Raw genomic sequence first — 115,343 nt, forward strand, 5'->3', positions numbered from 1 at the left:
ACCAAGGGAAAAACTGAAATTCTCTACGCCGGTAAGGGAGTTTTTCAAATTCTTTATGTAACTTTGCAAAAACAATTGCACTTGCGGGTTGACTCTTTAACTCTTTAGTAATGATACCATGAAAAACTTTTAAAAATATTTGCATATGAATAAAATATTTCGTATCTTTGCATCGTAAAAGGTGTGGTTTGCGCTGACTTATGTTATCAACCCGCTGAAAATGAACGCCTTAGAGCTTGAAGATGAAAGTTCTTTTGGTGGTTCTGTTTCTGCGTATATATGCACCTTTGGAAGAAGATGGCTGGAAAGTCAGGTCTGAAAATAAATAAAATTACACATATTATTATTAAATTTTAAATTGAAATGCCAGGATTAATTGGAAGAAAAATCGGAATGACATCCGTTTTCAGTGCCGACGGTAAGAATGTACCGTGCACTGTTATCGAAGCTGGTCCTTGTGTTGTTACTCAGGTGAAGACTGTCGAGAAGGACGGCTACAAGGCTGTTCAGCTCGGTTTTGCTGAGGCTAAGGAGTCTCGTACAAGCAAGCCTATGATGGGTGTCTTCAAGAAGGCTGGTACAACACCAAAGAAGCACTTGGCCGAGTTCAAGTTTGAAGAGGAGTATAACCTCGGAGACACAATCACTGTTGACCTGTTCAACGACGCTACTTTCGTTGACGTTGTCGGCACTTCAAAGGGTAAAGGTTTCCAGGGCGTTGTGAAGCGTCATGGTTTCGGAGGTGTAGGTCAGGCTACTCACGGTCAGGATGACCGTCTCCGTAAGCCGGGTTCTATCGGCGCTTGTTCTTACCCTGCAAAGGTGTTCAAGGGAATGCGCATGGGTGGCCACATGGGAAATGAGCGTGTGACAACTCAGAACCTCAAAGTGTTAAAGGTGATACCTGAGCAGAATCTTATCATTGTTAAGGGTTCTGTTGCTGGTTATAATGGTTCAACAGTCTTAATTCAGAAATAATGGAAGTTAACGTATTAGATATTAAAGGTCAGGAGACCGGAAGAAAGGTTACGTTAAACGAATCTATCTTCGGAATTGAGCCAAACGATCACGTGCTTTACCTCGATGTTAAGCAGTATCTCGGCAATCAGCGTCAGGGAACAGCCAAGGCTAAGGAGCGCTCAGAGATGTCCGGTTCAACACGCAAGCTTGGCCGTCAGAAGGGCGGCGGCGGTGCTCGTCGCGGTGACATTAACTCACCTGTGCTCGTTGGTGGCGCACGCGTGTTCGGTCCACGTCCACGTGACTATCGCACAAAGCTCAACCTTAAGACAAAGATTCTTGCACGTAAGAGCGCACTTTCATACAAGGCGCAGGAAAATGCAATCGTTGTTGTTGAGGATTTCAACATCGAGACTCCTAAGACAAAGGAGATGCTTGCTATCGCAAAGAACCTTGGCGTAGAAGGAAAGAAGATTCTCTTCGTCCTCCCTGCTGAGAACAAGAACATATATCTCTCTGCACGCAATGTACAGAAGATGAAGGTTCAGGCGGCTGCCAACATTCATGCATACGGAGTGCTTAACGCAGATGTGCTCGTGATAGCAGAGTCTTCATTCGCAACTATCGACAATATCTTGAACAAGTAAAGTAAAGGAGACACTATAGTATGGCATTCATTATTAAACCACTGGTCACTGAGAAGATGACCCAGATTTCTGAGAAAAAGCCTAACCGTTACGGTTTCATTGTGCGTCCTGAGGCTAACAAGCTTGAGATAAAGAAAGAGGTTGAAGCACAGTACAATGTTACAGTAGAGGATGTGAACACAATGCGTTATGCAGGCAAGCGTTCTTCACGCTATACTCGTGCCGGTCTTGTAAAGGGCCAGAAAAACGCATTCAAGAAGGCTATCGTCACTCTTAAAGAGGGTGAGTCTATTGATTTTTATAGCAATATCTAAAATAAAATGGCAGTACGTAAATTAAAACCAGTTACTCCTGGTCAAAGACACAAGGTTATTGGCACGTTCGAGGATATTACTGCATCCGTGCCAGAGAAGTCTCTCGTTTACGGTAAGCGTAGCACCGGTGGTCGAAACAACACCGGTAAGATGACAGTCCGCTACATGGGCGGCGGTCACAAGCGGAAGTATCGTCTCATCGACTTCAAGCGAGAGAAAGATGGTGTTCCGGCAGTAGTAAAGTCTATCGAGTACGATCCAAACCGTTCAGCTCGCATAGCACTTCTCTACTATGCTGATGGTGAAAAACGTTACATTATCGCTCCTAACGGACTTCAGGTTGGCACAACTCTGATGTCAGGTGCGGAGGCAGCTCCTGAGATTGGTAACACTCTCCCTCTGGCAAACATACCGGTGGGTACAGTGATCCACAACATCGAGCTCCGTCCTGGCCAGGGCGCTCTGCTTGTCCGTTCGGCTGGTAACTTTGCTCAGTTGACTTCCCGTGAGGGTCGTTACTGTGTTATCAAGCTTCCTTCCGGAGAGACACGCCAGATTCTTTCTGCGTGCAAGGCAACTGTAGGTTCTGTAGGCAACTCTGATCACGCTCTCGAGCGTTCAGGTAAGGCAGGCCGCTCACGCTGGCTCGGCCGTCGTCCTCACAACCGTGGTGTTGTCATGAACCCTGTCGATCACCCAATGGGTGGTGGTGAGGGCCGTCAGTCAGGTGGTCACCCACGTTCACGTAAGGGTCTCTACGCTAAGGGCTTGAAGACACGCGCACCTAAGAAGCTTTCTAACAAGTACATCATTGAGAGAGCTAACAAGAAGTAATTAATTAGCAAACTGAGTAAATTATGAGTCGTTCATTAAAAAAAGGTCCATACATCAACGTTTCTCTTGAGAAGAAGATTCTCGCCATGAATGAGAGCGGCAAGAAGAATGTTGTAAAGACTTGGGCTAGAGCCTCAATGATCTCACCTGATTTCGTGGGTCACACTGTGGCTGTTCATAACGGTAACAAATTTATCCCTGTTTACATCACCGAGAATATGGTAGGCCACAAGCTTGGTGAGTTTGCGCCAACACGCCGTTTCGGCGGTCACGCAGGCAACCGCAAGTAAGCAGGCGTAACAATCCAAAACCATAAGAAACAAAATGGGAGCAAGAAAACATAACGCTGCTAAAGCAAGAAAAGAAGCCCAGAAGAATTTGTACTTCGCAAAGCTTAACGGCTGCCCTTCTTCACCACGCAAGATGCGCTACGTCGTAGATATGGTGCGTGGCATGGAAGTTAACCGTGCGCTCGGCGTGCTGCGATTCTCAAAGAAGGCAGCATCCGCTGACGTTGAGAAACTTCTCCGTTCTGCTATTGCTAACTGGGAAATAAAGAATGATCGTAAGGCTGAGGATGGTGAACTCTACATCTCTAAGGTCTTCGTTGATGAGGGTGTCACAATGAAGCGCATGCGCCCTGCGCCACAGGGTCGCGGCTACCGTATCCGCAAGCGCTCTAACCACGTGACACTGTTCGTAGATGCAAAAACTAATGACAATTAATCAAGTATGGGACAGAAAGTTAATCCAATAGCTAACCGCCTCGGCATCGTCCGTGGTTGGGATTCAAATTGGTTCGGTGGCAAGAACTTCGGAGACAACCTCGTTGAGGACCAGAAAATCCGCAAGTATCTTAATGAGCGTCTCGCTAAGGCCAGCGTGTCTCGCATCATCATCGAGCGTACATTGAAGTTTGTCACCATCACTATTTGCACAGCCCGTCCGGGTATTGTCATTGGTAAGGGTGGCCAGGATGTCGACAAACTGAAGGAAGAGCTCAAGAAGCTTTACGACAAGGACATCCAGATCAATATCTTTGAGGTAAAGAAGCCGGATCTTGACGCGACAATCGTAGCAACTAACCTCGCTCGCCAAATCGAGGGTAAAGTAGCTTACCGTCGTGCTATCAAGATGGCTATTGCCAACACTATGCGCGCTGGTGCAGAGGGAATCAAGGTCCAGATTTGCGGCCGTCTCAACGGTGCCGAAATGGCTCGTAAGGAGATGCTCAAGGAAGGACGTACTCCACTCCACACATTCCGTGCAGATATAGATTACTGTCAGGCAGAGGCTCTCACCAAGGTGGGTATTCTCGGTATCAAGGTCTGGATTTGCCGTGGCGAAGTTTATGGCAAGAAGGATGTTACCGTTAACTTCACACAGGAGAAGCAGAGCAACGGCCGTTCTAACAGTCCACGCTCTGGTAGAGGCGGTAACCGCAAGAGAAACAATAACCGTTAAAAGTAGAGTCTATCATGTTACAGCCAAAAAGAGTAAAATACAGAAGACCGCAAGACGGTCGTGGTAACAAGGGCAACGCTCACCGCGGCACTCAGCTCGCTTTCGGTTCGTTCGGCATCAAGACCCTTGAGCCAAAGTGGATTGACAGCCGTCAGATTGAGGCAGCCCGTGTGGCGATTAACCGTTATATGAACCGTGAAGGACAGGTGTGGATCCGTATCTTCCCTGACAAACCTATCACTCGCAAGCCTGCCGATGTCCGAATGGGTAAAGGTAAGGGTGATGTTGCAGGATGGGTAGCTCCGGTTACTCCGGGCCGCATCCTCTTCGAGGTAGAGGGCGTACCTTTCGCAGTAGCCAAGGAAGCGCTCCGTCTCGGTGCTCAGAAATTGCCAGTTAAGTGTAAGTTTATTATTCGTCGTGACTACGACAAGAACGCATAATTATGAAGATTAAAGAAGTAAATGAACTCGAGACCAAGGAATTGGTCGAGAAGCTCGAGACAGCAAAGGCTGCTCTTCAGCAGATGAAGCTCAACCACGCTATCACTCCACTCGAGAATCCATCTCAGATTAAGGGCGCTCGTCGTGACATAGCACGTATGAAGACAGTACTCCGTCAAAGAGAACTTAACAAATAACAATTATCCAAGATGGAAACAAGAAATTTAAGAAAGACAAGACAGGGTGTTGTTATCAGCGACAAAATGGACAAGTCCATCGTTGTTGCTGCCAAGTTCAAGGAGAAGCATCCTATATATGGTAAGTTTGTCCAGAAGACAAAGAAATACCATGCACACGATGAGAAGAACGAAGCTCATGTGGGCGATACAGTGCTAATCATGGAGACACGTCCTCTCAGCAAGACAAAGCGCTGGAGATTAGTTTCAATAACTGAAAAAGCTAAGTAAATATGATACAGGCAGAATCAAGACTTACAGTATGTGATAACAGCGGTGCACGCGAGGCTCTCTGCATCCGTGTCCTTGGTGGCACCAAGCGCCGTTACGCAAGTGTGGGAGACGTTATCGTCGTTGCTGTCAAGAATGTCATCCCATCAAGTGATTTGAAGAAAGGTGCAGTATCAAAGGCTTTGATCGTCCGCACAAAGAAGGAGATTCGCCGTGCAGATGGCTCGTACATCCGTTTCGATGACAACGCATGCGTACTGCTCAATAATGCCGGTGAGCTTCGCGGCAGCCGTATTTTCGGACCTGTTGCTCGTGAGCTTCGTGCGGTTAATATGAAGGTCGTTTCTCTGGCACCTGAGGTTCTTTAATAATTAAAAGTTACAGAAAAATGACAAAGTTACATATTAGAAAAGGCGATACTGTCATCGTTCTTGCCGGCAAGGACAAGGGCAAGACAGGCAAAGTACTTCAGGTTCTCGTTGAAAAAGAACGTGCAATCGTTGAAGGTGTGAATATGGTTAAGAAAAGCCAGAAGCCAAGTGCCAAGAATCCACAGGGTGGTATCGTTGAGCAGGAAGCTTCTATTCATATCTCAAATCTGAGTCTCATTGATCCAAAGAGTGGCAAGGCTACTCGCGTATCAATCAAGCATGAGGGCAAGAATGTAATCCGCATCTCTAAAAAGTCAGGGGAGGAAATCAAGTAATGGAAACAGCACAGTTAAAGAAGGTGTATGCCGAGACAATCGCTCCGGCACTCCAGAAGCAGTTCAACTACTCTTCGTCAATGGAGATTCCTCAGTTGACAAAGATTGTTGTTAACCAGGGACTTGGTGATGCAACTCAGGACAAGAAGATCATCGAGGTCGCTATCAACGAGATAACAACTATTACAGGTCAGAAAGCTGTCGCTACATATTCTAAAAAGGATATCGCGAACTTCAAGCTCCGTAAGAAGATGCCTATCGGTGTTATGGTGACTCTCCGTCGTGAGCGCATGTATGAATTCCTTGAGAAGCTCGTCCGCATCGCTCTTCCTCGTATCCGTGACTTCAAGGGTATCGAGTCAAAGTTTGACGGCCGTGGCAACTATACTCTTGGTATCCAGGAGCAGATTATCTTCCCTGAGATAAATATTGATAATGTTGACCGCATCCAGGGTATGAACATTACTTTCGTCACAACAGCAAAGACTGACGAAGAGGGATTCGCCCTCCTGAAAGCATTCGGTCTTCCATTCAAGAACGCTAAAAACGATTAAGAGATATGGCAAAAGAATCAATGAAGGCACGTGAAGTGAAGCGTGCTCGCCTGGTGGCTCGTTACGCTGAGAAGCGCGCTGCTCTCAAGAAGATTATCGCAACTACCGATGATCTTGCTGAAGCATACGAGGCTGCTCGCAAGCTCCAGAGCATTCCAAAGAATGCCAACCCTATCCGACTCCACAACCGTTGCAAGATCACCGGTCGTCCAAAGGGTTACATCCGCCAGTTTGGCATTTCCCGTATCCAGTTCCGTGAGATGGCTTCTGCCGGTCTCATCCCTGGTGTCAAGAAGGCAAGCTGGTAATCGTCCGCACATAAAAGTCCTTGCTCTCCCTCTTTTGTGAGGGAGGGCAGACTTCATAAAGCTTGAAGGCCTCCACAAACGTCCGCGTTTCTTGCGTATGACGCTTTAGCTTGAAAGCAATTTAATATTGTCGGGAAAGTCCCGATCAATTAAACCTTTTAATCTTTTAATATTGTCGGGGCAGTCCCGATTAATTAAACTTTTTTATTATGACAGATCCAATAGCAGATTATCTGACAAGACTCAGAAACGCAATCATGGCTCATCATCGTGTCGTTGAAGTGCCTGCGTCAAATCTGAAGAAAGAGATCACAAAGATTCTCTTCGAGAAGGGTTACATCCTTAACTACAAGTTCGTTGAGGACGGTCCTCAGGGTTCTATCAAGGTCGCTTTGAAATGGAATCCAACAACAAAGGCAAACGCAATCAAGTGCCTTAAGCGTGTCTCCACACCAGGTCTCCGTAAGTATACCGGTTACAAGGACATGCCACGTGTTATTAACGGACTGGGTATAGCAATCCTGTCCACATCCAAGGGCGTTATGACAGACAAAGAGGCTGCAGAGCTTAAGATTGGCGGCGAGGTTCTTTGCTATGTCTATTAATTAAGGAGGAACAGCAATGTCAAGAATAGGTAAAATGCCAATAGCTATCCCTGCCGGTGTAACTGTAACTCTTAATGATGGTGTAGTAGCTGTCAAGGGCCCAAAGGGAGAAATGTCACAGAAAGTTGACTCATCCATAATCGTTAAGGTAGAGGATGGCCACATCACATTTGAAGTTGATGAGACCAGCCCGGTGAATTACAAGCAGCGTAATGCCTTCCACGGTCTTTACCGTTCACTTGTCAACAATATGGTTGTCGGTGTAAGTGAAGGTTACAAGAAGACTCTTGAGCTTGTTGGTGTCGGCTACCGTGTTTCCAACCAGGGTAACCTTATCGAGTTCTCACTTGGTTATACTCACCCTATCTTCCTCCAGCTCCCGGCTGAGGTGAAGGTTGAGACAAAGTCAGAGCGTAACCAGAACCCACTCCTCATGCTTGAGTGCTGCGACAAGGCTCTCCTCGGTCTTATCTGCGCAAAGATTCGCTCATTCCGTAAGCCAGAGCCTTACAAGGGTAAGGGTATTCTCTTCCAGGGTGAGGTTATCCGTCGCAAGTCTGGTAAGAGTGCTTCGGCTAAGTAATAATCATTAAAAAGATTAACGATTATGACAACAAAGAAAGTAGAAAGACGAATCAAAATCAAATATAGAATTCGCAAGAATGTAAGCGGTACAGCAGAGCGTCCACGTCTCAGCGTGTTCCGTAGCAACAAGCAGATTTATGCACAGGTCATCAACGACCTGACAGGTTGCACTCTCGCTTCAGCTTCTTCTCTCGGTCTTGAGGCTATGCCAAAGAAGGAGCAGGCAGCAAAGGTAGGTGCACTTGTAGCTGAGAATGCCAAGGCGGCAGGTATCACATCTGTAGTTTTCGACCGTAACGGATACCTTTACCATGGTCGTGTAAAAGAGCTTGCTGACGCAGCTCGTAATGGTGGACTTAATTTCTAATAAACAATTATGGCAATTGATAAAGTAAAAGTAAGTGGTGAGTCAGAGCTCAAAGACAAGCTCGTTGCCATTAACCGTGTTACTAAGGTAACAAAAGGTGGTAGAACCTTCACATTCGCTGCCATCGTTGTTGTAGGTGACGGTAAGGGCTCAATCGGTTGTGGACTCGGCAAGGCCGGTGAGGTTACCGCAGCCATCACAAAGGGTACAGAGGCTGCAAAGAAGAATCTTGTAAAGGTTCCTGTAATCAATGGTACTGTTCCTCATGAAATTGAGGTGCGTTACGGTGGTGCTCAGGTATTCCTGAAGCCTGCAGCAGCAGGTACAGGGCTTGTAGCCGGTGGTGCTATGCGTCCAGTTCTTGAGAGTGCCGGTGTGACAGATGTCCTTGCAAAATCAAAGGGCAGCTCAAACCCACACAACCTTGTGAAAGCAACAATCAAGGCTCTCAGCCTTATGCGTGATGCACGCACAATCGCAAGTGAGCGTGGTATCAGTATGGAAAAAGTATTTAAGGGATAAGGAGGATAATTATGGCAACAATAAAGATCAAACAGACTAAAAGTAGAATCGGCGCTCCTATCGATCAGAAGCGCACACTGCAGGCCCTTGGTCTTCACAAAATCTCTCAGGTTGTAGAGCGTGAGGATACTCCTGTTCTCCGTGGCATGATTCGTAAGGTTCACCATTTGGTGACCGTTGTTGAGTAATTAATATAATTATCTTTTAAATAGACACGATTATGAAATTAAATAATTTGACCCCAGCTGCAGGCTCTACACATTCACGTCGTCGTATCGGACGTGGTCCAGGCTCCGGCCTTGGTGGCACATCTACACGTGGTCACAAGGGTGCTAAGTCTCGTTCTGGTTACAAGCGTAAGATCGGTTTTGAGGGTGGTCAGATGCCTTTGCAGCGTCGTCTGCCTAAGTTCGGCTTCAAGAACATCAACCACAAAGAATATCTTGCTGTCAACCTCTCTACTATCCAGAAGATTGCAGAGAAGCAGAATGTTTCAAAGATTGGCATTGACGAACTCGTTGCAGCCGGTCTGACAAACGGCAAGGAACTTGTCAAGATTCTTGGCATGGGACAGCTGACTGTTAAAGTCGATGTGGAGGCGCATGCATTCTCAAAGACAGCAGAAGAGGCTATCAAGGCACAGGGTGGTAACACAACAACTATTTAAGTAATGAAAAAATTCATTGAGACACTAAAGAACTGTTGGAAGATTGAGGATCTGCGTCAGCGGCTCCTCATCGTCCTGCTGTTCACCGCAATATATCGTTTTGGTTCTTTCATAGTGCTTCCGGGCATAAATCCCGGACAGCTTGAGAAACTCCAGTCACAGACAAGCGGTGGACTTATGTCGCTCCTTGACATGTTCTCTGGTGGTGCATTCTCCAACGCATCAATCTTTGCGCTTGGTATTATGCCGTATATCTCAGCCTCAATCGTAATGCAGCTTCTCGCTGTCGCTGTACCTTATTTCCAGAAGATGCAGCGTGAAGGTGAGAGTGGCCGTAAGAAAATCAGTTGGTACACTCGTGTACTCACGGTTGCCATCCTTCTGTTCCAAGCGCCTATGTATCTGATTAACCTCAGAACACAGGCTATGGATGCACTGGCATCAGGTATTTCATGGCAGGTATTCATAATTCCTGCTTCACTTATCCTTGCTGCAGGTTCCATGTTTATTCTTTGGCTTGGTGAACGTATCACTGACAAGGGTATAGGTAATGGTGTGTCCATTATCATTATGCTTGGTATCATTGCTCGTTTGCCACAGGCATTCGTACAGGAAGTCACATCTCGCTTTACCGCTATCTCCGGTGGTGGTATTGTGATGCTTATCGTCGAGATTCTGATTCTGTATGCTGTGGTATGCGCGGCAATACTTCTTACACAGGCTACTCGTCAAGTGCCTGTACAGTATGCCAAGCGTGTGGAAGGACGTGGAGCAGCACGCCAGATAGGTGGTGCACGTCAGTATATCCCATTGAAGCTTTTTGCAGCTAATGTGATGCCTATTATCTTTGCTCAGGCATTGATGTTCGTACCGCTTACGTTGGTAGGCTTTACATCGGATGGAGCATCAGCAGGTCTTCGCCAGCTTATGGACACCGGAAGTCTTCTTTACAATGCGATATATGTATTTCTCATTGTAGCGTTCACATACTTCTATACTGCAATTACTCTTAACCCTACACAGATGGCAGAGGATATGAAGCGTAATAACGGATTCATACCGGGTGTGAAGCCAGGACATGATACAGCTGAATACATTGACACTGTTGTATCACGCATGACACTCCCTGGTGCTATCTTTATTGCATTCATAGCTGTCATGCCGGCACTTGCAGGGCTTCTTAATGTACAGCAGGCATTCGCACAGTTCTTCGGAGGAACATCTCTTTTGATTCTCGTTGGTGTTGTCATTGACACACTCCAGCAGATTGAGTCTCATTTGATGATGCGCCACTATGATGGATTGTTGAAGAGCGGACGCACGCGCAATGGTGGCGTAGCTGCATATTAATCTGAGATATGGAGATATTTCTCAAGACAGAAGAAGAAATACAACTCATGCGAGAGGCTAACCAACTCGTTGGTAAGACCCTCGCTGAGTTGTTCAAGCACGTTATCCCCGGTATTTCAACATTTCAGCTGGATAAGATTGCGGAGGAGTTCATCAGAGACCATGGCGCAATACCAACGTTTCTGAATTTCCCCAATCCTTATGGAGATCCCTTCCCGGCATCTATATGCACATCTGTAAATGACTGTGTTGTCCATGGAATCCCTTCAGAGAAGCAAATACTTAAGGAGGGTGATATTGTTTCCATTGATTGTGGAACGCTTCTTAATGGCTTTTGTGGCGATTCCGCTTACACATTTTGTGTAGGAGAGGTTAATGAAGATGTCAAAAGACTTCTTAGAACCACAAAAGACTCCTTGTATAAGGCAATAGAAGTCGCTACTGCAGGAAAGAAAATCGGAGACATAGGCTATGCAGTTCAAAACTGTTGTGAGGCAGAAGGTTACGGAGTTGTACGGGAACTGACTGGTCATGGCATAGGGAAAGAAATGCATGAGGCTCCTACGGTTCCTAATTTCGGCAGAAGGGGAAATGGCATAACTCTCAAAAACGGGATGTGTATAGCCATAGAACCTATGATAACAATGGGGGAACGCAAAATTGGACTTCTTCCGGATAAGTGGGGCATAGCAACACTTGACCATAAACCGGCTGCTCATTTTGAACACACAATAGTGGTGCGGCACGGTAAGTCTGAGATATTATCATCATTTGAAGAAATAGAACGTTTAGAAGGCGAAATATATTGATATGGCAAAACAATCGGCTATTGAGCAGGACGGTAGAATCATAGAATCGCTGTCAAATGCAATGTTCCGTGTGGAACTTGAAAACGGTGTGGAAATCATTGCACACATCTCCGGCAAGATGAGAATGCATTACATTAAGATTCTTCCTGGTGACAAAGTCAAGGTGGAGATGTCTCCATACGACCTCACCAAAGGCAGAATTTCATTCAGATACAAATAAGGAATCTTAAATAAATTAATGAAATGAAGACAAGAGCATCTTTGAAGAAGCGTACTCCTGACTGCAAAATCGTACGTCGCAAGGGACGTCTTTTTGTTATTAACAAGAAGAACCCTAAGTTCAAGACTCGTCAGGGTTAAGTTTTTAATATACGTTAAAACTCAAACGCAGAAGTTAAAAAACTTTGGATGTATCACTCTGAAAATTCGTAATTGCAAAAGTTTTTACTAACTTTGCAATTCGGATTTTTGGGTATGTACCCATTATGTTTATTATTTATTCATTTATCAACAAACAATGGCAATAAGAATTGTTGGAGTAGATTTGCCCCAGAACAAGCGTGGCGAAATCGCATTGACTTATATCTATGGTATAGGTCGAAGTAGTTCAGCAAAGATATTGGACAAAGCAGGTGTCAGCCGTGACCTTAAGGTTAATGAGTGGTCAGACGATGACGCAGCTAAGATCCGTGAAATTATCGGCGCTGAATTCAAGGTAGAAGGTGATCTCCGTTCAGAGATCCAGTTGAATATCAAGCGACTGATGGATATTGGTTGCTATCGTGGTGTCCGTCACCGTAACGGTCTTCCTGTCCGTGGCCAGAGCACAAAGAACAATGCTCGTACACGTAAGGGTAAGAAGAAGACTGTTGCTAACAAGAAGAAGGCCACTAAGTAATAACGCTTAAAAGATTGTAAAGTCATGGCAAAGAAAACAGCAACTAAGAAAAGAAACGTGCGTATTGACGCTGTAGGTCAGCTTCACGTACACAGCTCTTTCAATAACATCATTATCTCTCTTACAAATGGCGAGGGTCAGGTTATCTCTTGGTCTTCAGCTGGTAAGATGGGATTCCGCGGTTCAAAGAAGAACACTCCTTATGCAGCTCAGATGGCAGCAGAGGATTGTGCAAAGGTAGCTTATGACCTTGGTCTTCGCAAGGTTAAGGCTTATGTCAAGGGACCGGGTAACGGTCGTGAATCTGCTATCCGCGCTTGCCACTCTTGTGGTATCGCAGTGACAGAAATCGTTGATGTTACTCCACTTCCACACAACGGATGCCGCCCTCCAAAGCGTCGTCGCGTATAATCCCTGATTTAATTTTACATATTATTATAAATAGCAATTATGGCTAGATATACAGGTCCGAAATCAAGAATTGACCGTCGTTTTGGCGAAGCCATCCTCGGTTCAGAAAAAGTTTTGTCCAAGAGAAACTTCGCTCCTGGACAGCATGGCAACAACCGCCGTCGCAAGATGTCTGAGTACGGTGTCATGTTGGCAGAGAAGCAAAAGGCCAAGTACACATACGGTGTGCTTGAACGCCAGTTCCGTAACTTGTTTGAGAAGGCAGCAAAGGCTGACGGTATCACCGGTGAGGTTCTCCTCCAGCTCCTTGAGAGCCGCCTTGACAATGTTGTGTACCGTCTCGGCATCGCTCCTACACGTCGCGCTGCTCGTCAGCTTGTAGGTCACAAGCACATTACAGTTGATGGTGCTGTTGTAAACATCCCATCTTTCTCTGTAAAGGCAGGTATGGTTATTGGTGTTCGCGAGAAGTCAAAGTCTCTTGAGGTTATTGAGGATTCTCTCGCAGGTCGCAATCACAGCCAGTTCCCTTGGATAGAGTGGGATCAGCAGACAAAGTCTGGTAAGTTCCTCCACCGCCCTGACCGTGCGGACATTCCTGAGAACATCAAGGAGCAGTTAATCGTTGAGTTGTACTCTAAATAATCATTAAATTAATGGCGATATTAGCATTTCAAAAACCCGATAAAGTTGTAATGCTGGAGGCCAATGACAAAGTCGGCAAGTTCGAGTTTCGTCCTCTTGAGCCAGGCTTTGGTGTTACCATAGGTAACTCCTTGCGCCGCATTCTTCTTTCATCGCTTGATGGCTATGCTATCAATACCATCAAAATTGATGGTGTGGAGCACGAGTTCTCCTCTGTTCCGGGCGTGAAAGAGGATGTTACCAACATTATCTTGAATCTTAAGCAAGTTAGATTCAAGCAAATAGTAGATGAATTCGAGAATGAGAAAGTCTCTATTACAGTCGAAAACACAACAGAGTTCAAGGCTGGTGATATTGATAAGTATCTGACTGGATTTGAAGTGTTAAATCCCGATTTGGTGATTTGTCATTTAGATGCAAAAGCATCAATGCAGATCGATCTCACTATCAATAAGGGACGTGGATATGTTCCTGCTGATGAGAACCGTCAGTTCTGTACTGATGTCAATGTGCTCCCTATCGATTCTATCTACACCCCAATCCGTAACGTGCGCTATAGCGTTGAGCCTTACCGTGTTGAGCAGAAGACCGACTACGATAAGCTCATTATAGAAGTATCTACGGACGGCTCCATTCATCCAAAGGATGCACTTAAAGAGGCTGCAAAGATTCTGATTCATCATTTCCTCCTCTTCTCCGATGAGAAGATTACTCTGGAGAATCCGGAGATGGAGGGCAATGAAGAGTTTGATGAGGAGATTCTCCACATGCGCCAGCTCTTGAAGACACGCCTTGTAGACATGAACCTCTCTGTTCGTGCTCTCAACTGTTTGAAGGCTGCTGATGTTGAAACACTCGGTGACCTTGTACAGTTCAACAAGACTGACCTCCTTAAGTTCCGCAACTTTGGCAAGAAATCGCTTTCAGAGCTTGATGATTTGCTCGAGAGTCTGAATCTGTCGTTTGGAACCGATATTACAAAATACAAACTTAATCAGGATTAATGTTTGACATTCTTGTCCCTCGCTTTCTTCAATGAGGGTGAGTGGCAAGAATAACATTGACCAAACTGGTTAAAACGAAAACAAAAAATGAGACATAATAAGAAATTCAATCATCTCAGTCGTACTGCAGATCACCGTCGTGCTATGCTTGCAAACATGGCAATCTCGCTGATTATGCACAAAAGAATCACTACGACTGTAGCTAAGGCTAAGGCTCTTAAGAAATATGTTGAGCCACTCGTGACACGTTCAAAGGACGACACAACAAACTCACGTCGTGTTGTATTCTCTTACCTCCAGAACAAGTATGCTGTCACAGAGCTCTTCAAGGTAGTTGCTCCTAAAGTTGGTGACCGTCCGGGTGGATACACACGTATCATCAAGCTCGGTACTCGTCAGGGTGACGCTGCTTCTGTTTGCTTCATTGAGCTTGTCGATTTCGATGAGAACATGGCAAAGGCTCCAAAGGCTGCTAAGAAGACACGTCGTGCCGGCAAAAAGGCTGCTCCAAAGGCAGAGACTGTAGAAACTCCTGCAGAAGCTCCGGCAACTGAGACAACAGAGGCTTAATCCTTAGCCAAACAATAAATAAAAATAGCTTTCGGCCTAACCTATGGCAGAAGTGATGTCTTTGCTTTTATTCTCAACATGGATATGCAAACTCATCGGACTTTTGGCTATGTTAGGTTCGTCCGATAAAACAAATTTAATAAAATCAAGAAACAATGGATTTGATTAAAGTTGCTGAAGAAGCATTTGCAACCGGCAAGCACTTCCCAGAGTTCAAGGCTGGTGATACTGTAACTGTCGCTTACAAAATTATCGAGGGTTCAAAGGAGCGTATCCAGCTCTACCGTGGTGTTGTCATCAAGATTTCCGGTCACGGTGAGAAGAAGCGTTTCACAGTGCGCAAGATGTCTGGTACAGTTGGTGTAGAGCGTATCTTCCCACTGGAGTCACCAAACATCGACTCTATCGAGGTTAACAAGCATGGTAAGGTTCGCCGCGCTAAGCTTTACTACCTCCGTGCTCTTACAGGTAAGAAGGCACGCATCAAGGAGAAGCGTGTTGTCGCTAAGGATTAATATTATTAATCTACATACAAATATCCTGCAATCTTATAAAGGTTGCAGGATATTTTTTTATGTGCAAGATAGACCTTGTGTAGAATGTTTGCTAAATACCAATAAATAAGTTAGTCCACAAAATTAAGCGACATTACGTTCAATCGTGATGTATGGATTGGTCTTTCTCCTTCTCTGCTTGTCCTTTTTGGTGAAAACCATAGGTTTCATCGGGCATGTAGCCCGCTACACTCCCTCTTCAACCTACGCTTTTCCCTCAAAAATAACAGCGCAGATACTGCAAATTAATTTTGGGCTAACTTAAACATGCATTATGGAGCCTAATCCATCAAATCACCAAATCTTAAACATGCTTTGTAGAAATTCTGTGGGCAATTTGCTTGATGCCCCCAAAAACATACCACTTGTGCCTATAGTTCTCCAAAGATGTAGAGACACCATACTCTCGGAGGTCGGGCACACGAGCACAAATGTGCAGCCATGTTTCCGGCAAAACTCATTGAAACACCGCTTTGCAGTATGCTTATAATGAAATATTATTCGCTGAATAGTGCTTTTGTTCTGATGTGTGCAAAAAAATGTCATTTGGTATCAAAAAAACGCAAAAGATATTGTTAATATGGAAACAATCAGTAACTTTGCATCTATAACAATATATCATGAAATCACTACATATATTTATGTTGTCAGTGTGCACCATAATTGCATTTGTGGTAATGGAATTGGCAGGGACTGCAACAAATGAAGAAGAGGCGGCTATGCCCGATGATTCATACCTGTTGCGATATGAACCGGTGCAGAGTGGGTGTATATTTGGCATAAGCAAATCACGCACAATGAAGCACATCGCGTCCGAGTGTATACAATCATGTCGTGAATGGATGATTGCTAATTTCCATACAGTTCGTATTTTGGATAATTACAGGGATAATGTGCTGGTAAAACCATTCAGTCTTTTTTGTACCTATAAGGAATAGTAACAGATATATAGGAATTATGTAGTATAGTTCCTGACAATATATTTCTGTTTCCGTTTATTTCCTAATACCATATTAACAAAAAGTTCTGATTATGATTTTAATGTTTGTTTACCTGATAGGTGCAATATCTATTTCTTTCCTATGCTCCGTGGTTGAAGCTGTGCTTCTGTCCACACCGATGTCATTCATCACCATGAAAGAGAGCGAAGGCTCTGCCAATGCAGCACTGTTGAAAAAGTTCAAAGCCAATATTGACCGCCCTATTGCTGCCATCCTATCCCTTAATACAATAGCCCATACAGTTGGTGCAGCAGGTGTCGGTGCGGAAGCCGTGAAAATCTTTGGCGAGGAGAGCTTTGGCATTATATCTGCCATCCTCACATTGTTGATTTTAGTCCTGTCGGAAATAATTCCTAAGACTATAGGTGCATCCCATTGGCGTCGTATAGCATTGCCTGTTGCTGTTGTCATTCGTGTCATGATTGTCATAACCTATCCTTTGGTATGGCTGTCAGAATACATCACAAGAATATTCGCATCACGTGAATCCCGTGTTTCGGTGAGTCGCGAGGAGGTATCGGCAATGGTTGATGTCGCTTCAGAGGAAGGTGTCCTCAGAACCCAGGAAAGCAAGATTATTCAGAATGCTTTCAAACTGACAAGTATTTCTGCCGAGGACATTATGACACCCAACCTTGTTGTGGTATCAGTGCCGGACACTATGACCGTCAAAGAATTTTTCTCCAGTGTAGAACTGACATATTCCCGCATCCCGGTATACCATGACAATAAGGATTACATAATCGGCTATGTATTGAAAATGACTGTACTCGAATTGCTTGCAAAGGATAGTTTCGATACTCGCATGTCGGAGATAATGCGCCCTATCCTGAGTTTCGATGAGGATGAGAAAGTTTTCGGAATATGGAGAGAAATGCTAGGAAAGAAAGAGCATATCTCTGTAATCTGTGATAAATACGGATGTTTGCGAGGTGTTGTAACCATTGAGGATGTGATAGAGACAATGCTTGGAGAAGAAATCGTTGACGAAGTGGACACCAATGTCGACTTGCAGAAAGTGGCGTTGGACAAATTTAAGGCGATGAGGGCAAAAAGATGATGACTATGGTTCTGCAATTATAACGCAGATAATGGAAGTAAACCATAAATAGCTATGCCGTTGGACAGTTGTACATCGACATAGCTATTGTATAATTATCAATGAATGGTGTCAAATGTGATTTTTTGAAATTTCCTGCCATGGCAGAACACGGCTGTAGAACTTAATTTATCCAAACAATCTCATTAAAAGTGCCGGATGTTGGGATTTCTGTCCATTTCTTGCCTTCCAATGATAACTCTGATGTGACATTGCCACTGTTTGGTGTCTTGAAATGAACGGTAAGTGTGCCGGACCTGTCATTGTTTGCTGTTGCAGACAATGCTTTGTATGGATGCTCTGTGAGCGGTTCGTTTGTGAATGTGGCGTTGCCGTCAAACGTGTAGAACAGGCTGTTATAACCCTCATCAGGTTCTTTTCTGACAACGATATATCCGGAAATCCATGCTGAGGAATTGGCATTATTGACATCTTTTTTGAAGAAAGAAAATGGGATTAAGGCTTCTGCCTCAATGTCTTCAAGGACACGGAAGCCTATCTGAATATCAAACACGACAGGTGTCCATTTGCCGTTTCCTTTGTTTGCAGAAAAGAGCATATAGCGTGAATGATAAACTCCGGGGTACTCACCGAAATGCTCCGCTTCCAATCCGTTTGGTAAAGGCATGTTTGGAGGTGGAGATGCTGAGCGTGCCTTGGCGGTTTTCACATCATAGGAGGTCTCCAAATCTGATGATATTTTGCGCAAGCAATAATTCTTTCCGTCGTCGCTTTGCAGTGCAGCGATATATGAAGGGTGGCTGACGAGTGCGATGGCAGGCACATCACAGAGTTTCTCCCACTGCTGAGTGAGCAAGTCAAAGAAGAAAGGGTACTGCTTCCCGTTTTCCTTTGCCAATCCGCAGATACCGTAAGCTCTGTACATTCCCACTGCAGAGTGGAAATCCGGATGAGCATTGAGTCCCCAAGTCTTCATTTCTGTTGTATTGCAGTCGTTGTCCAGCCAGCGTGTCATGGCATATTCCTGTGAAGAGGCAAGTTCGGAGGAATTGTTTATTCCATATAGGTACAAAGTTTTTGGCGTTGTACCGTCAGTAAGATTGACAGTGCCAATCTTCATGTATCTGCCCTCTCTGCACAAGTTTATTTCAACTCGGGACGCCGGCTTCCTGTATGGCATTTGCACAGTCATGCCATTCGGCGATTGTGAAAGCACCTTTGCATGGTAGACTTTTATGTAGCCTTCAGGGAAAAGTTCCTCTCCTGTTTCCCAAAAGAAATCAAGCGTAACATCATCGGTGGCAAGATACCCATCCCCCTCCAGATGCACAATGTCGCCCGGCGAGAGCGTCTTCCCCTCTTCCACGACTCTCGCATTATTGACGAACAGTGTGCCGGAATCCGTTTCCTCATTGTTACTGCAAGAAGCGAGCAGTCCGATGAAGGACAATAGTATGAGGACATGTTTCTTTAGAGTTATGTACTTTCTCATAATCAAACAGTTTTGTATGTTTGCTGCAAATTTACGAATAAATAATCAAAATGCAAAACAAACGTGACATAATAATTTTGCTATTCCAAATAGTTTTACTATCTTTGTGCCATAAACATCTTTGCAATGCTCAAATCAGCGGGTTGTTTTTATCATACACGAAAACGAGTTTCACCGAGCAATATACCTTCCAAAACAAATCAATAATAAAGCAAACTAATTCATGAATATACTTATCATTGGTGCTACTTCCGGCATAGGGTACCGACTATGGCAGCATTATGTTTCCAAAGGGCATAATGTGGTTATAACAGGGCGCAGAAAGGAACTTCTTGATGAAATGACAAAGGAATATCCGGAACACACTTGTCCGATGTGCTGTGATATTTCTGACATAGAGGCAACAAATGAGCTGTATAATAATCTGTCGGTAAAGTTCAAGAAGGTTGATATGGCAATCGTATGCGCCGGTGTCGGCGAACTTAATCCGGAATTGGATATAAAGACAGAGTTGGCAACGGTAGCTGTAAATGTTGACGGTTGGACAAATACAGTGGCAACACTCTATAAGTTGTTCGAGAAACAGCAATCCGGCCATCTTGTTGTTCTGACATCTGTAGGCGGACTTCAACCGACTCCTGTTGCTCCGTCTTACAGTGCGTCAAAGGCGTTTCAGATAAATTACATCAAATCCCTTCAGCAAAAATCCAAGCACACGCCCATAGTAATAACGGAAATACGTCCCGGCTTAGTAGACACAAGGATGGCTAAAGGAGAAGGGCTGTTCTGGGTCATGCCATTGGATAAGGTTGTGCCTATGATAGTAAATGCCATTTCCAAGAAGAAAAAACTTCGGGTAGTGACAAACAGATGGCGTATCATTAATTGGATTCTCCGGCATTTTATGTAAGTATCAAACAGATATTCGAAAAGTAGACATTATATATTGTTTTTCAGAGATTATGGGATAATATATAGCATTTGCCAACCATTAGCATATGGAATGACATTGTTACTGCCGAAGCCGTTTGGAAAAGGAACATGTAATAATGAAAACAAACGAATTTATGTTCTTATAATCTGCAAGACATAGAGTTCCTAACAATATCGTCTACACAATTTAAATATAGAAAGAAAAGAAATGAAGAGTTTGGCTGAAATAAATTCGCAATTATTAGAAGATATTCGTGAGATAATCGAACGAGGAATGGCTGCCGCATCTACAGCTGTGGCAAATACAGCTATTCTCACCTATTGGAATATCGGAAAACGTATTGTGGAAGAAGAGCAGGCGGGGGATGTTCGTGCACAGTACGGCAAGAAAATCATTCCGGCATTGGCTGAAAAATTGAAATTAAGTTATGGCAGTGGGTATGGAAAGCGTAATTTAGCCTATTACCGTAAATTCTATTTGGCTTTCCCTGATGTAGAGATTTTGCACACATGTGTGCAAAATCTGTCATGGTCTCATCTTCGCTTGCTGATACATGTGGAAAACGAAGAAGAGAGAATGTGGTATATGCGGGAAGCTACGGAAGATATGTGGAGTGTACGCACTTTGGAACGTAATATCACTACTCAATACTATGGGCGTAGATTAGCCTCTCAAAAAGAGAATTTATCATTACCAGCTCCATCCATTGTTGATAAATATGAGCCTGAGGAATATATAAAGAATCCAATAGTCGCTGAATTTCTTGGCTTCAGGCGTTATGGCGACTATACAGAATCAGAATTGGAACAAGCATTGATTGACAATTTGCAGCAATTCATAATGGAGTTAGGCCGTGGATTTGCTTTTGTCGACCGCCAGAAGCATATACGCACTGATTTGGGCGATTTCTATGCCGACTTGGTTTTTTACAATTTCCGTATGAAGAGGTTTGTAATATTTGAATTAAAGACGCATGCTCTGAGTCATGCTGATGTCGGACAACTTGATATGTATGTGCGAATGTATGACGACTTGGTAAAGGGTGAGGATGATAATCCAACCATTGGTGTCTTGCTGTGTACAGATACCGACAAAACAATAGCGAAATATTCTGTTTTACATGATAGTAATCAGTTGTATGCGGCAAAATATATGGCTTATATGCCAACTGAAGAAGAACTTCTCCAAGAAATAGAGCGGCAAAAACGTTTTTTCTTGGAACAACATAGTAATAAAAGCGATTTGAACAATTAAATTATGAATAATGGATATTGTATATATAAAAAGAGGATACTGCTCATTTAAATCAAGTGATTCTCTAAGAACTCAGACTAAAGATATTCCTGATGGATATGGAGTGTATGTTTTCCATAAGAATGAAAGAGATGGAGAAATCCTTTATATAGGAAAAAGCGGTACCATATTGCAAAATGGATGCTATGAAGTACAATGCTTAAAAGATAGGCTCAATAATAGTCAATGTGGTATGGGTCGGGAAAAATTTTTGCGTAAGAAGATGGAAGAAAATAAAGAAATTCAGCAAATATTCATCGAATGGTATATTATAGATGAGCAAAAATATCTCCCGGCTTTTATAGAGGCACTTTTGTTACAGGATTATTATACAGAGAATTCTTGTTTACCTATATGGAATAATAAATTTTGAATAGCTAAATTATCAATAATAATTTCCAATAAAGAATAATATTGCAGATGCTTAGGCATAACGTGGACGCATCTTGCCTTTTGCAAATTCGGGCATCCTAAGACCTAAACAGCGAAAGGATATAAGAGATGTGTCCACGTTCTGTTTATATAAATGTGCTGTTTTTATCTTTGTGTTTGGCTTCTAAAAGATGTAAGAACATTGTGTGGATTTCATAAGTTTGCGATGTAAGCCCATGCGTATCTACGACAGACTCTTTATAGGACAAATCCGCGTTTTCATCGTGGAAAAAGGGCGAAATGTCTAATATTTTTTGTGATTTCATTTTCTTTTGATACTTTTGCAGTGGAAAATGAAATCAAATTGTTTTAGAATATGAAGTTGAAAAGAGTATCTGTTATTCTTGTGTTTGCCATGGCAAGCCTTGCCTCATGGGGGCAGGCGTGGGACTTGCGGCAGTGCATAGACTATGCCATGGAGCATAACATCAGTCTGCAGAAGAGCCGTATCTCGGTAAAAGAGGCGCAGACAGACCTGCTTACTGCCAAAGCGCAGATGTTTCCGAGCCTGACTTTCAACACCAACCAAAATGTCACCAACCGTCCGTGGAGCGAGAATGCCATGAATGTTGTCTCTGACGGTACAGGAAACATGATGGCTAACAGTTCGCAAAGTGCCACGAACTATAATGGCAATTACGGTCTTAATGCCTCTTGGCTTGTGTGGAACGGCGGACAGAGGAAGAAAAATATCGAACAAGCGGAAATCCAGATTGAACAGGCGGAGCTGGCTACGGCAAGCAATGCCAACACCATTCAGGAGCAGATAGTCCAGAACTATGTGCAGATTCTTTATGCCAAGGAGTCGGTGAAGGTTAACGAATCGACGCTTGCCGTCAGCAAGGCACAGCGTGACCGTGCTGCGGAAATGGTGAAGGTGGGGCATCTCAGCAAGACCGACCTTGCACAACTGGAGGCGCAGGTGGCTAATGATGAGTATAATCTGGTCAACGCCCGGACACAGGTGGCGCGCTATAAGATAGCGTTGAAGCAACTCCTTGAACTTACCGGTGACGAGACGTTTGACATCGCCACCATAGAAGTCTCCGACCGGAAGGCACTCTCTTCGCTCCCTGCCGTGGAGGAGGTCTACTCCGCAGCCCTTACGACACGTCCGGAGATACGGAGCGGTCAGCTCAGCCGTGACGCCGCCGAACTTGACATTGCGCTGGCAAAGGCAGGGCGTATGCCTAATGTGAGCCTTAATGCCGGCATAGGCACAAGCAATTACAGCGGCAGTGACAATTCTCTCACAAAGCAGTGGAAGCAGAATTGGAACAATACAGTTGGGCTCAGCGTCAGCGTGCCTATCCTTAGCAACCGCAAGAACCGCAGTGCGGTAGAGAAAGCGAAGCTGCAGCGTCAGGCATCGGACTTGGATTTGCAGGACCTGCAGAAACAGCTGTACAACGAGATTGAGGGCTATTGGCTCGATGCCGTCAATGCCCGGCAGCAGTTCCGTTCGGCATGCACCAACGAGGAAAGCATGCAGGCGAGTTTCAATCTTGTCAGTGAGCAGTTCAATCTTGGTCTGAAGAACCTTGTCGAACTCATGGACGGCAAGAACAATCTGCAGGCTGCCCGTCAGAGCAAGCTGCAAAGCAAGTACACGTTCATCCTCAATGAGCAGCTTCTGAAGTTCTATGCCGGGGAGAGCATCAATCTGTAAACATCAAAAAAACATCCATACTTATGAGCAACAAGAGAAACATCCTCATCGGAATAGCAGCCGTTCTAGCTGTCGTGGTGGCAGTCTTCTTCTTCACGAAAGGCGACAAAGCACCACAGGCGTCTTACGAGACCGCCACCGCGAGCCTTGGCAACATCAGCAGCAGTATCACTGCCACGGGCAGCATCGAACCGGTTACCTCTGTGGAAGTCGGCACACAGGTATCAGGCATCGTGAGCAAGATTTTCGTGGACTACAACAGTGTTGTGGCAAAAGGGCAGGTCATTGCCGAGCTTGACAAGACCAACTTGCTGAGTGAGCTTAGCACAGCGAAGAGCAACTGCGCAAGCGCACGAAGTGAGATGGGCTACCAAAAGAGCAATTACGACCGCTATAAGACCATGCACGACAAGGGACTTGTCAGCGACAATGACTTTGAAAATGCGCGCCTTGCCTACATCAAGGCGAAGGAGAACTACCAGACCACCCTCAACTCTGTGGCAAAGGCAGAAACAAACCTCGGCTATGCCACAATCACATCGCCTATCGACGGTGTGGTGCTGAGTAAGGCCGTGGAAGAAGGACAGACCGTTGCCGCCAGCTTCAGCACACCGACATTGTTCACAATAGCACAAGACCTTACCGATATGCGTGTCATAGCGGACATTGACGAGGCGGACATCGGCGAGGTAAAGGAGGGACTGCGTGTGACATTCACCGTGGACGCGTTCCCTAACGACACATTTGACGGTCGTGTGACACAGGTGCGCCAGGAAGCAAAAACGGAGAGTAATGTCGTCACTTATGAGGTTGTCATCTCCGCACCTAACAATGACCTCAAACTGAAGCCCGGGCTGACAGCCAACGTAACCATATACACCATGGAGAAGAAGAATGTCCTCTCCGTGCCAAGCAAGGCACTGCGCTTCACACCTAATGAGCATTTGCTCAGGAAAGATGAGAAAATCATCGATTGCCAAGGCAAGGAAAAGGTGTGGGTGCGTGAGGGGGCGAACCTTAAAGCTGTGCCAGTGAAGACAGGAACCACCAACGGCACAATGACAGAAATCCTTGGCGGACTGAAAGCCGGCACAACAGTCATCACTGACTTCAACATTGCCGGTCCTGCCGGTGGCGGCGAACAGGCTCAGGACAACAGCAACCCTTTCATGCCGGGCCCTCCGGGAAAAAACAAGAACAAGAAATAATCATCTGCCATGGAGAACAAGGAAAGAAAAACAGTCATAGAGCTTGACAATGTCAGGCGTGACTTCAAGGTCGGTTCGGAAACGGTGCATGCTCTGCGCGGTGTGTCGTTCAAAATCCATGAAGGCGAGTTTGTCACAATCATGGGAACTTCCGGCTCGGGAAAATCCACGCTGCTTAACCAACTGGGATGTCTCGACACTCCCACAAGCGGCGAATACTACCTTGACGGAATCTCCGTGCGCACCATGTCAAAATCCCGGCGTGCACGGCTGCGCAACAGGAAAATCGGTTTCGTGTTCCAGAACTATAACCTGCTTGCAAAGACCACTGCGGTGGAGAATGTGGAGCTTCCGCTGATGTACAACAGTGAGTACAACGCCAAGCAGCGCCGTGAGGCAGCCATTGCGGCACTGGAGGCGGTGGGACTGGCTGACAGGCTTGACCATAAGAGTAACCAGATGTCCGGAGGACAGATGCAGCGCGTGGCGATTGCAAGAGCCTTAGTCAACAATCCTGCCGTAATCCTTGCCGACGAGGCGACGGGAAACCTTGACACGCGCACCAGCTTCGAAGTGCTTGTGCTTTTCCAAAAACTCTATGCCGAAGGGCGCACAATAATCTTTGTCACCCATAATCCTGAGATTGCGCAGTACAGCAGCCGCAACATCGTGCTGCGTGACGGAAAGATTCGCGAAGACGTAATGAACGAGAACATCCTGTCTGCCGCAGAGGCTTTGGCACAGCTTCCATTGCCTCAGGATGACTAAAACAGCAAGAACATGAACTTTACAAATCTCATAAAAGTGGCACTAAACGCCATTGCAAACAACAAATTCCGCTCGTTCCTCTCCATGCTCGGCATTATCATCGGTGTGGCTGCGGTCATCATCATGATGGCTATCGGACAAGGCTCGAAAGAGAGTGTGCGGGCGAATATCTCACAGATGGGCACCAACATCATCATGGTGCGTCCGGGAGCAGACATGCGTGGAGGAGTAAGGCAAGACCCGAGTGCCATGCAGACCCTGAAGGTCGAGGACTACAAGTCCATTCAGGCCGAGGCGAAGTTCATCACTTATGTCAGTCCGGAGGTGTCAAGTTCAGGCCAGTGCATCTATGGCGCGAACAACACCTCCACATCAATCTATGGCGAAAGCACCGACTATCTCAGCATCAAGCAGTGGACTGTGGAGGACGGCAGCATGTTCACCGACGAGGACATCAAGAAGAGTGCCAAGGTGTGCGTGATAGGCAAGACTGTTGTCGATGAGCTTTTCCCAAACGGGGCTGACCCGATAGGCAAGACAATACGCTTCAAGTCCATCCCTTTCCGTGTCATCGGTGTGCTGAAGTCAAAAGGTTACAACAGTTTCGGAATGGACCAGGACAATCTGATTGTCGCCCCTTACACCACCGTCATGAAGCGAATACAGGCACAGACGTATCTCAGCAACATCAACTGTTCTGCCATTACAGAGGAGATGACCGAGGAGGCCATTGCCGAACTGACGAGCATTCTCCGCACAAACCATAAGCTGAAGGACGATGCCGATGACGATTTCACCATCCATTCGCAGCAGGAGATGATGGAGACGATGACCTCAACGATGGACACAATAACCATTATCCTTGTCGTTGCGGCGGCTTTCTCACTTCTTGTCGCCGGCATAGGCATCATGAACATCATGCTTGTGTCCGTCACAGAGCGCACGAAAGAGATTGGTCTGCGTATGTCCGTGGGCGCGAGAAGCATAGACATCAGCAACCAGTTCCTTATCGAATCGATCATGATAAGCATCACGGGAGGCATTCTCGGTGTCTGTGTCGGATATGTCGGGACAATGGTCTGCAGCGGATTGTTCCACCTTCCCACCTCCATTCCCATGTGGAGCATTGTCGTCAGCTTCATCGTCTGCACAATCATCGGAGTTGGTTTCGGCTATTTCCCTGCACGCAAGGCCGCGATGATGGACCCGATAGAGGCTATCCGCTATGAATAAAATGAACAGCAAACTATGATACAAAAGACAATAGAACGTTACACAGAACCGCTCATCCATCTTGTTGGATGGGCTGTGCTGTTTGGTCTGCCACTGATTTTCGCCGACCGCAACTCAGGCATAAACTGGCCGGAGTTCGTCCGCCGCCTTAATGGTCCGTTGGACATCCTTGCCGTTTTCTACCTCAATTACCTGTTCCTTGTTCCAAAACTCTACCTTAATGGGAAGAAAAGGAGCTTCGCTTTGTCAAACATCATCGTATGTCTGCTGGGCTGCATCTTCATGGTCTATTGGGAACATACCTTCCGGCAGTTGGGCGGCTTTGCCCATTCCGCTGCCAACGTCCGCCGTTTCGCCCCTCCGCCGCGTGAATTCTTCATCATGCGCGATGTCATCATGCAAATTCTCTGCATCATTTTCGCCACGACCATACGCACAAGCAAGGAATGGGGCAGGGCAGAGGCTGCGCGCAAGGAGGCGGAGCTCGGCAGGACGGAGGCTGAACTGAGGAACCTGCGCAGCCAAATCAATCCGCACTTCTTGCTCAACACGCTGAACAATATCTATGCCCTCATACAGTTCAACGGGGAGAAAGCGCAGGAAGCGGTGCTTGACCTGAGCAAGCTCCTCAGGCATGTCCTCTATGAAAACCAAAGTCCCTATGTCCCATTGGAGCAGGAGATAGGTTTCATAGAGAACTATATCCGCCTGATGCGCATCCGCCTTTCGGAGAATGTGGATGTCACTTTTGACACTCATCTGCCTGAAAACCATTCCTTGCAGGTGGCTCCTCTGCTCTACATCTCGCTGATAGAGAATGCTTTCAAGCATGGAATAAGCGCCAACGGACGTTGCTTCATACATCTTGCGATAGACACAACCTCGGACAGCATACTGCGTTTTCGGGTGGAAAACAGCAACCATCCCAAACAGCAGTCGGACAGAAGCGGGAGCGGCATAGGTCTGCATCAGGTGCAGAAGCGCCTGGACATCCTTTATCCCGGCAAATACCGGTGGACGAAAGGCACTGATGCCTCCGGCAAAGTCTATCGCTCCATACTTGAAATAGAAACCAACCCTCAAAACAGATTGCCATGAAACTACGATGCGCCATTATCGATGACGAGCCGTTGGCTCTCGACCTTCTCGAAAGTTATGTCAGGAAGACGGACTTCCTGCAACTTGTCGGACGCTACAACAGTGCGGTGAGTGCCATGGAGCATGTCAGGGAAGAGGCGGTGGACCTGCTTTTCCTCGACATACAGATGCCCGACCTCACCGGCATGGAGTTCGCGAAATATGTTGACAAGGAAACTCGCATAGTCTTCACCACGGCGTTCAGCCAATATGCGGTGGAGGGCTATCGCGCCAACGCCCTTGACTATCTGCTGAAGCCTGTCAGCTACAGTGCCTTCATGGAAGCCGCCGACAAGGCTCTCGAATGGTTTCGACTCAGCCGCAGCTCTGCATCTGAGACTTCCATGCCGCAGGTTCCGGACTGCATATTTGTCAAGAGTGAGTACCGCACGGTGCGCATCAACTTTAAGGACATCCTCTATGTGGAAGGCTTGAAGGACTATGTGAAAATCTATCTTGCAGGGCAGCCGAGGCCGGTCCTCTCCCTGATGAGCATGAAAGCGTTGGAGGAGTATCTCCCCTCGCAGCAATTCCTGAGAGTCCACCGCTCTTTCATTGTGCAGCTGGACAAGATAGAAGTCCTCGAACGCGGCAGGATTGTCTTCGGACAAACCTACATTCCTGTCTCCGAAAGCAACAAGGAGGTGATACAGGAGTATATACGCCAACGCTCCGTCCTATGATGTATTCTCGTTCGGATTACTCAATACAGTATGTTTTCTCATGCGGATTCAGAAGATTAGTGCGGATTATCCTCATTAATTCACTGAATCCGCATGATGCTTTTTTGTTCCGAAAATGTGCATGAGTTTTCTTATTCTCTATTTATCATAATTGGAAAAACATAGCTCTTCAAGGCGGAAACCCACACGTTGTGAGGTCATTCGTGACCATCCGAATAGCGAAAACTAAGTGTTTGCATAGTGAAAGGTTACCTTTGGCGCGATGAAACGTTACTAAAAGCACTGCAATCCGTTACCAAAAGCACCATGAATGGTAACGATTTGCAGTGCTTTTCTGCTTATTTGGTTTTCGAGAAAATGCTAAAGCGTTGATTGGTAGGAAGATAGTGGAAATGCTAAAATTTGCCGGATTCTTGAATTTCCCTTTCTGAAAAATCTGCAAGCGATTCTCAGAGGGCAAAAACGGCGTGAGTTTTCTTAAAATAACGTGAGTTCGACGAATTTGCAACTATCCGGTAGAATGAAGCAAAACGCCATATATACAAGTATATCTATAAAGCATTGGCAACTATTTTGTTCCTATTGTTTTTGGAGGATAGGCTTTCCTGCTTGTCCACGATCAATCAGTGGTTCTCTGTGGACAAAACGCCTTGCAGCCGTCAGATAGGATGGAAAGCCTGTCCTCCAAGCGACACTCGTACGAGATTTGATGTGAATTTTAATGATAATTTTGCTTTTACAAACAGACCCTCAAACAATTAAACTCGTCGAACTCACGTTATATTACCGAAAAATGCGCTACAAAAAAAACGGCAATCCCATAAAAAAGTCAGGATTGTCGTTTTTTTTGTATGTCTTGAATGCTTTTATCTCTTTCGGAGTGCATCCTATTCGAACTCAGAAAACTCTCCGCCGTTGAAATATAAGGTGTTGTTGAACTCGTCAAATCCCATTGGGATTGGCTTTTCAAGTTTTTCCATCTCGTTAAGAATCTCTTTCAATGGTTTTCCTTCGTCGACATATTTTGCACAACTGTATTTTGCTGTGATTTTACCATCTTTCAACTCTGCCACATAGCTTTGTGACTCAGCCGGAAGGTTCACTCGCATCCAATCCGTGTGAATCATGACATGAGTATTGTCGATTTTGTCGATGCTGATGGTGCCTTGGTGGCGTATCTTGTCCAATGGCTTTGATGATGTGAAGTATTTGCCAAACATTTCTAATGGGATATTTGCCTCGCAAGTAGTGGCAACTGCTTGAGCGACATAACCTTCTTTGCCATTGAATTCTATTTTATACCAACCATCAAGTTCCTCAATGCAAGGAACAAGAACGGTAGCTGCCAGTGTGCCGATTTTCGCGGCGGCGGTGGATGGGGCTGTCCTGACATTAACATTTCCTTTCATTGAGGAAACATACAGGGACTGCGCTTGTATGGCGTATAGCCCAACAAGCAGGAATACTATTGTCAATGACGCTTTTTTCATGACTTGTGTCTTGTTTATTGTTTGGAAATGTTACGAAGCAAAAGACCTGGAGTCCAGTGATTCCTATTCTGTGAAAGATTGAATTTTTGGCGTATCGTATTAAAACGCTCGTTTGCACCGCCGGTCACTGAGAGTTGTCCCTTTATGGCTTCCCCTACCGGTAAGGTTTGAGGAAATTTTGTCGAAACAGGATATTCTTCTCCTTCTTCGTTTCTTGCGACACCTCTGCCAAAATCAGCTACATCGATAGTATAATCCTTGCGTCCGTTGTTGGTAAGCGTGAACTCTACGACAAGATCCTTGCCGTTGGCATAGACTTTGCCGACATTGAGCATTATTTCATTGTCATAGAACACACATCCTTGCTTGTTGGAAACCGGAAATGATGGCAATTCGATGTTGTTGAACCGATAGTCGTAGTCACCGTAAGGATTCGCGTCAGTGGATTTGCTTGATTCCGGTGCTCTGCCAACAAGTTTTATTGATGTTATCTTCTCGGCGTTAAGAGGTATTTCGGAAATCCATGTGTTTATGGCTACCGGCTCTCTGGCGGGAAGGTTCACAGCACCGTAACCTATGGTTCCGTCGATAGGATATTTTCCTTCGCCGTCAATGACTACTTCGCTGTCCGAGAATGACAGGTTGACGCGATTCTCGTCTCTTGAATTGTTGTTGACGATGACAAGATTGAATTGCGCCTCATTACCGGAGCGGTGGATGCGTTCCACGTTTATGCTCATGGCAACTCCCTTGATACCATTACGGTTATTAGCGTCTATGGCATAGCTGCCGCTTGCCGCGCATAGTGCAAGCAATAACGAACAAATGACTTTTCTCATGACTTAGTTGACTCTTTCTACATACCATTTTCCATTCTCTTTTTCAAGAACAACCTCGCGGATGTAGCCTTCGCTGTCCTCAAAAAAAACTTTCGCACTTGTTGCCTCATCCGTGAAATCGCCACCTCCGATGCCGGCATGGATGCTTTTGAACGTAAATGTCTTTTGTTCTTTCTCTTCCTCTTTATAAGTTCCTTTTTCTTTCATTTCTTTCACAAGTGCAATCATCTTGTCAATCTGCTCTATGGTATAGGTGTTGGAAGGCTTGATGATTTTTTTCATGGATTCGTAGTCTCCAGTGGTTTTGCATACCAAGGCCGCTTCTGCCACTGCTTTCGGATCTGACTGGTTGACACTGTCGCTACATGACACCATTGCCATGGTCAACAGCGAAATGAGGATGGTGCGACAAAATTTGTATTTTCTCATATTCTTAAAAAACATGCTGGTCAATCCTCATCCAGCCGATAGGGTAATATTTATATATAAAAAGGTGTGAGGATTATATCGCTTCTTACCCTAAGTTCAGGTCTTGGCTTACCTACGAGATGGATAAGATTGACAGCCCCACACCGATTAAGCTTATACAATCCCTTTACGGGTGGGTATATAGCTACCGGTGCAGGTGCTATCTCAACCTAATCTTCATCTCGTTTCAGACGGCCAAGTTTGAACTTAGAAGATAAGATGTCAATAACACCTTTTTGGCGGAATTATTCCGCTATTGGTAAATCGGAAACAATGATTCTGCCTCTACAGAACTGAATCCGACTGCAAAGATAAACAAATTTTCTAAATTATGTGCGTTGAAGTTGCGAAAAATGATTTTTTATGATATAAAATTTTGTGGTTTGCAGAAAAACAAGTATTTTTACACTGAGTAACAGAAAACAATAACAGCTATGCCTGGGATAGTCTGATTTTATGGATATGATACCTCGTATAAAGAAATTGGAACCAAGGGAAAACTATCATCTTTACGTTGAGTTTGATGATGGACGCAAGGTGATGTATGATGTCAATGACGATATTCGGACATTGCCGATATTCCATGATTTGAAGGATGTGTATGGTCTTTTCAACCAAGTGCAGCTTGATGAGAGCAGGACTTGCGTTTATTGGAACGATATGATAGACCTTGCAAGTGACAGCATCTACAAATATGGAGTCCAATAAGGGCTTGTATTGAATTGTTCGATGCCGTTCAGAGGCGTATTCCTGCACCAATCATAAGGTTTTGGGGCTCATTGAAATTGCCTAAACGATAGCCCACGTTAAGGAAGAACCGGCGTGTGATGAAAGTTTTCAGCGCGAGAGACTGGTAGAAACGTTTATCCCCTTGAGGGTTTATGATGTCATAGCCGATGCCGGCATTGAGGGAGAAAACAGGCATGGTCAGTTCGGCATGTGCCGAAAGTCCGGCTTTTATCTGTTTATGGAATGGAGGGCGCATGAATTTCATTCCTTCATCATGGTTGCCTGTCACCAGATACGATGCCAGTCCGGCACTCTCGTCCCATTGTAAATCCGCAGCCGGACCTACCGCCACCCAACGGTTGAGGCGGTACATAGGGGCGAACTGAAGCCCTGCTATCCCGAAAACGCTGTTGCATAGCTGAGGCTCGGAATTTTCACCAATATAGACTATGCGCTTGCGCAAGGCTACGTAAGCCATGATATCGTAGAACCAGCGTCTGCGGTCTGCCTCCTGTTCGATGTCCGGAGCCGGCTTATGGTGCTCTTTTTGTGGATTGATTGTGTAAGCCAATCCTACTGTCGCGCCGATGGTGTTCACTCCGGCATTCGGCCATGATGTGTTGCCATTGGAATAATGGTTGGCGTTCACTCCGAGCATCATCCGCCAACGGTCGTCAAGGTCATAATGGAATTTCAGCCCGATGCCCATGTGGGCGGTCACGGAAGTGCTTACTACCGTATTCTGCTCAGCGTTTTCCCTGTTGCTATGTTTCCACCCGAACGCTGCTCCGAACTGCCATTCGTAGCCGAGCCACAACCGTTTGCTGAGATGAGCTATCGGCGCACCCTGATAAATGTATAATGAAACAGGTGTGCCGAGGACATTGTCGGCATGGAATGTGTTAATGTCAATGCCCACTCCCTGATACACCCCTTTGTATAACAAGCCCTCGCGCGTCTCCGGATTGAAGCTGAAATCCATGCGCAATGTCCCTGTCAAGTTGCTGTCTATTATCTTGCCGGCAAGGTTCTCTCCTCTAAGGCAACTGTTTGTTCCAGGCACCCATGCAGGTGAAATCTCAGTGCTGATGCGCCATTCCACCGGACGGGAGAAGCCTGTCGGTATGGTGTCAGGCTTTGCCGGCAAGCTTATTGCCATAAGGATAATGACAAGGGAGTGTATCTTGTTTCGCATCTTTACTGATATTGTTTTAATCATAGGATGTTGTGCCTAAGCCATTGGTATGAGAGGGTTGCGCCTTTTACATGAGCGACAGGAACGCTTTCGGGAGCGCATCGATGATGTCCGTGGCGATAAGGCTCTCGCATCCCTTGTCCATTGCCGCTATGTCGCCGGCAAGTCCGTGGAGGTACATGCCAAGGACGGTGGCTTCCGCCTGTGAATATCCGCGTGCCATGAGTCCCACGATGATGCCCGTCAGCACATCACCGCTGCCTGCTGTCGCCATTCCGCTGTTGCCTGTCGTGTTGAATATGACAGAACCGTCAGGCTGGCAGAGCAGGGAATAATGCCCTTTCAGGAGAATGTATGCCTGCATGCGCTGCGCCATTTCGCGCGCTTTGGCAAACCGTCCGTAGTCACTGTTGTTATCCGAACCGTCCAGACGGTCGAACTCCTTCGGGTGAGGAGTAAGCACCAGTCCCGGTGGCAGTTGCTGCAGCCATGCCCTGCGGTAGCCGAGGATGTTCAGTGCGTCGGCATCAAGCACCATCGGGCGCGAGGTGCGGCGTATCTGTGACATGAGAGTCACTGCCGTTGTGTCACGCTGCCCTATGCCCGGGCCTATTGCCACGGCGTTGTAGTGGTCAGTGTCCATCGGTTCGGAGAAGCAGTATTCATCCTTGTCGATATGCACAATCGCCTCCGGTACAGAGATTTGCATGATGTCATAGTTGCGGTCAGGGATGTGTGCCGTAACCTTTCCCACTCCGGAGCGTAAGCATGCCTTTGTCGCAAGGACGGCTGCGCCCGCCATACCATAAGAGCCGGCGATGATGAGGGCGTGCCCCATTGTGCCTTTGTGTGCGAAATCGTTGCGCTTCTTTATGAGTGACACAACGTTGTTGCGCTCAATCACTGTGAAAGGAGAAGGTGTGCTCTTTATCCAATCCTCAGAGAGGTTGATGTCAAGAACCTCTATGTCGCCGAGAAACTGTTGGCAGTCGGCGAAGTACATGCACAGTTTTTTCATCTGCAGTGTAAGGGTGAGGTCGGCGCGGATGATGCTTGAGTTTATGTTGTATGTGTTGTCCTCCGCCATAAGTCCCGAAGGCAGGTCGATGCTCACCACAGTGCTGCCTGAGGTGTTGATGTAGCTGACGAGTGATGCAAAGCCTCCGCCAAGAGGTTTGTTGAGGCCGGAACCGAAAAGTCCGTCGATTACGAGAGTCTCCTCTGTGAGCATAGGAGGGTCAAACTCATCCCTGACTTCCATGAACCTCTTCACGTGTTTGGAGTCCTGAAGCCTTGTCTTGTTGGTATGGCAGTCCTTGCTGAGATTGTTCTTTATGTTGAAGAGGTAGACAGTGACACTGTATTGCCTCTCAGCCAGCAGTCTTGCCACAGCGAGGGCATCACCTCCATTGTTTCCCGGGCCTGCAAATACTGTTATGGGAGTCACTTGACTCCAGCGTTTTGTGATAGCCTGTGTCAGTACGGTGGCGGCACGCTCCATAAGGTCAATGGAGGAAATTGGCTCATGCTCTATCGTGAAAGTGTCAAGTTCGTGTATCTGTTTGCTTGTGAATATCTTCATAGGTTTGGCATAAATAAAACGTTCATACTGTGCAAAAATACAAAATTAATGTAAATAACATGCCCCGTTTGCTGTTTTTTTATTAATTTTGTAGCAAATTTTGATTTTGCAACATTAGAAATATATTCTGTAAAGCCAAATGAAGGATATAAAACTGAAGGACAAGTCTTTCCGCCTTTCGTTGCCGGAGGCGGACATCCTTGCACGTATCAAGGAGGTTGCGGACAGGATAAACAAGGACTATGAGGGCAGAACTCCGCTGTTCCTTGCCGTGCTGAACGGTTCGTTCATGTTTGCGAGTGACCTCATGAAAGAGATTTCCGTGGACTGTGAGATAAGTTTTGTGAAGCTCGCATCGTACCAGGGCACCATGTCCACGGGCAAGGTGCATGAGGTGATAGGCATCAACGAGGACCTTCATGGCAGGGACATTGTCATTGTAGAGGACATTGTGGAGTCAGGCAAGACCATGGTGCAGATGATGGACTCGCTTGCCAACAGGCATCCTGCATCGATAAAGATATGCACACTGTTCTTCAAACCGTCAAAACTGCAGGAGGATGTGACGGTCGACTACTGCGCGTTTGAGATTCCGGACGATTTCATTGTGGGCTACGGACTGGATTATGACCAGAGAGGAAGGAATCTTAGGGACATATACACAATAATTCCGTAACGGCATGTGCGGAATAAGGTGAGGGGAAGTTAAGGAGAAAACAAACAGAAGCATGCCTCTCACAAGACATGCGACAATTAAAAATATAAGGTAAAAAGATGAAGAATATAGTGATTTTCGGTGCTCCCGGTTCAGGAAAGGGAACACAGAGTGACAAGATTATTGAGGAATTCGGAGTGGAACACATCTCAACAGGTGATGTGCTCAGAGCTGAGATAAAGGCAGGCACGGAGCTTGGCAAGACAGCTGCTGCATACATCAATGACGGCAATTTGGTGCCTGACTCACTCATCATCGACATCCTCGCATCCGTTCTTGACAGCAAGGGCAAGGACATCAAGGGCGTTATCTTTGACGGCTTCCCACGCACGATAGCCCAGGCTGAGGCTCTTGACGTCATGCTCAAGGAGCGTGGCACTGAAGTGTCAACAGTAATCGGACTGGAGGTTGACGACGCGGAGCTTATCGCGCGCATCATTGCACGTGGAAAGACCAGCGGACGTGCTGACGACAATGAGGAGACAGCCAAGAAGCGTCTTGACACATACTACGGTCAGACCCTTCCACTGAAGGATTTCTACATCGAGCAGGGCAAGTACACTAAAATCAATGGTGTCGGCTCTATTGATGACATCTATGCGGAAATCAGCAAGGCAATCAAGGCTTGCTAAGAGAACAACCGGCATCCGGTTATTAAAAGAACATACACATTAATATAAATATATTATGGAATCGAACTTCGTCGACTATGTCAAGATACAGTGCCGCTCAGGAAAGGGCGGACGCGGGTCCATGCACCTGCGCCACGTTAAGTACAATCCCAACGGCGGTCCTGACGGAGGCGACGGAGGAAACGGTGGCAGTATCATCCTTCGTGGCAACCATAACTATTGGACTCTGCTTCACCTGAAGTACCAGCGCCATTTCTTTGCCGAGCACGGCGGTAATGGCGGAAGGGACAAATGCCATGGCACAAACGGCAAGAACATCTATATCGATGTGCCTTGCGGTACTGTTGTCTATGACGCAGAGACAGGAAAATATGTTTGTGACGTGACCTATGACGGTCAGGAGGTGCTGCTTCTGAAAGGCGGTCGTGGCGGACTTGGCAATTTCCAGTTCCGCTCCGCCACCAATCAGGCACCGCGCTATGCGCAGCCGGGCGAGCCTATGCAGGAGATGACGGTAATCATGGAACTGAAACTCCTTGCCGATGTCGGACTTGTAGGTCTTCCTAATGCCGGCAAATCGACACTGCTCTCGGCTGTGTCCTCGGCGCGTCCGAAGATAGCCAACTACCCTTTCACCACCCTTGAGCCGTCCCTCGGCATCGTATCCTATCGTGACCACCAGTCATTCGTCATGGCTGACATTCCAGGAATCATCGAAGGAGCGTCAGAGGGTAAGGGACTCGGACTGCGTTTCCTGCGCCATATAGAGCGAAACTCACTCCTTCTCTTCATGGTTCCCGGCGATACGGAGAACATAAAGAAAGAGTACGAGCTCCTGCTCAACGAGCTTCGCAACTTTAACCCTGAGATGCTTGACAAGCATCGTGTGCTTGCTGTGACCAAGTGCGACCTTCTTGACGATGAGTTGTGCGAGATGCTGCGCGAGGAACTGGAGAGATCCCTCTCTTCGGACAACGAAAAACTGAAAGTTGTGTTTATCTCTTCGGTGACAGGCAAGGGCATTGACGAGCTGAAAGATATTCTTTGGGCAGAACTTAACTCAGAGAGCAACAAGCTGCTTGACATCACAAAGGACGACACCCTTGTTCACCGTGACAAGGACATGTCACGCTTCAAGCAGGAGATGCTTGCGGAAGGCGAGGACAATGTCATCTTCATTGAAGACGAAATGGATGAAGATGAGTTTGACATCGAGGAACTTGATGATTACGAAGTGGAGGATGTGGAATAGGAATCTTCATGTAAAAGAATGTGATTCTCCACAGAAAACAATAGAAATCTCCACGAAACAAGAATACAATGATGATAACGTACAATCTCTCTGACAAGGCAACGGCGTTCACAACGACACGCTCCTATGGGCGTGACAAGGACTTGTTATGTCCTGAACTCCGTGTGCCGGCAGAGCGTTTTGCACGTCCTCATCAGGTGCATGGCACTGTTGTGCGACAGTTGGCGGAGGAGTTCTTCACCCTTCCCGAGAACATCCGCACAATGCTTCTTGACGGTGTCGATGCCGTAATCTATGATGTCAAGGACGCATGTGTGGGCATCTCCACTGCCGATTGCATCCCGGTGCTTTGCTATGACCCTGAACACCATTGTGCGGCGGCTATCCATGCAGGGTGGCGCGGCACTGTCGCACGTATCGCCATTGCAGCCATAGAGCAGATGAGGCTGGCTTACGGCACTAATCCTGAGCATCTGCGCTGTGCCATAGGACCTGGAATCTCATTGGAATCCTTCGAGGTTGGCGATGAGGTATTTGACGCTTTCCGCCGGGCAGGCTTCCTGATGGAGACGATTGCGGTAAGGAAAGAGAAATGGCACCTTGACATAAAGGAGTGCAACAGGATGCAGCTCCTTTCCCTTGGTGTGCTTCCTGAAAACATAGAGGTGTCGCCCATCGACACCATGACCGACGACCGCTTCTTCAGTGCGCGTCGTGACGGTGCATCGACAGGCAGAATGCTTTCGGGCATTGTGCTGAGGTGATTATGCGATTAGGCATGCCCGGGATGACAGGCATGCAGGCATTTATGGCACACTTGCCATACCTGCCATTATTTTTCTTATGCCAAACCTCCGGCATAGGACTTTGCGACTTTATGCGGCGGACAGTCCGTTGCAGCCTGACTAAAACCAATGACTATGAAGAAGAAAACCATTATATCCATGATAGTCTGTGCCATGTGTGCCCTTACGAGTATAAATGCACAGACAACCTTTACCGTCCGAGAGCAGGAAGCCATCAGTTGTGAGACTCCGGGACTGTTTGAACGTTCCTCTGCCTTTACTGTGGATTTCGGCCAGATGGGAGAAAAAGACTACTCTTTCCCATTGCCTGTGGGCAAGGTTGACGGCATACGTTCCAACAACCATATTTCCATAAGCAGTAGCGAAGGGGATGCCGTGAAGGCAATGTTCTCCGGTGTGGTGCGCCTTTCTCGCAATACGGACAGGATAGGAAATACCATTGTGGTGCGTCATGACAACGGTTTGGAGACAGTCTATGGCAATAACGCCCAGAATCTTGTGAAGGTCGGCGACCGTGTGAAAGCCGGACAGACGATAGCTATTGTCGGAACGCGCAACAACAAGACCTACTGCGAGTTTGCCGTTATGGTAAACGGCGCGCGCCTGAATCCTGAAACACTCCTCGAACTCCGCAGTCATCGCCTGCGCCGTCAGACCCTTTTGTTTGAGAAGCAGAGTGGGGGAGTCCTTGTAAAGGTCTTGACGGAGGAGAAAGAGCAGACCTTGAAGAAGCAGGGCGGCAGGCGTCCGCCACAGCGAGGGAACATGACGAAAACGCAGAATGTCAAGGTTCAGCAGGAAACTTCCGCAAGTCAGAAATATGCAAAGAATGCGCAATATGTGGCAAAGCGGCAAGATGACGACAAAGAGGACATTGACGAGTTCCAGTCCATACAGCTTGAGGATAAGGTAAAGTCCTCGCAACGCACGGCAAAGGAGTTCGCCATAAACTTTGGTGCACTCAAACCCGAGGAATGGGCATACCCGATGAAGGGCGGCCGCGTCATCAGTCCTTTCGGCGGCAAGCGCCGTCATGCCGGCACGGACATAAAGACAAAGGCAGGCGACCCTGTCTATGCGGCTTTTGACGGTCAGGTGGTGCTCTCCGGAACACATTACGGCTATGGTCTGTGCATCATAATCCGTCATGGCAACGGTATGGAGACACTTTACAGTCATCAGTCCATGAACCAGGTGAAGGTAGGCGACTGGGTGAAAGCGGGCCAGCAGATAGGCATTGTCGGACGCACGGGACGCGCCACAACGGAACACTGTCATTTTGAGTGCCGCATCAACGGTCGTCCGTTCAACAGTGCAAGGATTTTTGACCATGGAGCGAACAAGCTGAAGAGTGTCATTCTCACATATCGTAATGGAAGTATCTATGTCTCGGACGATGCGAATTCTGTCGGAACTAAGGTCGCAGTGCATACCAAAGGTTCAAAGTCTTCGACTGCAAAACGCCGTACCGCCAAGCGCCGTACCACACGCCGTCGCTGATGTGTGGGATTGGCATATTTACATATATGTATAAGGACGATAGGCATAACACCTGCTCACAAAGAGGCTGTCTGACAATCGCTGTCAGTCAGTCTCTTTATGCTTTTTCCAAGCAATCCAGGCAAGAATTATCGGTGTACGGTAGAAAGCAAGTGCAAACAATGGAACACCTAATACGTGAGTTCGACGAATTTGCAACTATCCGGCATAATGAAGAAAAACGCTATCAAAGTACTGTGAAACGGTGCTTTGATGACATCTTCTTGTTTCAACAGGCAAATGCAAATTCATCGAACTCACGTAAAATATAAATATGGTAAACATGTCAAAGAACGCTTTTGCAAAGACGGTGCAAGGCGGATGCAATAAAGTCCACTTTGATTGCTGAGCCGAAGCCTGTCTTATGCAAAGACGGTGCAAGCTGAGAGCAGGCAGAATTTATTAAGGTATGCCGATATGCAGCTTGCCGGATGCAAAGGTACTACATTTCGCAAGCGATTCCAAATCTCATGGGGGTACAAATGGGGGTATAAATGGGGGGGGTACATCGCCTGACCATAACACTTTTATCGGGCATAAATCAATAAAGATATGAGAACATTACACATACTGATTACTCTGCTGTCGGTCTTCGCAATGACAGCGACGGCAAAGACAAAGCAATACATTGTGACATCGCCTGATAAGCGGATGACACTGACTGCCGGCATGAATAACGGACATTGGACATACAGCCTGACACGCGACGGCAGAAAACTCATAGACTCTTCGGCATTCGGGCTCTACTCAGAAAGTGGTGTGTTGATGCCTTCAGCATTGTCAAAAGCAGGTAAAGCGATTAAGAAAAGCCATAAAGGCGTGTGGAAACCGGTATGGGGCAAGCGTTCCGTGGTCAGGGATAGGTACAACGAAATTACGCTTCCTTTTGTCGATGAGCTTTCTGTTGTGTTCCGTCTCTATGATGACGGCATGGCGTTCCGTTACGTGCTTTACGGCACAGGAAGGGAATTGGCAGAGCAAACCGAGTTCCGTTTTGCCGGAGATTACAACGCTTGGTACTACAATGGTGAGCGACACAACATCGGACCGGAGAGACTTTCTGCTGCCGACGGCGAGCGGCTGCCCGTCATGACGATAGATGCCGGCGGCTGCTTCATGGCAGTCCACGAGGCTGACCTTGAGGATGTCGCGCCGATGACGCTTCATAGCAAAGCCGGAGAGCGGCTCTTTACTGTCGGCGGTGGCGGTACAAGCGTGGGCATCAATGGCGGTGGAATCCATTCCCCAAGCAAGAGCGCGTGGCGTGTGGTAATGTGTGCCGACAAGATAGGCACACTTGTCGATTCGCACATCCTTGAACTTCTTTGCCCTGAATCTATGCCGGGGCTTGATTTCTCATGGGTGAAGCCGGGTGTATGCCTGTGGGACTGGCGCATAGACGGTGCTGTGTGGGACGGTTTTGAGTACACAATGTCCTATCCGTCGTGGGTACGCATGGTTGATTTTGCTGCAAAGCAAGGCTTCCGGCATCTTGTCCTTGACGCCAACTGGTATGGCCCTGAGTTTGAGAAGAACTCCGACCCGGTGAAGGGTGATAAGGCAAAGGATGTCTGCCGCCTTATAAAATATGCGGCAGACAAGGGCGTTGGCATTTGGCTTTACCTTAATGATGTCGGTGGAAAGAACTATCCTATCGCGGAAACACTGAGACAATACCATGAGTGGGGTGCCGCCGGTGTGAAATACGGCTTTATGACGGGCGATGCAAAGGAGAAGAACCGCAAGACGAGGGAGATAACCGCGTTGTGTGCAATGAACCGCTTGCTGGTTGATTTCCATGACTATCCCATCCACCCTTACGGTCAGATGCGCACATGGCCGAATGCCGTGACGCGCGAATACTGCAAAGCGCAGCTCGACGGTCATGACATCTTCTATCCCAAGACATTCGTAACCTCGGTGTTCGTGAACATGCTTGCCGGCCCGATAGACCAGAACAACGGAATGTTTGACCTACGGCAGGGCAAGACAACACGCAAGGACAACAACCAAGAAGTGCCGTCCACCGTTGTCGCTGAGGCTGCACGCACACAGATAACATTCTCGGGTGCGACGATAATCCCCGATATTCCGGAATACTATGAGAAGCATCCGTCACTTCTGCGCTTCCTTTCGGCACAGAAGATGCCGTGGCGCGAGAGCAGGACACTGGACGGAAGGATTGGCGAATACATAGTAATGATGCGCCGGGCTGCCGACGGTGCTTATCTCGTAGGTGCCGCAACCGATGAGAACCGCCGCACAATAGACATTCCGTTGGACTTCCTTCCCAAAGGCAGCTACCACGTGGAGATAACCGAGGACGGCGACAACGCTGACTATCTGACAAACCGCGAGACGACAAAGGTGTCGCACAAAGATGTCACAAGCAAGGACACCATCACCGTCAGGCTTGCTCCCGGCGGAGGCGCCTGTCTGTTGATAACCCAGAAAACCAAATAAAAAACAACACATGCAAATACTTCTCGCTTGCGCAAAAATCATGACGGGGCAAGTGCCACGCCATTTGCCGCTGACCACCGAACCGCAATTCCAACAGGAAGCGAACGACAATGCCCTCCGGATGGCACGCTTCAGCCGTGAGGAACTGCAGGAGGTGCTGAACGTGAACAAGGAAATCGCGACAGAGAACTTCCTGCGTTTCCAGTCGTTCTTTGACGAAACGGCAAGGCTGCCCGCAGTGTTCAGCTATGACGGTATGGTGTTCCAAAAACTCGCGCCTGAGAATTTCAGCTATGACGAACTGCAATATGCCAACGAGCATCTCCTCATCGGCTCTTTCCTCTATGGGCTGTTACGCCCTCTTGACCTTGTCAACCGTTACCGTTTGGAGGGAAATGTCGTGCTGCCGGGCATCGGGATGACAATGTTCGACTATTGGAAACCTCGCCTGACGGACTGGTTTATAGAGAAAGTGAAGGCGGACGACGGCATGCTTGTCAATCTTGCGAGCGATGAGTTCCGTGGGCTCTTCGACTGGCGGCGTGTGAAAAAGGAACTTACTATTGTCACTCCGCAGTTCAAGGTGGAGAAGGCGGGCAGGCTGAAGACCATCGTCATCTACACCAAGATGTGCCGTGGCGCGATGGCAAAATGGATTCTGCAAAACAGAATCACCTCGCCTGAAGCCCTCAAGGCTTTCGAGTACGAGGGCTTTAGATACGATCCATCTGCCGGTGATTGGCTCTTCGGGAACCGATAATCTGTGGTTGTGTAATCATCACAGTATTAATGTGTTAGCGAAATGAAAATATTGGTGCAACGAAAGGTAACACTTTGCATTGTAAAAGGTAACACTTCGTATGCCAAAAGGTAACACTTTACAGTGCAAAGTGTTACCTTTTGATTTTTCAGGAATTATTTGTGCCCGGCAAATTTGTTTTCCCCAAAAAAGTTTGGTAGTTTCAAACAGTTTTGTTATCTTTGCACCGTCTTTCACAAAGATAATGCAAACCGAATGCAGTTGAGCTTGCTCATGACTGCTGAGGTGCAGCTTATCTTATGCATAAGATAGTATTGCAAAGACAATTTACTCATACATTATTAAATATATAAGACATGGCAAGTCGATTTTATTTTGAGATTATTTGTTCCACACTGCATGGCGGTGGGGCTTGCTGATTCTTATATGGATTTTAAGTAATTACATTTGGAAAAAAGCAACAAGGATTTTCATGACAGCCACAACTGTGTCCTGTCGTCAATGAAGTCCTTATTGTCCCGTCGGCTGCATGGGTCAAGAGGTGCGCTTATGCGCCTTTTGTCATGTGGTGTGTGGCAGAGGTGAAGCACGTCTCCCTCTGCTGCTACAGTGTGGCGGATGCGTTCTTTGACATGATGGTGTATTGTTTTCAAAGAGATGCCAACTTTGTGATGTTGAGAGTGTATTTTTTCCTATAAGTTTATTAGTGGTATCGTCCGGTAAAACTAAACATGATTGTAGCGCATTTATTCTGAATAATAGATGCCTGAAGATGTGGCGGAGCCACAGTCCTTTATCCCTAATACAGAGAGCATAGACTGGTAGCATAAAGGAGTGTGGTTCCACCACACAATAGAGAGAGCATTCTTGTTGTCCCCACTGCTGAAGCAGGGGGTTACCATAAGGATTGTGGCTCCGCCACACTTTACAGCGAAATCCTGTTGCAGTATGCTGGATAGGGATTGCCAAGCAGGCATCACACAACGACCGAATATCGGTCGAATAATATGTAGATGATGATGTTTTATTCGACCGATAAATCGGTCGCGCACAGAGAGTTTCGAAATACCGTGGGTTGCGCCCATGGCTACTGTATTCAACCGCTAATGCGGTTCTCCGCACAGAGGTATCCTGACATAAATTAAGGATACATTATATGTTTAGCGGACACCACTAATTTGTAATAGTCACTTATGTGTTTTTCCTATAAGTTTATTAACCCTTAAAACAATAATGATATGAGTAAATGTAACATTGTAATAAACAACATGCGCGTATGTCCTTATGACAACGACAGCAAATTGTCAAAGTCATTCGCTTTTTCCGATGATTTTGAGAAGTATAACCATTTTGTCCTTTCCCATAAAATGACAGCCTTGGCAGTCACCATGCGTGCCACAAACCTTGATTACGGTGAGATTGGAAAGAAGCCACGCAGATACCCCTTAACCGTTGCCCTGAAAGAAAACGGGCGGTTGATAACCTCCGTCGATTTCACTCTGCATGCAGCGCTATGGGTGTATGAGGAAGATCCGCATGTGGACATTCCTCTTTCGGCTGACGACATAGACACTAATGTGCCGTACACACTGGAGATTGTCCATAAGAAGACAGGCGAACTGATGGCTTCAAAGACAATAGCTTTCTTCCGCCCGGAGGTGCTGCATGTGCGCCATATACAGCTTGTGGAGGCATATTTGGAGGAGGATGGCATGCGCTACCGCAACCTCTGTCTTGGTGAGTGTGAGCGTAGAAAACTTGTGCTCTCTTTTGTGAACATGGGCTTCCGGCCGGAGTGTATGCCGGAGATTGCCGTCAGGATGCATTATCACAGCTGCACCGATGATTTGCAGATAGTCCCTCTTGACCACCGGGGCGGTGACATGTACACTGCGGAGATAGAGGTGCTGCCGTGGTACGAGAACCGTGGCGTGATTTATATAGAGGTGCTGCTGTTGGGGAAATGTATCGGAGGAGTCCTCTTCTCCTTGGACCGCAAGAAGGAGGAGGGAGTGTACAAAGACGACGAACTGCTTCCGATAGATCGTTACCTGCCGGAAAAAGGCATGGAGATTATGGATGCGCGAATCGGCTCATGCGAGCCGGAGGAGGAAGAAAAGCCTGAACCCCTGACGACGCTTGACCACATGGTGGGGCTGGAGGATGTCAAGGCAAAGTTGCACGACTATTCTGTGCTGATGAACTTCTTCCGTATGCGCAAGGAAGGTGGGCTGCCCACCGCCATTCCACCGCTCCATGCCATGTTCCTTGGCTCTCCGGGAACAGGGAAGACGACTGTCGCCGGCATTATCGGCACCATGCTTCATGATATGGGAATGCTCTCCAAAGGCCATGTGGTGGTGAGGGAGCGCGCCACACTCCTCGGACAGTTCTACAGTTCGGAGTCGGAGAAGACACTCGAAGCGTTGGAGGAGGCGCAGGGCGGCATACTCTTCATAGATGAGGCGTACCAGCTTTTCCAGCCTGACGACCCGAAAGATCCGGGACGCTTTGTCCTTGACACGCTGATGACCGCCTTGGCGGACGAGAGCCGCCGTGACTGGATGCTGATATTGGCAGGCTACACCGAGCCTACACAACAGCTGCTTACGTTGAATCCGGGACTGTCGTCGCGCATCCCGCAGAGCAACATCTACCGTTTTGAAGACTATTCCCCCTCACAGCTCAGTGAGATTGCGGAACGTTATCTCGCCAAGAACAATTATGCCATGACTGCCGATGCGCAGCAGGCGATAAGGTCTCTCATGGCAACCGACTACAGCAACCGTGGCAAGGATTTCGGCAATGCGCGCCATGTGATGAATGTCATACAGACGGGTATCATCCCCTCCATGGCACGCCGCCTGTCCTCTGTTGCTTCTCCTACCATGGAGCAGCTCACCACCATTATGGCAATGGATGTGCCACAACCAATGAAACAACCTCTTAACAAGCGTCGGCAAGTAGGATTCCCTACCTGCTGACGCTTTTTTATGATATGTTTCTCAAAATCTTTTGTTATCCCTCGAAGAAATAAAAGAATCAAAAGAATTATCTTTTATGCATAATAACCCATGCAATGACGAAGCAATGTTTCTTTTGTTTCTTTGTATTCTTTGAGCCGCATCTCTCACAGTAATCCCTCAAAGTTTTTTGTTATCCCTCGAAGAAATGAAAGAATCAAAAGAATTTTCTTTTATGTATAATAGACCATGCAATGATGAAACCGTTTCTTTTTATTCTTTGTATTCTTAGAACGATTATAATATTATCCTCATGCGGCTTCTTTGATTTCGGGATTTAAAAAATCTTACATTTGTTAAAAGTGGGAAATATTTTGACAATAGAAACTATTGATTTTTGAGACCATTTTCTTTATAAACCGCAAAATGCTGCACAAAACAATGCGTTTGAGCAATTCCTCGAATCATCTTATACTTTTCGCATGATAAAGTAGTACTTTATGTATGGTAAAGTTATACTTTTTACACTGCAAAGTTATACCTTTTATTCCCTATTTTGATACAAAAAGAGGTGGTTGAATAAATAGCCACACATCTAATCGTTTGATACATAATATGTTATGTTTTGCTTATATTCTATACCTTTTCAAAACCCACCTCACGAATATCCATAGAAATGTTAAAATTGCATAGTGCATATCATCCATGTGCCTACCGTTGCAAGTGCAAATCCGTGTTTCCACCTCTCAGAAACATTTCTGTAAAATTTCTGTTCAAAATTGTTGGATGCTCCAAAAATAATGATTACCTTTGTAACCAAGAATTATATATTGACTTAACTTTTACAGAAAGATTATACCTAATGAACAATACAGACGTAATAAAATCTCTTTTGGAGTTCGCTCATGGTGTCACCCAAGCTCCTGAATTAGCGCAGCTCCTGAATGTGTTATACAAGTCTAACACACATTCTCCACAACATATTTCTGCACGGTCTGTTGACAGTGCTATTGAATGTATGGAAAAATTGTGGCATTCTGGTATATCACGCTCCAACGTATATAGTAACAAGGAACAAAGAGAATTTGATGAAAAATATTCTTCAATGTTGGCTGAATTCTTGAAAGAGTACATAAAAGGTTATTTGAAGCTAAGAGGGTTGTTGGATGATTGATTTCATGGAAATCCTATGATACATGATAATTTATCAATGATCCTGCCATCGTCAGTAGGTGTACACGAACACCATCAACCATATGTGCAGACGCAGAAAAGTGTCTCAGAACTGCTGAAATTGAAATTATAGTATTAGTAAACCAAAAGTTTTGAGTTATGGAAAACATTCAAGAACAACTAAAAAATCAATACAACAAGTCTATAGACTTCTATAATAAAGGAGACTATGAACATTATTTTTTCCATGTCAGAAAAAGCATAGAATTAATCTGTAAATTTCTGATTTTTGACGCATTAAAAATAAAAGGTGAGGAAGACAAAGCCCCATACATCATATCTGGTGGTTATTCTTTTAGTATTGACAATGACCAAAAGATATGCAATTTAACAACAAAGGCTCAGTCAAGAGAACCTGAAGGCTCGTTTTTTATTCAGCTTGCCAGATACACGATGTATTATGTTTTTCCTCCTCTTTTTAACCCTGGTCAGTCCCCTAAGCCAAACAGAATAAAGTTCAAAATAGACACTTGTTTTGACTCTATGAAGGACTACTATAACACTGCAAGTGAAATAGTGCATACTGCCGATTCTTCACTTAACGAGAAAGCTCAAGCTGATTCTTGTGCTGCATTTTTTGTAAAAGCATTTAATGATTTAAAATCACAAGTGAGTGAAGATGCTGTAGTATTTTTCTCTTCTTTGGATTTGCCAGTAGAAAGCGAAGTAAAACCAAATACAGACATTGAGAAAGTTATTCAAGTGAGCAATGATTTTTCTGTTTTAAACAGTATAACGAACAATTTGGAGCAATCAACAGATGAATATTATGTTGCATTTCTTCCCGAAATGCTATCTGATAACTATGGTCAAATTTTAGGGAAAGAGAGGCTTCGAGACATATTCCGCTTAGATTGGCAATTCATTGTTGATCTTAATAGAAAAACGCCAGATGGCATTTATGAACAAGCTCCATTGGACAAGAAATCTTCTATCCGCATAATTACCGACGATATCAGTGAAGTAACAGGTGCCTCAAATTTGATTAATTGGATGTTCGCAAAAGGGCGCATGGACTTAGGGGAATTTGATGACAAAACCACCTTGAAAAATATCCCGAAACTCTTTTCCAAAATATTTTCAAAACTTGTAACGACTGGTTCAACTAAGGATTACATAATCTTTGATTTTTCAGATAATGCTTTTGGACTTACAGAGAAACTTTTCTTTAAGTTAGAGGATGTTTTTGACGATTGGGATACTGCTGCAAATCGATGTAAGATTGTTTCATTCACAAGCAACTTGGCGTATAAAGAAAAACTTGAAGAATGGGCAAAATATTCTGGCGTTCAAGTTTCCTTTGTTGAAGCTACATTCGCAGATTTCTTGGTGCATTTAAGTGAAATGAAACCAGCCAAAGATGCTTATGAATCAAAAATCTTATTAAGAGGTAAATCACTAGATATCTCCGAAGCAAGAGAACGTTTTCATGCAGCAGGTATTGATTTCTATTGTCCTTCAAAAAATAAATCAGAAAAGCCACAATGGGATTTCTATTCTGGGGCAGAGATTACATGGGAGGAATTAGAGCAGCAATGTGATGTTCAACGTGACTTGTACAGGATTGTACGTTCAAAAATAACGGACTTGATTCGTACAATTCGCAAGACTTCCATTTTTACTCTTCGCCATCGACCCGGTAGCGGTGCTACAACTTTAGCAAAAAGACTTGGCTATGATATAACAAAAGATGATGAGAGTGGACTCTTATCATGTACTGTCGTAGATATTAGAAATTGTAGTAATATTCGCATTACTGACCAATATCTGTGTCAACTCTCGGAAAAAACAGACAACATCCCTATCCTTGCTATTGTTGAGTCTAAACATATCGGTAGAGACAAATTTGACAATTTGGTAAAACGAATGTCTGATGCAGGAAAGAAAATTTTATTCTTTTATATTGAACCTTGTACAGGGCAATATCCTGATAAAAAGAAAAATGTTGTTCTTCTTGAATCTGCATTACAAGCCAATGAGTTACTACGATTTGAGCAGAAGTATAAACAGTTAGGGCTAGATGAGTCACTTTTGGAAAATCAGAAGAAACACAATAATCATCTAGAAGTTGTTGATTTTCCTTTAATGCTTAGAGATAAGGAAACTAGTCAAAACCTATGTTCTTATGTACAGGAATGGATGGGGGTATTACCAGAAAATCTTGTTAAATTCTGTGCTTTTGTTGGTTTTGTCTTTAAATATTCTGATCTTGGTGTAAATCAGACTTTATTGAAGTCAATATGGAAAGTAGATAAAAGATTTTCTATAATGTTATATCAACCAAAGGTAGTAAGCGCAATTAAAAAATTGTTAGTAGAAGAAACTATAGATGGTTCTAATACTGGCATATGGCGTCCTCGTTATAATAGATTCTCTACATTCATTCTTAGTGCTTATAAGTCAAATTGGGAAGCTGGTCTATCTGAAATAGCAAAAGAATTTATATCTCTGTGCAAAAATGCTGGCGAGTTAGGCTCTGATGATAAAGACATGCTTTATAGTGTTTTTGTCATAAGAAAAAATGCAGATTACAGAGCTCTTGAAGATAGAGCTGCAAATATAAGGAATAAATTTTCTCTACTGGTAAAAGACCTTAATGATAATGAGAGAGCGGAAGCTTTATTCTATTCCTTAGTGGAAGCCTTTCCTGAAGATGCTATCTTTAGAGGACATTTTGCTCGTTTTTTGTATGAAAAAGCAAATATGAGTAAATTTATAACTATTGATGACCGTTTGTTTATTGATGCTCAAAGTCAGCTTAACCAAGCTTTCAACATTAATCCGGACGATACGGATTTATACCATATGCAGGGTATGTTACTTCGGCGAAGGATAAATGCTCTCATGAGGATGTTCCAGAGAGATGTTCAAACAAAAGATTTTGAAGAAATCGAGATCAGAGAAATTCGAGATTGTCTTGAAGATTGGGTTCAAAGGGCTTATGAAGCGTTTGAAAAAAGTATTGATTTAAGTCCTGCAAGTCCTTATGGATATGCTGCAGAAAGTCAACTATTTAGGGAAGCCATAGAGTTCGGGCGGAAATTGCTTCAAGCAACGGACTATTCTTTCTGCGAAACAGATTATGTTTTCTCTGAATACACAGAAAAATTAGGTGTTGTTCTTGATTTGTTTGAACAAATATGCTATGCATTTAAGAATGAAGGATTGACACAAATCCTTAATTCATATTGCATATATGAAAGTGTAAGAGCATATCATGAGAATCTTGTTGGCAGAAATATAGAATCGATAAAGAAATATCGCAAAATGTATAGCAATGCGAGTGATGAGAAGAAGTTATTTTATGGTAATTTACTTCTCAAATCTATAGTGTATAGTAAAACTTCTACCAAAGATACCCGTAAAGCATATAGAAATCTGACAAGACAGGAACGTAATGAGATTGAAGGTATACTTGAGTTTCAAAAAAACAAGGGTGATATTAAGAGTTATGAAACAATGTTTATGATAAAACTCTATAGTCCAGAAGACTACTCTCTTGATGAAACTATTGATTTGCTTAAAGAATGGGAAAGTCAATATGACGAAAACATCAAGTTTGGATGGGGATACCTAAACGTATGCTTTTATTTGGCAGTTTGTTATTGTGCTAAATCCATTAAGGGAGCTGTTCCGAATCTTGAATTAACCTCACTTGCTTCCACTTATTTTAAAAAGTCAGAAGATTTTGCGAAGAAATTTGATAAAGGAACAGTTTTACCTCAATGCTATTTAGGTGAAAGAGATGACATTCATTGTATCATAGACAAGAATATGAAGGATACCGATGCGGATACAATTACAGGTGTTATACATCATATAAATAAGAATAAAGGTATACTCAAAATGCGTTGCGGAGTTGAAGTCACGTTTAATGCAAAAGGTTTTGATATACTTCATGATGAAGGTCAGACATTACGTGGTGTTTTAGGATTTTCTTATAGTGGTCCTGGTTTATACGATTTTAGACCGGAAAACGTAGGTGATAGGGCTGAGGTATATGATGAACAAGATGGAACCGAAACAACGTTTGAAGATTTAGAGGAATTTTATGTTCCGTCAGAAATTCTAGTAGAAGAACCGATGGGTGAAGAAGAACCAAAGAAAACAGAAAAGCCCCAGCTTAAAGTAGTAGACAAAATTGATCTTACGCAGTTTAAGAAAAGAATAAACAAAAAGACGAATTCAACAAATAATTTAGATCATTATGAAGATGGCGAGATTGTCCATGGTACAATAAATATAGGTCTTAGATCAGTGAAAGGGCCAAAAGGTCTTTGTACTGTTGATCACAAGAATGGTTTTGCCGTTTCTCCAAAAGTTTGCGATTATGAAGCAATAAAGAATGTTGTATTCAAAGTAAAGGTTGGTAAGAATCATGATAATCCGTCTTTACCTTGGTATTATGCAACTGATATCCGTCCTGATGAATAATGCAGTGCAAAAATATTTTTGATAGCGGTAACTATCAGCATAATTCGCATTGCTAATCTACCAACGACTTATGGGTCGCGCGTGGGTTGCCGATGCAATTGGATGAATATAATAGTGGAGTATAGAGTATTTATATGAAAAATATACTAACAGGAAAAAGTCGGACAGCACGTTTTGCCTCAAAGATTTATAAGCGCATGCTGGCTGGTGAATGGTTCTCGTATGCGGATGTGTTAGCGGACTTCAAAAATCTGAAGTCCGCTAAAGAACTGAAATATTCAGTGTCGGCAGATGAGAAGGAGTATCAGGACTTACGAAAAGCGTTCTATAATATGCGCAAAGCTATTAGAGAAAAGTGCGGTGATGGTGCTTTCATAGAAGATGGAAATAACAGAAACAAAAGATTCTGCTATATAGGAGAGAATCCAAACCCATTGGCAGAAATGGAGCACGTAGCTTATAAAAACGGTTTGCAAGATTATTACAGATTCTGTCAAGATGCCGCTGGTTTTATTCCTAGCAGCTGGCTGGAATATCATTTGGAGAGCACTTTGGATCTATTTGAAATTAATAAAAAGAAAAATGAGAAACATCAAATCATAGGCTCAAGCGTTGACCGAAAGCATAAAAATATAGAGTGGCTGCCGTACTTTTACGAATGGATTCGTAATAAAAATGTACTGAGAATAGCTTACCATGAGGGATTCCAAAAAGAGGCAACTACTGTAATTTTTCATCCTCATTTCATAAAGGAATTTAATGGACGTTGGCACATTTTCGGTCATGCAGATGGAAAAGAACCTCATGATGGTTTCAATATTCCATTGGATAGGATATCTGAGTTGCCGGAGGTCATCAAAGGTGTAGACTATGCTGAACCAAAGGATGTTGTCTATCCTGATTATTTTGATGATATCGTTGGTGTAACGCATATTGAGGGGGCTGAGCAATACGATATAGTGATACGTATTCATAATAGGTATATGTTTGGATTGGTTGATACCAAACCTATTCATAAGTCACAAGAAACGATTCTTCCTTATGATGATAGAATAGGCTATGGAGAGGTGAGCATAAGGGTGCGTCCGAACAATGAATTCTATGGCAGGGTGCTTCAGCTAGGCCACGATCTTGAGATTGTGAGTCCAGAAGTTGTTCGGGAAGAAATAGCAAAGCGTATAAAAGAAATGTACGCACGATACGATGAATAATAGAAAGTAATGGTTCCACATGTTTGATATGTTTGGAACCATTACTTTTTTATTTTTTCTTGCAAGGTATAGGAAAAGTTTCTACCTTTGCATCGTCAAAACAAGACAAGAGTGTTCTTTGATAGATTGATTGCAAAACATGATAAGTTGCTAAATGGGTAAGTTTTCCACCATAAAACAGAACTGACTATTTATTTTTATATTATTATTACATCGTTCCGTAAGGCGAGTCCGGAACAAAACCTATCCGATAGGTCAACAAGTGCTTGCCACCACTCTTAAATCTGAAAGACATGCAGACACAAGAGACAAACAGTGCAGTTAATGGTGCAATAAACAGCACCCAGTATAGTAACAACGTAAACAGCGGTAAGCAGCAAAAGGGTGAGAACGGTAATCCTCTCTTTATGATTGGCTTCGTAAAGAACCGGAGAACATACGTTAACGAGATTAACGAACTGCTTGAAGGTACAGGTGTGACGGTCAGCGTTGGCGACATCAACCTCATGGTGGAGACTAATGGTTTTGATAACCGTAATATCCACGGATACTCGCGTGAGAGTGACGGAACTCAGATAGCTCCTGCAAATGTGCATTACAAACTTGTTAAAACAGGTTGGAGCACAAAGGAGGGCAGAGAGATTGTCGGTTGGTTCACTAAGAGCAAAAAGGGGTTTGAAGGAATCACTTGGGGGACTGAGGCTAGTTTCATTTCATCTGTTGCGAACAGTAAGAAGTTCCGTATCGGTGAGTTCTACTTCGACGAATGGTGTGATGGATTGTCATTCCTTGAGGACTTGGCACAAAGTACAATTCCTGAAAAGTGGAGTTATCAGCACACTACTTCGAACATGATGCATCCCATCCTTAAGTCGTACATTGAGAACATCTTCACACGATTACAGAAAGAGGGGGCCAATGGCGGTGAAGGAAAGATAATCTTCAGCCAAGATGGACGCTGGATGGTGTTCAACACGAACTTGCTTGACAAGTTCTTCCACGAGATTATCATCGTAGCAGAGGTACGAACAGTAGGAGGCAAGCGAGTATACTTCAATCCGGTGCGCAGTAAGAATGAAGCAGACCGTCGCAAGAAGACATTCCGAAAAGGTGATGAGCCTGTAGCTCCGAAGTTCTTCGAGAACGTGGACGAGGTTATATTCCAAACAAAATGGACAGTGGACAAGGACTTTGATAAGTTCACTCATATCATTGAACAACGTATCAAACGTTTCCCTGCCAAACACCAAGGAAAAAACTCAGAGGAACTGGCTCGCATGCTGGACTCTGCGATAGACTACGCGGTAGCCATTACACAGCGTAACTATAAGTTTGTTGTGCCGATGTACCGTCCGCAGACAGATTCAATCCAGTTGTTGATGCCAATCTATTTGGAGGGAACTTTCCAGCAGTGTCCGGATTTTGCTTTGGTGTTGACGCCAGATTCAAAGGAATGTATCTATACTCCGGAGACGATTCTACCATTGGATGCGGCTTATCAGAACGCTCGCTTAATAGCCAAACCGGATGAAACATGGTTGAACCCGGAGAACATCTAAAGCAAGCGTAGAGGGAAGGGGAAATAGTTCCTATAAAGGGAACTATTTCTTATCCTCCAAAACTTTCTAATCAAAACATAAATCTGTAATTTTGCAATCAGAAATCAAAAGAAACGAAATATGGGAAGCACAACATCTCTACAACTTATTGCCTCAAAGGCTCTTCCTGCACTTTCCGGTGCAAATGTGATTTACAATGCAGCGAAGAATATTTTCCTTGCTGGCGCTTATACCAGTGCTGCCGGCAACACATACTACAAGGCTATCCGTTTTTCAGATCGTCTTGTGGTTTACTATGACATCGGAGAAGGATATTGCCACAACTTCCTCAATGGTATACACTTGTATGCATGGGATGGACAGAGAGCAAAACTCATTGCAAAGAAATCATGGGGAGGATGTTGCAACTATCGTTATTTCAACGAGCAGACTGCAAAAGAGGAAAGCATCCTGATGCTGAAGGCTTTCTTGGAAGGTCAGGCAAAGTTGGCCGGATATTCCGTAAGTTGTCAGCAACTGCTGGATTTCTCACGCAGTATGATTAATGATACTCAGCGTAAGCTACTTGCTTGAATCATAGGGATAAACAAATGAAAATGAAAACGAAAAAGAAAGGATAATGCAATGGCATCATTGACTAAGGCTATCAACAAGGAACTGTTTGACAGAATCCTGCCAACTTACGGCAATCCACGCATGGCAGTACCAATATGGGATAATGGGCAAAAAATGTTTCTTTGCGATGAATACGAGAGTGATAACGGAAATCGCTATTATCGTGGAATACGATTCTGCGAAAACATCGTAATCATAGAGAAAGTAGGTTTGTTCCACAACTGGACTTATATTGACGGCATCGAACTGTATGCCTTCAATGGAACTTGTTTGGAGTTGGTTCAGAAGCGTGATTATGACAAGACATACCGCAAGGAGGAATTCATTCGCAAAGAGTCTGAACAGATGTTATGTGATTTCATCTCTGCATATCTAAAGATGCAGAATGTAGTAGTTCCGATTGAGGAAATAAGAGAACGCGCCCAAGCCATCATAGATGGTTGTTACAAGAGTTTCCTTGATAATGACTACAATACACGCCTAACCCAAATACTTCCACAGATAGAACAACAATGAGATTTATGGACAACATACAGATAGACCCACAGAACCGTGAGCAGCAGCTTGCATACGAACTGATTGCGAACACTAATTCCAGTTTCTTTCTTACCGGTCGTGCCGGTACTGGTAAGACAACATTCCTGCATAATGTGCAGAAAATGGTTAACAAGCAGTTTATCATTCTTGCACCGACAGGAGTGGCGGCCATCCTTGCAGGTGGCGAGACCATCCATTCTTTCTTCGGGTTGCCAATGGAGGTGTGTTCTCCTGGCACTTGCGGAAAGATGAATGAAACACGCATATTGGCATTGCTGCATGCAGACACAATCATCATTGACGAGGTGTCAATGGTGCGTTGCGACATCATAGATGCAATAGACTATACAATGCGTAAGAAACTTCGCAACAATATGCCTTTTGGTGGCAAGCAGATGGTGTTTGTGGGTGATATGTTCCAGTTGCCACCTGTTGTGAAGCAAGGTCCGGAACGTGACATTCTCAAGGATATATATGATGCAGATGACTTCTTCTTTTACAAGTCAATGGCTGTCAGTCGTATGCGACTTGTGAAGATTGAGTTCAGGAAAGTCTATCGTCAGGATGATGAGAAGTTTCTCCATATTCTTGAGAATGTGCGTAAGAACCGCATAACTCCGGAGAATATCATGCATCTGAATAATCGTGTATGTACTCCTACAGATGAAGATGGCATGGTAATAACCTTGACTGCGGTTAGGTCTGTTGCGGACTCAATAAATGAACAGCGGTTGAATGCGATTGACACAAAAGAGTATATCTACGAGGGTACTGTTGAGGGGCGTTTTGAGGAAAAACGCTTCCCTGTCAGCCAACGGCTAAAGCTAAAAGTCGGTGCTCAGGTTATGTTCGCACGTAACGATCAGTGGCATCGTTGGGCAAACGGAACTCTGGGAATTGTCGAGAAACTCACAAAAGAAGAAATTCATGTGAAGGTTGAGAGTGGCGATACTTATGTCGTGCCATGTTGCTCATGGGAATCATTCTCATACGAATATGACCGTGAAGAACGTAAACTGAAAAAAGAGGTTGGCGGTACATTCACACAGTATCCATTAGTTCTTGCATGGGCTATAACCATTCACAAAAGCCAAGGTATGACGTTTGAAAAACTCTCTGTTGATCTGAGCCGAGGAATGTTTGCATCGGGTCAACTGTATGTAGCACTGAGTCGTGTCCGTTCTTTGGAGGGATTGTTCTTGTCGCGTCCTGTTGTGGCTCAGTATGCTCGCACTAATCGTGAGATAATTGCCTATGCAAATGGATATAATGACTTGCATCAGATAGATAACGAGATAGAAAGTGGGAAAGTGGTTTTTGCGTCTATGAAGAATAATGACTATGATACTGCTGCCAGGCAATATCTGCTGCTTATCCAAAAGAGGGCAGTGGAAGGTGACATAAAGGAGGCGATGCAATTGTCAAAGCGTTTCCTGGAAACGGTGATATGTGACGATGACTTGTTTGGATGTATCTCTGAAATACCACAAGAGCTGTTCGATAAAGAACATTGGGCAGCACGCTTTCTTGTTGCTTTGCTGAGTCTGTATGCAGGAGAATGCCAACAAGCACTGGATTATGCCGACAAGGTGTTACTACAGCATCAATGTTCAGAGATTCTGTACGTTAAGGCACGTGCTTTGACAAGATTGGAACGCTATAAAGAAGCAGATGAGGTGCATTGTAAGATGGTAAATACATTTGACATGACTACTCCTGACGCAAAGATAATATATACGATAGCTATGCTTAACGAAATGCACATAGGCGAGCCTGGGCTTGACATAATGCGCAAACTTGTTGAGATAAAGCCTAAGTATGATAGAGGCATAATGGCTCTACGGTTATTGATGCGTAAGCGTGGGATGCAGTTGCCGAATGAAAACAGCGAGTTGGTTGATGCATTTAATTCGGATATGTCAGATGATGAATTCTTATGCCAACTGAAGGAATGTAGGGAGAAAGCTCCAAAAGCGGTGGCGTATTTAGTGCGATGCATCAGGTTACATAAAACAGGGCAGTAAGTAGTTTACATACACGTACATAATGATGATAATACAAAAGACAATAGTGAAACTCAGTGAAAAGCAAAAGGCGTGGAGCATCGTAGCGGGCTTTGCGGTTATCACAGCGGGTGCCGGCTATTTCGTGGCAATAGGAGCGAACAGTCCGTTCGTGTTCGTAATCAGTCCACATAGTTTATTAGCCTTGGTCGGAAGTTGATTTTAGCTATTATGATGAAGGTGGCTAAGGTTGTTGTTCCATACGCTGGAGATTAAGTGCTCCTTTGATATTACTTTGTGTTTTTCACGGAACCTCCATATAAAAAATGTGGAGGCTCCGTGTTTTCGTATGTCCACATACGAGTTAACAAAAAGCACAGCCTTGCATTACTGACACTATTGCTACATGCTTGGCGCTGTATGAATAGCCAATAACTCTCAGAAGGTGTGGCATGAGTGTTGCGCAATTAGAATTTATGATGTTTTTTTATCTGCCACTTATAAACTATATGTGTCTGGAAAAAGTGTTATGATTAAATAATGTATCCCCGTTTGTATCCCCATGAAATTTGGAATCGTTTGTGAAATGTTGTACCTTTGCATCGCATTTAAAATGGATAGGCGGAACTACAGAAATAAATCTCAGTGTGAGAGATACACCGTTTTGGGGGCATAAATATATTGGATGAGAATGTTATCATTCAGGACAGTAGCATCCGATGCCTGATTGGGGCTCATTCCTGCCTTTTTTCTCCATAAAACAGCATGTTTTCAGGCGTTTATAACAATTTGTACCCATTCCTGAAACATCTTAAAGGAGAAATAACGGTTGTAACCTTATGTGAAAACATAAAAAATGCTATTATAAATAATTATGCGTTAACTTTGCAGCAGAAAAATTCACTAAACTAACATATACAAATGTGTCCGGTTTTCCGGGCGGAAAAATTAAACATTATTCACTATGGAAAAGTTACAAAAACTGATGCGGAAACTGCATTGGCGCACGATAGTGCTGGTGTGGATGCTGCTTGGGGCTCTGACGGTAAAGGCGGAGACCCTTACGGTGACAGGAACGGTGGTGTCGGCAAGCGACAACGAGCCGCTCATTGGCGCGAGTGTGGTGGTGAAAGGCTCATCGGCAAGCACCATTACTGACGTGAACGGAAGCTTCACGCTTGCCAATGTGGAGCGTGGAGCGGTGCTTACCGCCAGCTACATTGGTTACAAAAGCAAGGATGTCAAGGCCACAAGTGCAAAACTGACCATCGCTCTGGAGGAGGATGCCGATGTCCTTGAAGATGTGGTTGTGGTTGGCTATGGTGTGCTGAAGAAGAAACTTGTCACCGGTGCCACATCACAGGTGAAGGGTGATGACATCCAGAAGATGAACACCACCAATCCGTTGTCCGCCATGCAGGGACAGACTCCGGGTGTGAACATCGTGTCTACCTCCGGTCAGCCGGGAGCAACGATGAGTGTTACAATCCGTGGTCTTGGTACTGTGGGAAACTCCCAGCCTCTATATATAATAGATGGTGTGGGCGGTGACATCACATCCCTTAATCCTGCCGACATAGAGCGCATCGATGTACTCAAGGATGCTGCCTCTGCTGCAATCTACGGAGCGCAGGCAGCCAATGGTGTCGTGCTTGTCACAACAAAGAGCGGTAAGCAGGGAAGCTGCAAAATCACTTACGACGGGTATGTCGGCTGGCAGTCGGTGGGACGCAAGTTTGAGATGCTTAACTCAAGGGAGTACATGACAATCATGGACGAGGCGCGCCTGAACTCCGGAATGTCTCCTGTGGACTGGGCTTCGCTCAATTCCATACATGATGCCAACGGAAACATCTATGACACAAACTGGATTGACCAGGCCATTGAGGACGGTGCACTGACAACAAGCCATAGTCTTGCATTCACCGGTGGCTCAAACACCTCAACATACGTCATCTCCGGCGGTTATACAAGCCAGGACGGTGTTATTGGTGGAGCCGATGTGGCTGACTACAAGCGTTATAACTTCCGTGCCAACTCTGAGCACAAGATGTATGGTGACCTTATCACCGTGGGTGAGCATGTCAGTTTCGTGTGGCGTGACTCTCACGGCATGAACACGGGCAACATCTGGAACAACAACCTCCGCAGCGCATTCTCGGCATCACCGATAGCTCCTGTTTACGATGCTGACGGAAACTATAACTCCACAGTAAACTCTGATTGGAACGTGAACGACGGCAACCCTTACGGTAACATGATGGTCAACCGTTTCAACCGCTCACGCAATGCAGCCCTTGATGCGAACGTCTACGTTCAGATCGAACCAATCAAGAATCTGAAGTTCAAGACTGTCTATGGCATAAGCTACGGAACATCGGAGTACCGCTCTTATACTCCTGAGTACCAGTTCACTCCGCAGAGTGCCAATGCCGAGAGCAAGGTCAGCCAGAGCAACGGACACGGTCTGTCCATGGTATGGACAAACACTTTGTCTTATGACTTTACAATAGCTAAGGAGCATAACATCAATGCTTTGCTTGGTACGGAAATGTCACGTTATGACGGCAACAGCAGTGGTGGTGACAATACCGGTCTGAAGGTCGGTTTCAATGATTGGGACCATGCTTATCTTGACAACACTGAGGGCACTGCAAACAAGAGAGTGAAAGGTGCGCCTTACGATGAGACACGCGGAATGTCTTATTTCGCACGCCTTGGCTGGTCATGGAAAGACCGCTATATGCTCAATGCCACAATGCGTGCGGACGGTTCTTCAAAGTTTGCCAAAGGACACCGTTGGGGCTACTTCCCTTCAGTGTCCGCAGGTTGGACAATCTCTGAGGAGAGTTTCATGAAGTCTTTGTCATCATGGTTTGACTTCCTGAAACTGCGTGTCAGCTGGGGTCAGGTGGGTAATGCCAACATCAACTGCTACCAGTATCTCGCACCTGTCACAACAGAGAACACAAACTACAATTTCGGTGCCACCGGAGGACAAGAGGGATGGGTGACAGGCTCATACACAAGCCGTTTGGCAAACGAAGCCGTGAAATGGGAGACATCCGAGCAGACCAATATCGGTATCGATGCACGTTTCCTTATGGGCAGACTGTCATTCACAGCAGACTGGTATGTGAAGAACACGAAAGACTGGCTGGTTCAGGCTCCTATCCTTGCGACAGCAGGAACAGGCGGACCGATTATCAACGGTGGTGACGTGAAGAATACCGGTGTGGAGCTTGCACTGTCATGGAGCGACAAGATCGGCAAGGATTTCACTTACAGTGTAGGAGCGAACTTTGCCTATAACCATAATGAGGTGGGCAACATCCCGACAGAGGACGGTATCATCCATGGTCAGACAAACCAGATTTACAGTAACTCCGAGGAATTCTACCGTGCAGAGAACGGTCATGCCATCGGATATTTCTGGGGTTACAAGACTGCCGGAATATTCCAGAATCAGCAGGACATAAACAACTGGATAGCAGCCGGCAACGGAGTCCTGCAGTCCAATGTGCAGCCTGGTGATGTCAAGTATGTTGATGTCAACCATGACGGTGTTGTTAATGCTGACGATAAGGTAGACCTTGGCAACGGACTTCCTAAGTATACTTTCGGCTTTAACTTGGGTTTGTCATACAAAGGTTTTGACCTCAATATCAATGCCACTGGTGCTGCGGGATTCAAGATTGCACAGTCATACCGTGACCCTAACTCATCACAGGCAAATTACAGCCGTGCAATACTCAACCGCTGGACAGGCGAGGGAACAAGCAATTTCATGCCACGTGTGACTTATGGTGATGTAGGCAACTGGATGTTCTCCGACCTTTATCTGCAGGACGGCGACTATATCCGCCTTCAGAACCTCACGCTCGGTTATGACTTCAAGCGCCTGATCTCATGGAAAGGCATCTCCAAACTCCGTCTTTATGTCCAGGCCCAGAACCTGTTCACATGGACAAAGTATGACGGTATGGACCCGGAAATCGGTTCTTACAACGGAACAAACGGAAACTCAAGCGACTCATGGGTGTCAGGTGTGGACATGGGCTACTATCCTCATCCGCGCACATTCATCGTTGGTGTGAATGTGGCATTTTAGCAGCGAGTGAAAAACATATATCAAAGAAGAATTAATAGTAAAGATTATGAATACAAAACATATATTCATTGGTGCTATGGCTGTTGCAGCGTTGGGGATGACATCGTGCAGCGATGATTTCTTCGACACTTCATCGAAGACCACACAGAACACGGAGACGGCTTATAGCAATCTGGAGACAGCAGAAGTTGCCCTTGTAGGTTGCTATGACGGGTGGCAGCGCACCATATCAGACGTGGAAGTTGGCATGTATTTGCTGGCGGAGTTTGCCTCAGAACAGGCTTTCGCAGGACTCGGTTTCGCTGATGCGAAAAACAATAATGTGCTTGACCAGTTTAATCTCAGTGTCGCACCGTCCTACAATGACTTGTTCAATGCCGACTGGACAGTCTATTACGCAGGCATTTTCCGTTGCAACCAGTTGCTTGCCAACGATGCCACAATCGATTGGAAAGGCAATGATGTGGCACGCGGCCGTGTACTCGGAGAGACACGCGTAATCCGTGCGATGCTTTATTTTGACCTTGTGCGTATGTTCGGTGATGTGCCTTTGCTTACTACTCCAAGTGAGGACAACCTGCCACGTACTGCTGCAAGTGAGGTCTATAAACTTATTTTCGAAGACCTTAAATATGCTGCTGCCAACATACCTGCCAACGCTTATCCGTTGGAAAACCGCAATGCCAACGACGGACGCATCACAAAATATGCAGCAGAGGCACTGCTTGCACGCGTGTACCTGTATTATACAGGATACTATGGCGAAGAGAATCCTGCTTGTACAAAAGTGGAAGCGATAGCTGCCATCAACGATGTTGTGGACAATGGCGGTTACGAACTGGAAGCGAATTATGCAGACCTGTGGATGCCGGCTTGCACCAAGGACGCCTCAAACGGCTCTGACTATGCTTGGGAGACTACTTACGCAGGAAAGTACTACAATGCGGACGGCTGGCACGCAGGACAGGGCAGTCTGTCAAAGGAGATTGTGCTCAACCTGAAGATGAACACCACGCATGACTATAACGGCAATGGTGACGGACTGGTGTTCTCTGCTTATCTTGGTCCGCGCAACAAGAACAATACAGCTATCAGTATTGCTTCAGGATGGGGCGGATGCTCGGTGACACCTTATTTCGTAGAGAAATATAAGGAAGATCCACGCTTCAATGCCTGCGTATGGGGCGTTAAAGAGACCGGTTTCGCTGCTGACATTAACGATACTTACGAATACACAGGCTACTACACACGCAAGTATGCGCCAATGTGCTTCGCTGACGGCACACGTCAGGAAGTCGGGTTCAAGCTTGGTGAGCAGCATCAGAACATCACTTACTATCAGGATTATACAATCATGCGTTATGCTGACGTACTGTTGATGCACTCTGAACTTAACGGCAACAACAAAGGTCTTAATATGGTTCATCAGCGTTCCAACCCTGGTAAGTCACTCTCTTACAGCATTGAGAACATCCGTAACGAACGTGCCATAGAGCTTGCTTTTGAAGGTATACACTTCTGGGACATAATGCGTTACGAGAAGGATGGTGCATACGCTGCACGCGTCATAAAAGAGGCTCAGAACGGTGCAAAGGTTCTTAGCGGAGGTGTTGAGGCTACAACATCATTTGATGAGAATAATTTCACATCAAAGAAAGGATTGATGCAGATTCCTAACACTCAGATTACACTTTCCGGAGGCGTACTCACACAGAATGCAGGATGGAATAATTAATCAACCAATAAATCAGAATTATCAGTATGAAACTAAAGAATATATTCAAATCATTTGGCGCAGTTGCAATCCTTATGGCGACAGCATGCTCGCCGGACGATTACGGATTCGGCAGTGCTCAGTACACCAGTGACCAACTGGTGGCTCCTGACGCCTACACCGTGACTGTAGAGGGTAACAGGGTACACCTTGTTTCCAATCTTAAAGACTGCACGCCATTGTGGATTACCCCTTCGGGACGTTCGCAGAACGCTGACTATTATCTTGATATGCCGTTTGCTGGAGACTATGAGGTGACTTTCGGTGCCGAGACACGTGCCGGTGCTGTTTATGGCGAGCCTTACAAGTTCACCATAGCGCAGAACGATTTCTCCATGCTTAGTGACGAGAAGTGGGAATTCCTTGCAGGAGGTGTCGGCAAGACAAAGAAGTGGTATCCTATAACAAAGGATTATGGAGTAGGGCAGACAGTAGGACCAGTTACCTACTGCGACCCTAACAATGTAAGGAACGACGAGTCAAACAGCACAGACCTTGCGTTCCGTGCATGGACACCGAACTGGGATCCGGGCATCCAGAGCTGGCTTATTCCGGCAGATGACCCTTACATGACATCCTACATGGAGTTCGGTCTGAGCGCAACGGATGGTTGTACGGCAACTGTGTTCCGCAATGATGCCAACGGCGGCACGCTGATGAATGGAAAGTTTGTACTAAACCTTGATGATAAGACGCATCCTGTAATCTCATTCAACGACTGTTATGCTCTGCACAGTGCTAATATGGATGACGCATGTGCCAACTATACACAGGAAATCAAGATTGTCGAGCTTACCCCTTATTGCCTCCAGTTGGCAACAATGCGTACCAACTCCGAGGGTCCGTGGTGGCTTGTATGGAGCTTTGTCTCTGAAGAAGTTATTGCTACCGACGGTGCCTGCATACCAAAGGACGACCCGGGACTGCTTGAACCAACCGACCCTGAACTTCCGACTATCGCTGACCTTGCCACAAATCTGTTCACAACGGAGATTCCCGGTGCAGGCATGGCGACATGCACCATGATGTCGTTCAAGCTCAATGATGAGCAGCCTTACGACTGGCAGTGGTGGAACGGCGCATCGTCAGCATGGGAGAGCGTTACAAAGGGACAGTTCAATGAGACATGGGCACCTGCTGCAAGCGGTGATGCCGTTGAGGATTTTGAACTCACGTTCGAGAAGTCTGGCGACAAGATAAACTATACTCTCGGTGATACCGACGGCACATGTACCATAGATGAGAACACAATCACCTTCGACAAGGAGATAACACTGCTCACTGCCGCAAGCGACAACCGCACGGTAGAGGTCAGGGGCAAGACATTCACCGTACTTAAATGTGTTGCCGGCGAGGAAGTGCAGCTTGGAGTGCCTTCAAGCAAAGACGAGAATGGTAATGTCAACTCTTATCTTGTAGTGAACCTTAACTACAAGCAGGTAGGCGGAGGACAGACCGGTCCGACTGTAGTGAAATTTCCTCCTGAGAACGTTAAAAACTACATCGAAGCCGATAAGTATTTCCGTTGTCAGTTGTACAACCCATGGGGCGACGGCACTAACCTTGTTGACCCGTCAGCCATTAAGGTTAAGAAAAACCAAAAGCTGTCTGTCACAATACGCCTTAACGGATTCACATTCACCAAACCGGCAAAAGCGGTGCTCTGTTTCAACTACGATGGTTATGCCGAGGGAGATTGGGAACCGGCCTGCTTCGACTATTCACGTGCGATAACAGTCAATGGCGACGGCACATACACAGTTTCCTGGACCAACGATTCCGGCGTGACAAAGAACTGGGGCGACGGTACATCGGCACTCATAGTCACCATGCAGTATGACGGATACGCTTCGGTAGAGGCTGATGCGGAAGGCGACTACAAGAATGCATGCACTGTTGAGTCTATAATTATTGAATAATAAAAACACAGATATTATGAAAAATAAGATAATATTCGGCTTTATGCTGCTCATCGCCGGCTTGTTCACAGCTTGTAGCGATGCCGATGATTACGGCATAAACACCGGTGCCCTGTTGGGAGAAAATTCCGTGGTTACAGGTTCTGCAGATGTCACTGCCACTTCTGCCGTATTGCACGGCAGTGTCTCCGGACTTGAAAGTCAGGCTTCAAGTGCCTATACAACAGGCTTCTACTACGGTTTTGCTGCTGATGCGCTCACTGAGCGCGTCACAGCAAACAGCGACGGCGAGTTCAGTGCATCCATTTCCGGCATGCCAAACCAAAATGTGTTCTATCAGGCATTTGTGACTCTTCAAGGACGCGTGACATACACCGGTGAGGTCAAGAGCCTTATCATGACCAACGCAAAGGCTGCCACAGGCGGCATCGTTGACATCACATCTTATACAGCACGCCTCTCAGGCTCGCTCTCCGAATATCCTTCTGACGCAAAATGCGGCATCGTGATATCAAGCGTAGAGGGTGAAGAGAATGTCCGTGCCGGTGTGAAGGTTCAGGCAACTGCTGTCGGTGACAACTATGAGGTGGATGTCAAGGGTATGCTCCCGGGACATAAATATTATTATGCCGCTTACCTTGACCTCGGTGCAGGCATCGTTTACGGTGATGTCAAGGAACTTACCACAAACACTGCTCCTGCTGTCGATGTCGACAAAGAGTTTGTTGACCTTGGGCTGTCAGTGAAATGGGCAAAGAAGAACATCGCTGCTGCACAGGTGACAGACCTCGGTGGCTTGTTCGGATTTGGTGACAATGCAGGCTACGTGACAAGCATCAAGGCTGAGGATTATGCAAGTGCAAACATCTATCGCACAGCGACAGACTTGGCATACCTTACTTATGAGGGTAAGGCTATGCTGCCTACTGCCGACGAATATGAGGAACTCTTCCGCTGCTGCAAGACAGAATGGACGGAGCAGGACGGTGTCCCAGGCTACAAGTTCACAGGTCCTAACGGAAACTCAATCTTCATGCCGGCGGCCGGTTCACGCACTGTAAGTGATTTTAGTGGCGAGGGTACTGATGGCCGCTATATGACAGGTTCTGTCAATCCGTCAGACAGCCGTTACTCACTGTGTTACACTTTCAACTCGGCTTACAACGGACGCAGCTCAGTGCCTGTCTATACGGCAATGTCTGTACGTGCAGTGTCAGTTGCAAAGAATGTGCCGTTCGACAAGAAAAAGCTCTGCCAGAAATGGTATCTTGACAACGGACAGGACGGCAAGCAGCATGTCTTTGAAGGTCCGTTCACACAGTGGGGCGCTCACGACACCTATGGCACAGTTACAAACAATGAACCGAATGTATATGAGCAGATACATTGGGAAATGGGCAAGGACAATAGCTGGATTGGCTACACCTACGGCAAGGATTACGGCTACATGGAGTTCCTTGAGGACGGCACTGTCAACATCCACCGCATAGCAGAGGACGGCACAGTTACTGACGACAAAGGCAAATATACTGTCGACACGAAAGCGAAGACCATTACCATTGACAAGGATGTATTGGCTGCCAACACATGGCTCGGAACAAAGAGCGGCACACTGAACATCCTCACATTGACCGACGACCAGTTGCAGATAGCTCTGCCGGCAGGCGATGGGACATACGCTTATTCATTGAACTACTATAGTGAGGCAAAGCGTCAGAAGGATGATGAGATTACAGTGTCACTGATTTGTGCAGGCTCCGACTATAATGGAGCATGGGGAAGTGTGGTTGGAAGCATTGCACCGTCAGAACTTGACGGCGACCACACATTTGTTTACGAAGGTGCATGTATCGATGCGATGGTGTTCGCTCTCGACCTTCAGAATATGAAATCAAGATTCCCTAATGCCATTGTCACCATAAAGGAGATGAAGTGCGACGGCAAGGCTGTCAAGTTCGATGCCAATAACTTCTGCTACGGCGACATAGAGGACAATGGCAATTTCCGTGTGGAATTGTTCAACGTTTGGGGCAAGGGGGCTGTAAACGGCAACGTGGTGGCGAGTCCGTTCAGTTCTGCCACCAACTGCGCTTCCGACCCGGCATTCAGTTTCGCCAACAAACTGGAGATAACCTACTCGATTGTCAAGGACGGTCTTTCCAATGTTACACCTCAGCTCATCACTATCAATCCGTCATGGGGCGGCACATGGGGCTACAACCAAGGCGCATCGTTTGATGTGACAATAGACCAAGCGACAGGCAAGTATGCTCTTACAAAGAACTCGTTCTCAATCAAGTATGAGTCATCCGAACATTCTGCAGGCTCTATCATGACATTCGTTCAGATAGACAATTGGATGAAAGCGTTCCCGGGCACACACTCAACACTCGACCGTCTCCTGCTTGACGGAAAGGCTGTGACAGGCTATGACGCAAGCAAGATTTATGACACGGATGACAGTGGTGCTTATCGTCTTGAGCTATGGAACTGCTTCGGAATCTCCGGCAGCAACGGATGCGCCTTCGGCACACGCGACGGCGATGTCATACATGAATTGGCGTTCAACAGTTCCATACAGGTGGACTTCACCATCCGCAGATTGTTTGAAAAGCCGCAGTGGTGATATTTGCAATAAACAAACCAAACTAAAGGAAAAACAATGAAACGTATATTAAGTTCTCTTTATATTTTCACATTGCTTGCTCTTGTTGCACTTGCATCGTGCAGCAATGATGACCCCAATCCATTGGCGCCGAGCACAGGCGTACCGGATATTTCGGTAAGCGAGCTGGTGTTTGACAAAGACGGTGGCAACGCCAATTTCACCGTAAACGGCGGAACAGCCTTTGTGCGCAGCGAGGCGGAATGGCTCAGTGTGTCACGTGTTTCCGGGGACAAGCACGCATCGTCATTCTCCGTTGTGTGCGAGGCAAACAAGGAGGATGAGCGTACAGGGCAGATTCTGGTAAACCTTGACGGTGCATTTACTCGCTTGGAGGTGCGTCAGGCAGGAGTTGTCACAAAGCCAGATGTCGAGTATTCTTTCCGCACTGCCAAGGCTATTGCCAAGGACATGTATCCGGGCTGGAATCTCGGCAATACCATGGAGGCTGCCGGCAACGGGCTGGCTGCCGAGACCGCATGGCAGACAACAAAGACAACACGCGAGATTATCGCTTACATAAAGGCTCAGGGCTTCAAGTCTGTGCGTATCCCATGCTCATGGGAGATTCATTCCACAAACGGCAAGATTGATGCCGAATGGATGGGGCGTGTAAAGGAGATTGTGGACTACTGCATCGATGAAGGGCTTTATGTTATGCTCAACGACCACTATGACGGTGGTTGGATAGAGGTACTTGGCTTCAGCAAGTCAACCGACAGGTATGAGGCTGTGGACGAGGCGACCATCGCTGAGAAGACAAGCCGCCTGAAGGACATCTGGACACAGATTGCCAACGCATTCCAGAACTATGATGAGCACTTGCTGTTCGCCGGACTTAACGAACCGTTCCAGGAATACAATCTTTTCAACGACAAGCATCAGCAGCTGACACCAATCCTTCTGCGCTATAACCAAGCGTTCGTTGAGGCTGTGCGTGCAACCGGCGGCAACAATGCAAAGCGCATACTGATAGTGCAAGGCCCGTCGGTAAACATTAGCTCGACAGTGAAGTATTTCTCCATGCCGGCCGATGAGGCGCAGGATGCATTGATGTGTGAGGTGCATTACTACAGTCCTTGGAATTTCTGCGGTGGCAACAACGACTACTATTGGGGAAAAGCGCAGGGTGACAGCGACACCGAAGAAGCCATGGAGCGTGAGTTCAAGCAGATGCATGACAAGTTTGTCGCGAATGGCATTCCTGTCATCGTTGGAGAGTATGGTGCCAACTGGCGTGATTTGAGCAGCAAGCCCGGCGAGGACCAGGCAAAGCACGATGCAAGTATCAAGGCATGGTTCAAGGCTGTAAACCTCTACTGCGGAAACTTCGGTATGGTTCCGTTCGCATGGGACATTAATGCAACCAACCGTGGTGGTGCTGACGGCATAATGACAATCATCGACCGCAAGAACCTGAGCGTCTTCAACACTGTAGCCCTTGACGGTATAAGGGAAGGTGTGACAGAAAGCAAATGGCCTTATTAAGCATCCGTCTGAAACCATTGGAGTGGATGATGATTGCTGTCATACACACAACCAATAGTTATAAAACTACAGAATAAGAAATGATTAAGTCCTCCGTAAGGCATGACCTTATGGAGGACTTTTTTGTGGTTTGCTGCTTTTGCGGTTATAAGTAATTATTCTGCAAGTTATTGGTGTCAGGTAAATATAATGTATCTTTAATTGCATACACGTTTATGCTGGGATAAATCTGTGCAGAGAACTGTGTCAGCGACTGAATGCCTTACCGCAGCACATGCACAAGTCCATAGTATAGAGTGCATCTGAGATAAGACAGGTAGCATAAAGGAGTGTGGTTCCACCACACAGCATTAGAGATATTCGGAATATCCGCAGGGCTGAAGCCCGCGGCATAAAGATTGTGGCTCCGCCACACCTTCTGCTGTTTTTTGCATCAGCTGCTCTACCGCTGTGGCATGATGACAGGCGACTCTCTGTTGCTGCGCCCCTTCTCAACCAAATGGCGGAGGCAGTCAAGGATGAGAGAGCCGGTGTCTATCTCAATTCTAACCTTGTTTATCTTGAATGACGGTGCGACAATCGGTTTGGTTGTCCATCTGCGTGCAAAAGGGTCATATTCCCGTTGCACTCCCAATCGTAGTCCGAAGTTCCTGTTTGGCATCCAATTCATAGTCCCACCGTAGCGTGATGTCGTGACATACGGATATGCTGCCATGGAATGGAAGAAAGGATTCTGCGAGTATGTCCCGAAAGCTGTCGCACTCCAATGCTCATTTATACGGTAGGTCACGGCACCGCTGACAAAAACATTGTTCCGTGTGTTGTGGAAAAAATGATACTTTTCTGCTCCCACATTGATATCAAAACGCCAAGCACCATAGTCCCTGCCTGTCCCGAACACAGCCTGATTGATTTCCCCAAGTCCCATAAGTTCTGTTCTCCTGCCACCACGGATGAAATCGGGACAGGTCGGCATTGATGTCCATGCCGAGACATCAGGCAGTGCAGGATAATCCGCATTCAGAAGTCCTTCGCCGTTGGACAGATTAAAACCCTCCTTGCCCAAGCCGATGTGGTAGGCAGGTGTTGGCGCATCCATGTCCACAGCCTGCTCCAGAGATTGCTGAAGCACGTTGGTTTCCATGTCGGCAGAATCTTTCTCCACGCGGTTGTTTATCTCTTGGGCGAAAGTTCCTGTGCCTGCCAAAAAGGCTGTCAAAACAAACAATATTCTCATAAGCAGAACGGATGATTTGGTTTTACGAAAACATCCCATAATCAACGATTTATCGATAGACAATGGAATGCATGACAAAATTACTGATTATTTCCAACAAGTGCAAAAAAACAGACGATTTTTCTTCAGAAAAAACATAATAAACTCACAATAACGAAAGGTAACGTTTTGTTTGGCGAAAGGTAAAGTTTGACCCGGTGAAAGGTAACACTTGACAGAGTAAAGTGTTACCTTTCGTTTTACCTATAATATGTTATCATTTTCCGTAGTGTAAGTGTGCTGAAAAGGCAGGCATACCACTAATATGGAAAATGATGGCATTGCTTTGCTCAGACATAGGGAGAAACATGCTGCGAGAGACACGGAAAATACGGTGCAGAATGTTTCATGAGAGGGCATTATTTGTTAACATAGGGCGGATTTAGTGCAATATGTTTCATGAATTGCCATATTTTTCTTACTTTTGCAATGGAATGTTAACCTAATGCAACTATGACCAACCGTATCTTTACCCTCCTTCTTGCCTTCTTGTGTTTTGTACCGGCAGCCGTGGCACAGCTGCAGTTCAAGGGCTTGCCGCTGACAGGCAGGCTGTCAAGCAACATGATCAATTCCATCTTCCAGGACAAGGCAGGCTACATCTATTTCGGCACGGCGACGGGGCTGAACCGCTTTGACGGCTATTCCGTGCAGACATTCCACAACAAAAGGCATGGGGCGGTGCTGACATCGGACAACTTCATCGAGGACATACAGCAGTCTGCCAACCGTGAGATGTGGATAAAGATAGGGAAAGGCTATGTCATTTTCAATCCTGCGACTGAGCAGTTTGAGGACAATGTGAAGCAGCGGATGACGGACATCGGTGTGCCCGACAAGCCGAACATTGCACGCATAGAGGACGACTATGAGTGGTTCTACGTGAAGAACAGGGGCATCTATCGCCGTAAGGTTGGCGAGGGCAAGGCGGTGAAGGTGGAGGACAAAGCCGGTTATTTCCAAAAGGTGGAGGTCACGGACATAAGGAAAATCAATGCTGCGCAGATGGCTGTCGTTGACGGTCGCGGTCATCTGATCCTTATAGACACTGAGGCGAACAAGGTCGCTCGGAAACTTGCCAACCCTTTGAATCACAGCCGCATCTTTTCCATATATCAGATTTTTGTCGACAAGAACAAGGATTTGTGGGTCTATGGCGAGCCGGGAGTGTGGATTTACAATTTCAATGGCGGCGGATGGAGCGACAATTATCAAGGGATAAGCCTTAAGATGCCTATGATAAAGACTATCATCCATGACAGCAAGGACAACATCTGGATAGGCTTTGACCATGACGGCATCTGGGAGATTACGCCGGACGGCGAGATTCTCAAAGCGTTGAACGTGCAGGGCAATGACCAGTCGCTGAGCAACAACAGTGTGACTGCCCTGCTGGAGGACCGCACCGGGACGCTGTGGGTGGGCACACGCAAGAGCGGTGTATCCATGTACAGCCACCAGACCTCCAAGTTTGATTTCAACGCATTCCCTGATGTCAATGCCATTCTGAGCCGTAAGGACGGCGAGGTGTGGCTCGGCACTGACTGTGAGGGCATCATCAGATGGAATCCTTCCACAGGAAGCAGGACGGCAATGAAGTCGCTGTTCACCTCCGACCATAATGTCCATGCCGTCGTCTGTATGGCGGAAGGCAGGGACGGCTCTGTGTGGGTAGGGACATACAATGGCGGACTGGTCAGGATTGGTGGAGGCAAAACCGAGTCCTTCACCATTGCCGACGAGCTGGCGGCAAACCATATATGGGGCATAGTGGAGACTTCCGACGGCAGCCTGCTGCTTGCCACTCTTGGTGGGGGACTGCAACTGTTCAATCCTGCTACAAAGAAATCGGAGGTGTTCAAGGTGGAAAATTCCGGCTTGGGCTCCGATTATGTCAATTCCCTGGCAAAGAGCGGCAACGGAATCGTTTATGCTGCGACCTCATGGGGCTTGTCAGTGTTTGACACAAAGACAAAGAAACTTACCAACATGACAGGCAACAAGCGTGGCGACCAGCTGTTCAGCAATCCCAACATCAACCAGGTGCTTGTCGACAGCCGTGGCTTGGTGTGGCTTGCCACCTATTCCGGACTGAACATTTATGACAGGCGGAATGACAATGTCTATATTGTGGAGACCGGCTCCCAGAAGACTCCCGAGTTCATCCTTGGCGTGGCGGAAGACTCTTCCGGACAGATGTGGGCGTCGGTGGGCAGTCGAATCATCAACATAAAGGTGAAGTCGCAGGGGAAGAAAGGCTATTCCTTTGAGACAATGACGTTTGACAATCCCTACGGACAGCACGGTTCCGATTTCAACCAGCGTTCGTTCTGCCTGCTGCCAAGCGGCAAACTGCTTGTAGGAGGGCTGCATGGAGTGACCGGAATAAACCCTTCCGACATTTATGTCAGCAAGCAGACACCGCGCCTGTTCTTCACCAACCTTGCCATACGGAACAATGTCATCGTCCCTATGCAGGAATATGACGGACGTGTGATATTGGACAAGGCTCTGAACTGCCTTGACGAACTGGAGCTGTCCTCTGACGATGATGATTTCTCTGTGTCCTTTGCGACAGAGGATTACTATAATGCTGACAAGATAAGATACCGCTACCGCCTTGTCGGATTCAACGACAAGTGGGTGGAACTGCCTGAAGGCGGTCTGCCGCAGGTCAGCTATGCAAGTCTTCCTTCCGGCAGTTACGAGTTGCAAGTCAAGGCTATTGCTCCCAACGGCATTGTCCCTGATGAATACAAGTCGCTGAAAATCACCATTGCCAAGCCTTTCTATCTTTCCGTATGGGCATGGATGGTCTACCTTACGCTGATAGCCATGTTTGTCTATGGAGTCGTACAGCTTATGAAAAGGCATGAGCAGCGGAAGTTCCGTGAGCGTGAGCGTGAGGAGACAGCACGCAAACAGGAGGAGATAAACCAGATGAAGTTCCGCTTCTTCACCAACATCAGCCATGAGCTGCGCACACCATTGACCTTGATTTCCGCACCGGTAGAGGCACTAATCAAGAGGGAGCATGACGAGACATCACTCAGGCAGCTGAACATCATACAAGCCAATGCCACTCGCCTGCTGAACCTTGTCAACCAGATTCTTGACTTCCGCAAGAGCGAGATGTCAGGCCTGAAGCTCAACGCCACGTCAGGTGATGTGGTGGGTTTTGTTAGGTCTATCTCCGATTCCTTCCTCATGTTCTCCGAGAAGAAGGATGTCAGGTTTGAGTTCCATGCCTCTTGTGACAGGCTGCAGATGGATTATGACGAGGACAAGATGGGCAAGATTGTGATGAACCTCCTCTCCAATGCCTTCAAGTTCACCCCTGCCAACGGGAAAGTGTCACTCGGCATAGAGGTGGCGGACGGGAACATGGTGATGAAAGTCGCCGATACAGGCGTTGGGATAAGCGATGAGGCAAAGCTGCATGTCTTTGACCGCTTCTATCAGGCCACAGAATCCATGAACAGTCATTTGGCAGGCACGGGCATAGGGTTGAGCCTTGTCTCGGAATATGCCAAGATTCATAACGGCACGGTGACAGTAACCGACAACGCCGGAGGCGGCACAGTCTTCACCGTTACTATCCCTATCGTCTGCAATGCGCAACCAGTGGCGGAGCCTGCCATGCCGGAACAGCAGCCTGACCGTGAGGAGGAAGCAATGAAAGAGCCGCAGAAAGAGACAATCCTCCTCGTCGATGACAATCATGACATCCTTGAATTCATCTCCGCAGAGCTCTCCGGCACTTACCACATCGTTACCGCACACGACGGCATAGAGGCACTGAAGCAGGTGGCACGCCACAGTCCTGACCTCATCGTCAGTGACATCATGATGCCGGAGATGGACGGCATAGAGCTGTGCCGCAAGCTGAAAGGTGACGAAGCGACAGCCTCGATACCTGTTTTCCTGCTGACTGCCAAGCACGATGTGGCGGCTAAAATAGAGGGTCTCACGCTTGGCGCGGACGAGTACATGACAAAGCCGTTCAACATGGATGTGCTGAAACTGAGGATAAAGAACATACTTGCGTTGCGCAAGAAAGGGGCGCGCCGCACACTGATAGACCCTGAGCCGGAGCCTCTTGCCATTACTTCTCTGGACGAGCAGTTCATAGAGAAGGCGGTGAAGTATGTTGACGAGAACATGGGCCGCTCCGGACTTTCTGTCGAGGAGCTTGCCTCTCATCTCGGCATGAGCCGTGTCCATCTGTTCAAGCGCCTGAAGCAGCTCACGGGTAAAGCTCCGATAGAGTTCATACGCATCCTGCGCCTGAAGCGTGCCGCACAGTATCTGCGCGAAAGCCAGCTCAATGTGTCGGAGATAGCCTACAAATGCGGTTTCAACAACCCGAAGCATTTCGCGAAATATTTCAAGGAGGAGTTCGGAGTGACGCCTTCCGTCTATCAGGAGAACGAGGGCGCATAGGGGAAACCTCGGCTTTTCCTGTGAGGTATGTGTCTCTAAGAATCCAAAGAAGCAAAAGAAATAGCTTCTCCCTTGCATTGTTTGTTATGCATAAAGAAAAATTCTTTTGCTTCTTTCCTTTCTTCGAGCGATGACAAAAACTTGGAGAAACACCTGACCAACGCACATTCTTTGAGACAACATGCCTGTATCGATAAGGCGATTCTACCACCAAATCTGCTGTCCTTTGTCGTACGAGAATATACGCTCCTCATTACCGGTTGTCTTGTTTCGCAAAATATACAAAGCGCCGGATGGCACATCATAATATTCCATGACATTGGAGGATGCTGTTTTCACACCAAGTGTTTTCCACCCCATATCATAATATAAAAGTTCATATTTGTTGCCGGGTATGATAAAATTAGCATCGGTCTTAGGTGAGAACATAAGTTTGTCGATGTTCACAGCCCTACCGAAATCCACGCCGAATGAAAACGGCACATGAGCCTCGGTCACTGTAAGATAATCACCGTCAAAGGCATTGTACATGTCGTTAAGAGTATTGTCCCCAAAAGGCATTCCGGCAATGCGTTTGCCCTTGTATGACAGTTGCAGTTCCGAGATACCGGGATTCTTATTTTCCGGCGATACATATCTCACATATCGGTATTGCTTTTTGCTGTCCACATTCACATAGTTCACCATTAATGGAGTTTGTCGCACAACATGCAGTATATCAGCATCAGAGAAATCCGGAGTGTTGGCAGCCTCAAAGCGTGCGCCACGTATTGGTGGCCAATAGCTTATGAAATGTGGGGTGAGGGGATATTTCCTGTCCAGTTTCATTTCTGTCTTTTCATCATATTTTGGGCAGACAATCTGTTTTTTCCCATTCGTCAGGAAGAAAGGATTGCTTATTGGCAACATCTTTCCGTCCTTTGAAAAGACAGGCAGATACATGACCGAGTCAGCCATGTCATGGAACACGAACCTGCCATTATCCCGCTTGGCAAACACGGCAGGTGTCCATCCTCTGCCGGTTCTGAAGGTACAAAGATAGCCATATTCCGCATTTATGTCTGTCGTTATCTCCACCTCATGGCATTTCATATAGTCACGTGTGACATCAACAGTCCATGGCTGAGTGAAATGATTTCTTGTCATCTTGTCAGTCTCATTGTCGGCATATTTCACATCATTATATTCGTATGTGTATCTGTTTATCTTGAAGCAACGCTTCTTAAAGTCTGTATTATATGGATAATCCGCCTCCGGTTGGTTCTTCATCTCAAAGACGGAGGAATCAATATAGTTCATTTTTCTTGCCACAGAGTCATTTTTCGCCACTGTGTAAGTGCCGTCGTCCGCAACCAATGCCACCCACATGTGTCCGTTCTTGCTGTAGTTTGCCCATGCTTCTATGCCATCGACAGCAACCGGCAGTGCCAAAGCACGCATGACCGCTGCCTCATAGATGCAATACTGTACACAGGAGCCATGTCCGATCTGTCGCAATTTGAGTATGTCAGCAAGATACAGCATGTCAAAAGGTGTGCGCTTGAACCTTTCCGATACAGCATTATGCACGAGGTAGAAAGCTTTTTTCATGTCCTTTACACCCTCTATGACCGGATGATACTCATTATATAATGTATCGCGCCATCCCTCAGAGAGTTGTTCGTCAAGCATGCGGTAAGGCAGGATATAGCGGCAGAACTTGTCAAAATCCACATTGTCTCTCCATGCCGCCTGCTGCCAGCGCGCCATGGCATTGTCTATGTTGTCAACAAGCATTCTGCATGTTATCGTCTTGGCGTCAAGTCTTACCACAGGCTTGTCATGCTGTTTCACCGTAGCCCATATACGGCTTAATGAGTCTGCATTCACATCGGTTTCAAGCAATCTAACCTTTGCCATAAACGAGTCAATAGCCACACTTTCCACATAGGAATGATTTTTCATGTTTTCTATCAAGAACATGGCAGCCTCCTGCTTGTGTTGGTCTCCGTTTTTCGCATAATGGTCAATCACTTCCAGCAATTCGGTCTGATTCTGTCCTGCAAGGGAAAGTGTTTCTGTTGCTCTGTCATTACATGATGTCAGTGTAAGCAACAGGCTTACCAACACAGTGGTTATATTTATATGATTATTCATGTTTATCTGTTTTATTGTTCATAAAAGGCAAGTCAGCACAATACCAGGTCTCAAACTTCGGAAGATACGAAGCAAGCATCAGTTCCAACATGTCTGTCATCTGCGGTGTGTTTCCTGTGGATTCCGTTTTATAGCCGTTGTTCAGTACACCATCACGCAGCAGTCTGTATTTCTCTTTCTCGCCAAGCAGCATCCACGGAGTTTGCAGTCCAGGCATATTTCCTACGGCATCAGACAGTAAGGGGATGGCTTCGTCCCTATGCCCCCAATAGTGCAGGATATACCCGCAATTAGCTTTTTTTATTGGTGATGCCACTTTACTGCAATGCCTTGTAACAGTCATCACATCCGTTTTCAATGCCTCATAAAATGTGGAGTCTGTCACAGTAATGCTTGCCAATTCTTTGCTATGCATCAGTCGCGGCATATTGCATATAGCATTGCGCATTGTTGCATGCGCCTGCTGTTTCATTCCTTCGTCATACAACAGGCATCCCTTCATAAACTGATACAGTCCATATTCTTTCTTTTGCTCAAGAAGTGTGTCAACGATGTCCATGGCATGCTTGTTGTCTCCATTCAGCATCATGGCGTATGCACTTAGGAAAGCGATGTTTTTGTCGTAAGGATGTTGCGCGGATGCTGTTGCCAGCTCATGGCATGCTGTCTGTATGTCACCTTTGCCATGCGTTTTCACATATCGTCCTACAGCCTCCATTCCCTTGATTACGGCTGAGAGTTCCTTATCATGAAGATAATTTGTTGTTGTCACCACTCCAAACACACCCATCCATGACACCAATACCACGCTTTCTGCGATAGCAGTGCGCCGCGATGTCCCATACACCGGCGTCTCATCACTGACGGCATTATGCATCATTGCCAAAAGACTGCATACAACAAAAAGCAAGACACCGGTCTGCGACATTGTCGCCTGTGTCATCTCCTTTACAGCCAAAGCCACCAAAGTACATCCGGCAATGCTTATGCGCATATTGCGCCGGTACCGCCACATCATAGACAACACCCACAATGCAAGCAGAATGTATGGCACAGTACCCACAACCCCATTTTCAACAAGTAGCAACACTGCTATGTTGGGTGCCATATTTGTGAATGTGTTCTGATCTTCCGACATAGCCGTTCCATCGGTGACAAGCGTATAACTGCCATTGCCATATCCGAACAAAGGACGCTCCTTTATCAATTCTGCGGAAGCAAAGGTCTTGTTTACGCGCCATTCCACACTTTTTTGCTGAGCCGTGTTGGCATTCATCCGCATTGTTGTCATCATGTCGCTCTTGCAGAACGCGCCTACCACCACCATTGCCACAGCAAGCGAAAGCAGTGTATCCACCACAAACCGCTTTTTCCTGACCAACAGCAATGACATCGCAACAAACACCACTGCCGAGATATAGGCACCGCGCGAGAATGTCAGCAATACAGCCATAAATGCCATGCACATCATTGGTATCCTGAACTTGTCTGCCACAAGACATGACACACCAAGCATCATAATGGTGATTTCTGCCCACATATTGTTTATATACCCCAACGGTCTGTACATGAACCTGAAATGGTATGTGTCGTGAAAACCGGCACGAACAACAGCATTATGGTATATCACAAAGGTGGATATGGCTAACAAAATAGCCACAAAAAAGATTACGGCATAGCCATGAATGACTACTCCGGCAGACTTTCCTGATGCAATAGCGCTTCTTTGGAAAAGATATGCCGCAAACATAAACACAGAGGCACTTGCAGTGGAAAATGCGGGCAAGGGGGTTGCACTGTAGAAGCATGCGACGATACTCTGCAATGTTATCACCGCAAGTAGTACATCGGCAACGCTCCATTTCGCAAACGGGACACTTCCCGTCACCAACAGGAGGATAACAATAACCGGCATGCTGATAACCAATGTGCCCTTTACTCCGAACAGCAACAGTGCCATTATCACTATTGTCAGCAACAGTGCCGCATTCCGTGTCACACCAGACTCTTTCATTCCTTACGAAGTCTTTTGCGCATCACCACAGGATATGCCATCCGATAGAACATGAAAACCAAGAGCGACAAAAACAATATCTGCGATAACATATTACGAAGTAATGCAAACGGTGGCATGATATTGTTGGACATGCAGAGTGTCAGCTGATAAACCTCCGCCGGGAAATTTCCCACAAAGCCATACAAAAACATCGGGATGATATAAAGGAAATAATATCCCATAAACACGTTCACAGCCAAAGCGTAGACGATAACAAGCATTTTCTCCCTCTTCCTTATTTGCAGCAGATAGGGTCGGCCCGTCACCGGTTTGCGTGTCATTCGTTTATAGAAATAACGCAACAGCTCTGTTGAGCGTTTGCGGAGATTAGGCACTCCGAGCACATCTGTCGCTATCCAGTAGCCGTCGAACCGGAAAAAAGGATTCAGTGTGAGAAGGAAACCGAAGTTCATGGTCAATATCATATACCGCAACACATCATTGCCTGTAAGAAAGAATCCGCCTGCGAGCAACAGCAGTATCATGCCCTGAAAATATATTCCCGCAATATTGACAACAACACGCTTGCTGCGCGGCAGCTGCCACACCTTGGTAACATCGGTATAAAGCACAGGGAAGTTGATGTACAGACCGAAGCCCACGCCTCCGTGTTCCAGTCCGAAACGTTTGCATGCCGAGGCATGACCGAGTTCATGAAACAGCGATGAGCACACGATAAATGCCATAAGGGCAAATATGGTGTAGGCGTTTATCCTGTTGCTGAAGGTCAGAAGATTCTCCGTTGTCATGAAAAAGGCGATGTCTGCCACTATCATCATGGCCGACAGCACCCACATCACATGTTTGTTGAACAGAAACGACAAACGGTCGGATATGGAGTCTATCTGTCGGGCACTCAATATCTGACGCTGATAAAGGAACTGCTTCCTCGGAGCTGTCTCCTTCAGCAGCATTGGCAGTATCTTGGCATTAACCAGTTCCTTAATCTCTCCGTGAGTGGCATTTGCGTCGCTATGGGTTTGCAGGAAGCTGTCAATTCCGGCATCCATGTCTTCGGCGTTTTTCAGAGAGTCAAGCAAACCGGCAGTGAGCCGGTTTGCCTCCATCACATTGTCTTTCGACATCACGAGATAATGCTCCTCGTCTGTCGAACCGTAAAGTCTTGTTATTGTTATTCCGGATAACAGTTCCATATTCCTTTTTATTTCCAATTTATTTGCCGCATCAGTAGAGAATGGCGGAGCGATGCTCGTCTTCTGTATTTACATCCTCATACTTATGCTTCTTTCCGTATGTGAAACGATAGGTGGCGCGCAGCATGAACACATTGTAATCCACACGGGGACTATAATATTTGGTGGCATTGCTGTAACCGCCAATAACAAGTGAGTTCTCACGAGGAGTCTTCATGAACGGGTTTGTGGCGTAAAAGTTCAAATGCAGGTTGTTTATAGTATATCCCAACGCCACTTTCAAGGAAGCAGGATGCGTTTCGAGATACCCCAGTTTGGAATAACTTTTCAGCTTACTGTTGAACGACACTTTTCCCTGAAATCCACGGTTCACGTATACAAGTTCTGAGCCGTAAACCATTCTGCCGTAATCTTTCTTCATGTCAAAATGTCCTTTGCTGTAATCATATTCTCCGGCAAACATCCACTTAAGCTTCTTTGGAATGAGATTCAACACCATAGCGGCATTCACAATCCACTTTTCAAAACGTCCGCCATTACGGAACGTATGTATATAAACATTACGGTCATTGTCGCATACAACATCTTCGTACAACGGACGTCTGTTATTTTCATACTTGCCAAAAAGCTCAAACAATCCCCATTTATGGCTGCTCGAGAAACTTATTTCTGCCGATGTGCCATAATCGATTTTCTGGTCGGCATTGCCCACAATCACCTGATATTCATCCACGCGCTTCTCAATAGTGTTGTAGTATTTCATATTAGGAGTAAATGCTCCCATGCCCACAGAACCTCGGATAGTGTTGCCGTGAGGCAATTTGACATTATAGAAAATATTTGGCGTGAAGAATGAGTGTGTGTATCTGTCACCGTCGTCAACTGTCATCACACGCGCTTCGGTTTGAAGAGTAACATGAAAAATGTTCGGCACGACCTTGAACGCATTGGAGAAGACAACATGCAACTGGCCGTTCATGAGAGTAGAGAGTGAGGGAACACCGTTCTCCTTGTAGCTTATCTCCGACTTGTCGTAATAATAGTTCACCCCCAAATGAGTGAAATATCGTTTTGTTACAGGATAAGTGGCATTGATCGAAGGCTTCAAACGATAGTATTTCTCCTTTGTGTCAGACTGATAGGTGTCTATGGCGCTGTATTCGCGCTGCTGTTTGGTGTCGGTGTAATCACCGCTCATCCCTATGGAAAGTGTTGCTTTGTTCTTAAAGACATTTCTATACTGCACACTAAATGCAGGGGTGGTATTGTCGGAATGTGTGTAATCGCGCGACTCTACATCAATGGTCTCCAAAGCCTCAATGCGCTGGCTGGTGTTTTTATGGTTTGCATTATGCCCGTTCTTCAGCGACACAGCCATTTTGAGTGTTCCGCTATCAAAACGGTGCATATATGAGAGCTGGCCCTTTATCCCGTTTTTGTGTGCTGCTGACGGATTGGTAAACACCGACTTGGTGACATCACCGCCGGCAAACGCCATCTGCGTTGTTGACTGTGGGCCGCTGCTTGGGGTGAAATGATTATAGTCGCCACTGAGCTGGACACCGAACTCCGACTTGCGACTATAAAACTTCCAATCAGCCATGTCGCTGCCAGTCCACCTGTTGAGGTTCTCGTTTGCTTGCGCCATTACCATACCTCCATTATCCCTTATGCGCACAATAAAGTCTATCACGCCGCCTTCTGCCGTAGGAAATTCAGGATGAAAGTTGCTGTAATAATCTATACGTTTCAAATCTTTTGGGTTAAGTGTCTTCACTTCGTCCTTTGATGCCGGAAGTCCATTGATGCACAACACAGTTTCCGCCCCATGGCTTTTTACCGCTTCATCTATAGGGTCTACTTCAAGTCCTGGAATGGTCAGCAAAGACAGTGCAGAATAACCGTCATGAGAGTGTTTCTTTACATTGTCGCCAACATTGATTATCGTCTTATCGGTGGTGTTCACTATTTCCCTGCCTGTCACCGTCACCTCCTGTATCGTTTTGCCGTCAATGATGGTGTCATTCTGCAATGACGCGTCAGCATTTATTGATGCGAAGAGGAAACACAATCCCAAAAGAAAGAATCTGTATATATTCATTTTTCGATTTGTTCTAATTTATAAATTATCACAAACGTTTGATTTGCAATTTATTTATTCACGTCATGTTCAAGAATTGCAGAACGGGAAATCTTGTCCACATCCACATCTTCATATCTATGTTTCTTGCCGTATGTGAATCTATAGCTCACTCGCAGGGCAAACATGTTGTAGTCTGTGCGTGGTCTATACGAGCGTGATGATATTGAATATCCGTTTCTGTCCGTCTCTGTTTTTGGTGAGGTTGTCATGAAAGGATTTCTCGCATACAGATTGAAGAACAAGTTGTTGACGGTATATCCCATGGAGAGTGTCAACTGCTGTGGCGTATAGAATGTTCCTCCGGCTCTGTTTAGCGATTTTCTTGCTGTGTTGTAGCTGAGCTTGCACTGCCATCCCTTATCCATGTATGTCAGCGAAGTCTGTCCCATCCATGTATCTAAAGTGTGCAGAAAGCCCATGCGCTGTTTGGAATGAGTATACTGACAGGTCCCGCTGAATTTCAGTTTCTGTGGTATAAGATTCAAGTCAAGAGTGGCGACAGTACTGAAAGACTCATAAGCTCCGCCATTCTTATACTGGTGTACATACAGTTTCCGTTCATTATCGCAATAAATATCCTCGAAAACGTTTTTCTGATGATTGTTGTATGCCATAAAAAACTGAAAACCGCCCCATTTGTAGAAACCGTTTAATGACGCTTGTTTTGAGAGCAGCCGCCCCATTTCCAGCTCGCTTCCTCCGGCAATAATCTGATATTCATCAATACGCTTCTCGCCCTCGTTGAAATACTTCATGTCAGGACTGTTGACACCTGTAAATAAAGCGCCGTTTATGCGGAGATTTTTGGACAGTGTGATGTTGTAAATCAAGGATGGAGTAATATAAGACTTTGTATATGTCTCGTTTAAGTTGCTGATTGTCTGGATACGTTCCTGCACTTGCAACACAACATCAAATTTCTTTGGTATGAATTTTATCTGGCAGCCGGGCATTATTATCGCCTGTCCTTCTGTTATCTTATTAGGCGTGATTACGTCATTCTCTATATATGTGTTGTCTGAGTGATTATAATAATATGTACCGAAGGCAAACCAGGACACCTTGCCGCCCGGTTTGTAGTTAAACGATACCTCTGGTCTTACATAATAAAATTTCTCTTTTGTGTTTGATGCATATTTTTCGATAGCCTCATAATCCCTCCACTGTTTTGTATTGTTGTAACTCGCATCAAGTTTCACTGTCAACGAAGCTTTTTTGCTGAATCTCTTGTCATAATACAATTTCAATGACGGCGAGATATTGTCATTATGTCTGTAATCGGTTGATGTCAGAGAGGGAATACCCGATAATGTTTGTTCCTGAACGATACTGTTTGCGTTGTGGTTATCCTGAAGGTAAAGAGCAGCCTGAAACGTACTTGTCTTGTCTTTATAGAGATACGAAAGTTTGCCGCCAATACCATTGGAATGGCTTCCGGATGGTTTGGTCATCACGTGTTTCTCCACATCACCGCTTGGAAAAGCCAGCAACGTGGTTGACTCTACACCACGATTAGGAGTAAAGTGATTGTACTTGTCCGTTAGTTGAATTTCAAATTGTGATTTCTTGTTGTACAGTTTCCAGTCCACCATGTCATCTCCGGAAACTTTGTTCAAGTTCTCGTTTGCCTGTACCATTACCATTCCGCCATGATCTCTTATCTTGACAATAAAGTCTATGACAGAATTGGCTATAGGATGTTTGGGGTCGTGTGTCTGATAATAGTCTATACGCTTTATGTCTTTTGGATTTATGGTCTTTACCTCATCCTTTCCGACCTCACGGCCGTTTATGCAAAGCATGGTGCTTGTTCCGTTTGTGGTGACAATATAATCTATGGGGTCTACGTCAAGTCCGGGAACATTCAATAAGGCTAATGCTGAATAGCCGTCGTGTGAGTGTTTCTTTATCTTGTCGCTCAGATTGATTATCAGTTTGTCGTCTTTTACAATTATATCCCTTCCTGTCACAACAACTTCCTGTATTGCTTTGCCGTCAATGATTGTGTCTGACTGACACTTTGTTTCATGAACAAAATTGCCCTCCATGCTATAACTTACAGAGGCTTTACCTATCAGTGTGAAGGATGCAAAAGCAAATAGCAGAGCATATTTTTTATTTGTCATACTTATAATATTTGTATTGGTATGAGTATCCCATTCTATTGTAAATTGACCGGGACACTCATTGTTCTTATTGCAGCTTAATGGGCAGTAGAAATTTAGTGGGGAGTTGGTTTGAGTTTTTCAATCACACTATCCATGTCGGCAACTCTCTAAAAGTGTGGCGGAGCCACAGTCCTTACGGTAACCGCGGGCTTCAGCCCTGCGGACTGTGCTAATACTCTCTAACGATGTGTGGTAGAACCACACTCCTTTATGTCGGAAAGATAATCAGCACGAACCTATCTATAAATTATTATCTATGTAGCATAGGAAACAGAAAGGAGTGTGGCGCTGCCACACAGCTAATGGAGATTATCTCTAATCCGCAGGGCTGAAGCCCGTGGTTACCGTAAGGACTGTGGCTCCGCCACACTTTTGGAGGTCAGATACACATCACAAGTGTATACTCCACTAAATTTCTACTGACTTTTAATATGGTTGGCATACCACAACATTTCGACAGCCCATGTAGTCACCACAATTAAAATATACTTTACAGGTATATTCACCATCATCAGGAGTGTCCAAGTCATACAATCCACCCACTGACAGCGGATCGGTTTCCAATCTCTGTTCAAGTTCTTCCAGGAAGAACTGTGGCAACTCTTTGTTCAATGAGTTTAGTTCGTTTTTCATCTGTTTGTTTTTTTTAGTTGTTCATATACTTGTTATATGCCTTTTTTGCGGCATAGGCTATCATTTCCAGCATGTGAGTGCAATGGTGGTCTCTGATATTATGGGCGGTGCATCCGCCTCCACACAACAAAGCACACTTACATGTGCTGCACGCCTGACGTTTGGTAATGTTGTCCTCGTGCCAGTAGTTGAGACGGTGCTCATCCCATACAGGCACTCCACCGGAATAGTCGCCGATGCAATAGTCTCGCTCACCTATAACCTCCCAGCAAGGATAGATCTTGAAAAACGGGTCGAACACATAGCCGCCTATTTGGGAATAACAGAATGTAGACCTGTATGGCAACGGAGTCTGTTTATATATGGAGCGGTAGATTTTGCCATAAGTGGCATAGTCATGACATCCATACTCAAAATCAAGAGTTTCGTGTTTCTTTATGAATTCTTTTTGCGACAGGAATGCCTGTTTGTCCTTATTGTCAAGCGACTCGTCAAAGTTCTCAAGACGTGCCGAATCTATTGCGAACTTCTTATGCTTTGTGTACCCAAGCTCATCGAAATAAGCTTTCAGCTCCTTAAGTTGCGAGAAATTGTTCCTGTCGGTGTTGAAACGTATTGTGATTGCAATATCCTTGTCGATAGCCATGCCGATATTGTCAACAATCTTCTTGAATGTCGGAACATCATCCTTATGCAACCGCTTTTGGTTGTTTCAAGTTCTTTTTTATATTTATCAAGCTCAACCTTATATAACGTATTATCTGCCTCGTATGACAACATATCATTTTTTTTAGATTCTATTTCCGCTCTACAAGCTCCAACCTTACGCCTGTAAAATATTATACAAACAATCAACAGTGACAATATAGCAAAGCCCCCAAGGCACAGATATAACATTCTGCTGTGCTGTTTTTTGGCAGAATGCTCCAAATCCAGCAATAATTGTTGTTCAATAATGTTTTTTTGTTTTCCGTCGTCATGTGCCGATTCCAATTGGTCAAGCTTTTTGAGAATATTATCATAAGCCTCTCCCATGATATTGTTCTTGTTATAATAGTATGCCAATCTTTCATAGATGATGCCGCGTAGCTTTTCATCATCTGTTTCCAAAGCCTTTTCCATACATTGTCTGGCAGCATCATCATTCCCTGCCGCAAATTCCATAAGCCCTTGAATATAGTTGGCATAAGGCTGTTCTTCTATTGAAAATGATTTTTTGAGCAATCTCTCCGCCTGCTCCACATCCCTGTTCTCGTAGGCTACAGCAGCAAGATATGACCAAAGAGAGGCCTGCAATTTTGGAGCAAGCCTGTCAATATAGGGCACACACTTATTCAGATACACTGCGGTACTGTCGGCATGCCCCAAGAGATAAAAACAAGAAGCCACTCCGGAACATCCTCTTGTTATAAGCTCTGCATCGTCAAACGTCAACGAACTTTCAAGAAATCTCTTTGCGTATACCAATGCAAGCCGTCTGTTTTCATTCACGTAATTCACAATGTAAAGCCGCTCATAAATTTTATTTTTCAACAGCTCATCATCTGCACCTTCAGCAAGAGACTCTGCCATTTTCAGGAATTGTACACTCGTTTCATATTTTTTTCTGCTATAGTTCACTGCACCTTTATAATAATATGCCACCGCAAGCCGCCGGTCATCACCATTAGCCTTGAAAAAGGATATGGCAGAGTCAATCAGAGAATCGGATTCAGGAATATCCATCAACTTACATCGTGCCTGAGTGTAAAGCAGGGAGTAGACGGCACGGTCCTCAGGCGAGGTGATGTCATTATATTTTATTCCTTCCAATATTGCAAGTGCACTGTCGGGAGAGGCTTCTATACAATTCTCTGCCTGCAAAAGTATCTGACGGTTGCGTTCGGAATCTGAACAGGCGAAGAAAGTCGCAACAAGAAATGCTGTTATGCAATATAATAGTTTTCGCATTGAAAGTGTTATCTGGCAATTATAGATAGTGGGTGAAATAATAGTTAGGTGAAATATTTGCAAAATTAAACAAAAAACATGATTTTACCAAAATCCTATAAGATTTATAACATAACTTTAGATTTCAGAGGTGTGGGAGTAACTAACTCGGCTGCGCCTCCATACAGGGTTAACGAAGAGCCACCGTTTCACGGTGCTTTTTATAGCATTTTTTTGAGGGGGATATGATAGCGCAATTTCGTCGAACTCACGTCATCTTATGCAAAAAAATATGCATGAGTTTTCTAATGTCCTATTTATCATAATTGTAAAAATAAGGTCTTTTTCTGCCAAAAATGATGCTTGGCAGGGCCAATCGTAACTATTCGTACAGTCAAAGATAACCTTTTGCACTGCAAAGCAATACCAAAAGCACTGCAATTCATTACCAAAAACACACTGAAAGGTAACGGATTGCAGTGTTTTTCTTGTCCGCACAAGTCTTCTTGGAGATGTAATCAGCTGATTTGTAGTATGATAATAAAATAAAGAAAACAGCGGTTTTTTCCGCATTTCCTTTCTGAAAAAATCTACAGGCAAATCTCCGAGGGCAAAAACGGCATGAGTTTTCTTATTTTTGCGTGATTGTTGCCCAAAGAAACGTTCCGCTTTCGCATTGCAAAGAGTGGGCGCAGGGCAATCAGTATGAATCTTCTTAATCCGCATGAAGGCAATCCTTTTCTTCCTTTCTTTGGGCGGCAAAAGCTCTGTGCATAGCGGCAATTCAAGCTGTTGAAAACAAATTATGCCCCTAAAGTTAACATTTTTGAGTATATGGTAACATATTGCACCATATTAAAAACAAGATTCCTATGTTATGTGGAGGATTATGCCTACCTTTGCACAAAGAAAATCAAAACCTAACGAATTATTCTTATGCATCTATTCAGAAATGCTATTTTGCTTTCAGTATTGGCAGCGGTGTTGCCGATGCAGGCAAACGATAAGTATGAGCAGGTACAGAACGGTGTCGTGCTGCATACGCAGGCAGGACAGAATGTCCGTGTCGAGATTCTCGGTGACAAGCTGGCGAGAGTGTCGGCAGTGCCGAATGGTGAAAGATTTGCTGACGGCAAGAGTCTTGTGGTGCTCCCGCAAGGCAAGTATTCCGCCTTCTCCACAAAGGACGAGGGCAACCGTGTGGTGCTCAAGACCCCTGCAATGAATGTGGCGGTGAACTATACCGACGGTCAGGTGAGCTTCTATGACAGCAAGGGAAGGCTGCTGCTTGCGGAGAACAACGGAGGAAGGATCTTCAAGCCAATAACGGTGGAAGGGACAAAAGCCTACACCGTCACCCAGACATGGGCGTCGCCTGACGACCAAGAGGCGCTTTACGGACTCGGACAGCATCAGGCTAACGAATGGAACTACAAGGGAAAGAACGAGGAACTCTTCCAGTACAACACAAAGGTTTCTGTGCCTTTCGTCGTTTCGACAGGAGGCTATGGCGTGCTGTGGGACAGCTATTCACTGTGCCGTTTCGGCAATCCTGACGACTATCTGCAGCTTGGCGAAGCCTTCACATTATATGATAAGGAGGGAAAGAAAGGCAATCTCACCGGAACATATACAGCCAAGGACGGCACAACTATTGTGAGACAAGAACCAAACATCTACTTTGAGCACCTTAAGCGCGGTGACCTTGCGCACGTGATAAATCTCCCTGAGGATTTCAAGTTCAATGGCTCGAAAGTCGTCTATGAGGGAGAAATCGAGGCGGATGCCACAGGAACGTTTGATTTTATCCTTTATTACTCCGGCTATCAGAAGGTGTATATTGGCAATGAGCTGCTTGTTCCGGAGCGTTGGCGCACTGCATGGAATCCAAACAGCTATAAGTTCTCCGCCAAATTTGTGAAGGGCAAGCGCACTCCTGTACGCATCGAGTGGACTCCAAACGGTGGAGTGGCTTACTGCGGACTGCGTGTCTACAAGCCTGTCACTGACGATGTGAAGAACCAAATGCGCTGGTGGGGAGAGATGCAGGACATGATAGACTACTATTTCATTGCCGGCGATGACATGGACGACGTGATCCACGGCTACCGCACGCTGACGGGCAAAGCTCCCATAATGCCGCGCTGGGCTATGGGCTACTGGCAGAGCCGTGAGAAATACAACACTCAGGAGGAGGTGCTCTCCACGCTGAAGGAGTACCGCAAGCGTCAGATTCCTATCGACAACATCGTCATCGACTGGCTGCATTGGAAGGAGGACTCATGGGGAAGCCATGAGTTTGACCGCAAACGATTCCCGAATCCGAAGCAGATGGTGGACGACATACACAACATGGGTGGACGAGTGATGATTTCCGTATGGCCCAAATTCTATGTCACCACTGAGCATTACAAGGAGTTTGACCGCAAGGGCTGGATGTACAAGCTGGCAGTTAAGGACTCCATACGTGACTGGGTTGGACCTGGCTATCTGGGCTCTTTCTATGACGCTTACAGTGCCGGAGCGCGCAAACTGTTCTGGTCGCAGATGAAAGACCATTATTATCCTCTCGGTATTGATGCTTGGTGGATGGACGCTTCCGAGCCTAACATCCGTGACTGTGTGGACATACAGTATCGCAAGGACCTTTCCACGCCTACCGCTCTCGGGCCGTCGGCGAAATATTTCAACGCCTACGCACTGATGAATGCTGAGGCTATCTACGACGGACAGCGCACAACGACAGCTGATGACAAGCGCGTTTTCCTGCTCACACGTTCCGGATTTGCAGGTCAGCAGCGTTATTCCACCGCCACATGGAGCGGTGACATCGCCACCCGTTGGGAGGATATGCGTGCCCAACTGACAGCGGGACTGAACTTTGCCGTCAGTGGTATTCCGTTCTGGACAATGGACATCGGCGGTTTCTGTGTCGAAGACCGATACGTTGCGGCACAGAAGGAGTTCAACTCTACGGGCAATGAGAATGCCGACCTTAAGGAATGGCGCGAGCTGAACACACGCTGGTTCCAGTTTGGTGCGTTCTGTCCGCTCTACCGTGCCCATGGCCAGTGGCCTTTCCGTGAGATTTTCAACATCGCTCCGGAGACACATCCTGCCTATGAGTCAATGACTTACTACACAAAGCTGCGTTACCGCCTGATGCCTTACATCTACTCTCTGAACGGCATGGTGCACTTCAACGACTACACAATGATGCGTCCGCTGGTCATGGATTTCACGGCTGATGTGCGCACCCATGACATTTGGGATCAGTTCATGTTCGGTCCGGCGTTTATGGCAGCCCCTGTCACGGAGTACAACGCCCGCAAGCGTGATGTCTATTTCCCGCAAGGCGAGGTGTGGTACGACTTCCATACCGGCAAAAGCATTACAGGTGGCGACATGAAAACCGTTGATGCACCGTATTCACGCATGCCGTTGTATGTGCGCAGTGGTTCGATTGTGCCTTTCGGCCCTGACATTCAGTGGAGCGACCAGAAGCCTGCCGAGGAGATTACGCTGTACGTTTATGCAGGCAAGGACGGCAAGTTTACGCTTTACGAGGACGAGAACAACAATTACAATTACGAGAAAGGCGCATACGCTACAATAGATTTCCTGTGGGATGATGCCGCCTCCACGCTCACCATTGGTGCACGCAAAGGAAAGTTCCCCGGTATGCTTGCCAAGCGGAAGTTCACTGTTGTGAAGGTTGACCGTGACAATCCTGCTTCTTTTGACACAATGCCGAAAGGGAAGAGAATAGAATATGGCGGCAAGAAAGTTTCTGTGAAACTGTAAATGGTTACTTATTCTTTTACAATACTATGCACATAAATAGAATTTGGTTAGTTCTGATAGTTTCGCTCTGTACCCTGGTTTCTCAGGGTGCAGAGCCTTCTTGTCCTACGGATTTACGTGTACGGAACTTTAACAGTGGCTGGAAATTCAGCCTTGGCGATACGCCTGAGGCAAAGGAAAGCACATACGACGACAGCGGATGGCGTGCGCTCTCGCTGCCACACGATTGGGCAATAGAGGGCAGTTTCTCGCTTGACAACCCTTCAGGCACGGGTGGCGGAGCATTGCCGGGTGGCATAGGGTGGTACAGAAAGTCGTTCCGCCTGCCGGAAAACCTTGCCGGCAAGCGTGTGTTTGTTGACTTTGACGGCGCATATATGAACGCTTCCGTCTTTGTGAACGGCACTTTTCTCGGCACTCGCCCTTACGGCTACGCATCGTTCAGCTATGACATAACCGGTTGCTTGTCCGCCGGCGGCAGTGAGAATGTCATCGCCGTGCGCATTGACAATGCCGAGCAGCCCAATTCACGGTGGTACTCCGGCTGCGGAATCTATCGGAATGTATGGCTGCGGATAGTGGACGAGGTGCATATCCCTAAGGACGGGACATTCGTAACGTCCGAGGGCAGCATGCTGAACATAGAGACCAATATCGAAAACCTTTCAAAAAAGAATCGGAAAGTGCGTCTTGTGACAACCGTCATTGACGCTGACGGCAAGGAAGTTGCGAGCGTTTCCTCTGACAAAAAACTGCCAAAGGGCAAGCGCACTGTGGCAAACCAATCGGTGAATGTCCGCAATCCGAAGCTGTGGGATGTGGATTCGCCTAATCTTTATACAGTTGTTTCTTCCGTGGTTGATAGTAAGACGGGCGAGACTCTTGATGTTTACGGGACGAAAACAGGTTTCCGCACATTTCGTTTCGATGCCGTGAAAGGCTTCTCGCTTAACGGCAAAGCAATGAAAATCAATGGTGTGTGCCTGCATCATGATGCCGGTGCGCTTGGTGCTGTTGTCAATACGGCTGCGATACGACGCCAACTGAAGATGCTGAAGGACATGGGCTGCAACGCCATACGCTGCACCCACAACCCTCCTGCGCCGGAGTTGCTTGGCCTTTGCGACAGGATGGGTTTCCTCGTCATGGACGAAAGTTTTGACATGTGGCGCAAACGCAAGAGCGCGCACGACTACTCACGCTATTTCGACGAATGGCATGAGCGCGACCTTGATGACCTTGTGCGCCGTGACCGCAATCACCCTTCCATAATAATGTGGAGCATCGGCAACGAGGTTCTTGAACAATGGAGTGACGCAAAGGCAGACACTCTGAGCCTTGCCGAGGCGAATCTGATACTGAATTTCGGGCATTCAAAAGACCAGCTTGCAGGGGAAGGCGAGGAAATGTCCGTCAATTCCCTCATTACGGCAAAGCTCGCCAACCGTGTGCGCACACTTGACCCTACGCGCCCTGTCACCGCAGGCTGCAACGAGCCTGCCCCGGGAAACCACCTTTTCCGCTCCAACGCCCTTGACATCATAGGTTTCAACTACCACGACGATTGGTTTAAGGGTGTGCCAAAGAACTTTCCGGGCAAGCCTTTCAACATCACCGAGAGTGTCTCAGCCCTCATGACACGCGGCTATTATCGTATGCCGGCAGACACGATGTTCGTATGGCCGGAGCGTTGGGACAAGCCTTTCTTCGACTCTTCGTTGTCCTGCTCTTCGTATGACAACTGCCATGTGCCGTGGGGAAACACCCATGAGGGCACGATGAAGCATGTGCGTGACAATGAATTCATTACGGGGCAGTTCGTGTGGACGGGTTTTGACTACCTTGGCGAGCCTACTCCGTATGGGTGGCCCGCACGAAGCAGCTATTTCGGCATTATCGACCTTGCCGGTTTCCCTAAGGATGTGTACTATCTTTACCAAAGCGAATGGCAGACAGCAACGACAGTCCTGCACCTCTTTCCTCACTGGAATTGGGAGGAAGGGCAGGAGGTGGATGTGTGGGCGTACTACAACAATGCCGATGAAGTGGAGCTTTTCCTAAACGGAGCATCACAGGGAGTTTCCCGAAAGACAGACGACCGTCTGCACGCTGCGTGGAAACTGAAGTTTGAACCGGGCACATTGACCGCTGTAAGCAGAAAGGACGGTGTGGAGGTTGCACGCAAGGAAGTGCGGACGGCAGGGCTTCCGCATCATCTGCGCCTTACACCTGACAGGACGGAGATAGCCGCTGACGGCACAGACCTCTGCTACATCACGGCGGAAGTGGTGGACAAGGACGGCATTGTGTGTCCTTGGGCGACGGACAAAATCACGTTCTCCGTCGAGGGGACGGCCTTCAATGCCGGTGTGGACAATGGCAGCCCGATTTCCCATGAGCCTTTCAAGGCGGACTCACGCAAGGCTTTCTACGGCAAAGCCCTGCTCATCGTACAAAGCAACGGCAGCAAGGGCGTTTGCAAGATAAAGGCTTCCGCACCGGGACTTGACACAGTTGGAATAAACATCAAAACAAAATAACTGAGATATGAACAAGAAACTATTCATTTCGGCATTATGCGCAATGAACGCCGCATTATGCTTCTCGCAGACTCCGGTCTATCTTGACCGTAATGCAAAGATAGAGGACCGCGTGGAGGATGCACTCTCAAGAATGACTCTCGAGGAGAAAGTGGCTCTCAGCCATGCACAAAGCAAGTTCTCAACAGCGGGTGTGGCACGCCTCGGAATCCCTGAACTGTGGATGAGCGACGGACCTCACGGTGTGCGTGCGGAGATAAATTGGAACGATTGGGGCTATGCCAACCATACCAATGACTCTGTTACGGCATTCCCGGCACTCACCGCGCTGGCTGCGACATGGAACCCTGAGATGTCTGCCCTCTATGGAAAAGCTATCGGCGAGGAGGCTCTCTATCGTGAGAAGGATGTGCTTCTTGGACCGGGTGTGAACATTTACCGCAGCCCGCTCAACGGACGCAACTTCGAGTATATGGGCGAAGACCCTTGTCTTGCAGGTACAATGGTTGTGCCTTATGTGCAGGAATTGCAGAAGAATGGTGTCGCTGCCTGTGTGAAGCACTTTGCCTTGAACAACCAGGAGCAGTGGCGCGGCACGGTGGATGTTGTGCTCAGCGACCGCGCACTGTACGAGATTTATCTTCCGGCATTCAAGAGAGCCGTTGTCGACGGTGGCGCATGGAGCGTGATGGGTGCTTACAACAAGATTTGGGGACAGTACTGCTGCCACAATTCGCGCTTGCTTAACGACATCCTGCGTGGCGAATGGGGATTCAAAGGCTGTGTCATAACCGACTGGGGCGGTGCTCATGACACTCGCGAGGCTGCTCTTAACGGTCTTGAGATAGAGATGGGAACCTACACAAACGGACTTACCTCGGAGAGCAAATTCGGCTATAACAACTATTATCTGGCAGACGGTTATCTTGAAATGATTAAGAAAGGTGAGGTGCCTATGGATGTTGTTAACGAGAAGGCACGCCGTATCCTCCGCCTGATATTCCGCACTGCGATGAACACCGGCAAGCCTTTCGGTTCGCTTTGCACACCGGAGCATTATGCTGCTGCCAAAAGAATCGGCGACGAGTCTGTCGTAATGCTTAAGAACACCGGTATACTTCCTCTGTCGACGGATTTCAAAGGCACGATACTTGTTGTCGGTGAGAACGCAACACGCCGTCTTACCGACGGTGGAGGCTCATCGGAACTGAAGCCGAAGGATTACGTCTCACCGCTCGCTGCATTGCAGGAGGTCTATGGAAAAGACAGGGTAAAATATGCAAAAGGCTACACTTCGGGACGTGCCATGTATGAGCATGCGGACGTTATCCCTCAGAATGTCAGCGACTCTTTGGTCAATGAGGCTCTGCAAATGGCAAAGACTGCGGATGTGATTATCTACATCGGCGGACTGAACAAGAACGCTTGGCAGGATTGCGAGTCCACTGACCGCAAGTCCTACAACCTTCCTTTCGGACAGGATGCTCTCATCGAGAAGTTGCTGGCTATAAACCCGAAAGTAATCATCGCCAACATCTCAGGCAATGCCTATGCCATGCCGTGGGTGAAAGAAGTGCCTGCAATTCTCCATGCCTCTTATCTTGGCACAATGGGCGGTGCGTCCATGGCTGACGTAATCTCGGGAAAGGTCAATCCGTCAGGCAAGCTGCCTTACTCAATCCCTGCAAAATTGGAGGACTGCGGTGCACACTCTTTTGGCAATGTGGCATTCCCGGGAGTGGAGAGCAGCACGGATGATGTCGTGGCTATCCCCGGTTCGGTGCTCAATGGCGGACGCAATCCGAAGGTGGAGTACAAGGAGGACATCCTTGTCGGCTACCGTTGGCATGACACAAAGAAAGTTCCTGCACTCTATCCTTTCGGCCACGGACTGAGCTACACTGCCTTTGCTTATGGCAAACCGTCACTTTCCGCAAAGACAATCACCGACGGCGAGACTGTGAAAGTCGCTGTTTCTGTCACCAACACCGGAAAAGTTGACGGCAGCGAGGTCGTCCAGCTGTATATCGGTGATGACAAGGCTTCCGTCCTTCGTCCTGTGAAAGAGCTTAAAGGTTTCAAGAAACTCGCCCTGAAGTCCGGCGAAACGGCACAGGCGGAGTTCACAATCACTGTCGATGACCTTAAGTTCTTCGATGAGAAAGCGCACGAATGGATTGCCGAGGAAGGAAAGTTCACCGTCTACATCGGCTCTTCCTCAACCGACATCCGTGGCAAGGCGCAGTTCACTTATAAGAAATAAGTTGTCATAACAAGCAAAACAAATAAGGCTCATCAGGGATTCATAATAACCCTGATGAGCCTTATTGTTTTATGGATATTGTTATTTTGTGAAAAATAGTCGTACAAATATGCCGCTTTATTTCTTCATCTCACGGTGGTAAATAGCTGCTGTGGTTAGGAAATACACTGCCGTCTGCACCCACAAGGCTGTGATTTCCGGACGAATGTCCTCTATCCTTGCACCCATTGAGTTCATGGCTATGAAGCCCTTGATGCCGAAAGTGCTGGGGAAAAGGTAACTGAGCCATTTCCAAAATTCCGGTATGCTGCTTGCAGGCCATGACACTCCTGCCATGAAAAGCAGGGGAACACTGGTGAAAACAACAATGAGAAAGACATCTTCACGCCGGCGTATGATGCTCATTGTTGTCATGCCAAAGAATATGCATGACATGAGGAAAGGCAGGATAAAGAGCAGGAAGTCCCTCCAATAGATGATGCTGACGAAAGAGAACATCTTCGGAATGACGAGCAGGATGTAAGCGGCGAGCACCGTGTAAAGCAGGATGTACGCCATCCATCTTCCTCCGATTATCTTCAAAGAGTTGCTGTACAGAGGGTTGCACGGTATGATTCTGCCGTTTTCCTCACGTGTAGTGCCGATGAAAAGCCCCATACCGAGCAGCAGAGTCTGTTGCAGTATGAGTATCAGAACGCCCGGCAGGATGAAGTTTCCGTAACCGCCCGTAGTGTTGAATATGGGCACCTCCTCAGCATGCAACGGCTGTGTAGCCACTTCGTCCTCACGTGTGGTGTGGTTGCCGAGGAGCTTTGTCTGTATTTCCGCTCCCATAAGCCCTTGGACGGTTGTGGCTGTCTGGTAGACATTCTTGTAGGCGAGCATCAGCGACATGTCACAATAGACGCCTACTGTCGCCTGTTCCATTCTGTTGATGCGTTTGCCAAAATCCTCAGGGAAATAGAGTGCGCCGTACGCCTTCTGATGACCGATTATGTCTTGCGCCTCTTTCAGGTTGTTGGCGTAGCAGCATACCTTCACAGACGGTGAGGCGTCGTACATCTGAATGAACTTGCGGCTTTGTGAGGAGTGGCTCTTGTCGACAATGACAACCGGCACTTCGTGCACAACCTCATTGTTGTACACCCAGGAGTAAAGCACGGGGTAGGCAAGAGGGATGAGCAGAAGGATGAGCAGCATGCCCTCGTCCTTGAGCATGCTTGTCACTTCCTGCTGCCAGATAGCACAGATGTGCCGTATATGTCCGAATAGTTTGTTCACGCTTTTCCTCCTTTCATTTGACATAGATATATTCCTCGAATGCCTTTTTTATCCTGCTTATGAACAGCAACGGCATAAGGGCAAAGACAAGAAGTGCGGTAATGTGCAGCCATGAGTCTGCCAAAGGATAGCCGTTGAAGACATTAAGGGAGTAGACAAGCCAATAGTGGCGCATCGGGAAAAGCCATGCGAGGGCTTCCAAAGGAGCATCCATTGCGAAGGCCGGGAACGCCGCTCCTATCATGGAGAAGCTGAGCACGCCCCACAATGAGCATACGCTCATGGACATGCGCATGGACGGCATTAGTCCGAAGATGGCTATTCCGAAGCCTTGTCCTGCAAGCACACCGAGCACATTGAGGAAAAGAATCCATGCAAGGCCGCCTTCATGGGTGAATCCGAGCACTCCGAAGAGGTAGAATGCGTGGATAAGCATTATTGCAACGAACAGCAATGTCTGTGGCAGGAGTTTGCCTGCGATGGCAATAAGGGCATTCCCTCCGGCACGTTCCATAAGTTCCTTTCCGCTGCCCTCTTTCAGTTCTGTCCCTAAGGTGTAGGTGGTAAGAATCATTATGAAGAGCATTATTGCCGCCGGAATGAGCATTGTGGAAAGGTAAAGGTTGTAGCTTGTGACAGGGTTGTTCACAAGATGCGTGTCCAGGGTAATAGGTTGCAGGAACGCCATTGTCTGTTTCTCTGTGAATCCCTTTGCCCGCATTGTCGCCTGTCCCACGGCAGCACCGGCAAGAGTGGTGACAGTCTTGAGGTCACGGAATAGCAATGCTCCTGCTGTCAGTGAGGTGTTGGAATAGTAGAACGACACTGTCGGTTGGCGTGCCGCAAGGAGTTTCTCGGTCGTTCCTTGCGGAATATACAGGAAAGCGTATATCTCGCCATGCTGTATCGCCTTTCTTGCTTCGCTTGCCGAAGGGTAATATGCCACGACGTGTGATGTCTGCATGCCGTCAAGGCGGCGTACGATGGCGCGTGTCGTGGAGGAATTGTCCAAATCCACCACTCCCACAGGCATCTCCTGTGGCTGTCCTTCGCTCATCAGTGATGTGAAGAACAGCGTTACAAGCAGCGGCAGGACAACCATACTGAGCAGATAGATAGGGTTCTGCCTTATCTTTCCGCATTCGCGCAGCATTATGTCAGCAAGTCTTCTCAATGGTTTCGTTTTGTTTTTTGTGCCATGTCGCCACATGATTATGTGGTGGTATGGTTTGTTGGTTCTTACTCCGCTTACTTCTTTACAAGTGTCATTCCCGGGCGCAAGCCGTCAAACGGGTTGAGAGGGCGTGCCTTTACCTCGAATGTCTTGAGGTCATACTGTCCGTTGGACTTTGTCGCCTTCCATGTGGCGTAAGAGCCTTGGTCCTTGATGTAGTAGACCTTCATCTGCAGGTCTTTGCTGAATGCCGGGCAGAAAGCTGTGAATGTGTCGCCGACTTTCATGCCGTTCAGCTGGTCCTCGCGTATGTTGAACGTGGCATAAATGTTCTTCATCATGGATATTGTCATGATAGGGGAGCCGGTGCCGACAAGCTCTCCGAGTTTCGGATAGATGTCGCTGACCTCGCCGTCCATCTGCGCTGTCTGCACAGTCTCGTGCATATAAGCCTCCACTTCCTGCACAGCACCTTTGGCGCGGTTGACCTGTGCCGCAGCAGCACGCTTCTCTTCCTTTCTCGCACCGTTGACAGCCATGTCGTACTGGCTCTTTGCTGCCTTCATCTGTGCCTCCATTGCCTTGTATGCAGCGTAAGTCTCGTCACGCTTCTGGGCTGTCACAACACCCTCGTCAAACAGCCTTTGTATGCGCTCATAGCTTTTCTTCGCCACATCGGCGCCCGCTTTTGCCTGCTGGAAAAGCTCATAAGCGCCGCGTATCTGCTCTTGGCGCGCCCCCGCCTGTGCCATGTCAGACAGAGCCTGTGCCGCATCATCGGCACTTTCCGCCTGTGCCTTCTTTGCCTTAATCTCAGGACTGTCGAGGATGGCAAGAGTGTCTCCTGCCTTCACATAGTCACCCTCCTTGACGCAAAGTTCCAGGATGCGTCCCGGGACTTTGCTTGACACACGGTATTCCTCCACTTCTATCTCTCCCTGAATCTCTTCCTTTGCCGTGCCGATTGTGAAATAGCCAATCGCGCCTACTACAAGAACCACGAGTGCGAATGCCACCACTGCAAGCATCACACTCTTATTTTGCTGCTTCTCGTTCATATATTTGTAATTTTGTTTTTCGGTGTTTTTGTTTTGAAAATCCATACTGCCGTTGCATTTGCGGCATTATTCCAACACGCCCTGTGCTTTCTGCAACGACAGTTGGCTCATCCTTACGTCAATCTCGGCGTCAATCTTCTGGCTCTTAGCCTGATACCATGCCGTCTGTGCTCCTATGACATCCGTAGAACTCATCACTCCCTCCTTGAAGCCGAGGGTGGCGCAACGCAGGTTCTCCTCCGCACTGTCGATGTTCTTCTCAGCCATTGCGAGCCGCTTGTTCGCCTCGCTGAGCTTGAATCTCTGCTGGTTTATTTGGAGTTCAATCTTCTCTTTCGCTTCGGCAAGCTCATATTCCGCCATTGTCGTGGCAGCCTTTGAGGCACGCACCTTGTAAGTTCCCTCAAACCAGTTCCAGACAGGCACACGGAAGATGACGCCCACATTCCATACACCGGAGAAGCGTTTCTCGAATCCGTTGTAGACATTAGGGTTGGAAACCATGTAGCCGCCTGTGAGCATCACTTGCGGAAGGAATGCTGCACGGACAAGGTTTGTCGCCTGTTTCGACAGATTAATGGTGTTTTCGAGTATCTTTGTCTCGGTTCGGTTCTCTATGGCAGTCTTTGTGTCGACAGTCCTTTCATCGACCAAGGCAATGTTTCCGCTGTTCTCGTCGGCAAGCGTTATGTCGGAATCAAGCGGCAGTCCGCACTGTTGGCATAGGAGCATCTTTGCCAATGCTACACCGTTCTCAGCCTGTGTGAGTGCTATCTCGCTTTCGTTTACCTTTACGGCTACTTTCAGTCCGTCGGCTTTTGTCGCCACACCCTCACGCACCATTTTCAGGACATCACCATGCAGCTGCGTTACAAGTTTGTTGAACTGCTTTGCAAGCTCCTGCTTGTGGCGCAAAGAGACTACGAGCCAATAGACGTTGTCTATTTCGTAGATAGTCTCGTGGGTTTGCTGTTGCAGCCCGTTCTCGGCAAGCTGCTCTTGGATGTCGGCCATTTTGTTGAGGGCTGTTATCGCTCCACCCATATATATAGGTTGTGTAAGCATGACAGAGCCGGCAAACATCTGCCTTGTGTCTGTGCGGAAAGCCTCTGTTATGGCAGCGCCGACACTGTTGCCTTTCGTCTCTATGCCCATGGACTGCAAACCCTGCATCAGTTTCTGTGCAGCGTCAGGGGAGATAGTGCCGTTGGCGATGTATGGACCGAGGAGGTTTTGCATCATCCCTCCCACACTGTTTGACATTGTTGTGCCAAAGTTGTTCAGGAAGGCTTTCTGTCCGTCGTTGAGGAGACTCACCTCCTTGCTCATCAGTTCGTAGCCGCCCAGTGCGGTGATGCGTGGCAGGTACTTCGTGCGCGCCGACTTGCGTATGTTCATTGCCACGTCTTTCTTCACCCGACCGATGGCGAGTTGCCTGTTGTTGCTAAGAGCCAAAGCCCTGCAACTGTCCAGTGACAGCGTCTGCGAGGCAGCAGGCAGCGCGGAAAGTATCACGGCAATGTATAAGAGAGTTTGTTTCATTTCTTGCATAGGCTTCCCTTGTTTTTTGTTTTGCAGCATATATTGTGCAAAGATATTCAAAATTGTTTAAATCACAAGGTTTTTGATGTCTAAGGAAAAGTATTTTTGGAGTTTTTAAAAGTTGTGCGGAAATATGGAACACATTTTTGTATTGAAGGAACAAAAGGTTGTCTCCGGTCTCTCGGAGGGTGGCTTGCGGAGAGGTAAGGAGGCGATGGGAAAATGGCTCATGTTAATGGATTTCCGCAAAATCGTACGCGTACCATTGCACATGAGCCAATAAGGACACATGAAAGAAGTATGTGCCAACTATCAAACTACCAACTAACTAACTTCATTCCATAAGTCCACACACTATAACAAAACTATTTTACTGTCTTTTTTTCATTGACGATGAGTCGCCTGTCGGCAGGCTTTCCAAGTTATATCTGATGTCGCTTATTGCAAAAATGTGTTATCCTGAAGATTTTGCCAATCTCTGAACCTTAGCCAGATACTCTTCAATACTCTCTGATACTATTTACCAACTATGAGACTTATTTATCTTTATCACAGGTGCAAAGGTAGCTGTTTTCAGCGAAAGCCATAGAAAAATGCAGAAGAAAGCTGTTTTTTTGTAATGCAAGCGTTTGCATTGGAGTTTGTTCTGGCTGCTGTAATATGTGCTCTGTGTCTACGTTCCAGCCGTAAAGCAGTATCTTTTTATAATGGTTATATAAATGAAATGTGGGAAACAAAGTCTTGTGACTTCGTTTCCCACATTAATGGAATGTATGCGAAATGGTGCGTCTTTGCCCCTTTTGCGCATAGATATTTACTTTATTCAGCCTCTGCGAGCTTGTTGAACTCGTCAAGAGTAACCTCTTTATCCTCAAGTTTCACGATGCCTTTGAGAGCAGCAACGAGCTTAACGTCGAGAGCGCGCTCAACGAGAGAGTCGATGTTCTCGCGCTTCTTCATGATCTCCTGAACATAGTTGTCAAGATACTCCTCAGGAACGTTTGTCATGCCATACTGAGCGAACTGCATCTTAGCCATCTCCTTTGCAGCATTCTTCACGTCCTCATCCTCAATCTTGATTTCCTGAGCCTGAGCGAGCTTGTTCTTCAGAAGGTGCCATGTGAGTTCCTTGATGCTTGCCTCGTAGTTCTTGTCAACATACTCCTGACCCTTGTCAGTGTTGTTTGCAAGCATGATTTTCTTCATGAGGTCGTCAGCATACTGAACGTCGCCGGCCTTCTTGATGGCAGCCTCGCGGATGTCGGCAAGGAACTTGAACTCAGAGTTCTGCTCCAACTGACCCTTCAAATCCTCTGCGATGCGTGCACGGAAAGCAGCCTCGTCCTTGATTTCTGCTCCCGGGAAAGCCTGCTCGAAGAGTTCCTCGTCGATGGCATGTGGCTGGTAGCGGCTGATTTCTGTCACCTGATAGCTGAAGTCACCCTCATAGATGCCAACCTGCTCCTTGCTGACCTTCAGAAGTGCTGCGAGTTCTGCGTCGTTCTCGTAAGCCTTGCGTGGGTTGAAAGTGATGATGTCGCCGAGCTTGATGCTTGCGAACTTGCCCTGCTCGTCAGCGTTCTTGATGTACTTAGGCATGATGATAGCCTCTGTGAGGTTGATGCCCTCTTCCATGGTGTTGCCCTCTGCGTCAAGCTGACGGAGGTCGCCCTTGAGCATATCGTTGTCCTGATACTCCTCAACCTTCTCGTAAGAACCTGTACGGCTTGCGTACATCTGCGCTTGCTGGTCAATGAGTTCGTCAGTAACCTTGATTGTATAGTAAGGAACTTTTGTTCTTCCGTCGAATGTTACGTTAAGTTCAGGAGCGAGAGCGATGTCAAACACGAATGTGTATGGAGCCGGCTTCTCGAGGTCAATCTGCTCCTGTGACTCAGAAGGCATAGGCTCTCCGAGCATGTCTATCTTCTCTGTCTGCACATACTCGTAAAGCTTCTGTCCCACGAGCTTGTTCAGTGTGTCAACGAGGACAGAAGGGCCAATCTGGCGCTCTACCATGGCACGTGGCGCTTTGCCTGGACGGAATCCCGGAATGCTGGCACGCTTGCACTGCGCCTTGATAGTCTTGTCGTACTCGTTCTTGTAATCTGCTTCCTCAACAACGAGTGTCAGCTTGCCGCTGACCTTTGCAGAATTGTCAAATGTGATATTCATCTTTGTTTTGAGTATTTGGTAATTTATTGTTGTTAAATCTGCCATATGCCATGACATTATGCCCTTGAAACACGTTCCAAAGGCAAGAAGATGGCACATCTGAGATGCAAAATTACAAAGAAATACCGAATTATATGTTACTAACAATGTGTAATTCAATATTTTTAACTAATCAAATCATAATTCTTTGCCACCCTTTCCATGTTCTTCATTTTATTTTCGTAACTTTGCACCATGTTAGTCTTTAAGTTTCTCAACCTCTTCGGACGCTACTGCATATTGATGGGGAGGACATTCTCCCGTCCGGAACGTCTGCGCATGTACTGGAAACAGTACGTGAAGGAGATGTCTGCGCTCGGTGTCAACAGTATTGGCATCGTGCTTCTTATATCATTCTTCATTGGTGCGGTGATATGTATCCAGATGAAGCTCAACATCCAGTCGCCATGGATGCCACGGTGGGTAAGTGGATACACAACGCGTGAAATAATGCTCCTTGAGTTCTCAAGCTCCATAATGTGCCTTATCCTTGCGGGAAAGGTAGGCTCGAACATTGCATCGGAACTCGGAACGATGCGCGTGACACAACAGATTGACGCGCTGGACATCATGGGAATCAATTCGGCGGCGTACCTTATCCTGCCGAAAATCCTCGGACTGCTGACGCTTATGCCCGTGCTTGTCATCTTTGCCAACGGCATGGGATTCGTTGGTGCATACGCCACAGCATACATAGGGCATATCCTTTCGCCTGACGACCTTACACTCGGACTGCAGCATTCGTTCAATTCGTGGTTTGTGTGGATGTCCATCATAAAGAGCGAGTTCTTCGCCTTCATCATTGCCAGTGTCTCTTCCTACTGCGGTTACAGTGTGGAAGGCGGCTCTGTGGAAGTAGGCGACGCATCCACTTCCGCTGTTGTGAGCAGTTCGGTGCTCATACTTTTCTCTGATGTTTTCCTGACAAACCTCCTAAGTTAAGATGATTGAAGTAAAGAACCTGCACAAGTCCTTTGGCGACAGAGAAGTGCTCAAAGGCATAGACGCGACATTCGAGAACGGCAAGACAAACCTTATAATCGGTCAGTCGGGCTCGGGAAAGACTGTGCTCATGAAGAACCTTGTCGGACTCTTTGACCCTACCGAGGGCGAAGTGCTCTACGACGGCAGGAATTTCGTCACCATGTCCAAGGAGGAGCGTATCGCCATGCGCCGCGAAATGGGGATGATATTCCAGTCGGCAGCCCTCTTTGACTCGCTTTCCGTGCTGGAAAACGTGATGTTCCCTCTTGATATGTTCTCAAAAATGACACATCGCGAGCGCGTAAAGCGTGCGCAGGCATGCCTCGACCGTGTCGGTCTGATACAGGCGCAGGACAAGTTTCCGGGCGAAATCTCGGGAGGCATGCAGAAGCGTGTCGCCATTGCGCGCGCCATAGTGCTCAACCCGAAATACCTTTTCTGTGACGAACCGAACTCGGGACTTGACCCAAAGACATCGCTTGTGATTGATGAACTCCTGCACGGCATCACCGAGGATTTCAACATGACGACAATCATCAACACTCACGACATGAACTCTGTCATGGGCATCGGCGACAACATCCTATTTATATATAATGGTGAGAAGGAATGGGTGGGCGACAAGACAATGGTAATGGAGTCGACAAACGAGAAACTCAATGACCTTGTCTTCGCTTCCGACCTTTTCAAGAAGGTCAAAGCTGCGTACACGAAATAAGAAAGCTTGGCATTTTCCTGTAAAAATAGCGCAGACAATTTGTCGATTATACAAAACAGCACCCAACTCTTGTGGTTTGAGAGTTGGGTGCTGTTTATTTTAGTGATAATATTTTCCTTTCTTTGGCAGGGAGTGAACCGAGTACAAGCCGATAAGACTCTGCAACCAGTTCCAATATTTTGCTGTCAGATACATCGCTGTTGAAGTACACATCATTCCATAGGCGTTTGTTCATGTGCCATGCAGGGGTTATTCCGGCATATCTTGCACGCAATTCCTCAGCTTCATCAGGTGCGGATTTGACACAGCAGCGGTCGAACACCTCTATATTCACGTAGCAGAACCATTTGCTGCCAATATAGAAGCACAATACATTCCGGCTGTATGGGTCTTTTACTTTTGTGAATGGCATCTTTTCCGTTACATTGGGAAGCGATAGACAATATTCTCTGAATGATTCGATGTTCATGACGCTTTTAGTGTAAATTAATTTTCAACAGTTACTTATTCTCAGGACAGATTATCCAAGCATGTGCAGGAGGTTGTCGTGGCGGAGGGTTGCATGGATTTTCTTTCCCGATGGAGTGTAGTTGGAGTTGGAGCATTGGAAAAGGTCACGCACAAGGTTGCGCATCTCATCCTCTGACAACACCTGACCGTGGGGAATGGCAGAGTTGCGCGCCATGGTTGCTGCAAGTGACGAATAGAGACTTTTTCCGGACAGTTCCGTGTCCTCGGCAGCCTCAACAGTCTGCGTGACAACTTTTGCCGCGTTTATGCTGCTGAGTTCTCCGGGTACGGCATTGATGGCGTAGGTCCCGCCACCAAGGTCGGAGAAATCAAAGCCGAGAGATTCCAGTTGGGGGATTATTGTTGGAAGGATGACCATTTCTGCCACAGAGAACTGTATCTTCTCCGGGAACAGCAACGGCTGGGAGGTATGCTTGCCGCTTGCCAAAGATTCCTCATAACGCTCAAAGAGTATGCGCTCGTGGGCACGCTCTTGGTCGATGACCATCAGCCCTTGGGGCACGGATGTGAGGATATATGACCCTTTGTATTGGAAGCATGATGAAATGTCAGGTGCCGTATCGCTTGCCTTGGAAGACATGTTTTCCTCCGAATCTCCAAAGAGGTCATCGTCAAAAATGGAAGAATGTATCTCTGTCTCCACCACATCCTGCCCTGAAGTTGCATTATCGTAAAGAGAACTCCAGTCGGATGATACACTCTGCTTATGGTCTCTCGTTCCGGAATCGCCATGACTCGTGGTTTCTTTGAAAGGATTATACTGTGTATTGATAGCGATTGACGGCATGGAAATGTTCTCCATTTCTTCAAAGACGGGCATGTCCAGTTTTCCTTCTGTGTCAAAATCTATGGAAGGGATGTTGCTGAATCTGCCTACCGCCTCACGTACGGCAGCGGAGAGAATCTGCCACAGAGCCTGCTCATCCTGGAACTTTATCTCTGTCTTTGTAGGGTGGATGTTGACATCGATGTCTTTAGGGTCGACAGTGAAATAGATGAAGAACGGCACTTGTTCTCCCTGTGGGACAAGACGCTCATAGGCTTCCATCACCGCTTTTTGGAAGTAAGGGTGGCGCATGAAGCGTCCGTTGACAAAGAAATATTGCTGTGCCCCTTTCTTGCGTGCGGATTCCGGTTTGCCGACAAAGCCCTCAATCTTTCCGAGTGTTGTCTCCACATCGAGTGGCAGGAGGTGCTGTTTGAGTTTTTTCCCGAATACATCTACGATGCGCTGATGGAGAGACGAAGCACGAAGGTCGAAGAGTTTCTGGTTGTTGCTTTGCAGAGTGAATCCAATCTGTGGGTAGACGAGTGCGATGCGCTGGAATGCAGAGACCACATTGTTCAGTTCTGTTGTGTTTGACTTCAGGAATCTGCGGCGTACGGGCACATTATAGAATATGTTATCCACAATGAAATGGCATCCTTTCGAGCATGCGACAGGTGTTTGCGACACGAAACGTCCGCCGTCGATGCGCAATGAAATGCCGACAGTGTCATCCTCTTGGCGAGTCTTCAGCGTAACCTGTGCCACGGAGGCGATAGAGGGGAGGGCTTCTCCTCGGAAGCCCATTGTCTCAAGCGAGAAGAGGTCATCCGCCTTGCGTATCTTTGATGTCGCATGACGCTCAAAGGCGAGGCGTGCATCGGTGACGGACATTCCCACGCCATTGTCAACGACCTGTATGGATGTGCGTCCTGCTTCGATGACCAAGACGTCTATCTGTGTCGCACCGGCATCGATGGCATTCTCCATCAGTTCCTTTATCACAGAGGCGGGGCGTTGCACCACCTCACCGGCTGCAATAAGGTTGGCTACTGTATCGGGAAGAAGTTGTATCTTGTCCATTGTCGTTCTGTTTGGGATTCTGTTTGTGGAAATTTTTTATGTTAGTTTTTTTGCAGCGTTGCGACGGTGTTGCGTGGAGCCTGACGGCGCTTTTCCTTTTTCAGTTCCATGCCTTCCTTCTTTGGTCTCCATTCGAGTATGTCGTCCTTGGATAACGGACGCACATAATCAAACCATGCGAAACCGGGAAGGAAATACTTGTCGGGCGGGATTTGTGATATAGGGTACATCACTCCGTTGTGCTTGCATGCCCATATCTTGTCCATTTTCCTTGCAGGGGTGAAGTACATGCGCATGGTATCAGTCTCAAGATAGTTGAGTCCGATGAGTGTGCTGTCGGCACTGTCTTCGGCATAATAGAGCGTCAGTACGTTGCCTTCTGCCTGGTTGAGCCGCAGCCGGCCGTCAGTGAAATACGTCTTCATCTCCTTGGACGATATTTGGTTGTAGTGGACAGTGTCTGGCATTTGCTCTATGGAGAAAGCCTGCCCAATGACATGGGCGAAGCGAATTGTGGAGTCTGCCATATAAGCCCGTATCTCTTCGCCTACTATCTGTCTGCCGTCGCTCCATAGTATCGGGTCTTTGTACATTATGAGGACAGAGTCACGTGAGAGCATCACCATTGAGTCGCAGACTGCCTGCACATCTTTCCTGTAGGCACGGACATGCGGTGAGCATTGCATGACGCGATAGACCGAGTCGGTGTTTATGTTGTATGTGAAGAGGCGCATTGTGTCACCGTGCAGATAAAGTGTGTCGCCCTGTGAATAGTCCATGGCGATGGCGCGCTTTGTTGCAAGTCCGTAGCCTTTGTTCTCATCATAGTAGACATAATCGCCACGGAAAGCTGATTTGTTTATGGAGTCGTCAAACTCAACATTGCCAAAACATTCACTGATGCCTGTATTGCTGTTGTGCTGCAAAGAGTCGGCGGTGATGACCTTGCCGTCATTACGGTTGATAGTGGAACGGCTGTACAGTTCCATTTGGTCGTTTTTGCTGTTGTAATATCCGTCTTCGGTAATTATTACATCTTCTTTTGTTGTAATCTTTGACGGACCGACTACATGTGCACGTGAAGTGCGTGTATCATAATACAATGTGTCTCCTTCGGTTAGTGATGTCTTGTTCTTCAGGCGGACATCATAGTAAAAGACAGCCTGCTTGTCGGCAGTGGAGTATTGCCCCCAGTCTGAAGTCAGGGTTGTCTCACCATCAACAAGTTTTCCGCCCTCAAAGAAATAGCCTATGGAATAGATACGGTCATAATTCAGTGAGTCACAATACAGTTTTGTCTTGCGGTGGGTCAGGATGACATTGTGGCGCACCTCAGCCATTTCATCGTTACCGTCATAGTAGGCATAGTCAGATGTCAGCGTAAGAGTGTCCCCTTGCCGCATCTTCACATGTCCGAATGCCTCAAACGAGTTTGTCTGCTGGAAATACAGCGCACTGTCACAAGTAAGCACAATGCCTTTGTGCAAAAAGGATACGTTGCCTTTTACAAACTGGGCATCAGGATGTTTGCCGTACATGTCGTAGCTGAACTCGTTGGCATGTTGGAGATAGACTCGTGTATCTGTAGAATTCTTCTTTGCACGCCCTCGCTTCTTAGGACCACTTGCCCCAACAATGGCTCCTATGACAAAGAAGCATAGGGCTATCAACATGATAACCCTATGCCCGCCAAATATATTATGTATATTTCTGTTCAAAGCACCTTATTTGTATATAACCGACTTTTATTTGATATTATCACTAATGTCATGCAGGAGACCCGTAATGGCAGTTTGTGTTAGTCACGTTCCCAACCCTCGTACTCGAAATCGCAACCTTTGTAACGGTCGTCCATTCTTACGTATGTCTCCTTAATCTTTTTCTTCACCCATTCGTGGATGAAGTCATTCTTACGCTTTATAAGGACGACATCCTTCATGGTCTGGAAATCCTCAGTGATTGTGGCGCGGTGTCCTTCAGTGCGTGACTTGAGTTTCACAACTGCACATACGGTTTTGCCGCGTGAGTTGACCATTTGGAACGCCGGAGAAACATCCCCTACCTTCAATTGCTCCACAGCTTTTGCTACCTCTGTAGGGAGGTCCTGCATACGGAACTTCGAGGTACGTCCCTGTTCGTTGTTATTGACCATCACACCCTTGTTGGAGCGTGTGTCTTTGTCGTCTGAAACGAATGTGGCAGCTTCATCAAATGTGAACTTTCCGTTGTTCATTTCTGACACAAGGGAGTCAAGCATGTGGATGCCTTCATCTATGGCTGCTTGCGAAACCTGCGGCTTGCGCAATATATGGCGGCACTTAATCTTATCGCCACGTTTGTCAACAAGCTGTATGATATGAAAACCGAATTCAGACTCTACGACTTTTGATATTTTCTTAGGGTCAGTGAGATTGAATGCTACAGCTGCGAAAGCAGGGTCAAGCATTCCACGTCCTGTATAGTCCAATTCGCCGCCGTTACGTGCAGAACCGGGGTCTTCCGAATAAAAACGCGCAAGTGTCTGGAAGGTAGTTTCGCCCTTTGTCACACGGTCAGTGTAACTGCGCAACTCATCTTTAACACGGTTGATTTCTTCCTGTGAAACCTTTGGTGTGCGTGTGATAATCTGCACCTCTACCTCTGTCGGTATGTATGGGATGCTGTCTTCCGGTATGTCCTTGAAATACTTGCGCACTTCGGCAGGGGAAACCTTGATGTCCTCTACAAGCTTTTCACGCATCCTTTGTACAAGTTGGTTGTTCTTGAAATCATCGTGCAGAGACTGGCGTATCTGTGTTATGGGCATCTTGCGGTATTCCTCAAGTTTCTCCTTTGAGCCAACCATTGATATCCAATAGTTTATCTGTTGTTCCACTCCTTGTGCCACTTCGGCTTCGGTTACTTCTATACTGTCAAGTGCAGCCTGGTGGAGGAATAGTTTCTGCACTGCAATCTGCTCCGGCAGACGGCAGTCCGGATTTCCCTCGATTTTCTGTCCCTCGGCTTCCATTTGTGCACGAAGCATTTCTACATCAGACATCAAAATAGCCTCATCACCCACAACCCATACGACCTCGTCAGCAATGCTTGAAGGATTTGGACGTGAATCCATAGGTTTCACGGAGTCTGTTTTTGCAGAGTCCGCCTGCGCATAGGCTGTCATAATGACAGCCATCAGTGCGACTATAAATGTTCCTGTTCTTTTCATTAAAGGTTCTGTCCTTTGGTTTTCTTTTGTAATATTGTTTTATATTACTGTATTCATCACTTGAGACCGTCCACTCTTTTCTTTACGGTAGCTACGATGTTAGGGTCTACGACAACAGCATATTTCTTACGAAGCTCGGCAACCCATTCTTTCTCCAGTTTAGCCTGGTAATCTGCAGTCACTTGTGCGCGGACATCAGCCATCTCGCGTGGGGCTTTCAGTTTCTTGCCGTAGACAGCATCTATAGGATATTCCTTGAGATGCTTGACTTTTGCGTCTGGGACTTTGAATATGCAGCTGTCAATAAGTGCGTTGTCTCCTTTCTTGAACAAACCTTTCTCTACACGGATGCGGATGATAGAGTCACCATTGAAAGTTGTGCGGAGCTTCTCGTTCCAGTCTTCAAATTTCAAGCCTTTCACGCATTTGGCTACGGCTTTGACATCACTCTTGGTCTTTACATGGTAAGCCATTCCTTTGAAGCGTGGCTCGTCCCATTTGTAATTCTTCTTGTTCTTCTTGAAGAAAGCGTTAAGTCCGGCTTCATCTTTTGCACCTTTCTCCCACACTTCACGGTTGCTTATCTCATAGAGGAGAAGACCGTCATGGTATTCGCGGATAAGGTGGGCAAGATCGGAGTCCTCAGCCTGCATCTGTGCTGCATGCTCATCCATAATCTGTTCTGCAGTCTTGCCGTTACTTGCGGCTACTTCTTCCTGCACCTTGCGGTCGATAATCTGTTCGCGGATGTTGCGGCGGTCGATGAAAGTCATGATGTTTGCTTTAAGTGAGTCGAACGGCTCAAGCATTTTCTTGTCAATGACTTTTATTATATGCCAGCCGACAGGAGACAGTACAGGTTTTCCCACTTCTCCTTTTTTCAAGGCATAGGCAGCCTTGTCAAATTCTTCAAATGTCTGGCCGTGGCTAATCCAACCAATTACACCACCACGGGAAGCGGCTCCCGGGTCGTCAGATTTCTTTGTTGCAAGCTCCGTAAAGTCTGCACCTTTTTGCAGTGCGTTGTAAAGAGAGTCTATGCGTGCTTTTGCTGCTGCTTCTGTTGCCTTGTCTGCATTTGTCGACAGACGCACGAAGATATGGGCAGGCTGTATCAGTCCGTCAGGACCGATGCGCTTCACCTCATTATTATATATGGTATACGCTTCAGCTTCGACATCCGCATCATTGATAAAAGACGGACGTATCTGCTGGTCACGGTATTGCAAGAACTCCTTTTTGTATGAACTGAGAGTATCCATCCCCTCATCAACGGCAGCCTGTACTTTCAGCTTATAGTTTACAAAAAGGTCAACATACTCATCAACGGTCTTCTTGTCGATAACGTTCTCTGAGTTGTTCTTCTTGTAAGAGTATTCAAATTCCGAGCGTGCTATGTTTTGTCCTGCAATAGTCATTATCACAGGATCGTCTGTCTGTGCAAAAGTGCTGACAGAGCCAAGGATAAGCATTGCTATGACAGTCTTTAATTTCATATAGATGTATTGCTATGTTGAATTAAATCGCCTCTTTTACATAACTATTGATACAGCCGGGGAAGAGGTTTTTTTCGTGTTCTACAGTTAGTTTGTTTATAATTGTTAATGGTGTGTCCTAATGAATGAATTCTTTAGAACACACCATATATCATATTTTGGAATTACTGATGACGGCTATAGTTTGGAGCTTCGGAAGTGATAATCACTTCATGTGGGTGAGACTCGAGTACACCTGCATTCGTGATACGGGTGAACTTTGCTTCGTGAAGTTTCTCTATGCTCTGTGCGCCACAGTAGCCCATGCCTGAGCGGAGTCCGCCAACAAGCTGGTAGATGACTTCCTGTACAGTGCCTTTGTAAGGTACACGTCCGGCGATTCCTTCCGGCACAAGTTTCTTTGCCTCAACCACTCCGCTTTGGAAATAACGGTCTTTGGAACCATTCTCCATAGCTTCGAGTGAGCCCATGCCACGATAAGACTTGAACTTACGTCCGTTGAAAAGGATTGTCTCACCTGGTGCTTCCTCCGTACCGGCTACGAGCGAGCCTATCATTACAGAGTGTCCGCCGGCAGCAAGTGCCTTGACAACATCACCTGAATAGCGAAGACCACCGTCAGCAATAAGAGGAACATCTGTTCCGGCAAGTGCTTGTGCCACATCGTAAACAGCAGAAAGCTGAGGTACGCCGACACCGGCAACTACACGTGTTGTGCAGATAGAACCCGGACCGATGCCAACCTTCACTGCATCAGCACCGGCTTCAACAAGAGCTTTGGCAGCGGCACCTGTGGCGATGTTTCCTACAACGATGTCCACTTCAGGGAAATTCTGCTTTGCCTCACGCACCTTGTCAATAACTCCCTTTGAATGTCCATGTGCCGTGTCAATGACAATGGCGTCCACACCGGCCTTTACAAGTGCTTCCATACGCTGGAATGTGTCAGCTGTGACACCAACACCTGCGGCTACACGAAGACGTCCCTTGGCATCCTTACATGCCATAGGCTTGTCTTTTGCCTTTGTTATATCCTTATAAGTAATAAGACCAATGAGGTGGTTCTCTTCATCAACGACAGGAAGTTTCTCTATTTTGTGCTCAAGGAGAATCTTGGATGCACTCTCAAGGTCAGCCTGCTGATGTGTGACAACAAGATTTCCCTTTGTCATGACATCATCAATCTTGCGGGACATGTCTGTCTGGAAACGCAGGTCACGGTTTGTCACGATGCCGACAAGTTTGTTGTCTTTGTCAACAACAGGTATGCCACCGATATGGTATTCTGCCATCATGTTCAAAGCGTCCTGCACTGTCTTGCCACGCATAATTGTGACAGGGTCATAAATCATGCCGTTCTCTGCACGCTTTACAATAGCGACCTGACGCGCCTGCTCTTCGATAGACATGTTCTTATGGATGACGCCTATGCCTCCCTCACGTGCAATGGCAATCGCCATTGGAGCCTCCGTGACAGTGTCCATTGCCGCTGTCACAAAAGGAATCTTCAGTTCAATGTTGCGCGAAAACCTTGTGCTTAATGAAACCTCACGGGGAAGGACCTCTGAGTATGCCGGAACAAGCAATACATCATCGTAAGTAAGACCCTCCATAACTACCTTGTCCTCAAGAAATGATGCCATATGTTGAATCGTTTAAAAATGAATATTGTATGCAAAATTACAAAAAAATCCCCATATACCGTTAATATCTACTGACAATTAACACTAATTTGCCAAACAAGGCTGTCTACATAGGATTAACGGATAAGAAAATGCAAGAAACAACAGCAAAACAAGTTGTTACGAAAATAATTCATGGGGCAGGGTAAATTCCTCTGCCCCATGAACTCAGTTCGCCATTTCTGACATGAATTTTATGCGCACAAGCCGTAGCTCGTCATCTGTGAAATCCCCGTCAAACTCGTTGGAAGCGACGCGGATGTCGTCTGTCTCGCTGTTCATGAAATAGTCATAGATGTCATCAACATTTTCATCATCAAGCACATCCTCAATGTAGTAGTCAATGTTGAGCTTCATTCCACTATAAACTATAGTCTCTATTTCTGTCAGCAATTCCTCGTATTCCATGTTCAAGGCATGGGCTATGTCATCAAGAGGCATGCGCTTGTCAATGCTCTGGATAATCTTCACTTTCAGCATGGACTTCTTTGGCACAGTACGCACACGTAGTTCCTCCGGGCGTTCTATGTCATTTTCCTCGCAATACATCTTTATCAGGGTGCAGAACGACTTGCCGTATTTGCGTGCTTTGCCGGCACCGACTCCTTGTATCTGCTGCAATTCTTCCATTGTGACAGGATACATCGTTGCCATCTGTTCCAAAGACATGTCGAGGAATACCACATACGGCGGCACTTTGTGCTTTCGTGCCACCCTCAGGCGCTCATCCTTGAGCATCTTCTGCAGGACAGGGTCAAGTGCAGAGGTGCCGCATTCACCATTTCCACCATAATCCAACTGGCGAAAGTCTGTATCCTTCACGATAGGAAATGACACAGGGGTCTTCAGGAAATCCTTTCCTAAATCCGTTATCTTCAAAAGTCCATAGCTCTCAACATCCTTTCGGATATATCCTGCAAGCATGGCATGGCGGATTACCGGATTCCACAATTTCTCGTCCATGTCTTCCCCTGAGCCGAATTCCTCCAGCTTGTCATGGTTATGCGAAACGATATCGTCTGTTCCGCGTCCTTTGATGAAGTCCACAACATACTGGGAACGGAAATTCTCTTTTAAGGCAATAATGGCGTTAAGGAGCACTATAAGTTCTTCCTTGCCTTCGACCTTTTCTTTCGGATTGCGGCAGTTGTCGCAATTCCCGCAGTTCTCATCTGGATAATCTTCACCGAAATAGTGGAGCAGGAATTTCCTGCGGCATACAGAAGTCTCAGCGTATGCCGCCGTTTCTTGCAGCAACTGCCTGCCTATGTCCTGTTCTGCCACCGGTTTCCCCTCCATGAATTTCTCCAATTTCTGAAGGTCTTTGTGCGAATAGAATGCTATGCATACACCCTCGCCACCATCACGCCCTGCACGTCCAGTTTCCTGATAATAGCCCTCCAAGGATTTCGGAATGTCATAATGAATCACGAAGCGGACATCCGGCTTGTCTATTCCCATACCGAATGCTATTGTCGCCACGAT

99 protein-coding genes (1 of these 99 running past the window's edge) are annotated in these 115,343 nt (G+C 46.5%); 69 read left to right on the plus strand and 30 right to left on the minus strand.

The window, feature by feature from the left end; translation table 11 throughout:
- Nucleotides 1-363 precede the first annotated feature (363 nt).
- From rplC to HPS57_RS11570, 31 genes are all read left to right on the plus strand, one after another.
- A complete protein-coding gene (gene rplC / locus HPS57_RS11420) occupies nucleotides 364-978 on the plus strand; it encodes a 50S ribosomal protein L3 (protein ID WP_135940156.1) in 615 nt (204 codons plus the stop codon).
- The gene (gene rplD / locus HPS57_RS11425; RefSeq protein ID WP_172183193.1) at nucleotides 978-1,607 is read left to right on the plus strand and encodes a 50S ribosomal protein L4; all 630 of its coding nucleotides are present in this window, start codon (nucleotides 978-980) and stop codon (nucleotides 1,605-1,607) included. The genes rplC and rplD overlap by 1 nt, the downstream gene beginning before the upstream one ends.
- Nucleotides 1,608-1,627: 20 nt before the next feature.
- Nucleotides 1,628-1,921, plus strand: a complete 294-nt coding sequence (gene rplW, locus HPS57_RS11430; protein WP_172183195.1) for a 50S ribosomal protein L23 — start codon at nucleotides 1,628-1,630, stop codon at nucleotides 1,919-1,921.
- Between the two features lie 6 nt (nucleotides 1,922-1,927).
- On the plus strand, nucleotides 1,928-2,755 hold the full coding sequence (gene rplB, locus HPS57_RS11435; protein WP_135940159.1) for a 50S ribosomal protein L2: 828 nt from the start codon (nucleotides 1,928-1,930) through the stop codon (nucleotides 2,753-2,755).
- Between the two features lie 23 nt (nucleotides 2,756-2,778).
- The gene (rpsS, locus tag HPS57_RS11440; RefSeq protein WP_135940160.1) at nucleotides 2,779-3,045 is read left to right on the plus strand and encodes a 30S ribosomal protein S19; all 267 of its coding nucleotides are present in this window, start codon (nucleotides 2,779-2,781) and stop codon (nucleotides 3,043-3,045) included.
- 34 nt (nucleotides 3,046-3,079) lie between these two features.
- Complete coding sequence (gene rplV, locus HPS57_RS11445) at nucleotides 3,080-3,481, plus strand: 50S ribosomal protein L22 (RefSeq protein ID WP_135940161.1); 402 nt, start codon at nucleotides 3,080-3,082, stop codon at nucleotides 3,479-3,481.
- Nucleotides 3,482-3,487: 6 nt separating this feature from the next.
- Entirely contained in the window at nucleotides 3,488-4,219 is a 732-nt protein-coding gene (gene rpsC, locus HPS57_RS11450) for a 30S ribosomal protein S3 (RefSeq protein ID WP_135940162.1), read from the plus strand.
- Nucleotides 4,220-4,233: 14 nt separating this feature from the next.
- On the plus strand, nucleotides 4,234-4,662 hold the full coding sequence (gene rplP / locus HPS57_RS11455; RefSeq protein ID WP_135940163.1) for a 50S ribosomal protein L16: 429 nt from the start codon (nucleotides 4,234-4,236) through the stop codon (nucleotides 4,660-4,662).
- A 2-nt stretch (nucleotides 4,663-4,664) separates the two neighbouring features.
- On the plus strand, nucleotides 4,665-4,859 hold the full coding sequence (rpmC, locus tag HPS57_RS11460; RefSeq protein ID WP_135940164.1) for a 50S ribosomal protein L29: 195 nt from the start codon (nucleotides 4,665-4,667) through the stop codon (nucleotides 4,857-4,859).
- Nucleotides 4,860-4,871: 12 nt separating this feature from the next.
- Nucleotides 4,872-5,129 carry a 30S ribosomal protein S17 gene (gene rpsQ, locus HPS57_RS11465; RefSeq protein ID WP_135940165.1) on the plus strand — a complete coding sequence of 86 codons (258 nt, stop codon included), beginning with the start codon at nucleotides 4,872-4,874 and terminating at the stop codon, nucleotides 5,127-5,129.
- Between the two features lie 2 nt (nucleotides 5,130-5,131).
- Nucleotides 5,132-5,497, plus strand: a complete 366-nt coding sequence (gene rplN / locus HPS57_RS11470; protein ID WP_135940166.1) for a 50S ribosomal protein L14 — start codon at nucleotides 5,132-5,134, stop codon at nucleotides 5,495-5,497.
- Nucleotides 5,498-5,517: 20 nt separating this feature from the next.
- Nucleotides 5,518-5,835, plus strand: a complete 318-nt coding sequence (gene rplX / locus HPS57_RS11475; RefSeq protein WP_135940167.1) for a 50S ribosomal protein L24 — start codon at nucleotides 5,518-5,520, stop codon at nucleotides 5,833-5,835.
- Nucleotides 5,835-6,389, plus strand: a complete 555-nt coding sequence (gene rplE / locus HPS57_RS11480) for a 50S ribosomal protein L5 (protein ID WP_135940168.1) — start codon at nucleotides 5,835-5,837, stop codon at nucleotides 6,387-6,389. Before rplX ends, rplE begins: the two co-directional genes overlap by 1 nt.
- A gap of 5 nt (nucleotides 6,390-6,394) precedes the next feature.
- The gene (gene rpsN, locus HPS57_RS11485) at nucleotides 6,395-6,697 is read left to right on the plus strand and encodes a 30S ribosomal protein S14 (protein WP_135940169.1); all 303 of its coding nucleotides are present in this window, start codon (nucleotides 6,395-6,397) and stop codon (nucleotides 6,695-6,697) included.
- Nucleotides 6,698-6,906: 209 nt separating this feature from the next.
- The gene (gene rpsH, locus HPS57_RS11490) at nucleotides 6,907-7,302 is read left to right on the plus strand and encodes a 30S ribosomal protein S8 (protein WP_135940170.1); all 396 of its coding nucleotides are present in this window, start codon (nucleotides 6,907-6,909) and stop codon (nucleotides 7,300-7,302) included.
- A gap of 16 nt (nucleotides 7,303-7,318) precedes the next feature.
- Nucleotides 7,319-7,885: a 50S ribosomal protein L6 gene (rplF, locus tag HPS57_RS11495; protein WP_172183197.1), complete on the plus strand. Its 567-nt coding sequence runs from the start codon at nucleotides 7,319-7,321 to the stop codon at nucleotides 7,883-7,885.
- A 24-nt stretch (nucleotides 7,886-7,909) separates the two neighbouring features.
- Nucleotides 7,910-8,254 (plus strand): 50S ribosomal protein L18, encoded by a 345-nt coding sequence (rplR, locus tag HPS57_RS11500; protein WP_172183199.1) that lies wholly within the window; start codon nucleotides 7,910-7,912, stop codon nucleotides 8,252-8,254.
- A gap of 9 nt (nucleotides 8,255-8,263) precedes the next feature.
- The gene (rpsE, locus tag HPS57_RS11505; RefSeq protein ID WP_172183201.1) at nucleotides 8,264-8,776 is read left to right on the plus strand and encodes a 30S ribosomal protein S5; all 513 of its coding nucleotides are present in this window, start codon (nucleotides 8,264-8,266) and stop codon (nucleotides 8,774-8,776) included.
- Between the two features lie 11 nt (nucleotides 8,777-8,787).
- Complete coding sequence (rpmD, locus tag HPS57_RS11510; RefSeq protein ID WP_135940174.1) at nucleotides 8,788-8,964, plus strand: 50S ribosomal protein L30; 177 nt, start codon at nucleotides 8,788-8,790, stop codon at nucleotides 8,962-8,964.
- Between the two features lie 32 nt (nucleotides 8,965-8,996).
- Entirely contained in the window at nucleotides 8,997-9,443 is a 447-nt protein-coding gene (gene rplO, locus HPS57_RS11515) for a 50S ribosomal protein L15 (protein WP_135940175.1), read from the plus strand.
- Between the two features lie 3 nt (nucleotides 9,444-9,446).
- Nucleotides 9,447-10,793 (plus strand): preprotein translocase subunit SecY, encoded by a 1,347-nt coding sequence (gene secY, locus HPS57_RS11520; RefSeq protein ID WP_172183203.1) that lies wholly within the window; start codon nucleotides 9,447-9,449, stop codon nucleotides 10,791-10,793.
- Between the two features lie 8 nt (nucleotides 10,794-10,801).
- Nucleotides 10,802-11,602, plus strand: a complete 801-nt coding sequence (gene map, locus HPS57_RS11525) for a type I methionyl aminopeptidase (protein ID WP_172183205.1) — start codon at nucleotides 10,802-10,804, stop codon at nucleotides 11,600-11,602.
- Nucleotide 11,603: 1 nt separating this feature from the next.
- Nucleotides 11,604-11,822: a translation initiation factor IF-1 gene (gene infA / locus HPS57_RS11530; RefSeq protein ID WP_135940178.1), complete on the plus strand. Its 219-nt coding sequence runs from the start codon at nucleotides 11,604-11,606 to the stop codon at nucleotides 11,820-11,822.
- Nucleotides 11,823-11,845: 23 nt separating this feature from the next.
- Nucleotides 11,846-11,962 carry a type B 50S ribosomal protein L36 gene (gene ykgO / locus HPS57_RS11535; protein ID WP_135940179.1) on the plus strand — a complete coding sequence of 39 codons (117 nt, stop codon included), beginning with the start codon at nucleotides 11,846-11,848 and terminating at the stop codon, nucleotides 11,960-11,962.
- Nucleotides 11,963-12,119: 157 nt separating this feature from the next.
- On the plus strand, nucleotides 12,120-12,500 hold the full coding sequence (gene rpsM / locus HPS57_RS11540) for a 30S ribosomal protein S13 (RefSeq protein ID WP_135940180.1): 381 nt from the start codon (nucleotides 12,120-12,122) through the stop codon (nucleotides 12,498-12,500).
- A 24-nt stretch (nucleotides 12,501-12,524) separates the two neighbouring features.
- Nucleotides 12,525-12,911 carry a 30S ribosomal protein S11 gene (gene rpsK / locus HPS57_RS11545; protein ID WP_172183207.1) on the plus strand — a complete coding sequence of 129 codons (387 nt, stop codon included), beginning with the start codon at nucleotides 12,525-12,527 and terminating at the stop codon, nucleotides 12,909-12,911.
- Between the two features lie 39 nt (nucleotides 12,912-12,950).
- Nucleotides 12,951-13,556 carry a 30S ribosomal protein S4 gene (rpsD, locus tag HPS57_RS11550; RefSeq protein WP_172183217.1) on the plus strand — a complete coding sequence of 202 codons (606 nt, stop codon included), beginning with the start codon at nucleotides 12,951-12,953 and terminating at the stop codon, nucleotides 13,554-13,556.
- 11 nt (nucleotides 13,557-13,567) lie between these two features.
- Entirely contained in the window at nucleotides 13,568-14,560 is a 993-nt protein-coding gene (locus HPS57_RS11555; RefSeq protein WP_172183220.1) for a DNA-directed RNA polymerase subunit alpha, read from the plus strand.
- 87 nt (nucleotides 14,561-14,647) lie between these two features.
- The gene (gene rplQ / locus HPS57_RS11560) at nucleotides 14,648-15,130 is read left to right on the plus strand and encodes a 50S ribosomal protein L17 (RefSeq protein WP_172183223.1); all 483 of its coding nucleotides are present in this window, start codon (nucleotides 14,648-14,650) and stop codon (nucleotides 15,128-15,130) included.
- Nucleotides 15,131-15,285: 155 nt separating this feature from the next.
- Nucleotides 15,286-15,645 carry a 50S ribosomal protein L19 gene (gene rplS, locus HPS57_RS11565; RefSeq protein ID WP_172183225.1) on the plus strand — a complete coding sequence of 120 codons (360 nt, stop codon included), beginning with the start codon at nucleotides 15,286-15,288 and terminating at the stop codon, nucleotides 15,643-15,645.
- A gap of 1,071 nt (nucleotides 15,646-16,716) precedes the next feature.
- The gene (locus HPS57_RS11570) at nucleotides 16,717-17,745 is read left to right on the plus strand and encodes a CNNM domain-containing protein (RefSeq protein WP_172183228.1); all 1,029 of its coding nucleotides are present in this window, start codon (nucleotides 16,717-16,719) and stop codon (nucleotides 17,743-17,745) included.
- Between the two features lie 163 nt (nucleotides 17,746-17,908).
- On the opposite strand, the gene HPS57_RS11575 is transcribed toward HPS57_RS11570, so the two are convergent.
- Entirely contained in the window at nucleotides 17,909-19,237 is a 1,329-nt protein-coding gene (locus tag HPS57_RS11575) for a WD40-like domain containing protein (RefSeq protein WP_172183230.1), read from the minus strand.
- Between the two features lie 223 nt (nucleotides 19,238-19,460).
- Between HPS57_RS11575 and HPS57_RS11580 the strand changes: the two genes are divergently transcribed.
- From HPS57_RS11580 to HPS57_RS11620, 9 genes are all read left to right on the plus strand, one after another.
- A complete protein-coding gene (locus HPS57_RS11580; protein WP_172183233.1) occupies nucleotides 19,461-20,147 on the plus strand; it encodes an SDR family NAD(P)-dependent oxidoreductase in 687 nt (228 codons plus the stop codon).
- Nucleotides 20,148-20,378: 231 nt separating this feature from the next.
- Nucleotides 20,379-21,425 carry a PDDEXK nuclease domain-containing protein gene (locus tag HPS57_RS11585; RefSeq protein ID WP_172183236.1) on the plus strand — a complete coding sequence of 349 codons (1,047 nt, stop codon included), beginning with the start codon at nucleotides 20,379-20,381 and terminating at the stop codon, nucleotides 21,423-21,425.
- A 10-nt stretch (nucleotides 21,426-21,435) separates the two neighbouring features.
- Nucleotides 21,436-21,837, plus strand: a complete 402-nt coding sequence (locus tag HPS57_RS11590; protein WP_172183239.1) for a GIY-YIG nuclease family protein — start codon at nucleotides 21,436-21,438, stop codon at nucleotides 21,835-21,837.
- A 375-nt stretch (nucleotides 21,838-22,212) separates the two neighbouring features.
- Nucleotides 22,213-23,565: a TolC family protein gene (locus HPS57_RS11595; protein WP_172183241.1), complete on the plus strand. Its 1,353-nt coding sequence runs from the start codon at nucleotides 22,213-22,215 to the stop codon at nucleotides 23,563-23,565.
- A 23-nt stretch (nucleotides 23,566-23,588) separates the two neighbouring features.
- Complete coding sequence (locus tag HPS57_RS11600; protein ID WP_172183243.1) at nucleotides 23,589-24,773, plus strand: efflux RND transporter periplasmic adaptor subunit; 1,185 nt, start codon at nucleotides 23,589-23,591, stop codon at nucleotides 24,771-24,773.
- 9 nt (nucleotides 24,774-24,782) lie between these two features.
- Nucleotides 24,783-25,541, plus strand: a complete 759-nt coding sequence (locus HPS57_RS11605) for an ABC transporter ATP-binding protein (protein WP_172183245.1) — start codon at nucleotides 24,783-24,785, stop codon at nucleotides 25,539-25,541.
- A 12-nt stretch (nucleotides 25,542-25,553) separates the two neighbouring features.
- Nucleotides 25,554-26,774, plus strand: a complete 1,221-nt coding sequence (locus tag HPS57_RS11610; protein WP_172183247.1) for an ABC transporter permease — start codon at nucleotides 25,554-25,556, stop codon at nucleotides 26,772-26,774.
- Between the two features lie 15 nt (nucleotides 26,775-26,789).
- A complete protein-coding gene (locus HPS57_RS11615; RefSeq protein ID WP_172183249.1) occupies nucleotides 26,790-27,872 on the plus strand; it encodes a sensor histidine kinase in 1,083 nt (360 codons plus the stop codon).
- Nucleotides 27,869-28,594 carry a LytR/AlgR family response regulator transcription factor gene (locus HPS57_RS11620; protein WP_172183251.1) on the plus strand — a complete coding sequence of 242 codons (726 nt, stop codon included), beginning with the start codon at nucleotides 27,869-27,871 and terminating at the stop codon, nucleotides 28,592-28,594. Before HPS57_RS11615 ends, HPS57_RS11620 begins: the two co-directional genes overlap by 4 nt.
- An 887-nt stretch (nucleotides 28,595-29,481) precedes the next feature.
- On the opposite strand, the gene HPS57_RS11625 is transcribed toward HPS57_RS11620, so the two are convergent.
- Genes HPS57_RS11625 through HPS57_RS11635 form a run of 3 tightly spaced genes read right to left on the minus strand, consistent with a single transcriptional unit; the run spans nucleotide 29,482 to nucleotide 31,352 of the window.
- Nucleotides 29,482-30,084, minus strand: a complete 603-nt coding sequence (locus tag HPS57_RS11625) for an SH3 domain-containing protein (protein ID WP_172183253.1) — start codon at nucleotides 30,082-30,084, stop codon at nucleotides 29,482-29,484.
- A gap of 14 nt (nucleotides 30,085-30,098) precedes the next feature.
- Entirely contained in the window at nucleotides 30,099-30,923 is an 825-nt protein-coding gene (locus tag HPS57_RS11630) for a hypothetical protein (protein ID WP_172183255.1), read from the minus strand.
- A gap of 3 nt (nucleotides 30,924-30,926) precedes the next feature.
- Complete coding sequence (locus HPS57_RS11635) at nucleotides 30,927-31,352, minus strand: DUF4878 domain-containing protein (protein ID WP_172183257.1); 426 nt, start codon at nucleotides 31,350-31,352, stop codon at nucleotides 30,927-30,929.
- Nucleotides 31,353-31,874: 522 nt separating this feature from the next.
- Between HPS57_RS11635 and HPS57_RS11640 the strand changes: the two genes are divergently transcribed.
- On the plus strand, nucleotides 31,875-32,099 hold the full coding sequence (locus HPS57_RS11640; RefSeq protein ID WP_253946538.1) for a DUF2442 domain-containing protein: 225 nt from the start codon (nucleotides 31,875-31,877) through the stop codon (nucleotides 32,097-32,099).
- A gap of 28 nt (nucleotides 32,100-32,127) precedes the next feature.
- Here the strand turns inward: HPS57_RS11640 and HPS57_RS11645 are convergent, their stop codons facing one another.
- Nucleotides 32,128-33,339 carry an acyloxyacyl hydrolase gene (locus tag HPS57_RS11645; protein WP_172183259.1) on the minus strand — a complete coding sequence of 404 codons (1,212 nt, stop codon included), beginning with the start codon at nucleotides 33,337-33,339 and terminating at the stop codon, nucleotides 32,128-32,130.
- A gap of 43 nt (nucleotides 33,340-33,382) precedes the next feature.
- Nucleotides 33,383-34,897 (minus strand): NAD(P)H-hydrate dehydratase, encoded by a 1,515-nt coding sequence (locus HPS57_RS11650; RefSeq protein WP_172183261.1) that lies wholly within the window; start codon nucleotides 34,895-34,897, stop codon nucleotides 33,383-33,385.
- Between the two features lie 139 nt (nucleotides 34,898-35,036).
- Here HPS57_RS11650 and hpt point away from each other — a divergent pair, with 139 nt between their 5' ends.
- The 7 genes from hpt (at nucleotide 35,037) to HPS57_RS11690 (ending at nucleotide 43,064) form a co-directional block, all read left to right on the plus strand.
- Complete coding sequence (gene hpt / locus HPS57_RS11655; protein WP_172183263.1) at nucleotides 35,037-35,573, plus strand: hypoxanthine phosphoribosyltransferase; 537 nt, start codon at nucleotides 35,037-35,039, stop codon at nucleotides 35,571-35,573.
- Nucleotides 35,574-35,671: 98 nt separating this feature from the next.
- Complete coding sequence (locus HPS57_RS11660) at nucleotides 35,672-36,244, plus strand: adenylate kinase (RefSeq protein ID WP_172183265.1); 573 nt, start codon at nucleotides 35,672-35,674, stop codon at nucleotides 36,242-36,244.
- 55 nt (nucleotides 36,245-36,299) lie between these two features.
- Complete coding sequence (obgE, locus tag HPS57_RS11665) at nucleotides 36,300-37,496, plus strand: GTPase ObgE (RefSeq protein ID WP_172183267.1); 1,197 nt, start codon at nucleotides 36,300-36,302, stop codon at nucleotides 37,494-37,496.
- A 68-nt stretch (nucleotides 37,497-37,564) separates the two neighbouring features.
- Complete coding sequence (pgeF, locus tag HPS57_RS11670) at nucleotides 37,565-38,260, plus strand: peptidoglycan editing factor PgeF (protein WP_172183269.1); 696 nt, start codon at nucleotides 37,565-37,567, stop codon at nucleotides 38,258-38,260.
- Nucleotides 38,261-38,416: 156 nt separating this feature from the next.
- Nucleotides 38,417-39,802, plus strand: a complete 1,386-nt coding sequence (locus HPS57_RS14355) for a M23 family metallopeptidase (protein WP_253946539.1) — start codon at nucleotides 38,417-38,419, stop codon at nucleotides 39,800-39,802.
- 591 nt (nucleotides 39,803-40,393) lie between these two features.
- Complete coding sequence (locus HPS57_RS11685) at nucleotides 40,394-42,304, plus strand: glycoside hydrolase family 97 protein (protein WP_172183271.1); 1,911 nt, start codon at nucleotides 40,394-40,396, stop codon at nucleotides 42,302-42,304.
- 10 nt (nucleotides 42,305-42,314) lie between these two features.
- On the plus strand, nucleotides 42,315-43,064 hold the full coding sequence (locus HPS57_RS11690; protein ID WP_172183273.1) for a YaaA family protein: 750 nt from the start codon (nucleotides 42,315-42,317) through the stop codon (nucleotides 43,062-43,064).
- Between the two features lie 470 nt (nucleotides 43,065-43,534).
- Here the strand turns inward: HPS57_RS11690 and HPS57_RS11695 are convergent, their stop codons facing one another.
- A complete protein-coding gene (locus HPS57_RS11695) occupies nucleotides 43,535-43,717 on the minus strand; it encodes a hypothetical protein (RefSeq protein WP_172183275.1) in 183 nt (60 codons plus the stop codon).
- A gap of 93 nt (nucleotides 43,718-43,810) precedes the next feature.
- Nucleotides 43,811-44,164, minus strand: coding sequence for a hypothetical protein (locus HPS57_RS11700; protein WP_172183277.1), 354 nt, complete (start codon nucleotides 44,162-44,164; stop codon nucleotides 43,811-43,813).
- 138 nt (nucleotides 44,165-44,302) lie between these two features.
- Between HPS57_RS11700 and HPS57_RS11705 the strand changes: the two genes are divergently transcribed.
- The 14 genes from HPS57_RS11705 to HPS57_RS11770 all read left to right on the plus strand — a co-directional run bounded on the left by HPS57_RS11705 (nucleotide 44,303) and on the right by HPS57_RS11770 (nucleotide 69,576).
- Nucleotides 44,303-46,048 (plus strand): AAA family ATPase, encoded by a 1,746-nt coding sequence (locus tag HPS57_RS11705; RefSeq protein ID WP_172183279.1) that lies wholly within the window; start codon nucleotides 44,303-44,305, stop codon nucleotides 46,046-46,048.
- A gap of 841 nt (nucleotides 46,049-46,889) precedes the next feature.
- On the plus strand, nucleotides 46,890-47,201 hold the full coding sequence (locus HPS57_RS11710) for a hypothetical protein (RefSeq protein ID WP_172183281.1): 312 nt from the start codon (nucleotides 46,890-46,892) through the stop codon (nucleotides 47,199-47,201).
- Nucleotides 47,202-47,359: 158 nt separating this feature from the next.
- Nucleotides 47,360-51,694 carry a tetratricopeptide repeat protein gene (locus HPS57_RS11715; RefSeq protein ID WP_172183283.1) on the plus strand — a complete coding sequence of 1,445 codons (4,335 nt, stop codon included), beginning with the start codon at nucleotides 47,360-47,362 and terminating at the stop codon, nucleotides 51,692-51,694.
- A 134-nt stretch (nucleotides 51,695-51,828) separates the two neighbouring features.
- Nucleotides 51,829-52,905, plus strand: a complete 1,077-nt coding sequence (locus HPS57_RS11720) for a helix-turn-helix transcriptional regulator (protein ID WP_172183285.1) — start codon at nucleotides 51,829-51,831, stop codon at nucleotides 52,903-52,905.
- Nucleotides 52,906-53,198: 293 nt separating this feature from the next.
- A complete protein-coding gene (locus HPS57_RS11725) occupies nucleotides 53,199-54,464 on the plus strand; it encodes a DUF3825 domain-containing protein (protein WP_172183287.1) in 1,266 nt (421 codons plus the stop codon).
- 120 nt (nucleotides 54,465-54,584) lie between these two features.
- Nucleotides 54,585-55,037, plus strand: coding sequence for a hypothetical protein (locus tag HPS57_RS11730; RefSeq protein ID WP_172183289.1), 453 nt, complete (start codon nucleotides 54,585-54,587; stop codon nucleotides 55,035-55,037).
- Between the two features lie 51 nt (nucleotides 55,038-55,088).
- Entirely contained in the window at nucleotides 55,089-55,595 is a 507-nt protein-coding gene (locus tag HPS57_RS11735) for a hypothetical protein (protein WP_172183290.1), read from the plus strand.
- Nucleotides 55,592-57,640, plus strand: coding sequence for an AAA family ATPase (locus tag HPS57_RS11740; protein WP_369811521.1), 2,049 nt, complete (start codon nucleotides 55,592-55,594; stop codon nucleotides 57,638-57,640). Before HPS57_RS11735 ends, HPS57_RS11740 begins: the two co-directional genes overlap by 4 nt.
- Before the next feature lie 22 nt (nucleotides 57,641-57,662).
- Nucleotides 57,663-57,839, plus strand: a complete 177-nt coding sequence (locus tag HPS57_RS11745) for a hypothetical protein (protein ID WP_172183291.1) — start codon at nucleotides 57,663-57,665, stop codon at nucleotides 57,837-57,839.
- Between the two features lie 765 nt (nucleotides 57,840-58,604).
- On the plus strand, nucleotides 58,605-61,730 hold the full coding sequence (locus HPS57_RS11750) for a SusC/RagA family TonB-linked outer membrane protein (protein ID WP_369811526.1): 3,126 nt from the start codon (nucleotides 58,605-58,607) through the stop codon (nucleotides 61,728-61,730).
- Nucleotides 61,731-61,776: 46 nt separating this feature from the next.
- Complete coding sequence (locus HPS57_RS11755; RefSeq protein ID WP_172183295.1) at nucleotides 61,777-63,465, plus strand: RagB/SusD family nutrient uptake outer membrane protein; 1,689 nt, start codon at nucleotides 61,777-61,779, stop codon at nucleotides 63,463-63,465.
- A 26-nt stretch (nucleotides 63,466-63,491) separates the two neighbouring features.
- Nucleotides 63,492-65,423 carry a DOMON domain-containing protein gene (locus HPS57_RS11760; RefSeq protein ID WP_172183297.1) on the plus strand — a complete coding sequence of 644 codons (1,932 nt, stop codon included), beginning with the start codon at nucleotides 63,492-63,494 and terminating at the stop codon, nucleotides 65,421-65,423.
- 16 nt (nucleotides 65,424-65,439) lie between these two features.
- Nucleotides 65,440-68,049, plus strand: coding sequence for a hypothetical protein (locus HPS57_RS11765; protein WP_172183299.1), 2,610 nt, complete (start codon nucleotides 65,440-65,442; stop codon nucleotides 68,047-68,049).
- 36 nt (nucleotides 68,050-68,085) lie between these two features.
- Nucleotides 68,086-69,576 (plus strand): cellulase family glycosylhydrolase, encoded by a 1,491-nt coding sequence (locus tag HPS57_RS11770; protein WP_172183301.1) that lies wholly within the window; start codon nucleotides 68,086-68,088, stop codon nucleotides 69,574-69,576.
- 442 nt (nucleotides 69,577-70,018) lie between these two features.
- Here HPS57_RS11770 and HPS57_RS11775 read toward each other — a convergent pair whose 3' ends face one another.
- Complete coding sequence (locus HPS57_RS11775; RefSeq protein WP_172183303.1) at nucleotides 70,019-70,813, minus strand: hypothetical protein; 795 nt, start codon at nucleotides 70,811-70,813, stop codon at nucleotides 70,019-70,021.
- A gap of 492 nt (nucleotides 70,814-71,305) precedes the next feature.
- Here HPS57_RS11775 and HPS57_RS11780 point away from each other — a divergent pair, with 492 nt between their 5' ends.
- The gene (locus tag HPS57_RS11780) at nucleotides 71,306-75,295 is read left to right on the plus strand and encodes a two-component regulator propeller domain-containing protein (protein WP_172183305.1); all 3,990 of its coding nucleotides are present in this window, start codon (nucleotides 71,306-71,308) and stop codon (nucleotides 75,293-75,295) included.
- 204 nt (nucleotides 75,296-75,499) lie between these two features.
- On the opposite strand, the gene HPS57_RS11785 is transcribed toward HPS57_RS11780, so the two are convergent.
- The 9 genes from HPS57_RS11785 to HPS57_RS11825 all read right to left on the minus strand — a co-directional run bounded on the left by HPS57_RS11785 (nucleotide 75,500) and on the right by HPS57_RS11825 (nucleotide 88,240).
- The gene (locus HPS57_RS11785) at nucleotides 75,500-77,431 is read right to left on the minus strand and encodes a hypothetical protein (RefSeq protein ID WP_172183307.1); all 1,932 of its coding nucleotides are present in this window, start codon (nucleotides 77,429-77,431) and stop codon (nucleotides 75,500-75,502) included.
- Nucleotides 77,424-79,445: an O-antigen ligase family protein gene (locus HPS57_RS11790; protein ID WP_172183309.1), complete on the minus strand. Its 2,022-nt coding sequence runs from the start codon at nucleotides 79,443-79,445 to the stop codon at nucleotides 77,424-77,426. Before HPS57_RS11790 ends, HPS57_RS11785 begins: the two co-directional genes overlap by 8 nt.
- Nucleotides 79,442-80,641, minus strand: coding sequence for a hypothetical protein (locus HPS57_RS11795; RefSeq protein WP_216653407.1), 1,200 nt, complete (start codon nucleotides 80,639-80,641; stop codon nucleotides 79,442-79,444). Before HPS57_RS11795 ends, HPS57_RS11790 begins: the two co-directional genes overlap by 4 nt.
- Before the next feature lie 31 nt (nucleotides 80,642-80,672).
- A complete protein-coding gene (locus HPS57_RS11800) occupies nucleotides 80,673-82,742 on the minus strand; it encodes a TonB-dependent receptor (protein ID WP_172183311.1) in 2,070 nt (689 codons plus the stop codon).
- Between the two features lie 50 nt (nucleotides 82,743-82,792).
- Nucleotides 82,793-84,910: a TonB-dependent receptor gene (locus HPS57_RS11805; RefSeq protein ID WP_172183313.1), complete on the minus strand. Its 2,118-nt coding sequence runs from the start codon at nucleotides 84,908-84,910 to the stop codon at nucleotides 82,793-82,795.
- Between the two features lie 468 nt (nucleotides 84,911-85,378).
- Nucleotides 85,379-85,585: a hypothetical protein gene (locus HPS57_RS11810; RefSeq protein WP_172183315.1), complete on the minus strand. Its 207-nt coding sequence runs from the start codon at nucleotides 85,583-85,585 to the stop codon at nucleotides 85,379-85,381.
- A 13-nt stretch (nucleotides 85,586-85,598) separates the two neighbouring features.
- Nucleotides 85,599-86,231: an SPASM domain-containing protein gene (locus HPS57_RS11815; protein WP_172183317.1), complete on the minus strand. Its 633-nt coding sequence runs from the start codon at nucleotides 86,229-86,231 to the stop codon at nucleotides 85,599-85,601.
- Nucleotides 86,153-87,535, minus strand: coding sequence for a tetratricopeptide repeat protein (locus HPS57_RS11820; RefSeq protein ID WP_172183319.1), 1,383 nt, complete (start codon nucleotides 87,533-87,535; stop codon nucleotides 86,153-86,155). Before HPS57_RS11820 ends, HPS57_RS11815 begins: the two co-directional genes overlap by 79 nt.
- Nucleotides 87,536-87,787: 252 nt before the next feature.
- A complete protein-coding gene (locus HPS57_RS11825) occupies nucleotides 87,788-88,240 on the minus strand; it encodes a hypothetical protein (protein ID WP_172183321.1) in 453 nt (150 codons plus the stop codon).
- 264 nt (nucleotides 88,241-88,504) lie between these two features.
- Here HPS57_RS11825 and HPS57_RS11830 point away from each other — a divergent pair, with 264 nt between their 5' ends.
- From HPS57_RS11830 to HPS57_RS11840, 3 genes are read left to right on the plus strand one after another with little or no spacing between them, the layout of a single operon-like run.
- Nucleotides 88,505-91,318 (plus strand): TIM-barrel domain-containing protein, encoded by a 2,814-nt coding sequence (locus HPS57_RS11830; protein WP_305849721.1) that lies wholly within the window; start codon nucleotides 88,505-88,507, stop codon nucleotides 91,316-91,318.
- A 26-nt stretch (nucleotides 91,319-91,344) separates the two neighbouring features.
- Entirely contained in the window at nucleotides 91,345-93,858 is a 2,514-nt protein-coding gene (locus tag HPS57_RS11835; protein ID WP_172183325.1) for a glycoside hydrolase family 2 TIM barrel-domain containing protein, read from the plus strand.
- Between the two features lie 7 nt (nucleotides 93,859-93,865).
- Complete coding sequence (locus tag HPS57_RS11840; protein WP_172183327.1) at nucleotides 93,866-96,121, plus strand: glycoside hydrolase family 3 C-terminal domain-containing protein; 2,256 nt, start codon at nucleotides 93,866-93,868, stop codon at nucleotides 96,119-96,121.
- Between the two features lie 117 nt (nucleotides 96,122-96,238).
- Here the strand turns inward: HPS57_RS11840 and HPS57_RS11845 are convergent, their stop codons facing one another.
- From HPS57_RS11845 to HPS57_RS11860, 4 genes are all read right to left on the minus strand, one after another.
- Nucleotides 96,239-97,402, minus strand: a complete 1,164-nt coding sequence (locus HPS57_RS11845; RefSeq protein ID WP_172183329.1) for an ABC transporter permease — start codon at nucleotides 97,400-97,402, stop codon at nucleotides 96,239-96,241.
- A gap of 13 nt (nucleotides 97,403-97,415) precedes the next feature.
- The gene (locus HPS57_RS11850) at nucleotides 97,416-98,555 is read right to left on the minus strand and encodes an ABC transporter permease (RefSeq protein WP_253946546.1); all 1,140 of its coding nucleotides are present in this window, start codon (nucleotides 98,553-98,555) and stop codon (nucleotides 97,416-97,418) included.
- A 95-nt stretch (nucleotides 98,556-98,650) separates the two neighbouring features.
- The gene (locus HPS57_RS11855; protein WP_172183333.1) at nucleotides 98,651-99,634 is read right to left on the minus strand and encodes an HlyD family secretion protein; all 984 of its coding nucleotides are present in this window, start codon (nucleotides 99,632-99,634) and stop codon (nucleotides 98,651-98,653) included.
- Nucleotides 99,635-99,700: 66 nt separating this feature from the next.
- The gene (locus HPS57_RS11860; RefSeq protein WP_369811522.1) at nucleotides 99,701-101,185 is read right to left on the minus strand and encodes a TolC family protein; all 1,485 of its coding nucleotides are present in this window, start codon (nucleotides 101,183-101,185) and stop codon (nucleotides 99,701-99,703) included.
- 124 nt (nucleotides 101,186-101,309) lie between these two features.
- On the opposite strand from HPS57_RS11860, the gene HPS57_RS11865 reads away from it, so the two are divergent.
- Entirely contained in the window at nucleotides 101,310-101,459 is a 150-nt protein-coding gene (locus HPS57_RS11865; protein ID WP_172183337.1) for a hypothetical protein, read from the plus strand.
- A gap of 536 nt (nucleotides 101,460-101,995) precedes the next feature.
- Here the strand turns inward: HPS57_RS11865 and tig are convergent.
- Nucleotides 101,996-103,351, minus strand: coding sequence for a trigger factor (tig, locus tag HPS57_RS11870; RefSeq protein ID WP_172183340.1), 1,356 nt, complete (start codon nucleotides 103,349-103,351; stop codon nucleotides 101,996-101,998).
- Between the two features lie 234 nt (nucleotides 103,352-103,585).
- Between tig and HPS57_RS11875 the strand changes: the two genes are divergently transcribed.
- Both HPS57_RS11875 and HPS57_RS11880 read left to right on the plus strand, forming a co-directional pair.
- The gene (locus tag HPS57_RS11875; RefSeq protein WP_172183344.1) at nucleotides 103,586-104,332 is read left to right on the plus strand and encodes an MlaE family ABC transporter permease; all 747 of its coding nucleotides are present in this window, start codon (nucleotides 103,586-103,588) and stop codon (nucleotides 104,330-104,332) included.
- 1 nt (nucleotide 104,333) lies between these two features.
- Nucleotides 104,334-105,092 carry an ABC transporter ATP-binding protein gene (locus HPS57_RS11880; protein WP_172183347.1) on the plus strand — a complete coding sequence of 253 codons (759 nt, stop codon included), beginning with the start codon at nucleotides 104,334-104,336 and terminating at the stop codon, nucleotides 105,090-105,092.
- A gap of 94 nt (nucleotides 105,093-105,186) precedes the next feature.
- On the opposite strand, the gene HPS57_RS11885 is transcribed toward HPS57_RS11880, so the two are convergent.
- The 7 genes from HPS57_RS11885 to recQ form a co-directional block, all read right to left on the minus strand.
- Entirely contained in the window at nucleotides 105,187-105,561 is a 375-nt protein-coding gene (locus tag HPS57_RS11885) for an MmcQ/YjbR family DNA-binding protein (protein WP_172183351.1), read from the minus strand.
- 51 nt (nucleotides 105,562-105,612) lie between these two features.
- On the minus strand, nucleotides 105,613-107,472 hold the full coding sequence (gene mutL, locus HPS57_RS11890) for a DNA mismatch repair endonuclease MutL (protein ID WP_172183354.1): 1,860 nt from the start codon (nucleotides 107,470-107,472) through the stop codon (nucleotides 105,613-105,615).
- Between the two features lie 41 nt (nucleotides 107,473-107,513).
- The gene (locus tag HPS57_RS11895; RefSeq protein WP_253946540.1) at nucleotides 107,514-109,190 is read right to left on the minus strand and encodes an OstA-like protein; all 1,677 of its coding nucleotides are present in this window, start codon (nucleotides 109,188-109,190) and stop codon (nucleotides 107,514-107,516) included.
- 80 nt (nucleotides 109,191-109,270) lie between these two features.
- On the minus strand, nucleotides 109,271-110,680 hold the full coding sequence (locus tag HPS57_RS11900) for a peptidylprolyl isomerase (protein WP_172183357.1): 1,410 nt from the start codon (nucleotides 110,678-110,680) through the stop codon (nucleotides 109,271-109,273).
- A gap of 56 nt (nucleotides 110,681-110,736) precedes the next feature.
- Nucleotides 110,737-112,176 (minus strand): peptidylprolyl isomerase, encoded by a 1,440-nt coding sequence (locus HPS57_RS11905; protein ID WP_172183360.1) that lies wholly within the window; start codon nucleotides 112,174-112,176, stop codon nucleotides 110,737-110,739.
- 164 nt (nucleotides 112,177-112,340) lie between these two features.
- Nucleotides 112,341-113,819, minus strand: a complete 1,479-nt coding sequence (gene guaB / locus HPS57_RS11910) for an IMP dehydrogenase (protein WP_172183363.1) — start codon at nucleotides 113,817-113,819, stop codon at nucleotides 112,341-112,343.
- A 207-nt stretch (nucleotides 113,820-114,026) separates the two neighbouring features.
- On the minus strand, nucleotides 114,027-115,343 hold the 3' portion of the coding sequence (gene recQ / locus HPS57_RS11915) for a DNA helicase RecQ (protein ID WP_172183366.1). The gene runs 861 nt beyond the window's last position; the window shows 1,317 of its 2,178 coding nt (coding positions 862-2,178); the start codon falls outside the window, past its right edge; it ends in the stop codon at nucleotides 114,027-114,029.

Source organism: Palleniella intestinalis (genome assembly GCF_013166595.1).
GTDB classification, from domain to species: domain Bacteria; phylum Bacteroidota; class Bacteroidia; order Bacteroidales; family Bacteroidaceae; genus Prevotella; species Prevotella intestinalis.

Excerpts from the sequence above, each read along its gene's own strand:
- rplC (WP_135940156.1), top strand. The coding sequence starts at position 364 with ATGCCAGGATTAATTGGAAGAAAAATCGGAATGACATCCGTTTTCAGT.
- rplD (WP_172183193.1), top strand. The coding sequence starts at position 978 with ATGGAAGTTAACGTATTAGATATTAAAGGTCAGGAGACCGGAAGAAAG.
- rplW (WP_172183195.1), top strand. The coding sequence starts at position 1,628 with ATGGCATTCATTATTAAACCACTGGTCACTGAGAAGATGACCCAGATT.
- rplB (WP_135940159.1), top strand. The coding sequence starts at position 1,928 with ATGGCAGTACGTAAATTAAAACCAGTTACTCCTGGTCAAAGACACAAG.
- rpsS (WP_135940160.1), top strand. The coding sequence starts at position 2,779 with ATGAGTCGTTCATTAAAAAAAGGTCCATACATCAACGTTTCTCTTGAG.
- rplV (WP_135940161.1), top strand. The coding sequence starts at position 3,080 with ATGGGAGCAAGAAAACATAACGCTGCTAAAGCAAGAAAAGAAGCCCAG.
- rpsC (WP_135940162.1), top strand. The coding sequence starts at position 3,488 with ATGGGACAGAAAGTTAATCCAATAGCTAACCGCCTCGGCATCGTCCGT.
- rplP (WP_135940163.1), top strand. The coding sequence starts at position 4,234 with ATGTTACAGCCAAAAAGAGTAAAATACAGAAGACCGCAAGACGGTCGT.
- rpmC (WP_135940164.1), top strand. The coding sequence starts at position 4,665 with ATGAAGATTAAAGAAGTAAATGAACTCGAGACCAAGGAATTGGTCGAG.
- rpsQ (WP_135940165.1), top strand. The coding sequence starts at position 4,872 with ATGGAAACAAGAAATTTAAGAAAGACAAGACAGGGTGTTGTTATCAGC.
- rplN (WP_135940166.1), top strand. The coding sequence starts at position 5,132 with ATGATACAGGCAGAATCAAGACTTACAGTATGTGATAACAGCGGTGCA.
- rplX (WP_135940167.1), top strand. The coding sequence starts at position 5,518 with ATGACAAAGTTACATATTAGAAAAGGCGATACTGTCATCGTTCTTGCC.
- rplE (WP_135940168.1), top strand. The coding sequence starts at position 5,835 with ATGGAAACAGCACAGTTAAAGAAGGTGTATGCCGAGACAATCGCTCCG.
- rpsN (WP_135940169.1), top strand. The coding sequence starts at position 6,395 with ATGGCAAAAGAATCAATGAAGGCACGTGAAGTGAAGCGTGCTCGCCTG.
- rpsH (WP_135940170.1), top strand. The coding sequence starts at position 6,907 with ATGACAGATCCAATAGCAGATTATCTGACAAGACTCAGAAACGCAATC.
- rplF (WP_172183197.1), top strand. The coding sequence starts at position 7,319 with ATGTCAAGAATAGGTAAAATGCCAATAGCTATCCCTGCCGGTGTAACT.
- rplR (WP_172183199.1), top strand. The coding sequence starts at position 7,910 with ATGACAACAAAGAAAGTAGAAAGACGAATCAAAATCAAATATAGAATT.
- rpsE (WP_172183201.1), top strand. The coding sequence starts at position 8,264 with ATGGCAATTGATAAAGTAAAAGTAAGTGGTGAGTCAGAGCTCAAAGAC.
- rpmD (WP_135940174.1), top strand. The coding sequence starts at position 8,788 with ATGGCAACAATAAAGATCAAACAGACTAAAAGTAGAATCGGCGCTCCT.
- rplO (WP_135940175.1), top strand. The coding sequence starts at position 8,997 with ATGAAATTAAATAATTTGACCCCAGCTGCAGGCTCTACACATTCACGT.
- secY (WP_172183203.1), top strand. The coding sequence starts at position 9,447 with ATGAAAAAATTCATTGAGACACTAAAGAACTGTTGGAAGATTGAGGAT.
- map (WP_172183205.1), top strand. The coding sequence starts at position 10,802 with ATGGAGATATTTCTCAAGACAGAAGAAGAAATACAACTCATGCGAGAG.
- infA (WP_135940178.1), top strand. The coding sequence starts at position 11,604 with ATGGCAAAACAATCGGCTATTGAGCAGGACGGTAGAATCATAGAATCG.
- ykgO (WP_135940179.1), top strand. The coding sequence starts at position 11,846 with ATGAAGACAAGAGCATCTTTGAAGAAGCGTACTCCTGACTGCAAAATC.
- rpsM (WP_135940180.1), top strand. The coding sequence starts at position 12,120 with ATGGCAATAAGAATTGTTGGAGTAGATTTGCCCCAGAACAAGCGTGGC.
- rpsK (WP_172183207.1), top strand. The coding sequence starts at position 12,525 with ATGGCAAAGAAAACAGCAACTAAGAAAAGAAACGTGCGTATTGACGCT.
- rpsD (WP_172183217.1), top strand. The coding sequence starts at position 12,951 with ATGGCTAGATATACAGGTCCGAAATCAAGAATTGACCGTCGTTTTGGC.
- HPS57_RS11555 (WP_172183220.1), top strand. The coding sequence starts at position 13,568 with ATGGCGATATTAGCATTTCAAAAACCCGATAAAGTTGTAATGCTGGAG.
- rplQ (WP_172183223.1), top strand. The coding sequence starts at position 14,648 with ATGAGACATAATAAGAAATTCAATCATCTCAGTCGTACTGCAGATCAC.
- rplS (WP_172183225.1), top strand. The coding sequence starts at position 15,286 with ATGGATTTGATTAAAGTTGCTGAAGAAGCATTTGCAACCGGCAAGCAC.
- HPS57_RS11570 (WP_172183228.1), top strand. The coding sequence starts at position 16,717 with ATGATTTTAATGTTTGTTTACCTGATAGGTGCAATATCTATTTCTTTC.
- HPS57_RS11575 (WP_172183230.1), bottom strand. The coding sequence starts at position 19,237 with ATGAGAAAGTACATAACTCTAAAGAAACATGTCCTCATACTATTGTCC.
- HPS57_RS11580 (WP_172183233.1), top strand. The coding sequence starts at position 19,461 with ATGAATATACTTATCATTGGTGCTACTTCCGGCATAGGGTACCGACTA.
- HPS57_RS11585 (WP_172183236.1), top strand. The coding sequence starts at position 20,379 with ATGAAGAGTTTGGCTGAAATAAATTCGCAATTATTAGAAGATATTCGT.
- HPS57_RS11590 (WP_172183239.1), top strand. The coding sequence starts at position 21,436 with ATGGATATTGTATATATAAAAAGAGGATACTGCTCATTTAAATCAAGT.
- HPS57_RS11595 (WP_172183241.1), top strand. The coding sequence starts at position 22,213 with ATGAAGTTGAAAAGAGTATCTGTTATTCTTGTGTTTGCCATGGCAAGC.
- HPS57_RS11600 (WP_172183243.1), top strand. The coding sequence starts at position 23,589 with ATGAGCAACAAGAGAAACATCCTCATCGGAATAGCAGCCGTTCTAGCT.
- HPS57_RS11605 (WP_172183245.1), top strand. The coding sequence starts at position 24,783 with ATGGAGAACAAGGAAAGAAAAACAGTCATAGAGCTTGACAATGTCAGG.
- HPS57_RS11610 (WP_172183247.1), top strand. The coding sequence starts at position 25,554 with ATGAACTTTACAAATCTCATAAAAGTGGCACTAAACGCCATTGCAAAC.
- HPS57_RS11615 (WP_172183249.1), top strand. The coding sequence starts at position 26,790 with ATGATACAAAAGACAATAGAACGTTACACAGAACCGCTCATCCATCTT.
- HPS57_RS11620 (WP_172183251.1), top strand. The coding sequence starts at position 27,869 with ATGAAACTACGATGCGCCATTATCGATGACGAGCCGTTGGCTCTCGAC.
- HPS57_RS11625 (WP_172183253.1), bottom strand. The coding sequence starts at position 30,084 with ATGAAAAAAGCGTCATTGACAATAGTATTCCTGCTTGTTGGGCTATAC.
- HPS57_RS11630 (WP_172183255.1), bottom strand. The coding sequence starts at position 30,923 with ATGAGAAAAGTCATTTGTTCGTTATTGCTTGCACTATGCGCGGCAAGC.
- HPS57_RS11635 (WP_172183257.1), bottom strand. The coding sequence starts at position 31,352 with ATGAGAAAATACAAATTTTGTCGCACCATCCTCATTTCGCTGTTGACC.
- HPS57_RS11645 (WP_172183259.1), bottom strand. The coding sequence starts at position 33,339 with ATGATTAAAACAATATCAGTAAAGATGCGAAACAAGATACACTCCCTT.
- HPS57_RS11650 (WP_172183261.1), bottom strand. The coding sequence starts at position 34,897 with ATGAAGATATTCACAAGCAAACAGATACACGAACTTGACACTTTCACG.
- hpt (WP_172183263.1), top strand. The coding sequence starts at position 35,037 with ATGAAGGATATAAAACTGAAGGACAAGTCTTTCCGCCTTTCGTTGCCG.
- HPS57_RS11660 (WP_172183265.1), top strand. The coding sequence starts at position 35,672 with ATGAAGAATATAGTGATTTTCGGTGCTCCCGGTTCAGGAAAGGGAACA.
- obgE (WP_172183267.1), top strand. The coding sequence starts at position 36,300 with ATGGAATCGAACTTCGTCGACTATGTCAAGATACAGTGCCGCTCAGGA.
- pgeF (WP_172183269.1), top strand. The coding sequence starts at position 37,565 with ATGATGATAACGTACAATCTCTCTGACAAGGCAACGGCGTTCACAACG.
- HPS57_RS14355 (WP_253946539.1), top strand. The coding sequence starts at position 38,417 with ATGAAGAAGAAAACCATTATATCCATGATAGTCTGTGCCATGTGTGCC.
- HPS57_RS11685 (WP_172183271.1), top strand. The coding sequence starts at position 40,394 with ATGAGAACATTACACATACTGATTACTCTGCTGTCGGTCTTCGCAATG.
- HPS57_RS11690 (WP_172183273.1), top strand. The coding sequence starts at position 42,315 with ATGCAAATACTTCTCGCTTGCGCAAAAATCATGACGGGGCAAGTGCCA.
- HPS57_RS11705 (WP_172183279.1), top strand. The coding sequence starts at position 44,303 with ATGAGTAAATGTAACATTGTAATAAACAACATGCGCGTATGTCCTTAT.
- HPS57_RS11710 (WP_172183281.1), top strand. The coding sequence starts at position 46,890 with ATGAACAATACAGACGTAATAAAATCTCTTTTGGAGTTCGCTCATGGT.
- HPS57_RS11715 (WP_172183283.1), top strand. The coding sequence starts at position 47,360 with ATGGAAAACATTCAAGAACAACTAAAAAATCAATACAACAAGTCTATA.
- HPS57_RS11720 (WP_172183285.1), top strand. The coding sequence starts at position 51,829 with ATGAAAAATATACTAACAGGAAAAAGTCGGACAGCACGTTTTGCCTCA.
- HPS57_RS11725 (WP_172183287.1), top strand. The coding sequence starts at position 53,199 with ATGCAGACACAAGAGACAAACAGTGCAGTTAATGGTGCAATAAACAGC.
- HPS57_RS11730 (WP_172183289.1), top strand. The coding sequence starts at position 54,585 with ATGGGAAGCACAACATCTCTACAACTTATTGCCTCAAAGGCTCTTCCT.
- HPS57_RS11735 (WP_172183290.1), top strand. The coding sequence starts at position 55,089 with ATGGCATCATTGACTAAGGCTATCAACAAGGAACTGTTTGACAGAATC.
- HPS57_RS11740 (WP_369811521.1), top strand. The coding sequence starts at position 55,592 with ATGAGATTTATGGACAACATACAGATAGACCCACAGAACCGTGAGCAG.
- HPS57_RS11745 (WP_172183291.1), top strand. The coding sequence starts at position 57,663 with ATGATGATAATACAAAAGACAATAGTGAAACTCAGTGAAAAGCAAAAG.
- HPS57_RS11750 (WP_369811526.1), top strand. The coding sequence starts at position 58,605 with ATGCGGAAACTGCATTGGCGCACGATAGTGCTGGTGTGGATGCTGCTT.
- HPS57_RS11755 (WP_172183295.1), top strand. The coding sequence starts at position 61,777 with ATGAATACAAAACATATATTCATTGGTGCTATGGCTGTTGCAGCGTTG.
- HPS57_RS11760 (WP_172183297.1), top strand. The coding sequence starts at position 63,492 with ATGAAACTAAAGAATATATTCAAATCATTTGGCGCAGTTGCAATCCTT.
- HPS57_RS11765 (WP_172183299.1), top strand. The coding sequence starts at position 65,440 with ATGAAAAATAAGATAATATTCGGCTTTATGCTGCTCATCGCCGGCTTG.
- HPS57_RS11770 (WP_172183301.1), top strand. The coding sequence starts at position 68,086 with ATGAAACGTATATTAAGTTCTCTTTATATTTTCACATTGCTTGCTCTT.
- HPS57_RS11775 (WP_172183303.1), bottom strand. The coding sequence starts at position 70,813 with ATGAGAATATTGTTTGTTTTGACAGCCTTTTTGGCAGGCACAGGAACT.
- HPS57_RS11780 (WP_172183305.1), top strand. The coding sequence starts at position 71,306 with ATGACCAACCGTATCTTTACCCTCCTTCTTGCCTTCTTGTGTTTTGTA.
- HPS57_RS11785 (WP_172183307.1), bottom strand. The coding sequence starts at position 77,431 with ATGAATAATCATATAAATATAACCACTGTGTTGGTAAGCCTGTTGCTT.
- HPS57_RS11790 (WP_172183309.1), bottom strand. The coding sequence starts at position 79,445 with ATGAAAGAGTCTGGTGTGACACGGAATGCGGCACTGTTGCTGACAATA.
- HPS57_RS11795 (WP_216653407.1), bottom strand. The coding sequence starts at position 80,641 with ATGGAACTGTTATCCGGAATAACAATAACAAGACTTTACGGTTCGACA.
- HPS57_RS11800 (WP_172183311.1), bottom strand. The coding sequence starts at position 82,742 with ATGAATATATACAGATTCTTTCTTTTGGGATTGTGTTTCCTCTTCGCA.
- HPS57_RS11805 (WP_172183313.1), bottom strand. The coding sequence starts at position 84,910 with ATGACAAATAAAAAATATGCTCTGCTATTTGCTTTTGCATCCTTCACA.
- HPS57_RS11810 (WP_172183315.1), bottom strand. The coding sequence starts at position 85,585 with ATGAAAAACGAACTAAACTCATTGAACAAAGAGTTGCCACAGTTCTTC.
- HPS57_RS11815 (WP_172183317.1), bottom strand. The coding sequence starts at position 86,231 with ATGGCTATCGACAAGGATATTGCAATCACAATACGTTTCAACACCGAC.
- HPS57_RS11820 (WP_172183319.1), bottom strand. The coding sequence starts at position 87,535 with ATGCGAAAACTATTATATTGCATAACAGCATTTCTTGTTGCGACTTTC.
- HPS57_RS11825 (WP_172183321.1), bottom strand. The coding sequence starts at position 88,240 with ATGCGGATTAAGAAGATTCATACTGATTGCCCTGCGCCCACTCTTTGC.
- HPS57_RS11830 (WP_305849721.1), top strand. The coding sequence starts at position 88,505 with ATGCAGGCAAACGATAAGTATGAGCAGGTACAGAACGGTGTCGTGCTG.
- HPS57_RS11835 (WP_172183325.1), top strand. The coding sequence starts at position 91,345 with ATGCACATAAATAGAATTTGGTTAGTTCTGATAGTTTCGCTCTGTACC.
- HPS57_RS11840 (WP_172183327.1), top strand. The coding sequence starts at position 93,866 with ATGAACAAGAAACTATTCATTTCGGCATTATGCGCAATGAACGCCGCA.
- HPS57_RS11850 (WP_253946546.1), bottom strand. The coding sequence starts at position 98,555 with ATGCTGCGCGAATGCGGAAAGATAAGGCAGAACCCTATCTATCTGCTC.
- HPS57_RS11855 (WP_172183333.1), bottom strand. The coding sequence starts at position 99,634 with ATGAACGAGAAGCAGCAAAATAAGAGTGTGATGCTTGCAGTGGTGGCA.
- HPS57_RS11860 (WP_369811522.1), bottom strand. The coding sequence starts at position 101,185 with ATGCAAGAAATGAAACAAACTCTCTTATACATTGCCGTGATACTTTCC.
- HPS57_RS11865 (WP_172183337.1), top strand. The coding sequence starts at position 101,310 with ATGGAACACATTTTTGTATTGAAGGAACAAAAGGTTGTCTCCGGTCTC.
- tig (WP_172183340.1), bottom strand. The coding sequence starts at position 103,351 with ATGAATATCACATTTGACAATTCTGCAAAGGTCAGCGGCAAGCTGACA.
- HPS57_RS11875 (WP_172183344.1), top strand. The coding sequence starts at position 103,586 with ATGTTAGTCTTTAAGTTTCTCAACCTCTTCGGACGCTACTGCATATTG.
- HPS57_RS11880 (WP_172183347.1), top strand. The coding sequence starts at position 104,334 with ATGATTGAAGTAAAGAACCTGCACAAGTCCTTTGGCGACAGAGAAGTG.
- HPS57_RS11885 (WP_172183351.1), bottom strand. The coding sequence starts at position 105,561 with ATGAACATCGAATCATTCAGAGAATATTGTCTATCGCTTCCCAATGTA.
- mutL (WP_172183354.1), bottom strand. The coding sequence starts at position 107,472 with ATGGACAAGATACAACTTCTTCCCGATACAGTAGCCAACCTTATTGCA.
- HPS57_RS11900 (WP_172183357.1), bottom strand. The coding sequence starts at position 110,680 with ATGAAAAGAACAGGAACATTTATAGTCGCACTGATGGCTGTCATTATG.
- HPS57_RS11905 (WP_172183360.1), bottom strand. The coding sequence starts at position 112,176 with ATGAAATTAAAGACTGTCATAGCAATGCTTATCCTTGGCTCTGTCAGC.
- guaB (WP_172183363.1), bottom strand. The coding sequence starts at position 113,819 with ATGGCATCATTTCTTGAGGACAAGGTAGTTATGGAGGGTCTTACTTAC.